Origin of the sequence: Vreelandella sp. 21 (assembly GCF_050995515.1) — a bacterium.
Lineage (GTDB): Bacteria > Pseudomonadota > Gammaproteobacteria > Pseudomonadales > Halomonadaceae > Vreelandella > Vreelandella alkaliphila.
The window spans coordinates 3,164,327-3,279,669 of record NZ_CP194673.1 but is presented as its reverse complement, the minus strand read 5'-3'; the positions used below and the strand labels follow the sequence as shown (position 1 = coordinate 3,279,669).

Genomic DNA, 115,343 nt, shown 5'->3' with positions numbered 1-115,343 from the left:
TACTTTATAACTTTCCGGCGGAGGGGCAATGCCTTTAACGCGGCAACAACTGTTATGGGGAGCGCTTACCGTGTCGGGGGCGCTGCTGTTAGTCTTCATCGTACAGGCTAATTTGCAGGGGGTAAGCCTTCAATTGCTGGCTTGGCAGCGAGATTTACATCGCACCCTGACGCTTGCTATTACCGAACTCTCTCGTACACCTTCTAGCAACACTTGGCTAACGCTGCTAGGGGTAAGTTTTGCTTATGGCGTTTTTCATGCCGCGGGGCCTGGGCATGGCAAAGCGGTATTAGCGACGTATTTAGCGTCTCACGGTGGTGCCACCCGTCGCGCCTTGGGGCTCTCTTTTGCGGCAGCTCTACTGCAGGGGGGAACGGCGATTGCCATGGTAGCAGTGCTCGTACATGGGCTAGGCTGGGTGACCCGTCAGGCGATGGGCAGCGTGGTTTGGGTAGAGCAAGCCAGCTTTATATTAGTGGCACTGTTAGGTGGTTGGTTATGCTGGCGGGCGATAAAACAATTGCGTCAAGCTTACTCAGTCCACGCTAGTGATGCTGCTGGTCACAGTCACAGTCACAGTCACAGCCATGATCATTCCCATTGCTGCGGTGGGGCTCATCATATCGAGCCTCAACAAGCGCTCGACTGGCGCACAGCGCTGATGACCGTTGGTGCGATTGGAATGCGTCCGTGCACTGGGGCAGTGCTTATGCTGGGGGCTGCTAGCCTGCTTGGGCAGTTTTACGTCGGTGTCGCTTCGGTGCTTGCCATGTCGCTTGGTACCGGTATTACCGTTTCTGTGCTGGCGCTGGCAAGCATCGTGGCTCGGGGCTGGGCGGCTAAGCGGTTGCAGGAACAGAGCAGCCGACAAGTGGTCGAGAAAGCGGCTGGTTGGGCGGCGCTCGCAGGCGGTGCTCTCATTGTTGCACTAGGCGTATCACTTTCTATGGCTGGCGCCGCCCAGCCTGCCAGTGGCCCATTACTTAGTGAGCCACCATCCAGACAGGGCTCTTTGCTGGGGAATTAAGTTAAAGCTTTAATCCTTCAATTTGGGCCAGCAACTGTTCGCGGCGACTGCCCTGAAGGGGTAGCTCATAAGGCTCTGGGCTACCATTTCCCCATACCGGCCCTGGCCAACTGGCATCATCTGTATAGCGCACTACCAAATGAATATGCAGCTGGCTGACCACATTACCTAAGGTGGCAATATTGAGCTTATCACCGTGAAATATCTCCTTCATTGCCGTCCCTAACGCGATCGTTTCACGCCATAGCTGGGCTTGTTCATCCTGGCTTAGTTCAAACACTTCGCTGACCGAGCCACGCCTTGGTACCAGAACTACCCAAGGGTAGCGTGCATCGTTCATTAGCAGCGCACGACACAGGGGAAGGTCGGCGAGTGGTAAGGTATCCGCTTCTAGCCGTGGGTCAAGTTCAAACGTTTTCAAGTAAGTGCTCCTTTAGATAATGAAAATTATCATAGCAGCTGCGGATACACCTTGCTCCTTACCCAAGGACTTGCCAAGGGCTTGGGAAGGGGAGGTCAAAACAGGCGAAATTATTAAAATCTGTTACTCTGAAAGCACTCCCATACGGCAAGGCTGCCGTCGGAGCTTCCCGATGTTGAATGATTTGTTAAGGAGAACACAGATGAAAAAACTATTAGGTATTAGCTTTATTCTGTTGATGACGGCGGGCGCTCTAGCGGGCTGCAATACCATTGCAGGTGCAGGACAAGACGTTCAAGAGGGTGGCCAGGCGGTTCAGGATGCGGCGAGTTAATACGCTTTATTTCCACTGCTTCTTGGCGTGAATGAGCGGGTTAGGCATAGTTGTCTAGCCCGTTTTGCATTCAGGGTAGTTATTTGCCAACACAAGGAAGCGCCATAATGAATCACCCAACACGCTGTGCGAAGAAGAAAGTGAGCCGCTTAGCTGCATTACTCGCGTCAGTATTGCCAGTCTCGGTCTTATTGGTGGCATGTGCAGGCTCACCCGATAATGTCTCCGCTCCAGCGCCACCTACTGTAGGTCAGACTTCTAGCGTGACGAACACCACATGCGATGCTGACGCGGTCCAGTATGCTATCGGCTCTCCTTTTGATGAAGCCAATGTGCCCACGCTACAAAGTGAGAGCGGTGCCAAGCAGGTCCGCGTGCTTAGGCCTAACAGCGCCGCCACCATGGACTACCGAGAAGATCGCTTAAATATTCTTCTTGAAAGTAATGACATGATTGAAGCGCTGCGCTGCGGCTAGCGTAAGATCAGTACGACACAGGCGGCCGTTAACAGCCCCATGGTGATATTAAATAACCGCCATGCTTTATCACTTTTGATCCACTGTCCAATAGCGCTGCCAAACGCTGCCCACAGGGCAATGCACGGCAGCGCGACCAATTCCGCAAAGCCTGCTAACACTAGTGCGTTTACCACGGGTTGGCCATTTTCGGGAAGAAACCCCGCCATTAACGCCAGCCCCATTACCCACGCTTTGGGGTTGGCGAATTGAAACATCGCGGCTTGAAAAAAGGTTAACGGCACTCCGTGTTGAGTTCCGTTGAGATTTGGCGGTGGTGCAGTGGCTATCTTCCAAGCTAAATACAACAAATAGGCGCTACCTACCCAGCGGAGTGTCGTTTGCACCATAGGAAAGCGTTCAAACAAGACGCCTAGCCCCAGCGCGATACCGGAAAACAGCAGAAAACAGCCGCCTAAAATGCCCCACATATGAGGCATGGTTCTGCGAAACCCAAAATTCGCCCCAGAGGCGGTCAGCATAATATTGTTTGGCCCAGGGGTAAGCGTCATCGACATCATATAAAGCGCAGCTGGGCCAAGCAGTAGCCATTCGTTGTTCATTTTGTATCCATACAATTTTGTGGTTTAAATTGTTTTTTGATCGCTTTTGTAAGCATAATGGCGGGTAAATCTACGTCAAAGGTTTTATTGTCACCATGACAATTTGGGTGCCTTCACTTGAGTGTTTTTCTGGGCCACGCTATCGCGCGATTGCTCAGTCTATTGGCGCAGCCATCTCGGCCGGCGAACTTGCCCCAGGCGAACGTTTACCACCTCAGCGGCGCTTAGCGGATGCGTTGGGGGTAACCGTAGGCACCGTTACTCGGGGGTATGCTGAGGCAGAGCACCATGGCTGGGTAACCGCTCGAGTAGGCAGTGGAACCTTCGTCAAACAACCTGAACCAAGAACCGTTTTTGATATGGCATGGCGGCAGAATGATGACAGCGATGTCATTGATTTAAGCTTAAGCTTGCCGCCACCTCATTCGCTTCGTTTGCAGGCGTTCAGTGCTGCATTAAAGGCTATGAGCGAATCGCCTTCTGCAGTAACACGAGGAGTCTCCTATCTTGATGCGAGGGGAGCCGAAGGTCACCGCGAGAGGTTGGCAGGGTGGCTAGCGCAGTTAGGTATGTCGCTGGATGCGGATGAGCTACTGATTACTCAGGGAGGACAGCATGGCATTAGTCTGGTGCTTAGTACGTTGCTGCGCCCTGGTGAACTGATGGCGACCGATGCCTTGACCTATCCAGGTGCAATTAGCGCTGCCCAGCAAGCACATCTAAAAATGGTCGGCATTGCCTTTGATGAATCGGGGATGTGTATGGAGGCGCTGGAGGCCCAGTGCGCCCGCCAGCCAGCCACCCAGGTTAATCTATGTGACACCCGATCAGAATAACCCTACTGGGGCTTGTCTCAGCGAGGCGCGGCGAGAGCAATTGGTGGCGCTCGCCAGACGCTATGACAGTTGGCTACTGGAAGATGGTGTGCAGTATTTGCCTGCTGAGCAGCGCGGCACACCGCTGTATCAGTTAGCACCAGAGCGAACGCTGTTTGTCTTCAGTACCGCAAAGGTATTAGCGGGTGGGCTGCGTATCGGAGTCTTGCGGACGCCTGATAAGCTGCTTGAACGCCTAGCTGCTGGGTTAAGAGCGCAGAGTTGGATGGTGCCGCCGCTGATGGTTGATATTGCCTGTTATTGGATCGCTCAGCCCGAGGCAGCTTCGCTGCTTGCATGGCAAACCGAGGAGCTGGCCGCGCGACAGCAAATAGTGACAGAGGTGCTTTCCGATTACACGCTGGGTCGAAGTCACAACGGCAGCAATGTCTGGCTTACGCTGCCGGAAGGGAGTCGTGCCATCGAACTGTGTGAACGCTTGCAGCTGGAAGGCGTTAAAGTTTCAAATGCGGAGCCTTTTTGCGTGGGAAGTACGCCTGCGCCCCAGGCCATTAGGATTTGTATTGCCGCTGCTGCTGACAGGCAGACATTAACCCAGGCACTGAACGTTATTAAGCAGTGCCTGGCTCAGCCACCGCTGGCGACCGTTACCGTATAGCAGGGCTGGCTATTAATAGCCCTGCTATTGGTAACCAAACTACTCATAACGGTCCTTCCATCCTTGATGGCGTACCTGCTCTTTGAGCATTTCGAGAATGTCGTAAAGCACTTGTTCGGTGACATGCGCGCTTGTTTCATCCACGGTCAGCCAGCTGTTGAAGCCTGTTTCAGCTGTACGCTCAACCAGTTGACGAAACTCTGTTGAGTGAATGCCCTGAGCGAGTTCATCCACCAGCCGCTGGGCAACTCCGCTAAGTGACGCCTGCATAGCGTTTGAAGCCGTGTGCCCCATGGGAAGGCGGTGTAGTTTTTGAATTTCTGGGCTTTCCCGCAGTGTTCGGTTAACTAAGTCATCAATCGCCGCCATGATAGCGATGCGGTTTTGTTGATAGGCCTGTCCCACCGTTGTTTCTAACCGCTGAGCAATTTCATGAATTAGCTGAGCCTTGCGAGGTAGGATAACGCGATCAATAACCCGCTCTGTTAGTGAATCGCTAGCGACAATTTGCTCTTGTACATTACCTAGTAAGCGCAGTGCAATGCGGTCGGAAAGCTCTTCTAGTAGGATGTCGTAATACTTGGCAAAAAAGCGGTAGCTGGACCAGCTTGTCACATCAATCAAGCGCAGCCGATGCAGTCGGTTTAATAGCGATACCACGCGCAGCACGCGCAATAAGCGGAATCCGCTGAGGGGAATGCAGCCCAATACGTCGTACCAGTTAACAAACGGGTAGAAAAACCAGCGGTGATAGCGCCGCTCGGCAATTGCTACCGTCCAGCCCAGCAGCACATCCGCTATAAAAATACCCACGAAAAATAAGTCGATGGTAATAAAACGGCTGTGGATCACTGTGTCGTAAAAAGCGTGAAAGCCGGGTGTGAGGCTGGCAATGGTGTCGTTAATCGGCTCAATCAGAAATAACGAGTCAAACAGTAACAGGCTAAGGTTGATGATAACCGCGGCGAGAATAAAAAAATCCCAGCCGATATGCGCATACTCAACGGTTTTAGGTAGGTGTGGGTAGCGCTCCCTGGCGGGCATGAGGGCTCCTTGCTCTGGGGTGTGGGTTAGCGTTAAGAGTGCTGCTGATGGTGGTTTTTATGAGTTAGCAACTCTTCCTGCTCTGCCTGCTTACGCAGTTTTTTGCGTAGCGCGGCTTTTTCGAATCTCAGTTTCTGTAGCGACGTTTCCAACGCTAGCGGTGGCACTAACGCCGGCTTGCCGTCTGAATCTACTGCCACCATGGTGAGATAACAGCTATTGGTGTGACGAATCAGCTTCTCACGTATATCTTCGGCTACTACCTTAACCCCGATCTCCATAGAAGAGCGCCCCACATGATTGACGCTGGCAAGAAAGGTTACCAGCTCGCCGACGTGGATCGGCTGTTTAAACAGCACCTGATCGACGGAAAGCGTGACGACATAATGACCAGAGTAGCGGCTGGCACAAGCGTAGGCCACTTCATCGAGCTTTTTAAGAATAGCACCACCATGTACTTTCCCGCTGAAGTTCGCCATATCGGGAGTCATAAGAACCGTCATAGAGAGTTCATGCTGGCCGGGTAGGGCGCTATTTTCTGAGTTCGATGTTGCAGACATGGTAGAACCTTATAAGTTGAAAATGCCCGCCCATGAGTGGGCGGGCATGATAGTGAAAGGAGCCTTTAAAGGTATAGAGCTTAGAACCAGACTAAGCCAACAGAGATGATAATGCCGGTAATCAATAGCTGAACTAGGCAGAAGCCCATGATGTCCTTGGCCTTCAAACCCGCAATCGCCAGTACCGGTAGAGCCCAGAAAGGTTGCAGCAGGTTGGTCCAGGCATCGCCCCAGGCCACTGCCATGGCAATACGTGGAATATCAGCACCCAGCGCTTCTGCGGCAGGTAGCATGACTGGGGCTTGAACAGCCCATTGGCCACCGCCGGAAGGCACGAACAGGTTCACTATGCCGGCACTTAGGAAGGACCAGAATGGCAGCGACGTAGCGGTGGCGAAAGAGACTAACCACTCAGACATGCTCTGAGCCAATCCCGACTGCACCATTATGGCCATAATACCCGCGTAGAAGGGGAACTGAATGACGATGCCAGCGCCGCCTTTTATGGCTTCGTTCAAACTGTTGAGCAGGTTGCGCGGTGTACGATGCAGCACAATAGCTAAGAATAGGAACAGGAAATTAACGACGTTCAGGTTCAAGCCACCACTACGGAGCAGAAAATGGTCGAGCAGGAACAACAGCCCCGGAACGCCCACTAGCAGGGCGAGAGGCATACTGTTTTCGAGCTTTTCGGCTGGGCGGGTAATACGGCCTTGCTGTTCGGGTTCATCGTTTAGCAGCTTGGGATCCACATAAACGCTGTCTTTTTCGTCCGGCAGCATGAAGCGGTTAACCAGCGGTACGGCGATAAACAGACAAATAACAATCGCAAGGTTAAAGAAGGCAAAAATGGTTGAGCCGGTACCGATAACGCCGATTTGATCAGCGGAGAAGTGGCCTTCAGTAGCAATAGTCAACGGAATTGAACCAGCAAGACCGCCATGCCATACCACGAACCCAGAGTAAGCGCTGGCAACCAGAAGCCGATAGTCCACTCGTACCAAACGAGCGAGCTCTTTGGCAAAAAGCGCCCCAACAACCAAGCCAAACCCCCAGTTAATCCAACTAGCCGCGAGCGAAACGAGCGTGACTAAAATGATCGCGCCACCAGGGCTTTTCGCAGTGCTAGCAATTTTCTGCAGAATTCGTTTGACCGGTGGTGAGCTTGCCAGCATGAAACCCGTGACGAGTACCAGCAGCATTTGCATTGAGAAGGTGAGTAGCCCCCAAAAACCATCTCCCCACATGCGCAGCACGGCAAGCGGTGTTTGGCGCTCAACGGCGATGGCAGCCACGGAAGCAATTAACGTGAGCAGCAGAACAAAGATATAGGGGTCTGGCAAATAGCGCTCGACCAGCTTAACTGCCGGTTTTGATATGAGTTTTAACATGAGTGCTCTCTTTATTCGTTATTAAGATATGCGTGGCTAATATACGGCGGTACACCGTATTTTTCATCCATTGTTAGGTGCTTTCTCAAGTGCTTGCTCAACGACTGGCTCAGAGAATCATTATTACGATAGACCAGTTGGCAACAGCTAAGCGTGGTGGGCTTCAACGGTGGGAGGGCACGATGAGTTTAGCGGTGTGGATTTCAGCACTATGGGCTTTAGCCCTGAGGGCACCAGTGGCGTTGACGGTAGCGGTAGTAGTAGGCGATCAGTACCGCCGAGCGTGTGAACATAAAGAGCGTAAAGGCTAACCACAGGCCATGGTTACCAAGCCCTTGGGATAGCCACCAAGTTGGTAGGTAAATCGCTAAACCGATAAAAATGCTGTTGCGCATTTCGCGCACAGCGGTGGTGCCGATAAAAACGCCATCTAATAAATAGCTCCATACGGCTATCAATGGCATCACGACCATCCAGGGCAGGTAACTAGCGGCGGTGGCACGAACCTCTGCCAGCCCTGTCAGCATGGCAACTAAATAGTTTCCACCCAATGCGAAGGCAAAGGTGGCTACAGTGGCTGTCCAGAACGAGAATTGTGCTGTTGCCCGAACCGTCGCTGCAAACTCCCGCCAGTCACGCCGCCCAAACGCGCGGCCTACCAGCGATTCCGCTGCGTGGGCGAAGCCATCAAGTGCGTAGCTAGTGAGCATAATAAATTGCAATAGCACGGCATTGGCGGCTAACACCGTATCGCCCTGGCGTGCCCCTTGAGCGGTAAAAAAGGCCATGGCAAACAGCAACCCTAAGGTGCGCACAAACAGGTTGGCGTTAACATTAAACAGGGCTGAGTAGGCTGACACTACCAAAAGTCGCTGCCGTTGAAAGCAGCCTTCCAAGTGGCCAAGCTGACGTAGTACCAAATAGCCGCCAAAGGTTAGCGCACTGTAATCGGCAATCACGCTGGCCAGGGCGACGCCGCCGCTGGTCATTCCTAGCCCTACGACAAACCAAAGATCGAGCACGATATTGACGCTGTTGGTCAGCACTAAAATCATCAGCGTAACGCGGGCGTTTTGTTGGCCCAAAAACCAGCCGAGGACGGCGTAGTTCGCCAGCACTGCCGGGGCTGACCAGAGGCGTATTTCGGCATACTCGCGTGCCAGTGGTGTCGCCGCTTCACTGCCGTCTAACAGCCATAAGCCGAGCGAAATCAGCGGCGAGCCAAAGATAATCAGTAGCGCGCCGATAACGGCCGCCATAATGAGCGACTGCCCCAGCAAATTGCGCACATCGCTATGTGCTTCGCGCCCGATTGCCTGGGCAACCAACCCCGTGGTGCCCATGCGTAGAAAGCCAAACCCCCAATAGAGGAAGCTAAACAGCGTCGCCCCGAGGGTCACGGCAGCCAGATAGCGAGAATCGGGCAGGTGCCCGACCACAGCGGTATCGACCAGCCCTAGTAAGGGAACTGTTATATTCGAAAGAATGATTGGCCAGGCAAGAGTCCAAATACGCACGTTTCAGTGGGCCTAAGCAGCAGTAATGATGCGGTACTTCTCCATGAGTTTCTCGTGGGTTTCGGGACGCTCTGGGTCGAGAGGAATGCAGTCCACTGGACACACTTGCTGGCACTGTGGCTCATCAAAGTGACCGACACATTCCGTGCATAAGTTGGGGTCAATAACGTAAATCTCTTCGCCAGGAGAGATGGCGTCATTGGGGCATTCAGGTTCGCAGACGTCGCAGTTAATGCATTCGTCGGTGATCATCAGGGCCATGGGCGTACCTCACGAATGGCTTTTCGCCCAGGCAGTTATATACCTGAGCGTTTTACTCAACAATATCGATCGCTAGATAGTGTAGTGCTTACGCAGTGCCTCTGCGACCTGCGGGTGAACGAGCGGTGAAATATCACCGCCCAGTTTGGCGATTTCTCGCACGATGGTCGACGAAATATAGGAGTTTTCCACCGCTGGGGTGAGAAAGACGCTCTCAAGCTCAGGGTTTTGCGCCCGATTCATATTGGCCAGCTGTAGCTCGTACTCGAAATCCGAGACAGCCCGCAGGCCACGTAGAATAATAGTGGCACCCTGTTCATACATCATTGTGGTCAGAAGTGTTGAAAAGCCGATGACCTCTACGTTCGGTAGTGAAGCACACACCGTTTTGGCCAGCGCAATACGGGTGTCTAGCTCAAGGCTAGGCTGCTTGCCCGGGCTCGCCGCGACGGCAATGACCACCTTATCGAACATCCGTGCGCCGCGTTCGATAAGATCAAAGTGGCCGTTGGTGATAGGGTCAAAGGTCCCGGGATAGACGGCAACATTTACACGTTGATCGCTCATTCGGGTGTCTCCTGCTCGTCAAGCTGACCAAAAGGGTTGTCCGCCGTTAGCGAAACGGCGTGATCATAGCCCGGGATATGAATGCGGTCGGCGTGGATCTCAAGCTCAGGGCCTTCTAGAACGGCTTCACCAAACTGATAACGAGGCGCATAGTGCCCATGATCAGCGTCTGCTAAATATGCGGCGGCATTCTCGCGCACAGCTTCCCGACGCGTTTTCCAAGCGCTGATGGCAGCGCTGCCGTGGCGTTGAGTGAGCAATCGTTCGGTGACCTGAGGGGAGAGCACGACGCCAGTAGCGTTATTACCGCCGAACCCTTTTGCATTAATAAAGGCAGCATCGGCGCTAAACGCCACTGGGGTAGTGGAAAAACGTAGCCGCTTAGCGTACACATCGTCCGCGACCGCGTCTAAGGTGGGAATACCTGGCAGTAACCCGTGGGCAAAGCTGCCCAGAGCGCTTACCAACTGATCGCCTGCCGCAGACCCTTGGGAGTGGCCGATAAACGCTTTAATAGCGACCACTGGCCAGTTCTCGATGCCATTTGCACGGGCAATTTCATCAAAAACATGGGATTCAGTCGTGCGATTTTTGGGAGTGCTGGTGCCATGGGCATGCAGGAAGGTACGCTCTTTTAGCGCTTTCTCACCTAGCATATCTTTTACCAAAGCGGCTGCCTTGCCTAGGGTGATGTAGTTACCAATGCCGGGTGCGGAAATAGAGCGCTTAAAGCCATCAGCGTTAACGAATACATCAGGCACTGAAGCTAGAATATCCGCCCCTAACTCAAGCGCTAACGCGTCGTCCATTAACAGCACGAACTGGCTCGCTTCCGCCATGGTGAAGCCACAGTTGCGTGCGAACGGGCGACAGGCGCGCTGGTAGTCAGCGTCGGTAAGTAGCGCTAAAGAATCCAGTGCTTTCAGGCTGGCATCATCGGCCAGTGCGCCCATCGCGCGGAAGCCTTCGATGATTTCGGGGGTAATCGGCGCATCTGCGGTGCCTACCATAACGACCCGGCAACGCCCTGTGCGAATATCATCAATACCTAGGCGCAGGTTATATAAAAAGCTTGCGCAGGCACCTAAGGCAGCACCCGTACTTCCCACGCTGCCTAATACGTAGGCATTGAGGAAGTCGGCGGGCATTTGCCCGTAACCCAGCGGCATCTGCTTAGAGGTGGCACGTTGGCCACTCACCAAGCTCTTTAGTAAGCCACCCCAACCTTGGTCATCTAATTGGCCAATAGAGTTGCCCGCATATACAGCAATATGGTCAGGGTCAAGCCGCTGGCGAATTGTTTCCCAAGCGAGCCCGCTAGCACCTAAGCAGTCACTAGCACTAAAGACTGCCATCGACAGCCCGCGCGGATGATGCACGCTACGGTAAAGGCTAGCGGGGTCGAAGCCACTCGGCAGTTGGGCTGCTGCACGCACCTTGGGCTCTAAAGCGTCAGGCAGCAGAGCACTAAAGTTTCCCGCGGGCACGGTGACGGCGACTACCTTCGCGTCGATGTCCTCCACCTGCCATCCTTCCGGCAGCTGTTCGGGCAGCTGACGGCGGCGCAATGTAAACCGCACCGGTTCAGACAGCGTCATTTCTGCCCGTCGGTTGGCTGGCAAGCCCGGGGCGAGAAAGCGTGGATCTTCGTTGCGCCGAATCAATGTGTGGTTAAGCACATGATCGCGCAAGGTTTGAGCAGGGGAGTCAATGGGCTGGCCGGCGCTATCCTGCCAGCCGTTAGCGGAATGCTCGGCAAGGCGCATAAGCGCTGCCAAGCCTTCCAGTGTTTGGCGCTGCTGGTCAGCTGGAAGAGCATCAAGCACGGTGCGGCGGAAGGCCTGGTGGCCCGAGGTTCTGCCGGCGGGATTGATGCCGCCCATGCCGACAATCACCGGTAAGTGTGACAAGCCGGGTTCCTCGTGGTGCGGTGGTTTTTAGTAATAGCTATTGTCAGAGGCATAGCAAAAAAGTGCTGCTCATCTGCGCTTAATAATACTCTCGAACGTGATCATAGCACCGGGCGTGCAACGGCGTCATGCCGCGTGCGCGGTAGACTGATAGAATCACGTTTTTTTTAAGCAGGGAATGGCATGCAGCATACTTCACGACCCGTGGTTTCCAATCAGCCCGGCCCGCATCACGATGTAGCGCGCCGGGTAGCACGTGCCTTGGAAAACCCACTGCGAAAGCCAATCGCTGCGCATACGCAAAAGGCTTTTGAAGACGCGCATACGTGGCTTCAAAAGCAGCAAGCGCCGTTAATCCTAGATGCTGGCTGTGGTGTGGGGCTTTCGACACGCCGTTTGGCAGAACAGTTTCCAGCGCATGCGGTGATCGGCGTCGATCGAAGCGAAGATCGGCTAAGTCGAGACCATGGAGAATTGCCTGCTAATGCACTGTTGGTGCGGGCTGACCTTGTTGATTTCTGGCGACTAGCTGAACAGGAAAAATGGGCGCCCGAGCGGCATTTTCTGCTTTACCCCAATCCTTATCCAAAAGCTGCGCATTTAAAAATGCGCTGGCATGGGCATCCTGTTTTCCCCACACTGCTAGCCCTTGGCGGGCATTTAGAAGTGCGCTCCAATTGGCAGTTGTATGTTGAAGAGTTTGCTTTGGCAACCGCCCTGGTAACGGGAAAGCAGGCAACGATTGCCGCGTTGGTACCTAACGGCAGCTATCTAACACCTTTTGAAGCAAAATATGATCAAAGCGGCCAAACGCTTTGGCAGTTGCAGATTAAATTGGAGCGGGCATGACGTTTGTATATTTAGTGCTAGCGATTGTTGCCGAGGTTATCGCCACTAGCGCCCTCAAGTCGTCAATGGGATTCACACGACCGTTTCCAAGCATCATGGTCGTTGTGGGCTACGGTGTGGCATTTTATCTATTGAGCTTGGTGTTGCGGACATTGCCGGTCGGTATTGCTTATGCCATCTGGGCAGGTCTGGGAATCGTGTTGGTCACGCTGGTGGGCATTGTAGTTTTCGGTGAGAAACCTGATTTACCTGCCGTTATCGGCATTAGTTTGATCGTGGCTGGGGTAGTCATACTTCAAGTCTTTTCAAAAATGAACGTGCATTGAGGAACGTAAGCGTGACGTGCTCAGATACTAGGTCTTCAAATATTGGGTCTTCAGATATTAAGTGTTCAGAAGTTGGCTATTCTGCGGTGGCATTCTCAGCGTTTAATCATTCGGTTAAATCATCCCTACGCCGCTGGCATCGGGCGTTGGTGACCAGTGTGGTAGGTGCCGCCATATGCGCAAGCCCTGCACTGTATGCCGACTTCAGCCAGCTTGGTCAGTTAGAAAGCAAAGGCTTCTCAATTAGTGCTGAAGCACGCTTACTGGATGCGGATACCGGCAGTAATACATTGCTGGGTAGTCTGAATCCTGAGCGTCAGCTATCGCCAGCGTCTGTCACCAAAGCCTATATGTCTGCTGCGGCACTCAATCGTTTTGGGCCCCAGCATCGCTTTACTAGCCAGCTTGTCAGCACAGGTAGTGTGGAAAATGGTGTATTGCGTGGCGACTTGGTATTTGAAGGTGGGGGCGATCCAGGCCTTACAACTGAAGACCTTTGGCGGTTAGTGCAACGTCTGCAGCTGGCTGGTGTGCGCGAAGTGGATGGCGCGCTGGTGGTCAGTCAGTGGCGCTTTGGCCCTGTTGAGTGTATTACCACGGACCGCTGTAATGCGCGTACCCGAGTCACCAATGCTTACAGTGCGCCGCTCACCTCGGCAGGTGTCAATTTTGGTAGCTGGTGCGCCAATATAGCCCCTGCTGCGGCAGCGGGAGAGCCTGCCCGTGTGGGGTTATGCGATAGCCAGGCGCCGTTAATTGCTATTGATAACCAAGTTATCACGCGCCCAGCTAATAGTGGCACTGACATCAGTGCAGAACGGATTACCGATGAGCGCGGTGATGTTCTGCGTCTTACCGGGCAAATTTCAACCAATGCCGCGGCTCGTGATGTTTACCGTGGCGCTGGTGATGCGGCAGAGAAAACGGCTCAAGTATTGTTAAGCATGCTAAATCAGGCGGGTGTCAGCGTGCGAGATCCCTGGCGGGTTAGCTCCACGCGTCCGCCCAGTAGTGCACAGCGTTTGGCAGCCGTTGACAGCAAGCCGCTGCAGGAGCTGCTGCTGCGTACCATGAATTACTCCAATAATTACATGGCTGATGTGCTGGCGCTGAACCTGGTGGAAACACCCCAAGCGCAATTGCGCCAAGCGGGGGAGGCGATAGAAGCCTATGTGAACAGCTTGTCGGGCCATGGTCCGTTAACCTTACACAGCGGCAGCGGACTGACGACTGATAACCGTACCTCCGCCCACGGCGTCAATGTGATGTTGGAGGATATGTTCCGCCAGAGCGCCTTGTTCCCCAGTTTTGTCGCCTCTTTCCAGTCGCCTGCCAATGGGGTCATGCGCTTTATTCGCCGTGGTTCTCCAACGTTTCAAAATAACGTGATGCTGAAAACAGGCACGCTCAATCAGCCGTTTGCTGTTCGCGCCGCGGCGGGCTATTTCCGTACCGCCCAGGGGCGCTGGGGCGTTTTTAGTGTGCTGGTTAACGGCACTGGCAGTACGCCTTATCTTAGCTGGCCCGAGGTATTAGATCCGCTGTCGCTGGATTTAGATGCGATGATATTGGCTAATTAATCTTAATCTTACCGCTGAGGCAACAGGCATGAAGCCAGGACATACGGGGTTAACCCATTTAATGCACTCAACGCGCTATTCATGGAAAGGGCTAAAAGCCGCTTTTAGAAATGAAGCTGCGTTTCGCCAAGAAGTGGGTATTACAGCGGTGTTGCTGCCGCTGGCTTGGTGGATTGGAGAAGGGCCCATTAGCTGGTTGCTGCTGGTTGGCAGCCTGTGCCTTGTGCTGATTGTGGAACTGCTTAATAGCGCTATAGAGAACGTTGTTGATCGTATTGGCACCGAGCATCACGAGCTCTCAGGGCGTGCTAAAGATATTGGCTCGGCGGCGGTTATGCTGTCATTGATCATGGCAGGCTTAACCTGGGGGCTGTTAGGCTGGCAAAAATTGGTGGGCTAAATTGCTTTTATTCAGCTCATGCAGCGACCCGCTTTATCAACAAACATAATAGACGCTTGGCAGAGAGGTGGTTATGCAGTTAGACGACGCGTTTTTCCCCCAAGTTGGGCTGCCAACAGCGCTTAAGCCCGCCGCTCAGCGCGCCTGGCAGCGATTAAGTGAAGCGCTTAGCCAAGCTGATAATATTGCCTCAATGACCCAGCAGTCGTTGCCTTCCAGTAGTTGGGAGGCACTTTCTGATGCGCGTCGTGAAGCGTTAGCCAACGTCGTAACCGTCTCAAGCTTCGCTCTAGATACCTTGGCACGCTTTCCGCACTGGCTGATTGATTTAGATGTAGCTGGCGAGCTGGATGCGATAGCAAGTAAGGAGTCGCAAGCGAGTTGGTTAGATGATGCGCTGGAAAATGCCGATGATGAAGAGGCAATGCATCGCGCTATTCGCCGTTTCCGCCGTGCCCGCATGCTCGGGATTGTGTGGCGCGATCTTAATCGTCCTGATGGCTACACCATGTGGGACACTGCTCAGGCAGTCTCGTGGCTGGCGGAAGTCTGTATTGAAGCCGCGCTCAGCTGGCTTGAGCGTTTTTACGCTCCACGCTGGGGATTACCTGCGGCCCGCAGAGATGGCTCGTCCCAGCGGTTGGTGGTGCTGGGTATGGGTAAGCTCGGCGCGGGTGAGCTGAATCTTTCCTCAGATATTGACCTGATCTTCGCCTTCCCTGAAAAAGGTGAAACCGAAGGCGGGCGTAAGCCCCTTGAGCACCAAGAGTACTTCACCAAACTAGGTCAGAAACTGATCGCCGCTTTAGATGCCATGACGGCCGACGGTTTCGTATTTCGCGTTGATATGCGGCTGCGCCCACTGGGTGATGGTGGCCCACTGGTGGGCAGTTTCTCGATGCTCTCCAGTTACTATCAGGATCAGGGTCGTGAGTGGGAGCGTTATGCCATGCTCAAAGCGCGTCCCGTCGCAGGAGATATCGATGGTGGGCATGAATTGCTCGCAAGTCTCAGGCCGTTTGTTTACCGCCGCTACCTGGATTTTGGTGCGATTGAGTCGCTGCGTGAGCTAAAGGCGATGATCAATCGCGAGGTGAAGCGCAAGGGCATGCAAAGCAATATCAAGTTAGGGCCTGGTGGAATCCGGGAGGTTGAGTTCGTTGTCCAGGCATTTCAGCTGATTCGCGGTGGACGTGATACCGAGCTTCAAGTGACCTCACTCAAGACCGCCCTTCATCGATTGCCTGAACTGGGGCTGTTGCCTCAAGCGGTTGTCGATGAGCTGCTACCCGACTATGCGTATCTTCGTGACATGGAACACGCTATTCAGGCGCTAGAAGACCGTCAAACCCAAACGCTACCCGTTGATGATGAAGATCGGGAACGGGTAGCTTTTGCCTTGGGACATGAAGATTGGCCTGGGCTTATCGCGCGGCTGGAGGAAGTGCGCGAACGCGTTCGTCAGCACTTTGATGCGGTGATCGCTGACCCCGAAGAGGATAGCGATGCAGAGAGTAGCGACGATAACCTTGGTCTGTCTCAGTGGCGGTTATTATGGCGCGGCGAGCTAGAGCAGGAAGAGGCGGCAGCACTGCTAACTGATGCTGGTTTTATAGAACCAGAGAAAGCGCTTAAACGTCTGCAGAGCCTTTACCATTCTCGCCAAGTGCAAAGCATGCAGCGTATCGGCTTTGAACGGCTGGATGCGCTGATGCCGCTACTACTGGTTGCCGTTGCCGAAAGTGAATTGCCGGATAACGCGCTTAGTGGTGTCCAGCCGCTGATCGAGTCGGTGCTTAGGCGAACCGCTTACCTTGCGCTGCTGCGTGAAAATCCACAGGCGCTTGAGCACCTAATGAAGCTGTGCTCGTCCAGTCACTGGATTGCAGAGCAACTTGCGCGTTACCCGATACTGCTGGATGAGCTACTAACGCCGGATACGCTTTACACCCCCGCTGACAAGTCACGCTTGGCAGACGAGCTACGCCAAACATTGAGCCGCTTGCCAGAAGATGATGATGAGGCGCAGTTGGAAGCGCTTCGCGTGTTTAAGCATGCGCAGATGCTTCACGTTGCTGCATCGGATATCGCTGGAACACGCCACTTGATGAAGGTGAGCGACTACTTAACGTATATCGCTGAAGTCATTCTAGATGCCGTGCTAGCGATGGCCTGGAAACATGTCACGCGGAAACATGGTGTTCCAGAAGGCCTCAATACACGAGAGCCAGCGTTTTTGATTGTGGGGTACGGCAAGCTGGGGGGCATTGAACTTGGTTATGGCTCTGATTTGGACTTGGTGTTCCTTCATGATAGCGACGGAAAAGGCACTACCGATGGTGCTCGGCCCATCGATACAGCGGTCTTTTTTACCCGTCTAGGCCAGCGCATTATCCACCTCTTAACCGCAGTAACGCCTGCCGGCAGCCTTTACGAGGTTGATATGCGCCTCCGGCCTTCGGGCAATGCAGGCCTGTTGGTGACCTCTTTAGATGCTTTTGCGGATTATCAACGCCAAAACGCCTGGACCTGGGAGCACCAAGCGCTGGTACGCGCGCGCGTTGTCGCCGGTAGTAACGCGCTGGCGAGTAAATTTGATGCGATCCGTGGTGAGATGCTGTGTCGCGAGCGTGACCCGCAAGCCTTAAGAGACGACGTTGTCAGCATGCGTCATAAAATGCGTGATCACCTTGGTTCTAAAGGGCAGGGTTCAAAAGGGACGGCCTCTAAAGGGCAGCCAGGTAGTGCGGACGGAGAGGTGTTTAGTCTAAAGCACGATGTGGGTGGCATGGTCGATATTGAGTTTCTTTGCCAATACGCGGTGTTATCACTAGCTCATGACACGCCTGCATTAATCACGTATAGCGATAATATCCGCATTTTAGAAACCCTCGCCAAGAGTGGTCATATTACCGAATCAGAAGCGGAGCAACTGCGGGAAGCGTATCTCGCTTATCGTAGCCGTACCCATCGTGCGGCGTTAACCGGGGAAAAAACTGTCGTTGATGCACAGGCATTCAAAGCCCATCGCGATGTGGTTATTGCACTTTGGCAGCGTTTTCTTGAACCTTGATTGGCGAGATGAGTGTTTTTAAGTAGCATCGATAGGGAAGATAGCCTGATAACAATAAGGAAAAGCTCCCTATGCATGCAACAGTTTGTCTCTGCGCCCGCCGCTTGGCGGAGGGCGTATGATCGGTCATATTCTCGCAACGCTGTTACCCGTGTTCTTAATTGCTGGCTGTGGTGCGGTTTACGGGCGTTATCGAAACCCAGATATTCGCAGCCTTAACACGCTCAATATGGAGCTATTTGTTCCACTACTGGTATTTGCCGTGTTGGCTGATCGCCAAGCGCCTTTGGCGGACTATGCGTGGCTTGCCACTGCGGCGGTGGCCGTCGTGCTAGGGTCTGGTCTTGTGCTTTGGCCGGTTGCTAAATGGCTATCGCTGGACACAAAAGTGTTCTTGCCGCCGATGATGTTCAATAACTCTGGCAATATGGGGGTACCGCTACTGGTGCTCGCCTTTGGACCAGAGGCCCTGCCGGCTGCAGTGGTCGTGTTTATTGTTGAAATGCTGCTGCATTTCTCAGTAGGTCTTTATATGTTGGACCCGCGCACGTCACTTTGGCGACTGTTACGAATGCCCATCGTAGCTGCGAGCCTAGCAGGGCTAGTCATCAACGTTGGAAATGTACCGTTGCCGAGCTGGCTGTTAGAAGCAATGCACATGTTAGGGGGAATCTGTATTCCACTGATGCTCTTTGCATTAGGTGTTCGATTGCTGGAAATTGATTTTAATGACTGGCGAGCAGGCTTGTTGGGAGCGCTCCTCTGCCCACTTTCTGGCTTAGTGATCGCACTACCGCTCATGTGGTTACTACCATTGAATCCGCTACAGACAGCCGTGCTACTGGTATTTGCTGCACTGCCGCCTGCGGTATTGAACTACTTAGTGGCCGAGCAGTATAAACTGGCACCTCAGAAAGTCGCTTCGTTGGTGCTCATCGGCAATTTAGGGAGCTTAGTCGTTATGCCACTGACGTTAGCAGCAGCGTTCGCCTGGATTCAAGCGCCGCTTTAACAGCGGCGGTAGTCAGCAACTGATTAAGACCGGTGGTGGTCGTCTTTAACTTCGTAACTACCTTCTATTGCGTCGTGCTGGCTCGTAGAGGTATCCCTGTAAGCATAACCGCCACCAACATCCTGAGCGTTGTCAGCGCGCATCTGCTCCATGCGTTTTTTCATTTTATGGCGGACAAAGGGCATCATTGCCCAGCCAATGAGCAGGAAAAAAAGTCCGAGTACAACACCGACGATCATCAGTGCACCAAACGCTAACCACGTCAGTAGCAGTTTAATACTGCCCATCAGGCCGGTCGGCTGGGTCTGAGCTGCCCGAGCACGCCACTGGTTAGCAGCTTGCCACGCGGCATTGCGTTGATCACGATTCATTTGCGGCATGAAAGCCTCCATCGTTCATATGCGTTCCATTGGAACACAGGCTGGGTATCAAGTTCCTGCTCAGAGTTAACATTTCTTCATTCTGGCCGTGAAGCAGTTTTGTACGAATATGTTAGGTTAAAAGTCATGCCGTTTAATGTTCAGTACAAGATCTGGATTTCAAAAAAACTGCATTTATCGGTACATTTTACGCTGTTACACACAATGCTCATTTAACAGGATGGTTATATGGCAAATCATGGCGGTAAGTCGGTATTTGTCGCCTCTGCGGTGATTATATTCGGCTTGGTTGTTATTGGCGCTGCATTCCCAGAAGGCTTTGGTAATGCAGCCCAAGCAGCGCTCACATCAATTACGGAACTGTTTGGCTGGTTCTACTTATTTTCAGTGTTTGGCTTTGTAGTTTTTCTGGTTGGCTTAGCATTGAGTAAGTATGGAAAAGTGCGCCTTGGCCCTCAGGACAGTACGCCCAGCTACAGTTTTTTCTCGTGGATTAGCATGCTGCTGGCGGCTGGGTTCGGCGTTGGGCTGGTGTTCTACGGTATGGCTGAACCAATGACGCACTATATCAACCCTCCCTATGGTGACGTGCCTGCTGAAACTGACGCTGCTGCGCGCTATGCAATCCAATACAGTTACTTTAACTGGGGCATCCACCAGTGGGCAGCATTTTCTGTTGTGGGCTTAATTATTGCCTACTTTCAATTTCGGAAAGGGCAAGCAGGGCTGGTGTCTTCAGTACTCTCTTCAGTGACGGCTAAGCATCCCCGGGTCCGTCCTTACGCATCATGGCTAGATGTTTTTGCTGTGGTCGCCACCGTTATGGGGGTTGCCACCTCGCTTGGCTTAGGTGTGCTGCAAATGAACGGTGGGCTTAATGCGGTGTTTGGTTTGCCGGAAAATGGCTTTTGGCAGTTTGTCATTCTGTTTGTCATGTTTTGTGCTTACATGGCATCGACATGGTCAGGCTTGGATAAAGGCATTAAGCGGTTATCAAACCTAAACATGATTTTATGTATTGGCTTGATGCTCTACGTATTAATCACCGGCCCTACTATTGCTATTTTAGAGACTATTACCCTGGGTCTTGGCGATTACCTGCAAAACTTTATCGGTATGAGCCTACGTATTTCGCCCTATAGCGATAATGAATGGGCGAGTAGCTGGACCATTTTTTATTGGGCATGGGTCATTGCCTGGTCGCCGTTTGTGGGTACCTTTGTGGCGCGTGTTTCCCGCGGCCGCACGATCAAAGAGTATGTCTTTGGTGTGTTGTTTGTGCCACCCCTATTAGCCTGTTTATGGATAGGTGTTTTTGGCGGTGCCGCGCTTAATTTGGAAATGTCGAGCAGTGATGCTGGATTGGCTGCCGCCACTGAAGCCAATATTACCGTAGCGTTGTTTGAGATGTTCGAGCTGATGCCCTTTACCGGTGCATTATCGGTAGTTGCTATGTTGCTCATCTTCATTTTCCTGGTGACGTCGGCAGATTCTGCTTCCTACATCGTGGCGCAAATGACCGACAATGGCTCCATCAATCCGCCACTTTATAAGCGTATTATTTGGGGAGTATTGATCGCCGCCATTTGTTTAACACTGATTGTGGCGGGTGGACTTTCTGGCCTGCAGTCAGCGGCGGTGCTTTCGGCATTACCGTTTACCTTTATTTTGTATATGATGATTGTAGTGCTGGTTCGTGAGCTGCGTGCTGACCGTAAGGCGATGCTAACGCAGCTATATCGTCGCCACGGGGAAACGCCGGTTGGTGCTGATGCATTTGAAGCTGAGCAGTTAGGCGAGGAAGAACGCCTACGCCGTGCTCCAAGTGTCGTCAATCGCCGCATTAATAGTTAAATTATTCGCTGATTTATGGGGAATGCACACATGGATAAGGCGTGCTGATGGCCCGGCAAGGACACCACGGCGCCACGCGAAAACAGCCCAAAAGGGACGTTTTTGATCGCTGGCTGGATCGCCTCGTCACCATCGCTGTTATAACAGCGATGGTGGTGGGTATTGCGGCAGTGGTAGCGCACTGGTTGCTATGAATCAGAACGCCAAGGATGGCAAAAGCAATAATGTTCAGCGTGTCACGCTCGGCTATGCCGAGCGTTTGCTTTTTTAAGGTCCCGTCTGCGGTTAAGCCGCTTTACTGAATAATCACCTGCCCTATTATCGTCATGAATTAGCTGTCCTTAATAGGGTAATGACGCTACTACACACTTTTTTGAGAGAGCCTGCATGCTGCCTGCTAACCCCGCCAAGGTTGCTCCCACCTACGCATCGCGACGTGAAATATTTGGTTGGGCAATGTTTGACTTTGCCAACCAGGCTTACACCTTGCTCATCATCACGGTCGTGTTTGGAGAACTGTTCACGACGGTAATCGTAGGTGATCGAGGTGATGGCTTTCGCCTAGCGAATTTTTTGTGGAGTCTCGCGCTAGCGTTGAGCTATCTAATGGTCGTATTAACTGCCCCGCTCTGCGGTGCCGTAATGGATTATCGAGCAGAAAAAAAGCGCTTTTTATTGATCAGTTATCTCGCCACTGTGGCGACAACCGCCATGCTTTACTTTGTCGAGCCTGGTTACGTAGTCGCGGGACTGCTGTTAATTATACTTTCAAACTATGCTTACTCGATGGGCGAGTCGTTTATTGCCGCTTTTTTACCGGAGTTAGGCCCCCCTAATGCGCTGGGTAAAATTTCTGGGTTTGGCTGGGCGCTTGGCTATATTGGTGGCCTCTTTGCCGCTGGTTTTACGCTGATGGTGCTAGGGGAGGCGACCGCCGATAACTTTGAGCGCATACGTTGGGTAGGTCCTTTTGCGGCTGGCTTTTTCTTAGTAGCGGCGCTTCCCACCTTCCTATGGATGAAAGAGCGAGGTATGCCTCAACCCCATGCTGTTTCCTATCGACGTATTGCTTTACAGCGTGTTCGCTCAACATTTACTGAGCTGCGCTACTTTAAAGACTTAACTGTCTTTTTAGTGTCGCTGTTATTCTCAATGGCAGGTGTCTACATCATTATTGCGTTTGCTTTTATTTATGGCGCTCAGGTGATTGGTTGGGATGAGAGCGTGCGCAATATTATGTTTATTATTGTTCAAATAACGGCAGCGGCAGGCGCATTGGGCTTTGGTTTTTTACAGGATAAATTGGGCGCCAAGCGCACGTATCAAATGACACTAGCGTTGTGGGTCATCGCTATTGTATCGATATGGGCGACGCCAGAGCTGACTGACTGGGTTAACAGCCATTACGCCGTGCAGTGGCAAGCACAGTACGTTTTTCTGGTGGTCGGCTGTCTGGCGGGTCTTAGTCTAGGGTCTAGCCAATCAGCTAGCCGAGCGCTGGTCGGCGTATTTTCACCACTGGAGAAGTCAGCTGAATTTTTTGGCTTCTGGGGGCTCGCCAACAAATTGGCAGGCGTATTCGGCATTGTCATGCTGGGCATTTTGCAAACGTTAATTGGTTTGCAAGCGTCTATCCTATTATGTGTAGCACTGTTTGTTATCGCGATGTTGATATGCGCTGGCGTGAATGAACAGCGTGGGCGTGATGCTGCACTTGCCTGGAAAAGGAGCGCTTAGTTCGGAGGTGGCGTATGAAAACCCTCGCTACGCAACGAGGTGGTATTGTCATAATGCTACTCTTTTGGGTGCTGCTATTGGCTGCTGGCACATGGCTGTTGGATGGTGGTTTCGAGAAGGTAATGACGCCGAATGCCCATGTGATGTACGCCTCCGCCGATGACGGATCTGTCAATTTGACGCGTAATCGTGCTGGCCATTTTGAAGCACCTGGGAAAATTAACGGGAAGCCGGTGACCTTTTTGTTAGATACCGGGGCGACTTATGTTGCAGTACCGCGCAATTTAGCTAGCGAGTTGGGGCTAAAGCCGGGACGCAGTGCTTGGTTTAACACCGCGAATGGTCGCGCAGAGGGCACGTTGACACAGCTAGATGAAGTTGTGTTAGGCAACATACGTATGAATGGCGTGCAAGGGTCTATAAGCCCTGGTATGGAAAACGATACCGTACTACTTGGCATGAGTTTTCTTAATTTATTGGTGATTGAAATACGCGGCGGGGAAATGGTGCTGAGCCTGCCTGCGGAGTGAATGTTACTTGTCTGCATCGAAGCAGTGTGCTTAGCTAAAAATTCATGGAAGCAAACACGCTAAGGAGTAGTTATGGGTATTGAAGTAGGTGGACTGCTAGGGCTTATCTGGCTCATCATTGTTGTCTGGGCCATTGTTAAAGTTGCTAAGAGTTCAGCCGGTGGGCTGGCAAAGCTGTTATGGATCTTGGCACTATTATTTTTCCCGTTAGTTGGACTGATCGCGTGGTTTCTATTTGGCCCTAAAGGGTAGCGGGCAACACACTATTTCTAAAAAATAAAAGGCGGGCCACCTCTGTGGTCTGCCTTTTTAGTAATCTAGCGATCGGGTTACCTAAGCGTCGTGAAGCGGCTAATAGCGTGAACCGTTTTATTCTCTTGGTGGCGCTTTGTAATGCCCAGGAATCGTCAGCTTCTCTCCATTAGGCAGATCGCGCACTTGAGTGGGTACGTAAACGCGCTTGATAACACTTTTTGTTTTGCTGTTTCCCATAATGTCCTCCTTCTGCCAGATTATCGACAGTTAGCGAAGTCACATTAGCGTTTGGCGGTGCGAGAATCAAGGTGTCTAGCAGGCAAACCATTACATAGGGTATGGGGAAAGAAGTAAGGGGGCAGGCGTTTGAACGGTTTTGAGGTATCCTGGAAGATATTGCAACCTGCGGTTACATAGGGCGAGCGGGTGATAACACAAACTGCCTAAGCGGAGTGAATATAAAGGATGGTAGACCACTTGGAACAGCAATTTCAGGCGCTTGGGGCTCAAGACGCCGCCACACTTGGCTATCCCGATCAAGATCATGTGTTGATTATTGAAGATGACCAGCGCTTGGCAGAGCTGACCCGCGAATATCTGGAGGCAAATGGCTTTCAAGTGACGCTAGAGGCGGATGGTGCAAAAGGCGTGGATCGTATTTTAACACTTCAGCCTGACCTGGTGATTTTGGACTTAATGTTACCAGGCGAGGATGGTTTGGCTATCTGCCGTCGTGTTAGGCCCAACTTTGCTGGTCCTATCATGATGCTGACGGCCCGCACGGATGATCTTGACCAGGTGCTGGGTTTGGAAATGGGGGCCGATGATTATGTTCCAAAACCGGTTCAACCCCGCGTCCTATTAGCACGTATGCGTGCGTTACTGCGTCGTGCCGATGCACCAGCGCCTGGTGGTGAGATGCGCCTGCGCTTTGAAAATCTAGAGATAGATAACGCAACACGTGAAGCCTGGCTTTCCGGCGAGCGTATTGATCTCACCAGCGCGGAGTTTGATCTGCTGTGGCTGTTGGCGAGCAACGCAGGGCGTGTATTAACCAGAGAAGAAATTTTTAATGAGCTGCGTGGCATTAAATACGATGGACAGGATCGTTCAATTGATGTGCGGGTCTCTCGTATTCGTCCCAAGGTAGGCGACGACCCTAACCAACCGCACCGGATAAAAACAGTGCGGAGCAAAGGCTATCTTTTTGTCAAAGACAGTTAACTAACAGAGGTTAACCGCATGCGGCGAGTGCTGGGCCACGGTTCTTTTTTAAGGTTTTATCTTCTGCTAGGGCTAGCACTATGCGTGGTATTTTTTATTGCATTGGGCGGGCGTTCTTTTATCGAGCAGATTCGTCGTGAAGATTATCGTGAACAGCTCGCCGCATTGCCTATGTCGCTAATGACGCAGCAGTTAGCGTCAAGTCCGGTGGCTGAAAGAGAAGCCATGCTTGCTCGCTTCTCGGAACGGCTGGGTATGCAGCTCTCACTTAAGCGCATTGAGAGTGTGGAGCTTAACTACTTTGAACAAGCTCGTATTGAGCGAGGCACGGTATTAGTTGCCGAAGAGCCCTGGCGGTTACGGCAACGCATACCCAACGATGAGTGGATGCTGGAAGCAACGTTCGCCGTCTGGAGCGAGCGTCAGTGGCAGGGCAGCATGATACTACTCGGAGAGTGGCTTGCTAGCATGCCTCATGAGGCGAGGGCCGATGCCATCGCCTTGCTAGACGCGGGTAGCTGGCCACTTGTCCTGCTTTCAACGCCGCCCTCTGACCTTACTCCAGAACAGCAATTTCAACTCGCCCAGGGAGGCGTGCTGACTCGGCTAGTGTCGGATAAGCTCTCACTGATGCTGCTTTACCGGGTGCCTGGTGATAATCAGTGGTTGCAAGCGGGGCCGACCTCTCGTGGTGATACGCTGCCGGTTAATTTGCACCTACCTTTGTTGGTAGGCTTGATGGTGGTGCTTAGCCTGATTATTTACTTAATTATGCGCAGCATTGAAGCGCGTATGGCGCGTTTAGAGCTTGCTGCGACTAGAATCGCCAGCGGGCGCTTAGAAACCCGGGTGAAAGTGGAAAGCGGAGACTTTTTAGGTCGCCTGGGCATGGCATTCAATGGGATGGCGAATCAAGTTCAGAGCTTGCTAAGAGGCCAGCAAGAGATGATTCGCGCGGTCTCTCATGAATTACGCACGCCAGTTGCCCGTATACGGTTTGCGGTGCAAATGGTCGAAGATATGACCGACCAACCTGCGATTCGCCGTCAGCTTCAGGGTATTGATGCTGATATTTCTGAACTAGATGAATTGGTAGACGAAATTCTCACCTATGCCCGCTTGGGGGGGGAGTCGATCAATGGCGTTGAATTAGAAATGGCGTTGGTTGAGTGCCGAGCAATGGCTGAGCGAGTCATCGACACGCTGTCACCGTTGCACCAAAGCCTATCGTTAACGCTGGATGGTAGTGCTGAAGTTGAGCTGTACGCCGAACCCCGCTATTTACAACGAGCGTTGCAGAACCTTGTTAGCAATGCCTGTCGCTATGGCAAGTCGCAAGTAGTGATTCGCCTATGGGATGAGCCTCACCTTGTACGTATTGATATTGAGGATGATGGGCCCGGCATACCACCCGAGGCGCGTAGTGATATCTTCAAGCCGTTTGCCAGGCTTGACGACAGTCGAGCACGTAGCTCTGGGGGCTACGGGCTAGGCTTATCCATTGTGCAAAAAATTATGGCAGGCCATGGCGGTAGCGTCACTGTTGATACCAGTCCTACATTGGGCGGCGCGCGCTTTACGCTGCTGATTCCTCGTCGCGAGTTGCCGGTTTAATACCTGACAGCACCGCAAATGACGTCTCTTTAGCGGTGCGCAAAAAATCCTGCATCCAAGGCGCTTCTATATTTTCCTCCCGAATGGCAGCATAAAGTGTGCTCCAAATGCCGTTCTCGCCCAGTTTTACGGCGCTAACGTAATCCCGCTCTAAATACTCGGTGAGTGCCCAGTTGGGTAGCGCGCAGACGCCTCTACCGCTGGCAACAAGCTGCATCATCATGATGGTCAGCTCTGCGGTGCGAATTTCCTGTGGTCGTACATTGGCGGGAGACAAAAACTGGGTAAACACATCTAGCCGAGAGTGTTCGACCGGATAGGTAATTAGCGTCTCCTCGGCTAACGCTTGTGGTTCGATAAATGGCCGGCCAGCAAAGGCATGCTGTCGAGCAACTGCCAGCAGTCCCTCATAACGAAACAGCGGCACGTAGTGAACCCCTTCCAGTGGCTGAGGGTCGGCGGTAATCACCAAGTCTAACTGCTCTCTAGCAAGTGCAGGGAGTGGATCGAAGTGGTGACCACTGGGGATATCAATTTCCACCTCTGGCCAATGGTCGCGAAAATAATCCACCGTTGGCATCAGCCACTGGAAACAGCTGTGGCACTCGATAGCCATATGTAATCGCCCCTGTTCGGTACCTGCCAAGCGAGCTAAGTCGCGCTCAGCTTTACGTACCTCGGGCAAAATCTCATCTGCCAGGGCCAATAGGCGAAGCCCCGCCCGAGTGAATTCTACTGGGCGCGTTTTACGTACAAACAGTGCGCTGTCAACGCGGCCTTCCAAGTCTTTTAACTGATGGGAAAGTGCCGACTGCGTTAGGTGAACCCGCTCAGCAGCCTCCACTAAAGAGCCGGTTTCCCGGAGGGCGAGCAGCGTGCGCAGGTGGCGTAATTCAATCATTGTGAGAATTTTTCATGGTTAATATTAGAAACTTTAGTTTGATTCATCTTTGTGGGGTGAGCAGACTGTGCGAAATCATTCACGTTGAAAGGTTTCATCATGACAGTTTCTCATATTCTCGGCTATCCCCGAATTGGCGCTCAGCGCGAACTTAAAAAAGCCACCGAAGCCTATTGGAAAGGAGATATATCACGGGGAGACCTTGAAGCAACAGGGCAGGCGCTTAGGCTTTCTCATTGGCAGATCCAACAAAATGCAGGACTCGACTTTATCAGTGTTGGCGATTTTGCATTTTATGACCAGGTACTTAATGTTTCCGTCATGCTGGGAGCTGTGCCCGCGCGTTTTAATGCCCAGCACGAAGTTAGCGCAGGCAACGTTGATTTGGATACCGCGTTTCGCATGGCCCGTGGCCGTGCCCCTAGCGGGACCCCCGCAGTTGCTTGCGAAATGACCAAGTACTTTGATACTAACTATCACTACTTAGTGCCTGAGCTGCATGAGGGGCAGACGTTTACGCTAGCGTCTGACCGCTTATTTAATGAAGTAGATGAAGCTTTACAGGCAGGCTTTACGCCGAAAGTGACGCTAACCGGCCCACTTACTTGGCTATGGCTGGGTAAGGCTAAAGGTAGTGAGTTTGACCGGCTGAGCCTGCTAGACAGTGTAGTAGATGTGTATAGCGAAATTCTGGCACGCTTAGCCACTCAAGGTATTGAGTGGGTGCAGCTTGACGAGCCTGCTTTGGTGCAAGACTTGCCGTTGGCATGGCAGCAAGCGTATGAGCGCGCCTATCATCGCCTGCAATCGGCGCCGCTGAAGTTACTCGTTGCCACTTACTTTGGTGCGCTGGGTGATAACCTTTCGCTAACCACTCGCCTGCCAGTGGCTGGGTTGCATATTGATGCTGTGCGTGCGCCGGGCCAGGTAGAGAGCGTGATTGATCGTTTAAGCCCTCATCAAGTGCTTTCAATTGGCTTAGTCGATGGCCGTAATATTTGGCGTGCTGATTTGGCAGCCCTACGTGAGCGTTTGCTGCCCTTAAAAGTGCGTTTAGGGCAGCGGTTATGGCTGGCGCCCAGCTGTTCGTTGCTGCACGTGCCGGTAGACTTGTCCCAAGAAACCGAGCTAGATAGCGAGCTGGTGGGCTGGCTAGCATTTGCTCGGCAAAAACTAGATGAGGTGGTGACCCTCGCTCGGCTCATTGATAACCGAACAACGCCCATTGATGAGCAGCGGGTGAGCGAGGCAACATATGCTCTGGATAAGCGTCGGGAATCAACCCGAATTCATCAGCCTGCTGTCAGCTCACGTCTAGCAGCAATAACGCCTCAAGAGAGCCAGCGCCAATCACCTTATGCTGCCCGCGCAGCAACACAGCGCAGAGCGCTTGCGTTACCGCTGTTTCCCACCACCACCATTGGCTCTTTTCCACAAACAGATGAGATACGCGCTGCTCGTCGGGCATTTAAAGCCGGTGAACTGAGCCAAACGGATTATGAAGCCCGCATGCGTGAAGAAATTGCCTTCGTCGTAGAGCGCCAGCAAGCACTAGGGCTTGATGTGCCTGTCCATGGTGAGGCTGAACGTAATGACATGGTGGAGTACTTTGGTGAGCAGTTAGAAGGCTTTGCCTTTACGCGCTTTGGCTGGGTACAAAGTTATGGCTCTCGTTGTGTGAAACCACCGATTATTTTTGGTGATGTCACCCGACCAGTACCAATGACAGTGAAGTGGAGCGAATATGCCCAATCGCTCACGGATAAGCCCATGAAAGGCATGCTGACAGGGCCAGTGACGATTTTGCAGTGGTCGTTTGTGCGTGATGATCAACCTCGCGCAACCACCTGCCGCCAGATCGCCCTGGCGCTGCGTGACGAAGTATTGGATTTGGAAAAAGCCGGTATTCGGATCATTCAAATTGACGAGCCTGCGCTACGTGAAGGCTTACCGCTGCGCCAGCACGAGTGGCAAGACTATTTAGCTTGGGCGGTGGAAAGCTTCCAGCTAAGCGCTGCTGGCGTTAAAGATAGCACCCAAATTCATACCCATATGTGCTATTCGGAGTTTAACGACATCATTGGTGCCATTGCTGCGCTAGACGCGGATGTGATTACTATTGAAACCTCACGCTCCGATATGGAGTTGCTGTACGCTTTCCAGGATTTTGCATACCCGAACGAAATTGGGCCAGGGGTTTATGATATCCACACACCCAACATTCCGGATGTTGCGTGGATGGTGGCGCTGATGGAAAAAGCGCTAGAGAAAATCCCTGCCGAGCGGCTATGGGTGAACCCTGATTGTGGTCTGAAAACCCGTGGCTGGGCAGAAGTGGAGCCTGCGTTGGCGAATATGGTGGAAGCTGCCAATCAACTGCGTCAGCGTTATGGGTAAAACAAGAGTAATAAAAAGATAGGGGCTATATTAATTGGCCGCTCACTAGAGATGTCTGTGTTGGCACTATCTAACGCAGGCCTCTCTATCTAATTTAGACCCCTCTAGAGTTTTTAAATTAAGCCTCGTTGTGTAATGAACTGCCCTTTAATAGCAGGGTGGTTTGCTCAGTTGATGCTCAAGGCCTGCGTCCATGGCACAGGACTCAGGCTTTTTAGTTTATTGATGCACTCAAAGTGGTAATAAAAGATGTAATCCCCAGCCCTTGCTGCAACTACTCGCTATTCTCTTATTAAGCTCTGCTGTTGAACCTTAAAGGTTGACAGTTACATATGGTTTCGTGTCAGGTTCAAGGACTCAGGGGATTTTATATTATAAGATAAGCATCTATTATCGCCGCTGGTGAGCTAATCGAAAACTCGATCGCTTCCAAATAACAAAAGGGAACATGCGATATGGGAGCTGGATTTTGGAAAGGTCTAGCGAGCATCAAAAGCGACCGATTTTGCTTACACTCGCTGGCGCCTATTGGAGTGGAGCCAAAAAAGGGTGGCTTCAACTCCGCCACTGTGACCGGTACTTTACTCGTTGACATTCTGTTCGGCACAAACATCTTGCCGCAGATCTGGTTAATCGTCTTTATCTTTCTTTTATTCGCCATTGGCCGTTCGGTGCAGGCTATAGTCCGAGGCTACGTTCAGGAATATCAAACATCTAAAGAGGTGAGGCAATGATTCTGGCTGCTTTCGGCCGCAGGCTCTTGAAGGGTGGGGAAGGTTGCTCGCTTCTTCCTAGGTTAGCAACCTTTCTGACACCAATGATACTTGCGGGGTGCTCTATGCATGCGCATTCGCCAACAATGTCCCTGTACGGATCGTTCTTCCCAGTCTGGCTGATTGCAGCCCTGCTCGGTGTTATTTGCTCGGTCATCCTACGGCTGCTGTTCATTCGAGTTGGGCTGCACGAGCACCTACCGATGTCGCCGTTGACCTACCTTAGCGCAGCAATTTTTAGCGGTATCATGATCTGGGCGCTCTGGACTGGAGCACTGACAATATGAGTAACCAGAACGATAAAAGTAACCCGAGCGATATGAATAACCCGAAAGACATACCGGTTCAACGCGAACCGGGTATGCGGATATTTGTCGCGCGGGCCATTGGCTTCGCGCTGATTGCTAGTGCCATTGTTGCTATCGTCTTTGCGGCCATGCAGCGTGGCACTAACTTGCGTACTGACCATGCTGCGGTGAGTGCCACGATCGTGCCAATATCGACCAACGTGCCGGGGCCTGTCGTAGAGGTGTTTGTCGAGGATAACGTCTTCGTGGAAGCTGGAGATTTACTGTTTCGTATTGATCCAGAGCCTTATGAGCTTCGTGTGGAACAGGCGCGCGCGATGCTACGCACTGCCGAAGCCGAACTCGAGACGGGGGGGCGTTTGCTCTCCGTCCAGCAGACCAACGCTGAGATTGCTAGTCGTCAGATTGATCGCGCCCGCAATCACGTTGACCTCACCCGTCAGTCGCTTCAGCGACTTGAAAACCTGCTACCACGTGGCATGGTGACCGCCCAGCAAGTTGATACTGCGCGCACGGTTCACGGGGATGCTTTGATCTCGCTCGACGAGTCTTTAAGTCAGCAACTGGCGGCGCAAACGATGATAGGGACCCTCGACGCCCCTGAGTCCCAAGTGGATCTAGCACGAACCAATCTGGCGCTGGCCGAACGCGAATTACGAAGGACCGAAGTGCGAGCCCCCATCTCGGGCCGCATCACTGGGCTTGACCTAGGTGTTGGTACGTATGTGGTGACCGGTGTTTCGCTGTTCTCGCTCATCGATACCGAAGACTGGGTGGTCACGGCCCTGTTTCGTGAAACCGAATTACCACGCATACGGGTCGGTGCGCCCGTCGATGTCTTTGTAATGTCGGCGCCGACGCGGCGGCTGAGTGGTCGTATCCAGAGCCTTGGCTACGGGGTTCGAACCACTGATACTATCAGTGTTCTCGGGCTACCGATTATAGATAGCTCAGTAGACTGGGTTCGGGTCGCGCAGCGCTTCCCTGTGACCATCCGTCTCGAAGAGCCACCCGAAGAGCTTATGCGCGTTGGTGCCTCCGCTTCCGTCATTATCCATTCGGCTGAAGAGCATGAGTAGCCACGCCAGCATGTTGCGGGCGGTTATCGACGACCTGCGCCCCTATGATGGGCGTTTGGAGATGACGCTGCACATTGCTTTGCTGTGCGGACTGACAGCGGTTGTTGCAATGACCCTGCAGGTGCCATTGGCGTTGCTCTCCTGCTATCTGATTTTCCTGATGTATCGAGACAATGCGGGCGAGAACATCGGCATTGGTGTCGGCCTGATCCTTGCGGCGACCGTCATCATAGCTTTGAGCATCCTGCTTATGATGTTCGTTGCCGATGCGCCTGCATTGCGGTTAGCGATGATGGGCGCGGTCACTTTCGGCTTTATGTGGCTGGCTCGGGCTAGCAAGCTGGGTGAACCCGCCGGTCTACTAGGGTTCATTATCGTATTTATCCTGACGTTCTACGACTACATATCTATGCCAGAATTGGTACTGCGTGGTCTGGCCTGGGTATGGATGGTGGTCTTCGTGCCGATGGTACTGCTGGTGGCTCTTAACGTGTTTGTTGGCCGCAGCCCACTGCGATTGGTGCGTGAGCGGGTGCGCGAACGGCTACGCGAGACGGCGCGCCTCTCCGAAGGAGGAGATCCTACCCCGACCGACCGATTACTACGGGAAGGCAACGAAGTGGCGGAAAAGCATGCTGGTATGGCACGCCTGCTTGCTCTGGTGTCGAAAGAGGAACACGACCGACTCGTCGCGGAGCTAGCGGCGAGCTTCAATTTGCTCGCTACAGCCCAGGCGGCGACTGCCGCAGGCCGACCCGAGCCCGAGCTGGCTCCCTTGCTGCGCCGGTTGGCTGAAGAGGGCTCGTCGCCGCCCTTGCCTGAGGGTGGTGGTTTAGTTGCCGACGCCGTCCGTACTTTTGTTGCCGCCCGAAATGTCGCTACTGTAACTGTACCAACATCATCTGAGGCTAAGAGTGGATTTTTGAAGCCAGATGCTTTCGAGAATCCTATTTATATCCAGTTTGCGCTCAAGGTGTTGCTTGCTGTCTTTCTGACCTATGCCTTGTACACCAGCATCGGGTTGTTTGAGATCCACACGGCGATGGTCACCTGTTTTGTGGTCGCGCTGGGAACCTCCGGCGAAACGTTCCATAAGAGCATCTTGCGTATCATTGGCTGCCTGATTGGGGCAGCGATGGGAGCCTTCGCCGTTGTCTTCGTGATGCCACACTTGGATGATCCGGGGCACCTTTTCCTGCTCATCGCCGCGGGTAGCCTGATCGCTGGTTGGGTAGCGACGGGGTCGTACCGAGTGCAGTATGCTGGCTTTCAGATGGCACTCGCCTTTTTCATCTGCGTGCTGCCCGGATCACCACTGGACTTTGGACCGAACTACAATCTCTCAGACGCGGGCTATCGCGTACTTGGCATTCTCGTGGGCATCGGCATCATGGGGCTGGTGTTTTCGTTGGTCTGGCCGGAGAGTGCAAAAGATACCCGTGATAGCGAGGTCGACGCCGCGCTTGTGGTAATGGCCGAGGTACTACGCGGCGAGGATCGTCTTGATGATATGTACCGACATATTGGTGCTGCACACCATGCTCAGGAAGTTATGCGATTCGAGTGGGCTGGGCCGATTGCCAAGGAACAGGGCGAGGGTGTCCGGCGACTTACGGCAATCGATGAATTAGCACGACTATTGCCATTGATTAGCGTGAAGAATGCAGCTCCACTCGCGGCCGCTTTAGAGGCAACCACTGAACACACGTCGGCAGTTTTGGATGTAAATGATGCAGGTGATAACGTCTACAAACGCGCACGAGTTCTGGTAGGGATACTGACAGGGGAAAGTGAATGAGAGTTGAACTTCATCGAATAGTGCTTGCCGCGATCTGTGCTGCGACAGCGGGTTGCGCACAGCATCCACCCCATGCAACATCACCCGACGCCTCGACACCCCTGGGGTTGGCGCAAACGGCAACCGGTGCCATGGATTTTTCCCTACCCGCCGATCTATCGCGGGCAGATGATCAGGTATCCACCCTCGTCAGTCAGCAGCTCACGGACGAACTGTCTGTCGCTATCGACTCGGAGCGAATTTATACCCTACCTGAGCTGATCGACATCGCCCAGCGTACCAAGCCCGCTACCCGCGCTGCTTGGCTGCGTGCCCGTGAAGCGGCTCTTGCCGTGAATGTTGTCGAGGCCTCCTATTTGCCACAGCTGTCAGCCAATGTGCTAGCGGGTTACGAAACGGTATCACGTCCCGAACAGGCAATTCCGGAGCTTGGAATCGGAACAGGGCGTCTGACAGCGACAGGTTACCATGTGATACCTAACCTTACCGTAGAATGGCTGCTGTTCGACTTCGGTGCGCGAGATGCCGCTATGGAGATTGCTGAGCAGGTAGCCATCGGTGGTAATATCGCTTTCCACGGTGCCCACCAAAGGGTCATCTTCGAAGTCAGCGAGGCCTATTTTCAATACTCTGCAGCACGTGCGGAAACACGCATCGACCGAGAGCGGGTGGAGGACGCCCGAACTTTGCGCAGAGTTGCTGAAGGCAGACTTCGAGAAGGCTTGGCTATCAGGGCTGAAGTCGCCCAGGCACGACAGATCGAGGCTCGAGCCCAGTTCGATCTGACGCTGGCCGAGAGTCGAGAGGAAAACAAGCGGACGGCGTTGATGCACGCCATGGGCCTCTCACCAGCAACCACAATAGGGGTAGCTGAGCTCTCAGATAGGCAACTGCCGGAAGAGGTGCCTATGCCGCTCGACGAGCTGATCGAGAAATCACTGGCTCAGCGGCCCGATATTCAGGCAGCGTTGGCTCGGGTCCGAGCAGCCCGTTCAGAAGTGAACCTAGTGGCAGCGTCATCTAGGCCCAAGATCGCGGCGGTGGCTGAAGTTGGGCGAGCAATTGGGGGGGTGAGCCTCAGTGATAGTCGCTTCGGCGGGAGTGCCTCAATGAATAGGACGCTTGACGAGGCCGTAGCTGGCGTTGTTTTCACCATGCCCCTTTTCGACGGCGGACTACGCCAGACTCAGAAGCGGCAGGCCCGTATGCAGGCCGAAGCCGCTGAACAGGATCTTCTTGAGATCCGCAATTTGGCTGCACAGGAGATCGTTGAAGCCTATAGTCTGCTGCACAGCAGCCTAGCTGCCTACACGGCTTCCGGTCCACTGCTTGAGGCCGGGCGAGAAACCTATGAAACTGCGCTTGGACTTTACGAAAATGGCCTCGCGTCGCTGTCTGAAGTCAGTCAGTCAAAAATCGGTCTAAACGACGTCCGTTTAATCCATGAGCAAGCCTTTGCCGACACCTTCGCTGCCGCGACAGCTCTTGCCTTTGCGACCGGCCGTCTCACTAGCAGCGATGTGCCGGCCGGATTGTGATGTGACTCAAATGCAACGGTGCTCACCCGCCTTGTACTTTCATCCATGCCTTTATCTCAGGCAATAGAGGTCGATACGGATGACCTCATATCTATCATGCCAAAAATAACAAAATTCAACGGTAAAGGCATAGCTGTACGCCATGACAACACCAATTGCACTAACGCCGAAAGTGGGAGCTTCATCGTATCGAGATGATTGTCCACTGAACCTGGAAACTTGACAGGTTTGCATCTGTGTGACTAGTGTCTTATTGCCTAAGGCGAGTTTGTTTCAAGAAAAAGGGAGCGACATGTTCAGATTTTCTTCTTTGCCAAGCGTCTCGGTAAGTGCCAGATTTAGTGTGCTTTTGGTCGCTGGACTACTCGCCTTAGGCATTGCCACGCACGCGCAAGCTGAGGGAACAGGAACAGCAGAGAGCGGAACCCTACGAACCTTTGAGCAGGCGAGTGAGCGGGCCCTCGGCAGTGTCTTCGAATTCATCGAGCCGGTGACGGAGCGTGGTATCGAAGGTGTCTTTGCCTTCCTTGACGCGCAGCAATGGGTATTTATTTTGCTTGCGCTTGCCATCGGATATCCTCTCGGGCGGCTCAAGTTCGGTCCTATTTCTCTTGGTTCAACTGCCAGCACGCTACTTGTCGCCGTCGTGATCTCGATGACGGCGCAAATCGCTTTTAATATGACTTATGCGATCCCGGGCATCGTCGCGACCATCTTCCTGTCGCTCTTCATGTATGCACTGGGGCTCGGGGTAGGCCCCAAATTCTTTGCTGGTCTGAAATCCGGTGGTTTGGCGGCGATTGTTTGCGGGGTGATTATCTGGGCACTGAACTGGGTGATTTGCGTTGGCGGCGCGCATCTTGTCGGACTAGAATCTGGTTTCGCGGCGGGTTTGATCTCGGGCAGCTACACCATCACGGCCGTCCTTGGGGTCGCGGAATCAGCCGTACAAAGCGGCTCGGCAACGGTGCCGCCGGGCATGACCGCCGATGAGATTGGGGCCAATATGGCGGCGGGCTATGCCGTCAGCTATATCTTGTCGAGCGTCGGAATCATCTTGCTAATGCGCTACCTGCCCGCGATGTTCGGGCATGACCCAGTTGCAGATGCGAAAAAGGCTGAAGACGCCTTTGCTGGTTCAGGCACCCATCCACTTCCAGGCACACCTCATGCGTTCCTGCTCGGCTACATGCCGTTCGATATCCGTGCCTATAAGGTCGATAACGAGAACCTAGTCGGAAAGAGCGTTAATGAGCTTTTTGAGGCCCATCCTCAGGCCCCAATTCTTCGTGTAGAGCGTGATGGTCAGGTAATCGATGCGCTCAATAACCCGACAATTCGCAAAGGCGACATCGTAACTGTGCGCGCAGATGTGCACGACATGATCCTGCACGGTAACGAGGTCGGTCCAGAGGTAGACGATCCAGTTGCTCGTGACATAACCATTGAGTCTGCAGATATCGCAGTATCGTCCTCCGAGATTGCTGGCAAGACTATTGCGGAGCTTGCAAGGACCTCGCTGGCCTATGGTCTTCGTCTGATCGCGATTTTTCGGGCGGGGCAAGAGATTCCTATCGGGCCGCAAACCGATATTCGCGTGGGTGATGTAGTGCGCCTTACCGGGCCAGACAGTTGTATCGAACGGGCGGGAAAGGCCCTGGGCAGCAGGGTTATTACAGAGCAGACTCTTGCGACGACTGAAGTCATGTATATGGCGATCGCCATGGTAGTCGGCTTCATCGCAGGGACGTTGAGTGTCACGATCGCAGGCATTCCCTTCGCACTCGGCACTTCGGCGGGCTGCCTACTTGCCGGTATCATCGTTGCATATTTACGCAGTCGCAACCCGCAATTTGGCGGGCCGGTATCTGAAGGTGCGCGCAGTTTTTTGCAGGATATCGGCCTTAATGTATTCGTCGCCGTGCTGGGCGCGAATACTGGGCCGAAAATAATTTCGGCGCTAGGCGGCGACACGGTCATCTGGCTCGCCCTGATAGGTACCATAGCGGCCCTTCTGCCGGTAGTGGTGGCCTTTTTCGTTGCTGACAAGTTCTTCAAACTGAACTCTGTGATCAATGCGGGCGCATGCGCGGGCGGGCGCAACTCGACGCCAAGCTTGAATGCGGTGCTTGAACAGTCTAAAAGCCAAGTGGCTGCGGTGCCTTTCCCTGTATCCTACGCCATAACGACGGTGCTTGCCCTTGTCGGTGGCTACATCGCGCAGATCTTGTCTTGACATGTCTACTATACGTAATTCGCGGGAACGGCCGAGACAACCAAGCTATCCGTGCGGATAGTGGCTCATCTCATGAATGATGTTGACTGCCTCGCAGCATCACTCTCGATTATCCCGGCTAAGAGGACAGTTATTCGGAGCTGCGCTTAGCGAACTCGATCCCCTGTTGAGCAATCAAGTGAAACCGTGAAAAAAGGCAAAACCTGCCTGATTTTGCCTGCGCCGAGCGACGCCGGAGGCGTGGCCACTACCATAGAGTGGAGATGAGCAATGACAAATCGTTCCCGCAACATGAATGATGAAATCTACGGATCCAGCACGTTGGCGAAGCCACTTCCCAAATCCGGGTTCCCCGATGATGAGCAAGCACCACGCTGGGTCTGCGCTGCCGTGCGCGACGAATTGATGCTGGACGGCAATGCACGCCAGAACCTCGCGACCTTCTGCCAGACTTGGGAGGAGCCCGAAGTGCATGAGCTGATGGATGCCTGCATCGATAAGAATATGATCGACAAGGACGAATATCCACAGACTGCTGAGATTGAAGCACGCTGCGTACGTATGTTGGCTGATCTCTGGAATGCGCCCGAAGGGCCTGCGACGGGGTGTTCGACGACAGGCTCTAGCGAAGCCGCAATGCTAGGTGGGCTAGCCATGAAACGCCGCTGGGAGGCCAGGCGCCGTGCGGATGGTAAGCCAACTGACAAGCCCAACCTCGTGACTGGCCCAGTACAAGTTTGCTGGCACAAATTTACCCGCTACTGGGATGTCGAACATCGTGAGATCCCGATGGAGCAGGGGCGGCTGCTGATGACCCCCGAGGAAGTTCTGAAATACTGCGACGAGAACACAATTGGCGTGGTTCCGACCCTCGGTGTGACCTTTACAGGCGAGTATGAGCCTGTAAAAGCCGTCAGCGATGCGCTCGATCAGTTGGAGCGCGATACCGGTCTTGATATCCCAATTCATGTGGACGGTGCCAGCGGAGGATTTTTAGCGCCATTCTGCGCACCGGATCTTGAATGGGATTTTCGCCTTCCGCGGGTGCGCTCGATCAACGCGTCAGGCCACAAGTTCGGCCTAGCGCCGCTCGGTGTCGGATGGGTACTATGGCGCCAGGAAAGCGACCTGCCTGAGGAAATGATCTTTTGGGTCAATTATCTGGGCGGTAACATGAAGGACATTGCGCTTAATTTCTCGCGGCCTGGGGGGCAGATTGTTTGCCAATACTACAACTTTGTCCGGCTCGGCCGCGAAGGCTACGAAAAGGTGCACGGAGCCTGTTATGACAGCGCGGCGTTCCTCGCCGCTGAGATCGCCGCATTGGGGCCGTTCGAGATTGTTTTCGACGGAGAACGCAGCCGTGGTATCCCTGCGGTCTCATGGAAGCTGAAGGACGGCAGTGATCCTGGCTTTACACTTTTTGATCTTGCCGACCGTTTGCGGGTACGTGGCTGGCAGGTGCCAGCTTATACACTGCCAACCCATTGTGAAGATCAGGCGATTCAGCGAATTCTTGTGCGCAACGGCGTCAGCGGGGATTTATGCGCGCTACTTATTGATGATATGAAAGCAGCATTGTCGCATATTGCGGCCCATCCCAAAAAGGTTCCTTTGGCAGAAGAGGATGCTTCAGGGTTCCATCACTGAATGCACCATTCTATAGCTCTGGTGCTTTGTGCTGCTGTCGAAGCCTGCTAATTATTGAATACACTATCTATGATGCGGACCGCAGATGTTCTGCGGATCCGCTTCAGCGTAAAACCTGGCATGCAGGTGACTGAAAAAGAGCATTCAGTAGACCCATGTTGAAGACCTGCATGTCTTCAACGGCATGCCAGGCTTGATGGTCTACTGTTTAGCCTGCGTTGCAGCTGCAATTAGCTGCCTTTCGCGCTCGATAGTGAGAAATTTCAATGTGCCGGTGTCGACGAATTTGTCGCTTACTTCGCCAGCAATGCCACACTCGACAGTTAGTTCATTCACGAGGTCTAGCTTCAGCTGGGGGGCTCCCTCGGCTAGGTTGAGGTCACTCAGGTCTACCCAGACAATGTTGGGGCGGGTGGTCGATTCGAAGACGTAGCGCCGATTAGTTAGGTCGGTGACAGTCTGCCAAAGCGTCTGGGATGCATCAGGTTTGCCGGGATCTGGGATACGGAACGGTTGGGCGACATTGCGGATGACACTAAACATAGCCGCGATGGCCTGTAGCTGCGTCTGGGGCTGATCGAGACGGCTCACGTAGTATGCAGCACGAGCGAATCTGTCGCTTGCTAGTGTCGACCCAGGAATGGGCTGGTCGCCGCCAAGTCCGCTGATGGTTTGGACTAGCTCGAGTTGCTGGTCGTACGTGGGTGAGTTTGTCATCACTCGGTAATCGCGGCTATGGTAAACCTTGGGTTTCCCCTCGCTATACTCGATGATGCACGAATCGCCGGTGGCGTCATCGAGTGCTAGGTGGATTGCCGGCGGTGCCCCTCCGGTAGGATCCATCATCTGGACGACTTGAACGTCTGAAGTTTCAATCCACTCGACGGCTTCTGCGACGGTGGCGTAGTTGTCGAGGAAGTACTGCATCCAGATGGCCTGACTCAGCTGAGTGCGACTGTCTTCTGGGTTGCCGTAGTCTGACTCTGCAAGCCATAGTACGTGACCAGCCAAGCCAGCCTCATTCAGACCGTCGACTGAAATCATGTCGAAGGCTGTCGCAACGACGCTCCCGTACTTCGATGTCCATGTCAGCGCTCCCTGCACCCCGTCGTCGCGTGTGATGCCTTTCGGCTGCGTCCATAGGTTGGTCATCAGGTCTTTGTGAAAGTCCATGTTACGGCCAACGATGACGGCTCCGTTGGCGTCCGGCCAAACTACTCGCGTGCACATACGGCTCTCCTTTCGCTAAGTTGCAACCAACATACTGCCAGAATAGGTCTGACATTATTCTCTTCGTATATCAGCAGTATAAATCACTTTCTGGCCGCTTAGTTCAAAGGATCGGCCCCAGCATCGCGACGGTATTATTGATTAATCGGCGGTGGCGGGGCCAGTTTGCAACCTCATTGGGGTCAACGCGCACCGAGCTGTTGAGGTAGTGCTGCTGACGTTGGTGGATCTGTTGGGCCAGCTCTGAGTCGTAGGCCAGGATATTGTTCTCATAGTTGAGTTCGAAGCTGCGTCGGTCCATGTTGGCGGAGCCGATAAGACTGATCTCACCATCCAGGGTGAGCGACTTGGTGTGCAACAGGCCACCGACATACTCATAAATTTTTACGCCGGCGGTGAGTAGTTCGGCGTAGTAGCTGCGGCTAGCAGCGGCTACTATGCGGCTGTCATTGCGTTGAGGAAAGATAATAAGAGTCTCCACGCCGCGACGTGCGCTGGCGCAGAGCGCGGCCTGTAGAGGTTCGTCCGGTACATAGTAGGGTGTAGTGATAACTAGGCTTCGGCGGGCGCTGTAAATCAAGGCCTCGAACATCTCAGGCATGGCCGAGTAGCGCACGGTGGGGCCGGTGCCGATTACCTGTGTACATATGCCAGGCCGAGTGGCGGGGAGGGGGCGGTGCAGCAGGGCACGGATATCGTCGTTGACATGCGACATCCAGTCGCTGATGAACAGATGCTGATTTTGGCGTGCGATTGGCCCTTCAAAGCGAATCATAAGATCGACCCAGGGCGCATACTTCGCCTTGACCCGAAACTCAGGATCAGCGCAATTCTGGCTACCGCAGTAGGTAATGTGGTCATCAATGACGACAATTTTGCGGTGGTTGCGCAAATCGATACGGCCGCCAAGCATGCGCAAGATCGGATTGCCAATAGGCAGGGCGCGTGCAAGCTGGACGCCAGCAGCTTGCATCGCCCGCCAGTGCTTGGAGTGGATCATGGCGCGCGCACCAAGGTCATCTGCCATCGCTCGGCAGGCAACGCCGCGCGTGGCTGCTCGCATCAGCGCCTGGGCAACTTTGAGGCCGTTGTTATCGGTCAACCAGATGTAAAATAGTAGATGGACGTGATCTTGTGCAGCGTCAATATCGGCAACAAGTGCATCAATGACGGCGTTGGAGTCTTTTAGTACTTTTGCGTGGTTGCCACCGACCGGCTCGAACCCGCTGATGGAATAGCCCACCTGAAACAAGTGCTGATAGTGCGCCGGAATCTGCGGTGCGAGGTTGGTTGAATCAACACCAAGAGTGGTCTCTGGTGTTGATGTTTGCGCAAGTACCTCACGCATCCGTTTGGCGCGTTTGTTGCCGATGTTGGTCTCACCGAGTAGTAAATAGGTAATGATGCCAACGATTGGTAGGGCGATGATGACCACTATCCAGGTCAGTCTGGCCCTAGGGTCGCGGTGCGGTTTAAGTAGAACGCGGATGATCAGCAGCCACTGAATCACCAGGTGCAATGCAGCGCTGAGCGCAGTGAGAACGGTAGAGTCGCTGATGCCATTCATTATAAGTGTGCTTCCTCATGCTGATACGGCAGGTCAATCATGGCTAACCGTCCCCAACCCTCCTTTCTACTCAGCTAGCTTTTTGATGCGTAGGCATAGAGCAGTGTTTCCTGAGCGCTGATCGCGTCGCCATTGCCAGGATCCTGGAGGTGATAGCTACCGTCGCTTTTTAGTAACCAGCTTTGGCAGTTATCGACGAGGTAGGTCTCTAAATCTTTACGTACCCGCGTGGCAAGCTTTTTATCCAATAGCGGGAAGCAGGTTTCTACGCGATGGAACATATTGCGTGACATAAAATCAGCGCTTGAGCACCATGTTTCTGGTTTGCCGTCATTGTGAAAATGGAAAACGCGGGTATGTTCTAAAAAACGCCCAATAATCGACCGGACACGGATATTTTCTGAAACACCCTCGATACCGGGTTTCAAACAGCACATGCCGCGAATGATCAGGTCGCACTCTACGCCTGCTTGCGAGGCGCGATAAAGCGCTTTGATAAGCTTGGGCTCTGTTAGCGAATTGCACTTAATAATGATGTGCCCGCGCTTACCTCTAAGCGCCACCTGAGCTTCACGGTCAATCATTTCGACTAAGCGCTCGTGAAGCGTAAAGGGGGCGTGGAGCAACGTGTCGATCTTGCGCGCGCGGCCCATGCCAGAAAGCTGCTGGAACACCTTGTGCACGTCCGCGCATAGTGCTGTATTGGCAGTTAGCAGGCTGTAATCGGTATATAGTTTCGCTGTTTTAGAGTGGTAGTTGCCGGTGCCTAAATGTGCGTAGTGGCGCAGCTCGCCCTTCTCACGTCGCACGATATGTAGCATTTTGGCATGGGTTTTATAGGCCATGATGCCGTAAATCACGATGGCGCCGGCTTCTTGCAGGCGTGATGCTAACTGAAGATTGTCGGCCTCATCGAAACGCGCCCGCAGCTCGATAACAACGGTGACTTCTTTGCCTTGGCTGGCGGCATCGACCAGAGCACTCACTATCGTTGAATCTGCGCCCGTGCGGTACAGAGTCTGCTTGATTGCCAGTACGTCCGGATCGCGTGCGGCCTCGCGTAGTAGGTCTTCAATAGGTGAAAAAGACTGGAATGGGTGATGAAGCAGGATATCGCTTTTGGCAATAGCGCTAAATAGGCTGCCACCCTTTAATGCTTTTGGCACGCTAGGCGAATAGGGGCGATAGAGCAGTTCCGGTCGGTCAACATCACCGAGTACAGCCATCATGCGGGTCAAATTTACCGGCCCTTGAACACGGTATAAGTCGCTGCTTTCTAGCTCAAACTGGCGCAGCAAGAAACTGATCAAGTCATCTGGACAATTATCAGCGACTTCAAGGCGAACACCACTGCCATAACGGCGGGCTAATAGCTCGCCACGTAGCGCTGAGGCCAAGTCTGAGACCTCTTCTGGGTCGACGGTCATATCGGCATTGCGAGTCAGCCGGAACTGATAACAACCGCGCACACGCATACCGGGGAAGAGTTCCTCTGCATGAGCGTGAATCATCGATGACAAGAAAATATACTCAGAGAAACCTTCTGCACACAGAGCTTTAGGCAGTGCCATCAAGCGAGGCAGTGAGCGAGGCGCTGGCAGTATTGCCATGCCACCAGCCCGACCAAAGGCGTCCTTTCCCTCTAGTTCAACAATGAAGTTGAGGCTTTTATTAACCAAACGCGGAAACGGGTGGGAAGGGTCTAAGCCAATGGGGCTGATGACCGGCATGATTTCGTTATCAAAAAAACCTTTAACCCACGCTTTTTGCTCGTCGGTCCACTGATCGCGACGACGAAAGCGTAGCCCCTGAGCTTCCAGCGCGGGCAGCAGTGTTTCGTTCAATATTTGATATTGGCGGGCAATTTGCTGATGCGCGATATCCGAGATTTCTGCCAGCACAGCCTTAGGTAAGCGGCCGTCGGCGGCGGTGGTATCGTCACCTAATGCCATTTGGTGTTTAAGCCCAGCAACTCTTATCTCAAAAAACTCATCCATGTTGGATGAAAATATCAGCAGAAACATCAGCCGGTTAAGTAGCGGATGTGCATCGTCTAGGGCTTGTTCAAGCACCCGGATATTGAATTGCAGATGAGAAAGCTCGCGATTGAAGTAAAGCTGCGGGTCGTCAAGATCCGCTTCCAAGTGAGCCTCTTTCGCGTGAACTCCGGTGGGGGTACGATTGATACGCAATGGCAAAGCCTCTCCCTCGCCACTTACCGTCTCGTTTGCAGCGTTCGTTGACTCGCTAGAAAATGCTGGCGTGGAATCTGCTGATTGATCGTCCATGGCTGCCCCCCGGTGGTGGTTCATACTCATCATAGCGTGATAACTACTGTTAATAGGAGTATGCCGGGAAAAGATGACAAACAAGTGTCACCGGTTTGTCATCTTTGAAGGTTTGACCCCTGAAATTAACGCTGTAACAAGCGTGCTGCTTCTAAGGCAAAATAGGTTAAAATCCCATCTGCACCTGCTCGCTTGAAGCACATCAGTGACTCAAGAATGACGGGTTCGGCCTCAAGCCAGCCGTTGTCGAAAGCGGCGCGATGCATGGCGTACTCACCGCTGACTTGATAAGCGAATGTCGGTACTTGGAGTTCGCTTTTTACACGACGTACGATATCCAAGTAAGGCATGCCAGGTTTTACCATTACCATATCAGCGCCTTCAGCGATATCCATAGCGACTTCATGCAGTGCTTCATCACTATTGGCGGGATCCATCTGATAGGTGCGTTTGTCCGCTTTGCCAAGATTGGCGGCAGAGCCGACTGCATCACGGAAAGGGCCGTAATATTTAGAGGCGTACTTAGCGCTATACGCCATAATACGCACATTATGCAGGTGTTCCTGCTCCAACACTTGGCGTATGGCGCCGATGCGGCCATCCATCATATCGGAAGGTGCCACGACATCGGCGCCTGCTTCGGCGTGGGAGAGTGCCTGTTTGAGTAGCGTATCCACTGTGCGGTCATTTTGCACATAGCCGTGCTCATCAAGAATGCCGTCCTGTCCGTGGCTAGTATAGGGGTCAAGGGCGACATCGGTAATAATGCCAAGCTCTGGTAGTGCTTCTTTTAGCGCCCGTACACTACGCTGAACCAGACCATTCGAGTTGTAAGCTTCTTCTGCTAACTCGCTTTTTTGCTCAGCGCTGACAACGGGGAAGAGAGCTAAGGCAGGAATACCCAGCGCGTAGGCCTCACGTGCCTGCTCAATCAGCAGGTCGATGGAAAGACGCTCAACACCGGGCATTGAGGCAATCGCTTCGCGCTGATTTTCGCCTTCCAGTACAAAAACCGGCAAAATCAAATCACTGGGTGTTAGCGTCGACTCCTGCATTAAGCGACGGGAGAAATCGTCGCGACGCATACGGCGAAGTCGGGTGGCAGGGAAGTGACGGGGAGCAGAGGTGTTCAACGGCTTTCTCCAAACAATCGCATAGTCAATCGAATAGTGGGTGCCCTAAAAGGCCTAACGTGAGTATATCAGTCCTGCACTGCAGCGAAAGCGGGCTTGTGATAGCTGGCTTGTAGTGGCTTTATAGACTGACTAAAGTGAGCCACTCAGCGACGCTAAGTGGCGACGATTTAACAGCGATAATAAGCGCTACGATAAGGAGATAAGCATGACCAAACAGGTAGCAATCGTATTAGCAGGCTGCGGCGTTTTTGATGGTTCTGAAATCTATGAAACAACGCTAACGCTGCTGCGCCTTGATCAGTTAGGGATTGGCTATCGCTGCTTTGCGCCGGATGTCGCTCAGCATCATGTGATTAACCACTTAACCCAAGAGCCTGTCGAGGGCGAGCAGCGCAATGTACTGCAGGAGTCGGCGCGCCTTGCCCGTGGTGATATTAGCCCGATTACTGAGCTAGATGCAGATGACTTTGATGCGGTCATTGTTCCTGGTGGCTTTGGTGTCGCTAAAAACCTGTCTGATTTTGCCGACCAGGGCGACAGCATGCAGGTACTTGAGAGCGTGAAAGAGGCGCTGGTAGGCTTTAAAGAAGAGGCAAAACCCATTGGCCTGATGTGTATTGCTCCTGTTTTGGTCCCGCGCCTGCTTGGCGAAGGTGTGGCCGTGACGATTGGTCATGATCCGAGTGTTTCTGGCGCCATTAGTGCGATGGGTGGCCTGCATCGCAGCTGTGGCGTAGAAGACATTGTGGTAGATCATGAGCATCGGGTGGTAACGACGCCTGCTTACATGCTGGCGACCCGTATCAGTGAGGCCGCAACAGGTATCTTTAAGTTGGTAGACCGCATTGATGAAATGATGGGCTAATGCTTTCTAGGTAATCGGCTATTCGTATGAAGGGCAAAAAGCCTCTCGTATGAAGAGCAAAAAGCCTCTGTCATGTTCCCATGGCAGAGGCTTTTTTTGAGCAGTGTATCGCCTTTAATAGTGCTTTTAGGTCTCTTGTTCCTCAGCGTCATCCGCCTTTGCCTTACGGCGTACCAACCGGCCAAACAATAGGCCCACCTCATAAAGTAGGTACATCGGTATCGCTAACAGGCTTTGAGAAATAATGTCGGGAGGAGTAAGCAGCATGCCCACCACAAAGCAGCCTAAAATAATGTAGGGGCGCTTTTTAGAAAGGCTCTCGACCGTGGTCGCGCCAGACAGTATTAGCAGAAATGTTGCGATGGGGATTTCAAACGCAACACCAAAGGCGAAAAATAGCTTAAGTACAAAGTTCAAATACTGATTAATATCGGTCATTACCGCCACGTTTTCCGGCCCGGTCTGGGTGAAAAACTCAAAGAGCAGCGGAAAAACCACGTAATAAGCGAAGGCCGCCCCAGCGTAAAATAGCGCTATGCTAGAGACCAGAATGGGTATCGCCAGCGCTTTTTCGTTATCGTAAAGCCCAGGTGCTACAAATGCCCATGCTTGGTGCAGTACGAAGGGGATAGCGATAAAGACGGCGACTACCAGGGTTAGTTTGAAGGGCGCCAAGAAGGGCGAGGCTACCTCGGTGGCTATCATCTGTGAGCCTTCTGGCAACAGTGCCATTAATGGCTCAGCCACAAAGCTGTAGATGTCATTAGCAAAGGCATAAAGGCCAAGAAATACGACTAATATAACCACGACCGCTTTCATAAGCCGCGAGCGTAGTTCAATCAGGTGCTCAATAAGAGGCGCTTGGCCTTGGTCTTTACGTGGCTCCTGGGAGTCGCCAGACATGCTCATTGGTGATTACTATCCTTTGTAAGATCCGCCTTTGTAAGATCCGCCTTTTTAGCATCGGCATTTCCCACATCCGCCTGCTTGACGTTAGCCTTGCTAGACTCATTTTTGCCGCTAGGATTCACCGCGCGCAGTTCATCGGTAGCACGTTGATGAGGCGTTGAGGAAGAGGCTGCTGGCGTGTCTTCGCGTACTGTTTGCAGGGCATCATCTAGTCGAGCACTCGCGTTGGCAACCCGCTGCTCGGTCTCGTTTTGGGACGCTTGTGTCGAAGTGCTGGAAGAAGAGGGGGCGTCGGCAATGCTCTCAACATCCTGCTTGGCTTTTTTGAGACTGTCATCGAGCTTTTTCTGTTGCTCGTTGAGCTTTTGACGCAACTCCTCTGCTTCCAACTGAGCGCTGATCTCGCGCTGCATACCGGATACCGTACGCTTGATTTTGCCAATCCACATGCCTGCTGTGCGAGCGGCTCTAGGCAGGCGCTCTGGGCCAAGCACCAGAAGCCCGACGATACCAATCAGCATCAGTTCAAGAAAGCCGATATCCAGCATGGGTTATTTGCGCTCTTCGTTACGTTCTGTGGGGCGTTCTTCGGCGGCACGCTTCTCTTCTGCTTGAACATCATAGGTGTTACCAGCCTCTTCGTGGCTTACCTTCGCCTGAGGTTGGTCAGCATCTTTTTTGTCGCCGTCTTTCTCTTCTTCGTTAATGGCCTTCTTAAAGCCTTTGACTGCACCGCCTAAGTCGGTGCCCACATTACGCAGTTTCTTGGTGCCGAAAATTAGGATGATAATGCCCAGAACAATCAGCAACTGCCAAATACTGATACCACCTAACATATGCATTTCCTCATCAGTGCAGGTTAACGTTGTGTGCGGGACGCTTTTTCGTCATGACCAGAAATACCAAACCGCCGTGCTAGCTCATCTAAAACGCGCTGATGATCCAGTTCAAGGTGCGACAGCATCACCAAACTATGAAACCACAGGTCGGCGGTTTCAGCGATCACAGCTTGATGCGCCTGCTCGCCGCCGTGCTCGGCATCTTTAGCAGCCAAAATTGTTTCGGTCGCCTCTTCGCCGACTTTTTCGAGTATCTTGTTCAAACCCTTATGATGCAAGGAGGCAACATAAGAATCTTCTGCACAAGCATGTCGACGCTGCTTTAAGACCTCCGCGAGTGCATCTAGCACTTGCGTCGTCTGGGTAGAATCAGTCATAGGCATCCTTTTATCAATCATCACAGCGCTTTCGCCAAAGATCAGTGCTTTCGCCAAGGGCGACACTGAGGCGCTTTATCTTACTGCCAGAATGTTTCATTGCCATAGCAGCAACAACAAACCTACTCCCGCAGCTGCTAAAACAGGCCACTCTTGAGCCGATGCCCAGCTGCTCAGCGGCTGCCAAGCCAGGGCAATAGCAAGCAAAATAAGTCCGATACGCAGTCGGTAATGACGTTTATGCTGGCGCGTCAGTTGCTGCTGAACGGTACTAATGGAGTTCACTTGCTGATGACGCTGGCGGTGTTCATGCTCCATTCGGCTCAGCGCTTGATGCGCTAGCACGGGTAGCTCAGGCAACTGATGAGAAAGCTCCGGCGCTTGGCGTTTGAGCGACTCCCAAAGGCCGCCGATACCAGCGCGCTGTTTCATCCACTTTTCTAGATATGGTTTCGCAGTGCTCCACAGATCTAGTTCAGGGTAAAGCTGACGACCCAGCCCTTCGATGTTAAGCAGCGTTTTTTGCAACAATACTAACTGTGGCTGTACTTCCATATTAAAGCGTCGTGCTGTTTGAAACAGTCCTAACAGCACCTGCCCAAACGAAATATCTTTTAGCGGCTTTTCAAGAATGGGCTCGCATACGGTACGAATAGCGGCTGCAAACTCGTTAGCGCGCGTGTTTTCGCCCACCCAGCCGGACTCAATATGTAACGCCGCTACTTCGTAATAATCTTGATGGAAAAAGGCCAGTAGGTTGCGCGCTAGGTAGTCTTGATCTTCTCGGGTAAGGCTCCCCACGATGCCGCAGTCGATGGCGATATACTGTGGATCTTCAGGATCATCGCAGTTAACAAAGATATTGCCGGGGTGCATATCGGCATGGAAGAAGTTATCTCGGAAGACCTGGGTGAAGAAGATTTCTACGCCGCGTTCAGCCAGCTTCTTAAGGTTGGTTCCACGCGCAATAAGGGTATCTAAATCAGCCACTGGTACGCCGCGAATGCGCTCCTGGACCATGACATGGCGGCGGGTGTATGACCAATAGATTGTCGGCACAAACAGCAGCGGTGAGTCTTTGAAGTTACGCTTAAGTTGCGATGTGTTTGCCGCTTCTTTATAGAGATCAAGTTCGTCAAATAAGGTGGCTTCGTAATCACGAATCACTTCTACAGGGCGTAAGCGTTTTGCGTCAGGCACTTTACCCAGCAACTTAGCGATTTGATACATCAGCGCCATATCCTGACGCATAATGCGGTCGATGCCGGGGCGAATAATTTTGACGACGACATCTTCACCGCTATGCAGCGTTGCCGCATGCACCTGGGCAATCGATGCTGACGCCAAAGGCACTCGGTCAAAGGCGGCAAATGCCTCTACGAGCGACATTTCAAGCTCTTTTTCGACCCGTGCAGCGGCTAGTTCGCCGGGGAAGGGCGGCACTTGGTCTTGCAGCCGTTTTAATTCATCGGCGATGTCTTCGGGCAATAGGTCTCGACGGGTCGAGAGCATTTGGCCAAATTTAATAAAAATCGGCCCCAGCGCTTCCAGGGCCAGGCGCAGTCGCTCGCCGCGACTGCGCTGCCCTACAGGAAACAGTTTTAGAGGCGAAAGAGCCATTAAGGCACGTAGCCAGAACGGCAGCCGCTCAACGGGTATCAACGTATCTAAGCGATGGCGAGCCACTATCCAAGAGATTTTCAATAACCGCAGGCTCATCAGTGCGGCTCCTTGAGGTGTGGCTGCTTGTTTGGCGACTGACTGGCCGTCAACTGTGTCAAGCGCTTATGCAGGCGATTGAGTTTGGCTTCCAGGCGGTCGGTCGCGATCTCTAGTTCGGTCAAATGATCTCGGAGTACATCGCGCTGTTGGCGGCCGGGGAGTATGCGTGCTTCTTCAAATACGTATTCAGAAACGTCTTGCAGCAGCTCATCTTTCGCTCTTAGCCCCCAGCGTGCGGCGCGCCGGATACCTTCGGCCAGTGAATGGGCCGACATATCCCCCAGCCAGCGAGCTAGCTCGCCTTCCCAGTCGATATCCAGATCAAAGAGCAGGTCGCGGGTGGCTTCCAAGAGGTGGATACGGCCACGCACAGAAAGCTTGCCATCAAACATCAACCGCTCAATGGAGGCACCACTTAACCACTCAGAGAGCGTTTCAGGGGTGAGCTCGACGATGGAGTCGACGTCAGTTTCGTCTAGATCATCGCCACGCAGCAAATCAATCCCCGCATGGTGATAGTGCAGCACCAACTGAAGGTGAGGCTTTTCAAGCCTTACCAGTAGTCGACTCCCTGCTAGCGCAGACAAGCGCACAAGTGAGGCCGGATCACGGGCAAGCAAGGCATTCAACGTGCGTTCACATCCGGCCAGCAACAGGGTCGGGGTGACTAGCATGCTGACCTCATTGTCGGTGAGTTCATAATTTAATGCCGCGGTGAAGGGCCACGATACCGCCGGTCAGGTTGGTATATTCAACCCGATCAAGCCCTGCCGTTTCCATCATGCCTTTCAGGGTTTCCTGGTCGGGATGCATGCGAATAGATTCGGCGAGGTAGCGATAACTCTCACCGTCTCCGGCCACTAGTTCGCCCATTTTAGGTAGAAGGCGGAAGGAGTACTCATCGTAGGCTTTCGACAGCAGCGCATTATTTGGCTTTGAAAACTCAAGCACTAGCAACCGTCCGCCGGGCTTTAGCACGCGTGTCATAGAGCGCAGTGCAGCGTCTTTATCGGTGACGTTGCGCAGTCCGAAGGCAATCGTAATGCAGTCAAAACTGTTGTCCGGAAATGGCAGGCACTCGGCGTTGGCTTGTACATACTCAACGTTGCCTCCGACGCCATTATCCATCAGTTTATCGCGGCCAACGTTAAGCATGGAGGCGTTAATGTCGGCCAATACCACTTTGCCACGCGGGCCAACCAGGCGAGAGAATTTGAGTGTTAAATCGCCAGTGCCGCCGGCAATATCCAGCACATGGTGCCCAGGACGAACGCCTGCGCGCTCAATAGTAAGGCGTTTCCAGACGCGATGGATACCCATGGACATCAAGTCATTCATGATGTCATAGCGTGCAGCTACCGAATGAAAGACATCGGCAACACGAGACGCTTTTTCGTCAACTGCGACTTCCTGATAACCAAAATGGGTGGTGCGTTTTTCAGTGGGGCTCATGGGGCTCTAGCTCCCGAGTTCGAGGCGGTAATAGTCGACCAAAAGGTCGTCGCAATAAATGGTTAGCGACATTGTAGCCTTCTCACCCCCAACTTGTCTGCGCTTCAACTGAGGTGAAGCGTCACAGCTGTTTGAATTGGATGCTGGCTGGTTCGCGGGAGGCGCCGGCCGCTTCTAGGCGTTGTAGGTAGTTTTGCCAATAATCTGTTTGGTGCTGAGCTAAGTCGTAAAGATAGTTCCAGCTGTAAAGTCCGCTGTCGTGGCCGTCGTCAAAGTGCAATTTCAGAGCGTAATTGCCGGCTTGGGTAATGTTTTGCAGGCCGACATCTTTTTTACCCACTTGCAGCACGGCAGTATCGCCGCCGTGGCCACGCACTTCGGCTGAAGGTGAATAAACCCGTAAAAATTCGACAGGCAGTCGAAAGCTTTCACCCGTGGCGTAGCTAAGTTCTAGCTCGCGAGCCTGCTTATGGTAGTGAACCCGCGTTGGGGTGGGGGCATTCGTAGAAGTAGGGGCATTCATGGATGACGTCACCTTTTACGATATTGAGCTAAAGCGGATTGACCGACTATTTGCGCTTTAGCAAATGCGTGAAGGCAAGCGCCACGGCTAACGTTTGATCGACAGGACGTCGATCAAGCACGAGCAACAGGGATGTTGTTATCGTGCGTAACGTTAGACGCAGCGCAGCCTGAACAGCGGCATTTGCTTGCGTAAAAAGCGGGCAAGCTGTTGCGGGCTATACCGATATAAGCGCGTTTACAAAATATAGCGCGATAGGTCTTCGTCTACTGCTAGCTCACCCAGTTGGGCATTGACGTAATCGGCATCGATGACCAGCGGGCTATCCATGTCGCCGCCTTTAAATGAGGCTTCTTCGAGCAGCCGTTCCAGCACTGTATGTAGACGGCGAGCGCCAATATTCTCGGTGCCTTCGTTCACTTGCCAGGAAATCTCGGCAATACGCTCGATACCGTCTGGAGTGAACTCGATATCCAGCCCTTCGGTAGCCAGCAGCGCTTGGTACTGCTTGGTGAGCGAGGCGGAGGGCTCGGTGAGAATCCGCTGGAAATCGCCGGGGGTCAGCGCATCCAGCTCAACACGGATCGGCAAGCGTCCTTGTAGCTCTGGAATAAGGTCCGAGGGACGCGATAGGTGGAAGGCACCCGAGGCAATAAACAGGATATGATCGGTTTTGACCATTCCGTATTTGGTTGAAACGGTAGAGCCTTCGATTAACGGCAGCAGGTCACGCTGAACGCCTTCACGGGAGACTTCGCCACCGCTAGACTGGCCGCTACCCTTGGCAACTTTGTCGATCTCATCTAAGAAGACAATCCCATGCTGTTCAACGGCTTCGACAGCGCGGGCTTTGATCTCTTCTTCATTGACCAGCTTGCTCGCTTCTTCATCGCGCAGCAGAACCAGTGCTTCTTTGACCGTTACACGGCGCTGTTCGCGCTTTTGCTGGCCCATGTTGGAGAACAGGCTCTGTAGCTGGTTGGTCATCTCCTCCATACCTGGCGGCGTCATTATGTCGATGCCTTGCCCATGGGAAGAGATTTCGATATCGATCTCTTTATCATCCAACTGACCTTCCCGAAGCTTTTTGCGGAAGGTTTGACGCGTACCGTTATCTTCCCGAGGCTTATCTTCCTGGCCACGGGGCGGTGGTAGCAGTGCATCTAGAACGCAATCTTCAGCGGCATCTTCAGCGCGATGGCCGACTTCTTCCTTCGCGTGTTCACGAACCATTTTGATGGCGGCTTCCATCAAGTCGCGGATAATCGACTCGACGTCCCGGCCTACATAGCCGACTTCGGTAAATTTAGTGGCCTCGACCTTGATGAAGGGCGCTCTGGCTAGCTTGGCGAGGCGGCGAGCAATTTCAGTTTTACCCACGCCGGTAGGGCCAATCATCAGAATATTTTTTGGTGTCACTTCCGGGCGCAACTCATCGTCTAGTTGCATGCGACGCCAGCGGTTACGCAGGGCAATGGCCACGGCGCGCTTGGCATCTTGTTGACCAATGATGTATTGATCCAGGGCGTGGACGATTTCGCGGGGTGTCATCTGAGTCATAAAAAGGGCCTCAACGGTCGTTGATGTTCAGCTCTTCGAGCGTCACGTGGTGATTGGTAAATACGCAGATGTCGCCGGCGATTTCGAGAGACTTTTCAGTAATTTCACGAGCAGAAAGCTCGGTGTTTTCCAATAGTGCGCGGGCACTTGCCTGGGCAAAGTTGCCGCCAGAGCCAATAGCAATAATGCCGCGTTCAGGCTCAACCACATCACCGTTACCGGTAATAATCAGCGAGGCGCTGTGGTCCGCTACGGCCAGTAGTGCTTCCAGGCGGCGCAGAGCTCGATCGGTGCGCCAATCTTTGGCCAACTCAACCGCTGCTTTGGTGAGGTGTCCTTGGTATTTTTCTAACTGCGCTTCAAAACGCTCAAACAGGGTGAAGGCATCGGCGGTGCCGCCAGCAAAACCAGCGAGTACTTTGCCACGATACAGGCGGCGTACTTTGCTCGCGTTGCCTTTCATTACGGTGTTGCCCAGAGATACTTGGCCGTCGCCTGCAAGGGCAACCTGATTACCGCGGCGTACGGATACAATAGTGGTCATGGAGATAACTCCTTGGGGGAGACACATGCTCCCGATGACTGATCGGCCATTTTAAAAGACCGTATAAAAAGCGATTCACAACAAAATGCGGGCGGCTGATAAAAAATCAACCGCCCGCTAAATAAAGCTGTTAGATAAACTGTTTTTTTAACGGGGCTTATGGCGATGAAAGCCTGTCTAGCCCTTGGGTTAAAGTAGTCTGTGGTTAGACTAGTTCTGCAGTTGGATCAGCAGTGGCTCAATGCCTTGTGTGGCCATTAAGTCTTGGGCGCGGTTAAGCTCCCGAGTATCTTCGTAAGGACCTACTTGAACACGGTGCCAAGTATCGCCATTAGCCTTTACTTCGCTAACTTGGGCTAGCAGGCTTAAGTTGCGCAGACGGCCACGCAACTGCTCGGCATCGCTTAGCTCTCGAAACGACGCGGCCTGTAGCATGTAGCGGTTAGGCGTGTTACTGGCAGGCGCTTGCTGGGCAGCGGCCACTTGCTCTTCAGGGCGCATATTAGCTGCAATAACCTGAGCAATAGGGTCATCGTTCTGACGCGCACTTGCGCTGCTTGTCGTTGTTTCGTTAGCTGTCGCGTTGTTACTTGCCGTCGTTTGTTCCTGCTGTGCTGCTGCCTCGGGGCGATTTACGGTTGATGGCAGCGACACGCCTGGAGCAATGACTTCTGTATCTGGCAGCAGCGTGTAGAACTCAAACGTTGGCATTGATGGCTCGGCGACGGTTTCTGTTTGACGCGCAGCGCTACGCTCATCGCTGTCAGCAGGCTTAGGCAAGACAGTCGCTTGGGGCGTGTCTTCCTGCTCTTGCCAAGGAGCGGTGCCATGTTGATGCTGTGCTAGGAAGAAGCCTGCCGCTAAGCCTGCTATCCCCCAAAGCCAGCCAGGAATTTTGAATCCGCCACCTGAGCTTTTGCTGGCTTTGCGCTGAGAGGTTGCCCCTCGGCGGGCGGGCTTCTCTTTTGGGCTGGCCATCGCTTACATCTCCTCTGGGGCGCTGACCCCCATAAGATCAAGGCCGTTGCGAAGCACCTGTTTGGTTGCTAGGCCAAGAGCTAAGCGTGTGTTACGCAGGGTATCGTCTTCAACCATGACTTTAACGGCGTTGTAGCACGTGTGGAAATCACCTGAAAGATCCAATAGATACTGAGCAACCTGCTGGGGCTCGCGATTTTTAGCGGCGTTTTCAACCACTTCTGGGTAGCGTGCCAAGCGATTAAGCACGGCCTTTTCCTGGTCGCTATCGAGCAGTGCGAGGTTAGCTAGAGCGACGCTGTGGTTGAATGGCTGGTCTGCATCTTCGGCTTTGCGCAGCATGCTGGATACCCGCGCATGGGCGTATTGAATGTAATACACCGGGTTATCGTTCGACTGCGAGCGCGCCAAGTCGATATCAAAGGTAAGCTGCGAATCCGCCCGGCGTGCGGCCAGGAAGAAGCGAGTAGCATCACGGCCAACTTCATCAATTAGGTCGCGCACGGTGACATAGCTGCCAGCACGTTTGGAAAGTTTTACCTCTACGCCTGAGCGGGTCACCATTACCATTTGATGCAGAACGTAGTCGGGCCAGCCTTTGGGAATGCCGACCTCCAGTGCCTGCAAGCCAGCACGAACACGGGTAACCGTGGAGTGGTGGTCAGCACCTTGCTCATTAATCACGGTTTTAAAGCCGCGTTGCCACTTATTCAGGTGGTAGGCCACATCTGGCAAGAAGTAGGTGTAGCCACCTTCCCGTTTGCGCATCACGCGGTCTTTGTCATCGCCAAAGTCAGTGGTGCGCAGCCACATGGCACCGTCTTCTTCGTACGTATGGCCATTCGCAACGAGCTTCTCAACGGTCGCGTCTACTTTGCCGTCTTGATAAAGCGATGACTCAAGGAAGTAGACGTCAAACTCAACGCCAAACGCTTTCAGGTCTAAATCCTGTTCTCGGCGCAGCCAAGCGACAGCGAAGGCCTGAATGGCATCTAGGTCATTGGCATCTGCTTTAGCGGTGACTTCACGGTCATCGGCTGCCACCGTTTTGCCTGCCATGTAGTCGTTGGCCACATCAATAATGTACTCGCCGCGATAGCCGTCTTCTGGCCAGCTGGGGTCATCTGGCCCAAGGCCCTTGGCGCGAGCTTGAACAGAAAGCGCCAGATTTTTGATCTGGGCGCCGGCATCGTTGTAATAAAATTCGCGAGTCACATCGTAGCCGGTGGCTTCTAACAGGCGGCAAATACAGTCGCCTATTGCTGCGCCACGGCCATGGCCAACATGAAGAGGTCCTGTCGGGTTGGCAGAAACAAACTCCACCTGGACTTTCTCGCCCTTGCCAATCAGGCTGCGGCCAAAAGCATCGCCGCTATCGAGCACCTGAGCAACAATTTGAGCGGCCGCATCCGTGGCAGCAAAAAAATTAATAAAGCCGGGGCCAGCAATCTCGGTTTTTTGAATTGCATCGCTCGCGGGGAGGGCGGCGACCAGTAGATCGGCTAGCTCGCGCGGCTTCTTTGCTGCGGGCTTCGCCAGCATAAGCGCTAGGTTGGTGGCGTAGTCGCCGTGCGCTTTATCTTTAGTGGGGTCAACTTTAATCGTCGGCTGTAAATCGTCGGGCAGCACGCCTTGGTGCTTAAGCGCGTCAATCGCGCCTTCTAGCAAAGTAACAATTGTGTCTTTCATTTAAATATCCGAATGTCGTCAGTGGCGGCGTGTGCATGCGCTCATGTTAGGCAGCGGCAAAGCGGTCATTATCGGCAATTGGCGCGCAGTTTCAAAGCCGTATTACGTTACAGGGCGAGCCAATGGCCCACGATATGTCTATCTCTACGCGAGACTCTACGCGAGAGTTTGCGGGTCAATGTCGATTGACCATCGGACTTTGCGCGCCTCACGATTGGCTTCTAACCACTGTACCAGCCAGTTAGCAGCGGTGTGGCGCTGGCTACGTTTGTCTGCTGCCAGCATGATGTGCACATGATAACGGTTTTGACGGCGCTCCATGGGAGCTGGGACGGGGCCTAAGCAGCGCACCGGTAGTTTTACCATTGTTAACCATTGTTGAAGTGCTTGAGCAGCCTGCTGGCCCAAAGCAGTGGCAGCTTCTTCATGAGGGCTTTCAATGCGTAGCAATGCCATAAAACAAAAAGGCGGCAGCATAGCGAGGCGGCGCTCTTCCAAAAGGCTACGAGCGAGTGCGCCATAACCATGCTCTGCAAGTTGGCCCAAGTGCGGGTCATCTGGGTGCAGCGTTTGTACCAGTACTCGCCCAGGATGAGCGGCACGTCCTGCGCGACCGGCGACCTGCTCCAGCAACTGCGCGCTGTGTTCCAACGCGCGAAAATCAGCAGCGTAAAGCCCACCGTCGGCATTAACGACGACGACCAGCGTGACATGGGGTAGGTGGTGGCCTTTCGCCAGCATCTGGGTACCGACGAGCAAGCATGGCTCGCCTCGCTGGATCTCTTTGAGTATCTGCTCAAAGCTCTCTTTTTTACGCGTACTGTCGCGGTCAATACGGTGAACGGTGACGTTTGGGAACAATCCCTGCAACGTTTCTTCAGTTCGTTCGGTACCGCTGCCCAGGGCGCGTAGGTCACCGCTGCCACACTCGGGGCAAGCGTCTGGTAGCGCGCGCCGACTATCGCAATGGTGGCAGGCCAAAAGGGGAGGCTGGCGGTGTAGCGTCATGCGCGAGTCGCACTGTCCGCACTCGGCGATCCACCCACAGCTATGGCAAGCCAGCGTTGGCGCGAATCCCCGTCGGTTAATAAAAACGAGCGCCTGCTTGCCTGACGCTAAGGTGTTTTTGATAGCGGTGATGGCGCCGGGCAGAAGCCCCCCCTGGCGTCGCTGATGACGTAGGTCAATCAATTCAAGCTTGGCTGGTGGGTGTCGACTGGGACGTTGGGTGAGGCGCAGATGGCGATAGTGGCCGGAAAGTGCTTGCTGCAAACTCTCAAAAGAAGGCGTGGCGCTGCCTAACAGCAGGGGGATATTGTGGTAATGAGCCCTGGCAACGGCTAAGTCCCGGGCGTGGTAGCGAAGCCCGTCGTGCTGTTTATAGGAGCCATCATGCTCTTCGTCGACGATAATGGCGCCTGGGTTTTTGAGTGGCGTAAAAATAGCCGAACGGGTGCCGATAATGACTAGCGCGCGGCCATTGGCAGCGGCTTCCCATACATCCAGGCGCTCCAGGTCGGTAAGCCCCGAGTGTAGCGCCACTACCGGTACCCTAAAGCGGCTCTTAAAGCGCGCCAGGGTTTGAGGCGTGAGGCCTATTTCAGGCACCAGTACCAGAGACTGCTTGCCCTTAGCGGCGAGGGCTTCAATTAGCTGAAGATAAATTTCGGTTTTACCGCTTCCGGTCACGCCTTCAAGTAAGCAGGGATGGTAGCTTTCGAGCTTTTCATGCAATACGGCAAGTGCCGAGGCCTGCTCTCTGTTCAGCGGCAGTGATGGTGAGGCCAGCAGGTTGCCGCCAGCGTACGGTGTTGCGGTTAGCGTGGCTTCCTGGGCACGGGCGAAGCCCTTTTTTTGCAAGGCTAGCAGCTGTTCACGGGTGAAACCATGAGCAGTGATTGCTCGACCAGCCAGTCCATGTGGATGCTGACGCAGCAGGGCATATAGCTCGGCTTGTTTCGGTGCTCGCTGAAGCGGCAGGTCGTCCCCAGGTGACAGCGGCAGCCACAGGGTCTGTGTTCGTCCCCCCATCGGATGGCCCTGGCGCAGCCGGGCAGGCATGGCCAGCTGCATCGTGTCGCCTAAGCTGTGCTGATAATAACGGGCCGCGAAATGGCATAGCCACTGCCAGTCGTTGGGCAGGGGGGTGTCATCGAGCACCTCGCTAATAGCGCGTAGCTTCCCGTGAGGCAGTTCGCTGCCATTGGCAAGTTCTGCCACCACGCCGACCACTTCTCTGCGGCCAAAGGGGACGCGTACTCTAAGGCCTATCTGCCAGCCACAAGCGGGTGGTTGGCGTGTTGGTAAATAGTCAAATAAACGCCGCAGTGGTGATGGTAGAGCGACTTTTAGCACTTGAAAAGGTGCTGAGGACCCGCCTTGAGGGCGTGCCTGGTTAGAAACAGAGTCGGACAATTGGCCTCCGGCGTTTAGTTTGCTAGAATGCGCGGCCGCTCTGAATCTATAGGATGGAGCGGTTAACCGGTTAGCAGTTTTTTCAAACCCGTATGCGGTGCCTGGCAACGGATCAGGTGGCGGCATACAGCTCATGAGGCTCAAGATGAAACAAGGTATCCACCCGAATTACAACACGGTCACCGCTAGCTGTTCTTGCGGTGCAAGCTTCCAGGTTGGTTCTACCTCTGGTCAGGACTTCTCTCTGGACGTGTGCTCCAACTGCCACCCGTTCTACACTGGTAAGCAGAAGCAAGCGACCACTGGTGGCCGTGTAGAACGCTTTAACAAGCGTTTCGGCGCTGCCGTTAAGCGCGGCTAATCCTAACGGATTTGCGCTGCTGCAAACACACAATGTGTTTGCAATATAAGCCCACGCTACGGCGTGGGCTTTTTATTCTCAGAGGCACGCTTTTTCCATTTTCCTTTCCCTTTCTTACCTGATAGGCCTTCTGAAGGCTTATTTTGCTTAGTAATAATGTATCCATGGATGCTTCTAGCAGATGCTTAAAATAGATACTTGTCCACAGCCGCTTCTGTAAAGGCAGGCCTGTGGAAAGGTTGGTTTTTTATGATTTTTAATGGAATTTATTTTCATAAATTCCGCATTGCATCAATAAGCAAACCTTTATGGCTATCGTGCTTATTTATAAGTTGCAGCAAATGGTGTTGAAAAGTTACGAACATGTTGGAAACGGGTTTGAAACAACTGTTTTTCTGCAAAGTTTACTACGTGCTTGAGGCGCATGGGTTTTTTCTATATTCTGGAGTGACTTTTCTACTTTAGGCTGATTGGACCTTGACCATGATGGATGCAAATAAGCAAGCGGCTTTGGATTATCACGCTAAACCGATTCCCGGTAAGCTGTCTGTGGAGTTAACCAAACCCACAGCTACCGCGCGTGATCTGGCGCTGGCGTATAGCCCTGGCGTTGCTGAGCCGGTTCGCGAAATCGCCCGTGAGGCGGAAAACGCGTATCGCTACACTGGTAAAGGGAATCTGGTCGCTGTCATTTCTGACGGAACTGCCATTCTAGGCCTTGGTAACCTTGGCCCGCTGGCCAGTAAGCCGGTTATGGAAGGTAAGGGCGTACTGTTTAAGTGCTTTGCAGGCATTAACTCAGTCGATATTGAAGTGGATGCTGAAAGCCCGCAGGCGTTTATCGATACGGTGGCGCGTATTGCGGATACCTGGGGTGGTATTAACCTGGAAGATATCAAAGCTCCCGAATGCTTTGAAATCGAAAAAGCCTTGATTGATCGCTGCAGTATTCCAGTATTTCACGATGATCAGCATGGTACGGCCATTGTGACCGCTGCCGGTATGCTTAATGCGCTGGATATTGCCAATAAGCGTATTGAAGATGTGAAGATTGTCTGTATGGGCGCGGGAGCTGCAGCGATTGCCTGCATGCGTTTGCTAGTGTCGTGTGGCGCTAATAAAAAGAATTTGGTGATGCTTGATCGTCGCGGTGTTATTCACGCTGATCGCGATGGCATTAACGAGTATAAAGCTGAATTCGCCCGCCATACCAATATGCGCACGTTAGACGATGCCATCGACGGTGCTGATGTGTTTATTGGTCTTTCAGGCCCGGGGCTGCTTTCTGCCGAGCAAGTGAAAAAAATGGCCGCAGACCCGGTTATTTTCGCCTGTACTAACCCAGATCCGGAAATTCACCCAGCTGTGGCCCGCGAGGCACGCCCTGATGTGATCATGGCCACCGGCCGTTCGGATTTCCCGAATCAGGTAAATAACGTATTGGGTTTCCCGTTTATTTTCCGAGGTGCTTTGGATGTTCGGGCGACACGCATTAATGAAGCCATGAAGCTGGCTGCTGTCCACGCTCTGAAGGATCTAGCCCGAGAGCCGGTACCCCAAGAAGTGTTAGACGCCTACGAGCGCACTGAGATGAGTTTTGGGCGTGAGTACATTATCCCAACACCGGTCGATATTCGCCTGCTAGACCGAGTTTCTTCGGCGGTGGCTCAGGCAGCCGTAGACTCAGGTGTGGCGCGTAAGCCTTATCCCGCGCACTATCCGCTCAAAACTATTAATGACGTTTACGGTGCGTAAACTTTTTAGCGCACGTTGATGTATCCTCCGACGCCCGCTGATAGCGGGCGTCGATGTTTTTGCGCACCGGTTGATTGATGCGCTTTAGTGTTGTTGCGGGTAGCGCACCAGTCCTTCTTGAGCGGTAGAGGCCACCAAGTGCCCATCGCGTCGGTAAATATGACCGCGCGCTAAACCGCGGGCGCCGCCAGCCCAGGGAGAGTCAATCACGTAGAGTAACCAGTCATCCAGGCGGGTATCTTCGTGTAGCCACAGGGCATGGTCCAGGCTGGCGATGCGCAGTTTGGGATCGGTAAACTTGATACCGTGGGGAACCAGTCCGGTCGTTAGTAGGTTGAAGTCCGATGCGTAGGAAAGCAGGTGGCGATGCAGGGCTGGATCATCGGGCAGCGTTCCGCCCGCTAGGCGAAACCATAGGCACTGACCTGCAGGCGATGCATTGTCTGGATTGCCTTTTAAATGCAGAAACTCGATAGGATGACCTGGGAAACGCGCATGTTTTACATCTCCACTTTCGATTAACGCTTCTGGCGTAGGCACGTGGGGCATGGCGCGCTGGTGGTTAATGCTCTCTTCGGCGCTTTGAAACGAAGCGCTACAGAAGAAGATCGGGCGCCCTTTTTGAATAGCGGTAACGCGCCGAGTAGTAAAGCTACCACCATCGCGAATCGTGTCTACTTGGTAGACGACGGGGCGGTGAGGGTCGCCGGGACGCAGAAAATAGCCATGCTGTGAGTGTGGGCGGCGATCATCGGGCACGGTGCGGGCCGCAGCTGCTAATGCTTGGCCTAATACCTGGCCACCGTAGAGTTGTGGGAAGCCGAGGTCTTGGCTTTGGCCACGAAATAGCGTCTCTTCAAGTGTTTCCAGCTCTAGTAAGCTTACCAGTAACTTCAGCGCATCGTTCATTCTCGGTATCCTTAGTGCTGTCCGTTTGGCCGCTAATGTTTGCCAGGGTATCTATGCGGCTATGGCACAATTAAAACGATCGTTTTGCTACCTTAGCGGAGTTTGTCTTGATACGCAGCGACGAATTTTACATGCACCGAGCGCTTGACCAAGCACACCTTGCCTTTAAAGAGGGCGAGGTGCCGGTGGGGGCTGTAGTGGTGGATGCTCTGGGAACTATTATAGGTGCAGGGCGAAACTCACCGGTAGCTAGTTGCGACCCTAGCGGTCACGCGGAAATTCGCGCGCTGAGAGCAGCGGGACAGCAAGTAGGTAACTATCGCTTAGAGGGCTGCACACTATTTGTAACGCTTGAGCCATGCATGATGTGTGCGGGTGCCATGGTCCATGCCCGCTTAACACGCTTGGTGTATGGTGCGGCAGAGCCGCGCACGGGGATGGTCGAATCAAAAGCCAACTTGCTTGCTCAGCCGTGGTTCAATCATCAAGTAGTCGTCACCAGTGGTGTGCTGGCAGCGCCGGCAAAAAAATTGCTAAAACAGTTTTTTGCTACGAAACGCTAGCCCGCTACTATCGTCAACGAGTGGCGGTATAGAGAGTAGCAACCAATCATTATTCCATGGGTGGAATAATATCAAAGAGTAACAGAGGCTCATCGCTAACCAGTGTTTGTCCCAACTGGAAAAACTGCTGGCGACTGCGTTCGACGTACTCAATCATCTCGTAGTAGCGGCGAATGTTGCGTACATAGATCACAGGCTCACCGCCGCGTGCATAGCCATGGCGAGTTTGGCTGTGCCATTCCCGTTGCTGAAGTAAGGGCAGCGCTGCACGGACATCTTGCCAGCTGTCTGGGTTGCCGCCGCGCATTTCGGCGATCTTGCGGGCATCGTATAGGTGCCCGAGTCCAACGTTATAGGCTGCCATCGCCATGTAGAGCCGGTCATTGCCGACAATGCTCTCTGGCAGGCGATCTTTAATACTACGTAAATAGCGGGCGCCACCATCAATGCTTTGGGCAGGATTAGTGCGGTCAGCAATGCCCATCTCGCTGGCGGTTGGGTTGGTGAGCATCATTAGGCCGCGCACCCCGGTGGGAGACACTGCGTTAGGGTCCCAGTGAGATTCCTGATAGCCCACGGCGGCCAGCAGTTTCCAGTCAAACCCCGTGTCTCGAGCAGCCTTTTTGAAAAGCTCGCTATAGGTTGGCAGGCGTTCATCAAGATGGGCTAAAAACGTGCGTGTTCCCACGTACTCCAAATAATCATCATGGCCAAAATAGCGGCTGACGAGCTGCTCCAGCGTGCCACTTTCCTGCAGTTCTTGAAGAAACTGATTGGCAGTTTCCAATAGCCCCAGCCCGCGCCCGCTAGGTACCGCCCAGGCTAATGACAGCGGCTCTCCCAAAAAGAAACCGCGCTCGACGTTAGGGAAAAAGAGCCGATTGAGACGAAACTGATGATCAAAAATAATTGCGGCATCCAGCGTGCCGTTTTCCACCCGAGCCAGCAGTTCTGCTACTTCAAGCTCGTGAGACTCTTTCCAGCTTAAACTTGGGTAGTCGCGCTGAAGGGCGAGGAGTGATTGGCTGGTGCCTGCTTCGCTAAGCGTGCCTAATTCCAAACCAACTAAATTTTTTGGCTCGTTTATGCCGTTCAAGCCGCGACGATAAACCACCAGTGGCTGCATCTGGATAATTGAGCGGGTGTAATGAATGCCGGGTGAATCTGGCAGCAAGGGTAGCGCCGCAGCACCTAGGTCTCCTTGTTCTCGTACGGCAGGCAGCACGCTTTCAGGATGGTGGCTTGCATTGAGATTTAAGCTAACCCCCAAATAGTCAGCAAATCGATGCATCAGCTCATATTCAAAGCCAGTGGGGCCTTGGCGGCCTTCATAGTAAGTGGTTGGTGTGTTGCGGGTATGAATAGTAATAAATTCTTTCGCGATGATCTGAGCGAGGTGCTCACCTTGCGGTACCGGCGTGGTGGCGCGCGGAATTAACGCTAAGAAAAGCGTAACAATGACTGCAAAATAGGCGCGATAACGCGCTATAAAATGTCGGCAAATCAACGTCAGCATGGCGTCTTGTCGGCATGAAACAAGCTGCCACGATACCCAGCCTGAGAGATGCTGTCACCTTGTTGATTTCGTGTGGCCGCCGCTTTCCAGTATCATAGTGAGATTGCCGCGCTGCGGCCCACTGATTTCCCGCACGAACTCTTCCTGCTTTAGAGGCTCCCAGATATGCTCGAACTGCGAGGCGCACCTGCCCTTTCTGCCTTCCGCCATGAACGGCTGTTAACGGTGTTGCGTGAACGTGTTCCCGAGGTGGAGGCGTTGTCCGCCCATTACGTCCACTTCATAGACCACCGCGAGACACTGGATGATGCTGCCCAGGAGTGTTTGGCCAAGCTGCTTGATTATGGCAGCCACGCAAGCCAAGACATTCCTGAAAACGCCCAGCGCTTCCTGGTTGTGCCGCGTTTAGGCACCCAGTCGCCATGGTCTTCTAAAGCAACTGATATTGCTCATAACTGTGGGCTGCACCAGATTGATCGCATCGAACGTGGTGTCGATTATCGGGTAGCGCTGCGCAGTGAGCCTAGCGCTGAACAGTTAGACGCGATCAGCGCGTTACTGCACGACCGTATGACGGAGAACGTGCTGTCTGACGTTGCTGATGCGGTCAAATTGTTTGCTCATCATACCCCTGCGCCACTGGGCAGTGTCGATATCTTGGAAGGCGGCCGTGAGGCATTGGCGACAGCCAACCGAGAATTAGGGCTGGCGCTTGCTGACGATGAAATCGACTATCTGGTGGCTGCGTTTATTGAGCTTGGTCGCAACCCTAGCGATGTCGAGCTGATGATGTTTGCCCAGGCGAACTCGGAGCACTGCCGCCACAAAATCTTTAACGCGGACTGGGTTATTGATGGCGAGGCCCAGAGTCATTCGCTGTTTAAGATGATTAAGAACACCTTTGCGACCTCGCCGGATAACGTGCTCTCGGCCTATAGCGACAACGCAGCGGTGATCAAAGGTAGCCAAGGGGGGCGTTTCTTCCCCACGCCACTGATCGGCGCTGAGGGGGAGCGGGCCAGCTACGACGCCCACCAAGAGCCCATCCACATTCTGATGAAGGTGGAAACCCACAACCACCCTACAGCGATTGCACCATTCCCAGGCGCGGCGACCGGCTCTGGTGGTGAAATTCGTGATGAGGGGGCGACCGGTATCGGCGGCAAGCCGAAGGCCGGCCTGTCGGGCTTTACCGTATCCAACCTGCGCATCCCCGAGTTCGTACAACCCTGGGAAGCGTTTGACTACGGCAAGCCAGAGCGCATGCAGTCGGCGCTGCAAATTATGCTGGACGGCCCCATCGGTGGTGCGGCGTTTAACAATGAATTTGGCCGGCCTAATCTGACGGGCTACTTCCGTACCTACGAGCAGGATACGCTGAGCGACGATGGTATCGAGCGTCGCGGCTTCCACAAGCCGATTATGCTGGCCGGTGGTTATGGCAATATTCGTGCTCACCATGTGCAGAAAGGCGAAATTCCCGTTGGTGGCAAGCTAATCGTGATGGGCGGCCCAGCCATGCTAATCGGCCTGGGTGGTGGAGCAGCGTCTAGCATGGCATCAGGCGAGTCTAGCGCGGACTTAGATTTTGCCTCGGTGCAGCGGGAAAACCCGGAAATTGAGCGTCGCGCCCAGGAGGTCATCGACCGCTGTTGGGCGCTGGGCGATAAAAACCCGATTCGCTTTATTCACGATGTAGGTGCAGGCGGGCTTTCCAACGCCTTACCGGAGCTGGTCAAAGACGGTAATCGCGGTGGTCTGTTTGACCTGCGTGCAGTGCCTAACGCTGAGCCAGGTATGAGCCCGCTGGAAATTTGGTGTAACGAAGCCCAAGAGCGTTATGTGCTGGCCGTTGCCCCCGAAGACCTGGATACCTTTGACGCACTGTGCAAGCGCGAACGTTGCCCCTATGCGGTGGTCGGCGAGGCCATGGAGCATCATCATCTGGAAGTTCGCGACGGCCATTTTGATACCAAGCCGGTCGATCTGCCGATGAGCGTGTTGTTTGGCAAACCGCCGAAGATGACGCGTTCGTTTGAACGTCAAACTTTAGAGCTTTCTGGCGTCATGCTCGACAATCTGGATCTGCGCGAAGCGATGGATCGAGTGTTGCGCCTGCCAACCGTGGCATCGAAGAGCTTTTTGATTACCATTGGCGACCGTTCAATTACCGGCCAAGTCGCCCGCGATCAGATGGTTGGCCCTTGGCAGGTACCGGTGGCCGATGTGGCCGTGACCACTGCTAGCTTCGACACCCACGCTGGTGAAGCCATGGCGATGGGCGAGCGCCCGCCAGTGGCGCTGATTAACCCCGCTGCCAGCGCCCGTCTGGCCGTTGCCGAAGCGATTACTAACTTAGCTGCGGCGCCAATTGCCAAACTGTCGGATATTAAGCTTTCAGCGAACTGGATGAGCGCTGCCGACCATCCCGGTGAAAATCAGGCGCTCTATGATGCTGTACATGCCGTAGGTATGGAGCTGTGTCCGGCACTCGGCATTGCCATTCCGGTGGGTAAGGATTCCATGTCAATGCGTACCGCTTGGCAGGAAGGCGACAGTTCGGACGAAAACAGTGCCGACGAAAAGAGCATCACATCGCCGCTTTCGCTGGTGGTGACGGGGTTTGCGCCAGTGACCGATGCAATGGCGACGCTGACACCGCAAATCAATCTGGAGCAGGACGAATCAGATCTGATTCTGATCGACCTGGGAAATGGACAAAACCGCTTAGGTGGTTCTGCGCTGGCGCAAGTCTATGGTCAAGTCGGTAATGACTGTCCTGATGTTGATGACCCAGAAGACCTGAAGGCGTTTTTTGAGGTCATTCAGGGGCTCAACCGCGATGGCAAGCTGCTGGCCTACCACGACCGTAGCGATGGTGGCCTGCTGGTCACGCTGTTGGAAATGGCCTTTGCTGCCCATGCGGGCCTTGAGATTAAGCTGGACTGGCTGATTGATGAGCCGGTGGAAGCGTTCAATGCGCTGTTCTCTGAAGAGCTGGGTGCGGTGATTCAGGTGAGCCGTGAGCACACTGAAGAAGTGCTTACCCAGTTTGCCGTTGCAGGTATCGAAACATGCGGTGTTATTGCGCGTCCCCGTTATGACGACCAGGTGCGGGTAACGCTGTTTGAAGAGCCGCTGCTGGAAACTACTCGCCAACTGACTCAGCGCACCTGGGCGGAAACCAGTTACCGCATGCAGGCGCTGCGTGATAACCCCGAATGCGCTAAGAACGAATTCGATAACCTGCTGGATGTTCGTGATCCTGGCCTAAGCGCCGCGCCTAGCTTTGATATCAACGATGATATCAGCGCGCCGTTTATCAACACGGCCAAGCCTGCTGTTGCCGTGCTGCGCGAACAAGGTGTTAATGGTCAGGTCGAGATGGCTTGGGCATTCCATAAAGCGGGCTTTGACGCAGTGGATGTGCACATGAGTGACATCCTGGAAGGGCGTGTTTCGCTTGATGAGTTCAAAGGGCTAGTCGCCTGCGGCGGTTTCTCTTACGGCGATGTGCTGGGTGCAGGTGGCGGTTGGGCGAAGTCGGTACTGTTCAATGAGCGTGCCCGTGAGCAGTTTGCCAACTTCTTCACCCGTGATGACAGCTTCTCGCTGGGCGTGTGCAATGGTTGTCAGATGCTCTCGCAGCTTAAGACACTGATTCCGGGGGCTGAAAGCTGGCCTGCGTTTGAGCGTAACGAATCTGAGCAGTTTGAAGCACGTGTGGCGATGGTGCGGGTAGAGAAAAGCCCGTCGATTCTGCTGGCGGGTATGGAAGGCTCTAAATTACCGATTGCTGTGGCCCACGGCGAAGGACGTGCTGAGTTCCGTGATACCGCGCATCTGCGCAGTATGCAGTCCAGCAGCCAGATAGCGCTGCGTTATATCGACAACTACGGTCAAGTAACAACCCGCTACCCAGCTAACCCTAACGGCTCGCCGTCAGGAATCACCGGCCTCACCACGCCGGATGGCCGCGTGACCATTATGATGCCTCACCCAGAGCGGGTGGCTCGTGCGGTTACCAACTCCTGGCGTCCGGCCGAGTGGACTGAGGATGGCGCTTGGCTGCGTTTATTCCGTAACGCCCGTGTATGGCTGGGCTGATACGCCCTGCCATGCTAAAGAAAAGCGGCCTGCGGGCCGCTTTTTTCCTGTGGTGGAGAAGTGATCTTGGCGGTGGTTGCGATAGAATGAAACGTGTGTTTGAAAATGCTTCATCTTCGCGCCACACTCAGTTCACAAGCGCTTTTATCACGTCATAAGCGCACTACTTCACAAGCTCAGCTATCGCCCATCGATGGCGAGCCAAAGGAATCTTCTGGGAGCTCGAATGCATCAAATCCTCAATGAACGTGTGACCCTGACCTTCGCTGACCACGTGGCTGAGGTCATGTTGTCGCGACCTGACCACCATAATGGCCTGGATTGGGCCATGATTGATGGTCTGTTGGCAGCCCAACAGTGCCTGACCCAGCTCGCTGGGCTGCGTGCGGTGGTCTTGAGCGGCGATGGTGACAGCTTTTGCGCGGGACTCGATATGGCGTCGATCATGAGCGAGGCGGAGCGGCTGCCCACCCTGCTGGCGTCCGATGAAGCGGGCATCAACTCGGTTCAGCGCTTGGCTCTAGGCTGGCGCGAGGCGGGCGTTCCCGTGGTGGCTGCTCTGCACGGGCATGTTTACGGCGGCGGCTTGCAGATAGCCTTGGGCGCCGATATCCGCATTCTCCACCCCCGCGCACGTCTGGCGCTGCTTGAGATCGACTGGGGGATCATCCCTGATATGGCCATTAGCGTGACTGGAGCGGGGCTGCGTCAGGATGTACTCCAGGAATTGGCGATAAGTGGGCGCAAGGTATCAGGTGAAGAGGCCTATCAGTTGGGCTTGGGCAGCCGCCTGAGCGATACGCCCCAGGAAGCCGCCCGGGAAACCGCTGCGCTTATTGCCTCGCGCTCACCTCGTGCCGTCGCTGCGGCTCGTGAACTGTTTGCATGCAGTCCGGATTTAGCCCCTCGTGATCGACTAGCCCTCGAAGCGCATTTGCAGCAGCAGCTTTTAGCCGGTGCCGAGCAGCGTGAGGCGGTGAGTGCACGAATGGAGCGTCGCGCCCCGCGTTTCGACTGACATGCCTCAATTCAGCCCTTCCAGCGATCCCATTTCTGGCCCACCACCCCGTTTACGCCCCTACCAAACGGAGGCTGTAAAACGCGTGGTGGGCCACTTCCGTGCCAGCAGCGCGCCTGCAGTGGTGGTATTGCCCACTGGGAGCGGTAAGTCGTTAGTGATTGCTGAGCTGGCCAGGCTAGCCCGTGGCCGTGTGCTGGTGCTGGCCCACGTGCGTGAGCTGGTTGAGCAAAATCATGCCAAGTACCAAGCCTACGGGCTTCAGGCAGATATTTTCAGTGCAGGTCTTAAGCGTAAAGAAGCCAGCCGACAAGTGGTGTTTGGCTCGGTGCAGTCGGTGGTGCGTAATCTGGAGCGCTTCAGTGACGCCAGTTTTACGTTACTGGTGATTGATGAATGCCACCGAGTATCGCTGGAAAAAGATGCCAGCTATCGCCAAGTGATTGAGCATCTGCAGCGTCAGAACCCACAGCTAAAAATTCTCGGCTTAACCGCTACGCCGTTTCGGTTAGGGCAGGGATTTATCTACCACCGCCATCACCATGGCATGGTGCGTGGCGATGAAGCGTGCTTCTTTGCCGACTGCGTCTTTGAACAGCCGCTACGATTGATGGTGAAACAAGGTTTTTTGGCGGCGCCTAAACGGCTGGATATGGCCATTGAAGGCTACGATTTTTCTGCCTTGGCTCCTGCGCCCAGTGGGTTGTTTCGTGAGGAAGAGCTCAATCGCGTTGTTGCCGGTAGCCGTGCTACGCCAAGGATTATTCAGCAGGTGGTTGAGTACGCTGAAGAACGTCAAGGAGTGATGATTTTTGCCGCAACGGTTGCTCATGCTGAAGAAATCATCAGCTACTTACCTGCGGGCCAAGCGGCGTTGATTACCGGCGCGACGGCCTCCCAAGAGCGCGCCTCTCTGATTGAGGCGTTCAAGGCGCGTGAGCTTAAGTTTCTAGTTAATGTGGCCGTGCTAACCACAGGATTCGATGCGCCCCATGTGGATTTAATCGCTATTCTGCGGCCCACGGAATCGGTGAGCCTTTATCAGCAGATTGTTGGTCGAGGGCTGCGTTTATCGCCGGACAAAACCAACTGCCTAGTGTTGGATTTCGCAGGAAATCCCTGGGACCTTTATGCGCCAGAAGTCGGCGAGCCAAAACCAGACAGCGACAGCGAACCGGTCCAGGTTGAGTGCCCGGCGTGTGGCCATGCCAATCTGTTTTGGGGTAAGCGTGATGGAGAGCTGGTGATTGAACATTTTGGCCGCCGCTGCCAGGGGCTGGTAGACAATCCCAATCCGCCCGCTAAGCCGGGCAAGGGCAGGCAGGGCATTTATCAAAAACAGTGTGATTTTCGTTTTCGCTTTAAAGTTTGTGAGCAGTGTGGCGCTGAGAATGATATTGCCGCCCGCCGATGTCATGGTTGCGAGCAACTGCTGGTGGATGCCGACGATAAGCTCAAAGACGCACTCAAATTAAAAGATGCCAAAGTGCTGCGAGTCAGCGGTATGCAGTTAGAGGTCACGGCCAATGGGCGGGGGCTACCACGTCTAAAGGTGACCTATTACGATGAAGATGGCGCGAGCTTGGTGGAGTGGTTTGCGCTGGAAACGCCTGCTCAACGGCGGGTATTTTATGCTGTTTTTTTACGTAACCACCTGCGTGCCCCAGGCGCTAAGTGGCAGCCTGCTTCGCCGACCGAGGTGGTCGAAGAGCAGCGCCGCCTGCGCCATCCTGATTTTGTTGTGGGGCGTAAAGTCGGGCGGCACTGGCAGCTTCGCGATAAGCTGTTTGACTACCAAGGGCGTTATCGCAAGGCGGCTGAGGCAGGCTAGCGATAATGCCTCGATAGGTGGCACGCTGTTACACTGGCGGGCATAGCCATTTAACTAACCATGGGCGCTTAACTAACCATGGATGTTTAACTAAAAAGGAACACGCCCCGCGTGAGCGAGACGCCAAACGTCCCCGTTGATCACGAACTTATTGAGCCAGCTGCCGAACCGGTAGTGGAAGCGCTTGGGCGTCTGTTTGATGAGCCCATCATGCAGTTGCCGGAGGATCTCTATATACCTCCGGAGGCGCTACGCGTGTTTCTAGAGGCTTTCGAAGGGCCGCTTGATCTGCTGCTCTATCTTATTCGCCGTCAGAACCTGGATATCTTGACGATCAATGTGGCGACTATTACTCATCAATACATTGAGTATGTGGAACTGATGAAAGCCATGGAGATTGAGCTGGCCGGAGAGTACTTATTAATGGCGGCTATGCTGGCGGAAATTAAATCCCGCACACTACTGCCACGCCCACCGAAGGCAGAAGGCGAAGAGGAAGAAGATCCCAGGGCTGAGCTAATTCGCCGTCTGCAAGAGTATGAGCGCTTAAAGGAAGCCGCCGAAACGTTGGACACGCTGCCTCGGGTAGGGCGTGACTGGTTTAGTGTGCAGGCGGGTCTGCCCCCGTTAGAGGCACGGGTAATTCATCCCGATGTAGGGTTAGATGAGCTGTTGGGAGCGCTGACAGATATTCTGAAACGCGCTGAGTTGGCGCAAGCCCACCAAATCAGCCGTGAGGTTCTCTCTACCCGCGAACGCATGCTGAAAATTATGGAGCAGTTAAGTCACGACGGGGACCATCAGCGCTATACCCCGTTTGAAGCGTTGTTTACGCTGGAAGAGGGGCGTGCTGGAGTCGTTGTTACGTTTATGGCTATTTTAGAATTAGCCAAAGAAGCCATGATCGAAATTGTTCAGAACGCGCCACTGTCGCCCATTCATGTGCGTGCGCGGCGTGCAGCCCTCACAGATGGAGAAGAAGAGAGCGCATTTGAGGAGGCTGACTCAGACGATGACGCCTCAGAATCTGCGTTTGAAGAGTGCGCGTTTGAAGAGTCAGTATTTGAGCCTGACGAGGAGTCGCCGTGAGAGACACCACGTTAGACGATATTATTGAAGCGGCATTACTTGCCGCTGGCGAGCCGCTTTCTCTAGAGCGGCTTGAAACGCTGTTTTTAGAAGACGAGTGTCCGTCTAAAAAAGCACTGCGCGATACGTTGTCCCGCCTTGTCCTGCGCCATGAAGACGGGGCGCTGGAGCTAGTAGAGACCGCATCAGGGTTCCAGTTGCGTATTCGCCCACGGCTCTCTCATTGGGTGTCGCGCCTATGGGATGAGCGGCCACAGCGATACTCCCGGGCATTGTTGGAAACACTGGCGCTGATTGCTTATCGACAGCCGGTGACGCGGGGTGATATCGAAGACGTGCGCGGTGTAAGTGTTAGCAGCTCTATTATCCGTACGCTAATGGAGCGGGGATGGATTCGCGTGGTAGGCCACCGAGATGTGCCTGGGCGACCAGCTGTTTATGCCACCACCCGCAGCTTTTTAGATGATTTTGGCCTGAAAACCTTGGATGCATTGCCGCCGATGCATGAGCTGGTCAATGCCGATGATAGCGATACGGTTATTGAGCAAGATGAAGCGCAACCAGCACTGGACGAAACGCCAGAAACCGTGCAGGATGCGCCACCCCAGAGTGAAGAGATAAACTCAGCTGAGATTGTTGCAGCAGAGATAGCTGATAAACACGCCGAGACGGCGTTAACCCAGCCGCTGAGTTTTGCCGATTTAGAGGCACGCCTAGCGGCACGTGCGCAGCGTAACGATGATGATGCGCGCACGCAGACTAACGATGTGAGGTCAGACGACCATGAGTCAGAGTAATAACACCACCCCCCCCACCAGTGAAAAGCTGCAAAAAGTACTGGCCCGGGCAGGGCTAGGGTCACGTCGCGAAATGGAAACTGCCATTTCCGACGGCCGGGTAAAGGTTAATAGCCAGGTAGCCAAGTTAGGCGACCGAGTAGAAGCCCGCGACAAGGTCAGTTTTGATGATCGCCCTGTGTCGCTGCGCCCCGAAGAGGAAGTGCCGCGCCGTGTGATTATGTACAACAAGCCGGAAGGTGAGCTGTGCACACGCAAAGACCCAGAAGGGCGTCGCACGGTGTTTGAACGTCTTCCGCGGCTGAAAGGCGAGCGCTGGGTTGCCATTGGCCGTTTGGATATTAACACTAGCGGCTTATTGTTATTCACCACAGACGGCGAGCTTGCTAACCGACTAATGCACCCTTCGACCCAGGTAGAGCGTGAGTACGCGGTTCGAGTGATGGGTGAAGTCAAGCGCGAACATATTGTCGCCATGGTTGATGGCGTCATGTTAGAAGATGGTCCTGCGCGCTTTACTGACGTACAAGAGTTTGGTGGCGAAGGCATTAATACCTGGTTCCACGTGGTGATTTTAGAAGGTCGTAACCGCGAAGTGCGTCGCTTGTGGGAATCTCAGGGGCTAACGGTTAGCCGTCTGAAGCGGGTGCGCTACGGCAATATCTTCCTGGACAAGCGCGCTAAAGCAGGCGAGTGGGTTGAGCTTTCCCAGGATGAGGTCGACGACCTGGCCACATTGGCAAACCTGGAAACTCGCAAGGTACCTGCACTAACACCCGACGAGAAAAATCGCTGGAGCCGTGATAAACACAAACGCCGCCCGGTTCAAGCCATGCGTAAGCCTAAGCGTGGCTAGGAATAATTAAGAGTGGTTGGAAGTAGCTAAAAAGAGTGATTTTGACGGATGCTTATTGTTGAAAGGTAAAAAAGGCTTGCTATTGGCGAGCTCTATCCGTACTATATGCATCCGTTCGAGGGGGTCGTTAGCTCAGTTGGTAGAGCAGTTGACTTTTAATCAATTGGTCGTAGGTTCGAATCCTACACGACCCACCACTTGAACTGATTTATAGCGCCAAGTAGTCAACTAGGTGCGTAGCAAAATTTGGGTCGTTAGCTCAGTTGGTAGAGCAGTTGACTTTTAATCAATTGGTCGTAGGTTCGAATCCTACACGACCCACCAAATTTAACGCCCTTGGTAGCTTGCTGCCAGGGGCGTTTTGCTATTCGGTGATAAAGCGTTCTATCGCACACTTTATGCTTGCAGCGGGCAACGATTTAACACCACAATAGTCTTAGTTATAGCTACCAATGATGTCACGGTAGCGCTGCCCGGGCTAATGGCGGGCAGAGCGACGAGTCACCGCGAGAGACGCAGAGGCTTGTCGCATCGAGTGCGGCGTTTGCGGAGTGCACACGCCGTGGCCGGTGTTTAACAGGGGGATTCCCTGTTCGTCACAGTGGTAGACACGATGACTATTATGACTACTCAAGCTGAGCTTGACGCTCCGCTCCCCAGCCCGTACTGCCCTACCCGCATTCCTGCGGAAGATGAGGCACGGGTAGCCGAAATCAAGCAGTTGCTAAAAGCACACAATGCGGTGCTCGTCGCCCATTACTACACCGATGATGCCATTCAACAGCTGGCTGAAGAGACCGGTGGCTGTGTTGCTGACTCCCTTGAAATGGCGCGCTTTGGTGCGCGGCACGATGCAACAACGCTGGTGGTTGCAGGTGTACGCTTCATGGGGGAAACGGCGAAAATTCTATCGCCAGAAAAGCGTGTATTAATGCCCACCCTGGAAGCGACCTGTTCGCTGGATATTGGCTGCCCAGCTGACGAGTTTAGCGCTTTTTGTGATGCGCATCCGGATCGTACCGTTGTGGTATACGCCAATACCTCTGCTGCTGTAAAAGCGCGCGCTGACTGGGTCGTCACCTCTTCGATTGCAGTCGAAGTTATTGAGCACCTTCAAGCCCAAGGTGAAAAAATACTGTGGGCGCCGGATAAGCATTTAGGCGGTTATGTACAGAAAAAAACCGGTGCAGATATGCTGATGTGGGACGGTGCCTGTATCGTTCACGAAGAGTTTAAGGCAAAGGGGATTGAAGATCTTAAGCGTCTTTATCCTGAAGCTGCTGTACTGGTGCACCCGGAATCGCCCGATGCCGTGGTCAAATTGGCCGATATTGCAGGTTCAACCTCTCAACTGATCAAAGCCGCGCAAACGTTGCCCAATGACAAACTGATCGTTGCTACTGATCGCGGCATTTTCTTTAAAATGCAGCAGGCGGTGCCCGATAAAACACTATTTGAGGCGCCCACTGCAGGTAACGGTGCGACCTGTCGTAGCTGCGCACATTGCCCCTGGATGGCGATGAATGCTCTGGATAACTTAGCTGGTGCGTTGCGTGACGGTAGCGGTGAGATTTTTGTTGATGACACGCTGCGACTGCAGGCGTTAAAACCATTAGAGCGAATGCTGAACTTTAATGCCTAGCGTATAAACTCTCTATAGCAGCAAAGCGACAGCCCGAATGCGATAAGCATTCGGGCTGTTTTTTTGAAATGTCAAAACTTCTCTAGTGCCTCTCGATATTCAATGAACGCTTCCCTGCGTTGTTCGATACGCGCCAGTGCCTGTTGATCATTCTCTTGCTGTGCGGCATCTTTGGCGATGCTCAACTGGCGAATACCGCGGTCAATTCTACCCGTTAGCTGTAAGTGTTCTGCTCGCGCTAAGTGTCCCCAACCGTTATAGCCACTGCGTCCGGCTGCTTCGGCAAGAAGATTGAACCCTTGAGGGGTTTCAGGGTGCTGATCAGTAATATCACGTAATAACTCATAGGCTGCTTGCGGATTGCGCTGGAGCTGTGCTTCAGCTAACACCAATTGAGCAGGTAAGTAGTTGGGCATGATGCGAAGCAGACGCTGGCTACGCGTAATAGCCTCCTCATAGCGCTGTGCTTCTAGCACAACGGTAGCGGCAGAAGCAGGTAGCATGCCGTAGTCAGGTAGCTCGCGGGCCAATTGGTCAATGGTTTGCAGTGCGTTGTCTGTTTGGCCATTTCGAGCTGCAATTAGCGCTGATAGATAGCGTTGCGCTTGTTCTTCGCTATTCTCTTGAGCAAGTCGTGACGCAGCTTGCTGCGGTGTGTTGTGGTAAATGCTCAAAAGTGCGCGGGCGCGCATCATGTCGTATAACGTGTCGCTGGTATAGGCGTCGGCAATATTTAGCTGTGATGCGCGTGCTTGAGCATCACTTAGTCGGCTGTCGCTCACCGGGTGAGTAAGTAAGAACTCTGGTGGCGTGCCGCCCTGGAGTCGTGCCATCCGCTGCATGGCACCGAACATCCGCACCATCGCATCAGGGTTGTATCCAGCGCTTGCCATTGCCTGCAGGCCAACCCGGTCGGCCTCTTGCTCAAAGCGTCGTGAATAAGACAATTGGTCTTGAATTAGCGCCGCTTGGGAACCCATAGCGGCGGCCATGCCCGCATCGCCGCCTCCGCTAGCGGCAATGAGCATGCCGGCCAGCATGGCGGCCATTGCAGGCAGTTGTGTTTGCTCCGCACGTGCACTGCCCCTGGCGTAGTGTCGTTGAGATAGGTGGCCTAACTCGTGGGCGATAACCGACACAAAGGCTCCCTCATCTTCAGCGAAGGCAAATAACCCTGAATTGATACCTATGACTCCCCCTGGGACTGCGAAAGCATTGAGAGAGCCGTTATCAACCATCACGGTCGTTGTGCGAAGGTTGCCAAGCTGGCTGTGGGGAGCAAGGCGTGCAACTAGACTATCTAGGTAGTCATTTACAATAGGATCTTGCCACTGTGGTGCTTGGGCACGAAATTGACGAAGCCAAGCGCGACCCAGGCGATACTCCTCGTTACTGACAGAGGTTGAAGCGCCACCTAGGCTTGGGAGCTGATAATCGTCGAAGCCAAAGCTGGGTGGGCTAACACTGGCGACACTCAGCATGAACGCTAGCGCGTAGGCTCGGCGAGAAAGTGCGAATCGAAGGTGCAGCATGGCATCCTCATGGTGTTCCTGATTTTCAAGTAATATACGCAGCAAACAGCGGTGTGACATTGATTCAGGCAGGTAAGTGCCGTTAAATCAAATTCTCAGCGACCGTTTTAAAGAAATAGTTTATGTAACAATGCCGTATTCAAGTAAGTATTTTGATCAAGTAGGTCTTTTGGGGGAGAGGGTATGTCCGAGCACACAGAGTCTAGGTCAAACGATAGCATTAAACCCGATACGGTGTTGGACGCTACCGGGTTGCACTGCCCGCTGCCATTATTAAAAGCCAAACAGGCGTTGGCAGGGCTGGCCCCAGGTCAATTGCTTGAAGTAAGAGCAACGGATGCTGGTTCGTGGCGTGATATGGCATCTTTCACTGAGCTTAGTGATCATGTGTTAGAAGCACGCGAGCAGCATGGCGATATGTACTATTTTTGGATACGCAAAGCAGGGATGTCTCACTCATGACCATGCGCACTATTCTGAAAAGTTGGATTGATCGCTACTTTTCAGACGAAGAGGCGTTAATTCTTCTCTTGGTATTGGTAGCTGGTTTTGCGGCCATTATTTGGTTTGGCAGGATGCTAGCGCCGTTCTTCACCGCGCTTGTGATAGCTTTTTTACTGCAGGGCGTAGTGAGTGCCTTGACGCGACGCGGTGTGCCTCATTTGCTAGCGGTCATTGTTGTGTTTGTGGCGTTTGTTAGCGTGTTGCTAACAATGGCCTTTATTTTGATGCCGCTGATTTGGAATCAACTTGTCGGGCTTGTTCAGGAAACGCCACGTATGTTTGCTAGCGGCCAAGGATGGTTAGACGAACTTCAGGCTCGTTATCCTAACTTAATCACCCCTGATCAAATGCAGAGTTGGATAGGCGTTGCCAGCCGGGAAATTAGCCAGCTAGGACAGCGTGCATTAACGCTGTCACTGGCATCGCTCGGCAATATTATGTCGTTGATTATTTACTTAGTGTTAGTGCCGATACTGGTATTCTTCATGCTAAAGGATCGCCAGTCTTTGGTAGGTTTTACACTGTCGTTGCTACCGCAAAAGCGTACGCTGTTAACGCGTATTTGGCATGAGATGGATCGTCAGATTGCAAATTACATACGCGGCAAATCGATAGAGATTATTATCGTTGGTACGGTCGCTTTTTTTACCTTCGCTTTCTTTGGCTTGCCATACACCGCCTTGTTAGCAGTGCTGGTGGGTTTTTCTGTTCTGGTGCCATACATTGGCGCGGCGGTGGTCACCATCCCAGTAGCGGCCGTTGCTGGATTTCATTTTGGGATCAGTGAGCAGTTTGCTTATGTGGTTGTTGCTTACGGCGTTATTCAAGCGCTTGATGGGAATGTGCTTGCACCGGTGTTGTTTTCAGAAACGAATAATATTCACCCGGTTTCCATTATTGTTGCGGTGCTGTTTTTTGGTGGTATCTGGGGGTTCTGGGGCGTTTTCTTTGCGATTCCCCTGGCCACCCTGCTAAAAGCACTGGTTTATGCATGGCCCAGAGGAATGGCAGAGAGAGAGGGAGAAAAGCAGCTTCCATTGGCTGAAAATTAAAAGGCACCATCTAACCGCAGTACACGAGGCGCGAACGGAAAAATTGCCTGCGAATCAGTCGCGGCACCGCTTCGCGCTGTACCCGTGAAGGATGCGGTGCTCTTGACTTTGTTAGTTGGCGTGAAGCGCTTCTGCTGCTGTTAGTACTTCATCGGCATGCCCTGGTACTTTAACGCCGCGCCACTCTTGGGCAAGTTTACCCTCGCTGTCGATTAGGAAAGTACTGCGCTCAATGCCAAGATGCTCTTTGCCGTACATTTTTTTAAGTTTGATAACGTCAAAAATCTGGCATACGGTTTCGTCCTTATCGGAGATAAGCTCGAAGTTAAAATCTTGCTTGGCTTTGAAGTTCTCCTGAGCACGGATACCATCTCTAGAAACGCCGATAATAACCGTATTGGCAGCATCGAATCGTGGCTTGCGGTCTCTAAAGTCTCCGCCTTCGATAGTGCACCCTGGGGTGCTGGCCTTTGGATAAAAATAGATAACCACCTGCTTGCCACGCAGCTCAGACAGCGTCACCGTCGTATCACTGGTGGCTGGGGCGGAAAAGTCAGGTACTGGGTGGTTGAGTTTTACGGACATGAAGAGCTCCTTTAATGAGATGACTTACTTAGTTGATTACACGCAAGTAACGCTATTATGTCAAAGCGAATAGGCGCCCAGTGATGAGTAGGTGAGAAAACTCTCAGCGCTTTACGCTGTACAGGTTCGAGCCGCCTGAGTACCATTTGCTGTCTGTAGCCCTCCTTGGGACGACAACACAGTGCTCAAGGCATAAAATGGCAGTAGGTTAAATCGCCTCGGTGTGCTCGTTCTAGTGGTCAAAGCTCTTGTGGACAGTCTCTTGTGGGCAGTCTCTTGTGGACAGGCTCTTATAAATAGAGCCCTTATGGTCGAAGCTTCTCGATTTTCAATGAACATCGTCAGTAGCTTAATTTTATAATTTTGCAGGTGAGGAAAAAACGGATGATCACAGGCAGCATTGTCGCCCTGGCGACGCCGATGAAAGTCAATGGCGACATCGACTGGGAGGCGCTTCGTCGCCTGGTGAACTTCCACCTCGACAATGGCACTGATGCCATTGTCGCAGCGGGCACCACGGGTGAACCTACTACCATGACATTTGCTGAGCACTTTGATGTGATCCGCAGTGTGGTAGAAGAGGTGAAAGGCCGTATTCCGGTGATCGCTGGCACGGGAGCGAACGCCACATCAGAGGCGGTTGAGTTAGCACGCTACGCTAGCGAAGTCGGCGCAGATTACTGTTTATCGGTTTGTCCTTACTATAACAAGCCGACTCAGGAAGGCCTCTATCAACATTTCAAAGCGGTGGCTGAAGGAAGCAAACTGCCGGTAATTCTTTATAACGTCCCCGGTCGTACTTGCTCTGATCTATATAATGAAACGGTAGTACGTTTAGCCGAGGTGAAGAATATTATCGGTTTGAAAGATGCTACCGGGAACCTTGAGCGCGCTGAGGATCTAATTGCCCGCTTGAAGGGCAGTGATTTTATGCTCTATTCCGGTGACGATGCCACGGCCTGTGACTTCATGCTGATGGGTGGCCACGGGGATATTTCTGTTACTGCGAACGTAGCACCTAAAGCGATGCATGAGCTCTGCGCTGCAGCCGTAGCTGGTGATTCGGACAAGGCTCACCAAATTAATACGCGTTTGATGCCGTTACATACAAATTTAGGCATTGAAGCTAACCCGATTCCGGTTAAGTGGGCACTGCATCGCATGGGATATATGGACGCCGGGATTCGTCTGCCGTTAACTTGGCTGTCGGAAAAGTACCATGCCACTGTTAGTGAAGCGCTGCAGTTGGCGGGTGTCGTAGAGGAGTAATTCGACGTAATCCCCTTTTGCTACTCGGCGTGGTTTGTTAACGCGTCGAGTACTCGACCTGTTGACTGTAAAGGTGGCTTGATGAGCCCTGTTCTGGAAAAACGTTTGCTTGAAAAACGTGCGCTTAAATGGATACCGCTGGCTCTCGCAGCGGCTGTCACGCTTGCTGGATGCGCGCGCGATGACGGTTACTATCACGACCGCAATTTGGATTATACTGAAGCTACCCCAGCGCCCCCCTTAGTACTGCCAGAAACCCGCAATACTCAGCGTTACCGTGATGCCATGCCTGTGCCCCAGGTAGCTATGCAAGGTAGCCGTATTGATGAGGCGGCCGAAATTGCCCCCCCTCAGACGTTGACGATTGGGAGCGGTTTAGAACCTGAATTCGTAGAGCGTCGTCAGGTGGGTAATCAGACATGGTTGGTGGTTGCGGCAGATACGGGAGCCGTTTGGCCTCAGTTAGAAGCGTTCGCGAATAGTCGACAGCTAGGTATTCAGCAAAGCGATGCGAATCAAGGTGTCATAGTGACTTCTCAAGCCACGTTGAGGCTACAAAGCGCGCTAAGGGCGGGCAGTAGTGAGGTGCGCTGTGAGCAAGCGGGGCAAAGCGTGGCTGGGTGTCTCGATGCCCTAGAGCAGTACCTAGGTGCACGCAGTGCCACGGCTAGCGCATCTTCTTGGACGGCTCAACGACTCGCACAAGATCAGGCGCTTCAAATGCGTCAGCAGGGCGACGAGTGGGAAGTTGTGATTCCTCAACCTATTGATCGAGTTTGGGCAGAGTTGGATCACTATCTTGAGCTCGACTTTAGTGTCGAAGGTCAGCGTGACCTATTAGCCACTTCTGCTGAAAACTATGAATTCCTGGTTGAGTACATGACCGAAACTGAGCGAGGCCGCAATCCTCTGCAAATTGTTTTCAGTCCCGATGTACGCCGTATGTCGCAGCAAATTCGTCTTGCCCTTCAACCTGACGGTGATAAGACCATTCTGCGTGCGATTAATGCCAGTGAGCGTAGTTTTAATGCTGATGATCAGCGCGAGCTGCTTGAGCGTGTCTCCGGCTACCTACGTTAATTTTTAATTTTGAAATCTTTCGGAGCCCCTATGGAAAAGCGCCAAGAACTCTACGCTGGAAAGGCGAAGTCCGTTTATACCACCGACGACCCTGATTTGTTGGTACTGCACTTTCGTGACGATACCAGTGCTTTCGATGGCAAAAAGAAAGAGTCACTGGCCCGCAAAGGCAAAGTGAACAACATCTTCAATGCTTTTATTATGCAGCGCCTGGAAGAGGCGGGGATTCCTACCCATTTTGAGAAGCAGCTTTCTGATACTGAAAGCCTAGTAAAGAAAATGGAGATGATTCCTGTTGAATGCGTCGTGCGCAACATTGCAGCAGGTGGCCTAGTTAAGCGCCTGGGGGTGGAAGAGGGCATCAGTTTGAATCCGCCCACCTTTGAATTGTTCTTAAAGAACGATGAAAAGGGAGACCCCATGATTAACGAGTCGTTAGCAGAAACCTTTGGCTGGGCAACCCCTGAGCAATTGGTGAAAATGAAGTCACTTACTTTTAAAGTGAATCATGTGCTCAAGCAGCTTTTTGCCGAAGGCGACATGTTGCTAGTCGATTACAAACTTGAGTTTGGCGTCTTCAAAGGCGATGTAATCCTTGGCGATGAGTTCTCTCCGGATGGCTGTCGCTTATGGGATGCCAATACCCGAGAAAAACTTGATAAGGATCGCTTCCGTCAGGGGTTAGGTGGTGTTATTGAAGCGTATGAAGAAGTAGCACGACGGATTGGTATTCATATCGAATAATCGCACAGCACATCTGTATTGAGTTGTGCATAGTAAAACCCCGCTTAGGTATCAATTTCCGAAGCGGGGTTTTTTGTAGCGGGCTGCCTATGTAGCCTCGTCATCATTAGAAGGTTTGTCGCCGAAGGGCTCATCGCTTGAAGGCTCGTCAGTGATCTCTTCAAGCGCTTGTAATCGGTAGCCATAGCCATAAACCGAAACAAGATTCCAACCGAACTCCGACGTTAGACTAAGTTTTTTGCGCACTCGGTGAATATGAACGTCTAGCGTACGCGTGCCAGGCGGATCACTTTTACCCCACACATATTCATATAGGTAGGAACGTGAAAGCGGACTGCCTAGCTGATTTAGAAGAAGAAAGGCTAAGCGAAACTCCTGCCTCGTCAACGATACTTCTTCTCCGTCCACGTATGCTGTTTCACGATTGGTATTGAGCTTAATGCGGCCAAACTCCAATGTTTGTTGCTGAGCAACACTTGGCGTGCGTAGCGAATGGCGTCGAGTTGATGCATAGGCTCTTGCAGCCAGTTCGCGCGGTCTAAAAGGCTTGCTGATGAAGTCGTCAGCTCCCGCGTTTAAGGCTTGAATAATATCAGATTCTTCTTGCCGCAGAGTCACCATTAGCACAGCAGGAATAATCTGTAGGTAGGTTTTCATCCAATTAAGCAGCGCAATACCGGTGCCGTCAGGCAAGTGCCAATCAAGTATGACTAAATCGAATGTATTGCGGCTGGCGGTATGAATAAATGCCTTACTGGTCTCAAAAGAAAAGATGTTTGCTTCTATGCCTCGCTCGGCAAAGCCATCTGTAAGCGCTTTTTCGATGCGCTCCGATACCACCTTCTCATCTTCTACTACTGCAATGCGCATAGGCTGTATCCAAGTCAGGTCTCGTTAGTGAAAGTGAGCAGCATAGGTTGTAATTTTTTCTTAGATCTAAAAAGAGTATCAAGATGCCATAATTAGATACTTGTTCTGAACTATGAGCTTTGCAAGTAGAAAAGCTCATTAAGTCTCTCTTTTATCAACTACTGATGATAACAGCAGGCACTGAACATACTTGCCAAGTAGTGTTTAGTAGTCCCTCGCCTTTTCGCTAATGAAGCTGTCACAACAGCCTGTTCAATCCCGAACGTTACCGAACTACGTTGCAGGTCAGCTACTTCCCAGAATACGCATCTCGAGTGAAATGTAAATTGGTGTCAAAGGTGTAAATAGATAATTTTGGTTAATGATAGATTTTTTTGTTTTTAATCGATTTTTTTGTTTTTAATCGATTTTTTTGTTTTTAATTAGTAAGTGCTTACTCTCCGTTTAACGTAAACATTGATAGTGCCTACTTGAAACTGACTGTTGATGCGTGGGTGACTTGCTTCTTGCTCCTGATTTCTATCGCTAGAGTCTGAAAAATCTCCTCACTGATTTTCCCATTTACGTTTATTCATATTGTTGAGGCGCCTACTTCCCTGTGCTAGCTTCAGTATTAAATAAAGTTTCAGGCGCTGCTGTGGTTTCTGTGGATCATTAATAATCGTTTCATAAAAAAGACTTATGAAGCAGAGAGTATGTGATCTTTGAGGCTTGGCGATAAAAGTGAGCTTAATTAGGTGGACTCTAACTACCGCTCAAGAAGCTAGAAAAACTAATCACAATAATCCCTGACAACGTTAATGGGAGCATGGGAATGAATAACGTATTTCGCTTAGTTTGGAATCGGTCTCTTGGGCGGCTGGTAGTAGCTTCAGAAGCGGCACGTTCACACAGCAAATCCTCGGCCGCTGAAATAAAGGTTGGCGATACCCCGGCGGTTGTGCCGCGGCCAATTAATCGCTGTGCAGCACTCCCTTATAGTGGCTGGTTGCCGCGTCTCGCCTTTATCGTTAGTGCTGTCGTCGCTGCTTCTGGTTCGTTGACGGTACAGGCTTTTGAGTTAAATGGGGGGGATGATTGTAATGGCAACGCGTCTCGTAATTCGATTGGTCAGGGGTCAACAGCCTGTGCAAACTTCGCAATAGCTATTGGCAGTAATGCAAATGCGTCTGCCGCTGACACCATTGCGATTGGCAGGGCCTCGGCAGCTGGTTTTGTCAACGGTGTTGCGATAGGTGCCGAGACGTCTATTGGTGCAGGAAGTGGCATCGCGATCGGTGGAGGCGCCGAGGCGGGCGGTAACGGGCTTTTTGCGTATTTGCGTAATGATAACAATGGCGTTTCCGTTGCGGTTGAAAGCATTTCGAACCCTGCTATGGCCATTGGTGGTGGTTCTAGTGCAGTGTCTGGGGCGTTGGCGTTTGGGCCTAATAGTTCAGCAAATGGCATCAATTCCATGGCAGTCGGTGGTCAGTCCGTCGCGTTTAGCTTCAGCGATTTAGCGTTTGGTCCGGCGGCTTACGCGACCGGTGGTCGCTCCACTTCCATCGGCTACCAGAGTGCCTCGACGGGGTTTCGTAGCGTGTCCTTTGGGGCTGTATCGACTGCGACCGGTGATGATTCAATGGCGCTCGGTACCTCCGCGTTTGCTAGCGGCCAGCGAGCGCTGGCGATCGGCAGTTTCACCAGTGATTCTCAGGAACTGGTTAATAACACTCAGGCGACAGGCATTGATTAACTGGCGTTTGGTACCAGTGCGCAATCAACAGGGCTAGAGGCCATCGCTATCGGTACCGGGGCTCAGGCCACCGCGGCACAGTCAATCAGCATAGGCACCGGCAATGTGGTATCTGGCATTGGCTCTGGTGCCATCGGTGACCCAACAACCATCACCGGCGCGGGTTCTTACTCGTTAGGCAACGACAATACCATTGAAGCTGATAATGCCGGGGCGTTTGGTAACGATAATACTCTGACAGCCGCCGCCGATGGCAGTCGTGTTGTGGGTAATACGAATACGGTTAGCGGTCCAGATGCTTTGGCATTAGGTAATCGCAATACTGCTTCTGGAGAGGGCTCTGTTGCCATTGGGCGTGACTCCATTTCAACCGGTCTACAATCCTTTGCTTTAGGTGATGAAGCAGAAGCGACGGGCCAGGATGCGCTGGCTATAGGTACAGCATCAGACTCGCTCGGCTTAAGCTCTACCGCCTTTGGGCGTGGTGCATGGGCAACAGCTGACTATGCTGCCGCTTTCGGTGCCGAAAGTACGGCAAGTGGTGAAGAATCAACGGCTATTGGCAGCTTCTCGCAAGCAACACTGGAGGATAGCGTCGCACTGGGCTCTAATTCTGTAGCGGATACGGGGCCTGGAATATTAGGCTATAAACCCTTGGGTGCTTCCGCTGCTGATGCAGCAGCAGTTGACGGCACGGTGGCCACTCAGTCAGCGGTAGATATCGGCAGCCGCCAGATCACCAGTGTAGCAGCAGGTACCCAACTCGATGATGCCGTCAACGTCAGTCAGCTGATTGCTGCGCAGTCTGACGTTGCGGCGGGCACCAATATTGCTGATGTGACGGCAAGCGAGAATCTCGATGGTGGAACCATCTACACCGTCAATGCGAATGGCGCGAGCGTCAGCGCCGGAGACGGCGTTGATGTCACACCTGCAGGCCCGGATGCCAACAACGTCACCGACTATGAAGTGGCGCTGAACCAGACCACGAAAGACAGTCTGGACCTTGCAGACTCTTCGCTGCAGACGGTGGTGACCCAGATCGATGGCGTGGATGTCAAAACCATTGATCAGAACGATAACGTGGCCAACTTTATCGAAGGCAAAAACATTGACCTGATCGATAACGGTGGTTCCATCGAAGTGGCGACTTTGGATAACGTCACCTTTACCGATGTACAGACCGATACTCTGACGGCAGGCCCGGTGAATATCGGCGCGGCGGGCATTGATGCGGGTAGCACCACCATCTCCAGTGTGGCTCCCGGTGTTGCAGGCACTGATGCGGTTAACGTTAATCAGCTGGATGATGCCGCCGCTGCCTCGAAGACCGAAGTCACGGGTGGCACCAATATTGCCGGCGTGACTAAAGCCACGGGAGCCAACGGCCAGGACATCTACACCGTCAACGCCGATGGTGCAAGCGTCAGTGCCGGAGACGGCGTTGATGTCACGCCTGCCGGCCCAGATGCCAACAACGTCACCGATTATGAAGTGGCGCTGAACCAGACCACGAAAGACAGCCTGGATCTGGCCGACTCGGCACTGCAGACGGTCGTGACCCAGATTGACGGCACCGATGTTAAAACGATTGATGAAAACGATAATGTGGCCAACTTCGTAACGGGCGACAACATCGTGCTGACCGATGAGACTGGCGACATCAAGATTGCTACCAGCCCGACGCTCACCGCCGATAGCCTGACCATCAATAACGGCGGCCCGGTGATCAGCGACGCGGGCATCGATATGGGTGGCAACACCATCAGCAACGTAACGGATGGCGTTGCCCCCGGTGACGCTGTCAACTTAAGCCAGTTGGAAGACACGGCAGCCGCCTCGAAGACCGAAGTCACGGGCGGCACCAATATCGCCGGCGTGACTAAAGCCACGGGAGCCAACGGCCAGGACATCTACACCGTCAACGCCGATGGTGCAAGCGTCAGTGCCGGAGACGGCGTTGATGTCACGCCTGCCGGCCCAGATGCCAACAACGTCACCGATTATGAAGTGGCGCTGAACCAGACCACGAAAGACAGCCTGGATCTGGCCGACTCGGCACTGCAGACGGTCGTGACCCAGATTGATGGCACCGATGTTAAAACGATTGATGAAAACGATAATGTGGCCAACTTCGTAACGGGCGACAACATCGTGCTGACCGATGAGACTGGCGACATCAAGATTGCTACCAGCCCGACGCTCACCGCCGATAGCCTGACCATCAATAACGGCGGCCCGGTGATCAGTGACGCGGGCATCGATATGGGTGGCGACACCATCACTAACCTCGGTGACCCGGTGAATGGTGGCGATGCAGTAAATCTTGATTATTTCGATGAAAACCGCGCTCACTACTATAGCGTCAACGACGACGGTACTCAGCAAGGCAATTACGACAATGATGGCGCTACTGGCATCAACGCCCTGGCAGCAGGTACCAATGCGCAGGCAATGGGTAATAGCTCTACTGCCGTGGGTGACGGTGCAAGGACGGGGGGTAATGCTGACAATCAGGTAGCAGTAGGAAGTTCAGCCTTGGCCGGTGGTCAAGGTTCTATTGCCATCGGCAATAACGCCAAGGCGTCGACTAATGGTCAGTTTGATACCCCTGTGGGTGGCCAGATGACGGTCGCTATAGGGGATGGAGCCAATGCACAGGGCACTGACAATGTCGCCGTAGGCTCTGGGTCTCTGGCTGATGGCCTCACGCTGGGCACAGCGGCTTATCAGCCCGTTGATGTTGATGGCAACCCGATTGCCGTGGCTGCAGACGAAGCCGACAGTGAATTCTCCGTGGGCGACACTGGCTTCGAGCGCCGTGTGACCAACGTAGCGGCGGGTGCTGAAGATACCGATGCGGTCAACGTCAGCCAATTAAAGGCGGTTAATGAACTGGCCAGCACTGGCTGGAATGTTCAAGCCAACGGTGACACGGCCACTAATGTGGCACCCGGCGATACTGTTCAGTTTATCGACGGCAAGAATATTGACATTACTCGCAATGGCGCTGATATCACTGTTGCCACGGCCGACAGTGTGGTCTTTGATGATGTGACCATAACCGGTGGCCCGACGCTGACTGGTGGCGGCATTGATATGAACAACACCGCCATCAGTAACCTCGCCGACGGCGTGAACGCTCAAGACGCCGTCAACGTTAGCCAGTTGGAGAACAGCGCCGCAGCTTCAAGAACGGAAGTCACCGGCGGCACGAATATTGCCAGTGTAGATCAAACCACTGGCGCTGATGGCCAAGATATCTACACCGTTAATGCCGACGGCGCATCGGTGAGTGCCGGTTCCGGCGCAGTGGATGTGACTGCTGCTGCCCCCGATGCGGATAACGTCACCGACTACGCGGTGGATCTCAGCCAAGCCAGTAAAGACAGCCTGACGCTGGCCGACTCCGCCTTACAAACCGTGGTCACCCAGATTGACGGTACCGACGTTAAAACCCTCGATGAGAATGACAACGTCGCCAACTTTGTGACCGGCGACAATATCGTGCTGACCGATGACGCGGGTGGTATCAAAATCGCCACCGCCGATGACGTGACCTTTACCAGCATCAACAGTGACAGCCTTGCCATCACCGGTGGTCCGACACTGACCGGTGGTGGCATTGACATGAACAACACCACCATCAGTAACCTAGCTGATGGCGTGAATGCGCAGGATGCAGTTAACCTCAGCCAGTTGGAAAACTCCGCCGCAGCTTCGAAGACTGAAGTGGCTGGCGGCACCAACGTAGCCAGTGTGGACAAGGCTACTGGTGTGAACGGTCAGGATATCTACACCGTTAATGCCGACGGCGCATCGGTGAGTGCCGGTTCCGCTGCGGTGGATGTGACTGCCGCTGCGCCAGATGCCAATAACATCACCGACTACGCGGTGGATCTCAGTCAAGCCAGCAAAGATAGCCTGACGCTGGCCGACTCCGCGTTGCAAACCGTGGTCACCCAGATCGATGGTACCGACGTTAAAACCCTCGATGAGAATGATAACGTTGCCAACTTCGTGACCGGCGACAATATCGTGCTCAGCGATGAGGCGGGTGGTATCAAGATCGCCACCAGCCCCAATCTGACGGCAGATAGCCTGACCATCAACAATGGCCCAACGCTCAATGACAATGGCATTGATATGGGGGGCGATACCATCACCAATTTGGGCGATCCTATCAATGATGGTGATGCCCTTAACCTCAAATATTTCGACGAAAACCGTACCCGCTACTACAGCGTGAATGACGGCGGCACCATCGGTGGCAACTTTAATAACGATGGTGCAACGGGACTGAACGCGATTGCCAGTGGTGTTAATGCCACAGCCAGCGGTGATGGTGCGGTGGCCATGGGCTTCGGTGCTAGTGCACCGATTAATGACAGTCTCGCGTTGGGCAGTGGCTCGGTGGTTGACCGCGCCCTGGCACCGGACTCCGGCTTTATTCCTGCAGGGTCTGCCACCATTGAGTTCAACACCACCGATAAAGAGCTGCTCGGTGCGATCTCGGTGGGTGATGATGACTCCTACCGTCAGATCACTAACGTTGCCGATGGTACTGAAGCTCAAGACGCCGTGACAGTTCGCCAGTTACAAGGGGCTGTTGGCTCTGTTATTGATAGCGGCACTAAGTATTTCCGCGCAAACTCCACCGAGCCTGATTCGCTGGCAGTAGGTAACGACAGTATTGCGGTTGGCCCAACCACGGTCACTAACGGCGATAACGGCATCGGCATGGGTAACGGCGCGATTGTCGGGCAAATGGCCCCAGGTGGCACTGCGATTGGTAACAATGCTGAGGTACTGCTTTCCGATGGCATTGCGTTCGGCACTAACGCGCGTTCTGAAGCCCAGCAGGGCATTGCCCTGGGCGCAGGCGCAACAGTCAGCCACGATCAAAGTGTCGCCCTGGGTAGCAACAGTGTGACCGAAGACGCGGTCGCCACCAGTGGTGTCACGATTGCCGGTGATAGCTACACCTTCGCTGGCACCACCCCAGATAGCACGGTGAGTATTGGCAGTGCAGGCAATGAGCGCACGTTGACCAATGTCGCCGCAGGCCGCGTGAGCGAGACGAGTACTGATGCCATCAACGGCAGCCAACTGTTTGCCTCTAACCAAGCGATAGAAGAGGTCAGCACGATTGCCAATACGGGCTGGGATATCCAGACTAACGGCGACACTGCTACCAACGTGGCTCCCGGTGACACCGTTCAGATGATTGATGGTCAAAACATCGCCATCACCCGCAACGGCACGGATATTACAGTCGCCACTGTTGATTCACCCCAGTTCGGCAATGTCACTGTCAATACTGGTGGTGGTGACACCATTAACGGGCTGAGCAACCTCACCTTTGATCCAGATAACTTCACCTCCGGCCAAGCGGCCAGTGAAGACCAACTGAAACAGGTCAGTGATATCGCCAATACTGGCTGGAATGTTCAAGCCAACGGTGACACCGCTACCAATGTGGCACCCGGTGATACTGTTCAGTTTATCGACGGCAAGAATATTGATATTACTCGCAACGGTCCCGATATCACCGTCGCCACAGCCGACAGTGTGGTCTTTGATGATGTGGCCATCACCGGTGGCCCGACGCTCACGGGTGGTGGCATTGATATGAACAACACCACCATCAGTAACCTGGCTGATGGCGTGAATGCGCAGGATGCAGTTAACCTCAGCCAGTTGGAAAACTCCGCCGCCGCTTCGAAGACTGAAGTGGCTGGCGGCACCAACGTAGCCAGTGTGGACAAGGCTACTGGTGTGAACGGCCAGGATATCTACACCGTGAATGCCGACGGAGCGAGCGTTAGCGCTGGCTCTGGCGCCGTGGATGTGACTGCCGCCGCCCCCGGTGCTGATAACGTTACCGACTACGCGGTGGATCTCAGCCAAGCCAGCAAAAACAGCCTGACGCTGGCCGACTCGGCCCTGCAAACCGTGGTCACCCAGATCGACGGCACCGAGGTCAAAACCCTCGACCAGAACGATAACGTCGCCAACTTTATCAGCGGTAACAATATCGAACTGAGTGATGATAATGGCGCGATTGAAATCGCTACTAGCGCAGACCTGACGGCGGATAGCCTGACCATCAACAATGGTGGTCCGACGCTCAATGACAATGGCATTGATATGAACGATAACCGCATCACCAATGTTGGAGAGGCGGTCGACGGTGGTGATGCCATCAATCTGGATTACTTCGATGCAAACCGTACCCGCTACTACAGCGTCAACGACGGCAGCGCCATCGGTGGCAACTTCGACAACGATGGTGCAACGGGGTTGAACGCCATTGCCTCCGGCGTTGACGCCACCGCTAGTGGAGACGGCGCGGTGGCCATGGGCTTCGGTGCTAGTGCACCGATTAATGACAGTCTCGCGTTGGGCAGTGGCTCGGTGGTTGACCGCGCCCTGGCACCAGACTCCGGCTTTATCCCAGCAGGGTCTGCCACCATTGAGTTCAACACCACTGACAAAGAGCTGCTCGGTGCAATCTCGGTGGGTGATGATGACTCCTACCGTCAGATCACTAACGTTGCCGATGGTACTGAAGCTCAAGACGCCGTGACGGTTCGTCAGTTGCAAGGCGCGGTAGGCTCAGTGATTACCACCGGCATAAAATATTACCGCGCTAACTCCGATGACCCTGACGCGATTGCGGCTGGAGAAGATAGCCTTGCCATTGGGCCTAATACAGTCACCAATGGTGATAACGGCATCGGCATGGGTAACGGCGCAATTGTCGGGCAAATGGCCCCAGGTGGCACTGCGATTGGTAACAATGCTGAGGTACTGCTCTCCGATGGCATTGCGTTCGGCACTAACGCGCGTTCTGAAGCCCAGCAGGGCATTGCCCTGGGCGCAGGCGCGACGGTTAGCCACGATCAAAGTGTCGCCCTGGGTAGCAACAGCGTGACAGAAGACGCGGTCGCCACCAGTGGCGTCACGATTGCCGGTGATAGCTACACCTTCGCTGGCACCACCCCAGATAGCACGGTGAGTATTGGCAGTGCAGGCAACGAGCGCACGTTGACCAATGTCGCGGCAGGCCGCGTGAGCGAGACGAGTACTGATGCTATCAACGGCAGCCAACTGTTTGCCTCTAACCAAGCGATAGAAGAGGTCAGCACGATTGCCAATACGGGCTGGGATATCCAGACTAACGGCGACACTGCTACCAACGTGGCTCCCGGTGACACCGTTCAGATGATTGATGGTCAAAACATCGCCATCACCCGCAACGGCACGGATATTACAGTCGCCACTGTTGATTCACCGCAGTTCGGCAATGTCACTGTCAATACTGGTGGTGGTGACACCATTAACGGGCTGAGCAACCTCACTTTTGATCCAGATAACTTCACCTCCGGCCAAGCAGCCAGTGAAGATCAACTGAAACAGGTCAGTGATATCGCCAATACTGGCTGGAATGTTCAAGCCAACGGTGATACCGCTACCAATGTGGCACCCGGTGATACTGTTCAGTTTATCGACGGCAAGAATATTGATATTACTCGCAACGGTCCCGATATCACCGTCGCTACAGCCGACAGTGTGGTCTTTGATGATGTGGCCATCACCGGTGGCCCCACGCTCACGGGGGGTGGCATTGATATGAACGCCACCACCATTAGCAACCTGTCTGATGGCGTGAATGCTAACGACGCCGTCAATCTCAGCCAGCTGGAAAACTCCGCTGCCGCTTCGAAGACTGAAGTGGCTGGTGGCACCAATGTAGCCAGTGTGGACAAGGCTACTGGCGTGAACGGCCAGGATATCTACACCGTGAATGCCGACGGCGCGAGCGTTAGCGCTGGCTCTGGCGCCGTGGATGTCACTGCCGCTGCGCCAGATGCCAATAACATCACCGATTACGCGGTGGATCTCAGTCAAGCCAGCAAAGATAGCCTGACGCTGGCCGACTCCGCGTTGCAAACCGTGGTCACCCAGATCGACGGCACCGAGGTGAAAACCCTCGACCAGAACGATAACGTTGCCAACTTCGTGACCGGCGACAATATCGTTCTCAGTGATGAGGCGGGTGGCATCAAGATCGCCACCAGCCCCGATCTGACGGCGGATAGCCTGACCATCAACAACGGCCCGACGCTTAATGACAACGGCATTGATATGGGGGGCGATACCATCACCAATTTGGGCGATCCTATCAATGATGGTGATGCCCTTAACCTCAAATATTTCGACGAAAACCGTACCCGCTACTACAGCGTGAATGACGGCGGCACCATCGGCGGCAACTACAATAACGATGGTGCAACGGGGCTGAACGCCATTGCCTCCGGCGTTAATGCCACCGCTAGTGGAGACGGCGCGGTGGCCATGGGCTTCGGTGCTAGTGCACCGATTAATGACAGTCTCGCGTTGGGCAGTGGCTCGGTGGTTGACCGCGCCCTGGCACCAGACTCCGGCTTTATCCCAGCAGGGTCTGCCACCATTGAGTTCAACACCACTGACAAAGAGCTGCTCGGTGCAATCTCGGTGGGTGATGATGACTCCTACCGTCAGATCACTAACGTTGCCGATGGTACTGAAGCTCAAGACGCCGTGACGGTTCGTCAGTTGCAAGGCGCGGTAGGCTCAGTGATTACCACCGGCATAAAATATTACCGCGCTAACTCCGATGACCCTGACGCGATTGCGGCTGGAGAAGATAGCCTTGCCATTGGGCCTAATACAGTCACCAATGGTGATAACGGCATCGGCATGGGTAACGGCGCAATTGTCGGGCAAATGGCCCCAGGTGGCACTGCGATTGGTAACAATGCTGAGGTACTGCTCTCCGATGGCATTGCGTTCGGCACTAACGCGCGTTCTGAAGCCCAGCAGGGCATTGCCCTGGGCGCAGGCGCGACGGTTAGCCACGATCAAAGTGTCGCCCTGGGTAGCAACAGCGTGACAGAAGACGCGGTCGCCACCAGTGGCGTCACGATTGCCGGTGATAGCTACACCTTCGCTGGCACCACCCCAGATAGCACGGTGAGTATTGGCAGTGCAGGCAACGAGCGCACGTTGACCAATGTCGCGGCAGGCCGCGTGAGCGAGACGAGTACTGATGCCATCAACGGCAGCCAACTGTTTGCCTCTAACTTAGCCATCGAGCAGGTCAGCACGATCGCCAATAAAGGCTGGAATCTCCAGGCTAATGGAGACACTGCTACCAATGTTGCACCAGGAGATACGGTTCAGTTCTTAGATGGTAAAAATGTCGATATCGCCCGTAGTGATACGGATATAACCGTAGCCACAGCCGATGACGTAGCCTTTGATAGCGCGATGTTTATTGACGGTCCGACCATTAATGGCGACGGCATTGATATGAACAGCACCACCATCAGCAACCTTGCCGATGGTGTGAATGCTCAAGATGCCGTTAACCTTAGCCAGCTGCAAAATAGCGCGGCAGCGTCGAGGACAGAGGTTGCGGGTGGCTCTAACGTGGCGAGTGTTGACCAAACCACTGGCGCTGATGGCCAAGCTATCTACACCGTTAATGCGGACGGCGCTTCAGTGAGTGCCGGTTCCGGCGCAGTAGATGTTACCGCCACTGCCCCGGATGCAGATAACGTCACCGACTACGCGGTGGATCTCAGTCAAGCCAGCAAAGACAGCCTGACGCTGGCTGATTCCGCACTCCAAACTGTGGTCACTCAGATTGATGGCACCGACGTTAAAACGCTCGACCAGAACGATAACGTCGCCAACTTTATCAGCGGCCAGAATATTGAACTGAGCGATGACGGCGGCGCGATTGAGATCGCCACAAGCTCTGACCTTACTGCTGATAGCCTGACGATCAACAACGGCCCAACGCTTAATGGTAACGGCATTGATATGGGCGGCAACTCCATCACCAACCTGGGCGACCCAGTGAATGATGGCGATGCACTAAACCTTCAATACTTCAATGAAAACCGCGTTCGTTACTTTAGTGTGAACGATAACGGTGTCGTCGGCGGTAACTTCAATAATGACGGTGCTACTGGTTTGAATGCGATGGCGAGCGGCGTAGGCGCTATTGCTAATGGCGAAGGCGCAGTGGCGATGGGCTTTGGGGCGAACGCTCTAGTACGTGGCAGCTTAGCGATTGGTAGTGGCTCGATTTCTGACCGTGCCTTAGCGCCAGAATCAGGTTTTATCACTGCGGGTTCAGCCACCATTGAGTACAACACTACCGACAAAGAACTGCTTGGCGCGATTTCCGTCGGGGACAGCGACTCTTATCGACAGATTATTAATGTTGCTGATGGTACTGAAGCGCAAGACGCCGTCACGGTTCGCCAGCTACAGGGGGCAATAGGCTCTGTAGTTAATACCGGCACTAAGTACTTCCACGCCAACTCTACGGCGCCAGACTCTCTTGCGGCAGGTAACGACAGTATTGCGGTTGGTCCAACCACGGTCACCAACGGCGATAACGGCATTGGTATGGGGAACGGCGCAATTGTTGGTCAAATGGCACCGGGTGGTACCGCCATTGGCAATAATGCCGAGGTATTGCTCTCTGACGGAATCGCGTTCGGCACTAATGCCCGCTCCGAAGCCCAGCAGGGCATTGCCTTTGGTGCAGGTGCGACGGTTAGCCACGATCAAAGTGTAGCGTTAGGTAGCAACAGTACAACGGATGAGTCAGTTGCAACCCAGGGTATTACGCTGATTGGCAACGACTACTCATTTGCAGGCACCACGCCGGATAGCACCGTTAGTATTGGTAGCGCGGGGAACGAGCGTACCCTGACCAATGTAGCGGCTGGTCGTGTGAGTGAAACCAGCACTGATGCCATCAATGGTAGTCAGCTGTTTGCTTCTAACCAAGCCATTGAAGAAGTAAGTGCCGTAGCTAATGCGGGCTGGAACGTCACCGACGGTACCAATGCCGCCAATATCGGCCCTAATGGCGAGGTAACGTTCACAGGGGATAGCAATCTCACCGTCGCGCAGACCGGCATCGATGATGCTGGTGAAGTGGAAATCACCCTTAATCGTGACCTTGATCTCGACAGCGTCACCGCCGGTAACAGCGAGCTCACCAGCGCAGGCTTAAGCGTCGATGATGGCAACGGCAACCTTACCACCGTCACCAACGATGGCCTCACCATTGCTGGTGGACCCAGCATCACCGCGAGTGGTGGTATTGATGCCAATAACCAAGTCATCAGCAATGTAGGCACACCAGTGGATGACGGTGATGCGCTTAACCTTCAATATTTCAATGAAAACCGTGCTCGTTACTACAGCGTGAACGACGGCGGCACCATCGGAGGCAACTTTAATAACGATGGTGCCACTGGGTTGAATGCCATCGCTAGTGGGGTAGATGCTAGCGCCAGCGGCGAAGATGCCGTAGCCATGGGGTTTGGGGCGAATGCACCGATTCGCGGCAGCCTAGCGCTGGGTAGCGGCTCGGTGGTTGATCGCGCGCTGGCTCCAGACTCTGGCTTTATCCCGGCGGGGACGGCGACGATTGAATTCAACACCACTGATAAAGAACTGCTCGGTGCTATCTCGGTAGGCGATAGCGACTCGTACCGTCAGATCACCAACGTCGCAGATGGCACCCAAGCGCAAGATGCTGTCACTGTTCGCCAACTACAAGGCGCCGTTGGATCAGTCGTCGAGTCTGGTACCAAATACTTCCGCGCGAACTCCAGCGCGCCAGATGCCGCCGCGGTAGGTAACGACAGCATTGCAGTTGGCCCAACCACCGTCACAAACGGTGATAACGGCATTGGCATTGGTAACGGCGCGATTGTCGGTCAAATGGCTCCAGGCGGCACTGCCATTGGCGATAGTGCCGAAGTACTGCTGTCAGACGGAATAGCGTTTGGTAGCAATGCTCGCTCCGAAGCCCAGCAGGGTATCGCTCTTGGCGCAGGTGCGACGGTAAGTCACGATCAAAGTGTAGCGCTCGGCAGTAACAGCACCACGGATGAATCGGTTGCGACTCAGGGCATTACGCTGATTGGCAATGATTACTCATTTGCTGGCACTACACCGACGAGCACCATTAGCGTTGGTAGTGTGGGTAATGAGCGCACGATCACTAATGTGGCAGCGGGGCGAGTTAGTGCGACCAGCACTGATGCCATTAATGGCAGCCAACTGTTCGCTTCTAACCAGGCTATTGAAGAGGTAAGTGCTACGGCGAACGCTGGATGGAACTTGAGCGTTGAAGATGGCGAAGCCAACAATGTGGCCCCAACGGGTGAAGTTAACCTCTTAAGTGATGACGGCAACATACTCATTACTCAGGCCACGGTTAATGATCGTGAAGAAGTAGCGTTTGGGCTATCCGATGATTTATCGGTCGCTAATAGCCTTACCGTAGGGCAAGACGGGCCTGTTATTAGTAACGAGGGGATTACTAACTTAGCCGAAGGTGATGTATCAGCCGATAGCAAAGATGCCATCAACGGCTCTCAACTTTACGCCACGAATCAGTGGATCGAAGTGTTAGAAAACAGCGTTACTAACGTTGTTGGTGACGGAAGCGATGAGTACATCACCAATAACGGCCTCGGCATTCGCTACGTGCGCACCAACGACAGTGGCTTAGCAGTGAGCGATGCCTTTGCTCAAGGGCAAGGCTCCACCGCTGTTGGCTACGAGGCCGTTGCCTCGGCTGACCGCGCATTGGCGATGGGGTACGACGCGATTGCCTCCCACCAAGGCAGCGTCGCGCTAGGGAAAGGCGCCCGTACTGCCGCTGCGGTTGGCACCGCTTCGGTAGAAATCGCGGGTCAAACCTACCAGTTTGCGGGGACTTCTCCGGTAGCCACCGTTAGCGTTGGTAGCGTTGGTGCTGAACGTACGGTGACGAACGTCGCAGCAGGCCGAATTTCGGCAGAGAGTACCGATGCGATTAACGGCAGCCAATTGTATGCCACTAATCAAGCGGTCGGGGCGCTAGACAACCGCGTCACCACTGTTGAAGGTGATATCAGTAATATCACCAACGACTTGGCCGACCTGGATGACCGTGCGGTGCAATATGATCGCAACGACGACGGCAGTGTTGATTACAACACCATTACCTTGGAAGGCGATGGCGGCACGAAGATCACTAACGTTGCCCCCGGTGATATTGCGCAAAATAGCTCGGATGCTGTGAACGGTAGCCAGCTATGGGATGTGCAGAACCAAATCACCAACATTGAACAAGGGGGCTCCAAGTACTTCCGCGCCAATAGCGACGGCCCTGCCGCAGACCCACAAGGTGCTGACAGCATCGCCATGGGGCCAGGCAGTGTCGCGTCAGGCGATCGTAGTGTTGCCTCCGGTGCGGGTGCACAAGCCAATGCGGAAGGCAGCGTTGCCCTCGGTGCGGACTCTGTTGCTGACCGTGAAGGGATGAACGGTGAGCGTGAGCGTTTCTCCAACGAATCCGTTGCTTCCACACAGGGTGCCGTTTCTGTCGGTAGCGCGGGCAACGAACGTCAGATCACCAATGTGGCCGGTGGTACGCGAGATACTGATGCGGTTAACGTCCGGCAGTTGGATGCCGTTCAGCGTGGTGCGGTGAACTACGACCGTGATGAAGATGGCAATGTTGACTACAGCACCATCACGCTGAAAGGCGACGAAGGCACCACCATCACCAATGTGGCGCCTGGCATCAATGCTAACGATGCTGCCAACGTGGGGCAGTTGAATGACCTTGGCCGTCGCTTTGAAAACGAGATCGTCAACGTGTATGGCCGTATCGACGATGTTGAGCGTAATGCCAACGCGGGTTCTGCTAGTGCGATCGCCGCTTCCACTGTGCCTCAAGCCTGGATGCCCGGTAAGAGCATGATTGGTGTGGGGGCAGGCACCTATGGCGGTGAGTCGGCAGTCTCGGTGGGTATCTCGCGTCTGTCCGATAATGGCCGCTGGGTTATCCAAGGCAAGGTAACGGGCGACTCGCAAAGCAACTTCGGCGCAGGTATTGGCGCTGGCTGGCACTGGTAAAAGGAGAACGACGTGAACAATCTTAATAACAGTATGATGACCAAGGCGGCCCTCGGGGCCGCCAGTATCGCCGCCGTTCTCGTTCTTGCGGGCTGCGCTAGCCCACCTAATAACGACCGAACCGAGTTACGTGACGCCGGAGATGGCTTTCCAGCACTAGCGGGTAACTGGTATGACGGCGGCAAGTTTGTTGATCCTGAAAACATTTTACGTATTCAGGAAAGCCAGACGAAGGACCAAGTACGCCAGTTGATTGGAAATCCCCATTATTCGGAAGGGTTCTTTGGCGTTCGAGAGTGGAACTATGTGTTCAACTTGTACACGGGTAACGGCAATGAGTACATCACCTGCCAATACCAAGTGCATTATGACGATGAGATGGCGTTAGAGAGCACGCGTTGGCGGGATGCACAGTGTCCGGCGTTACTGGTGCCAATCGAAGTAGAAGAAATTGCCGCTGAACCGCGTGAAGAGAAACTAACGCTATCAGGCGATGTGTTATTTGATTTTGATAGTGATCAACTTTCGCTAGAAGGTCGGCGCGCCCTAGAAAGGGTGGTAGAAATGGTTCTTAATGCCTACTCGTCGCCGAATATTCGCATCATTGGTTACACAGATCGATTCGGAGATGAGCAATATAACCTGCGCTTATCTCAGTCGCGTGCGGAGGCGGTCGGTAGCTATCTAGTATCACAAGGGATAGAGCGCCGTGATTTAACATTGCTAGGAAGAGGGGAGTCTGATCCTATAGTTGATTGCCCAGGCCAAATGGCCACGCCCAGCGTGAAGGGGTGTTTACGGCCCAATCGCAGAGTGGAGGTAATAGTTGCTAATAGTTAGTTAACGGCTAAGCCTTTTAGCAATGCCGATCTTTTAGCCGAAGCTTTTAAAGCTTCGGTTTTTTTATGTGTTGCTTTAGTTGGTTTGCACTTTTTGAAAAATATATTATGGCTGATTTACATGGTTTAACTTTTTATACAGGTTTTAGTGAAGTTTTAAGATTAGTGCTGATTTTTTTATTAACAATCGTTTCATTGTGTTGAGGGTTTGTTATTTTGCTGTAAAAAATAAATAAACTCCTTATCTAAATGTTTGTTGGGTGCCTGTATTTTTTTAAGTAAACGTCATGCAGAGTAACTTCAATAACTATTGATTGTTGACCTATTGTTTTGGAAAACACTGCATGAAATCGATCATTTAGATACCCCGCCTGACAATGCCGTAATTTTTCACATAGGTGGTTCCCCCCGCTGATGTGAAAAGGGAGAAGCGCAATGAATAACGTATTTCGCCTTATCTGGAACCGCACTTTAGGTCGTCTGGTTGTGGCATCAGAAGCCGCTCGCTCTCAGCACAAAGCGGGGAATGGCAGTAAACAGGTAGGACAATCGCCAATACCGGTACGGAAAACGACAGAGTGCCAGTTATCCACACCACTGAAACCCAAAGCACTATTGCTCGCCTGTGCCTCGATGTTGTTACTGCCGTTGGGTATTTCAGACGCCGAGGCACGCAAATTTGCCTCAGATGGTGGTAGCTGCGTCTCAGGTGGCGGGGGAGTGGCAATTGGCAGGCTAATTACGACGAATACAAACGCTGATCCTGTCGATGGAAGTGGTACTTACTCGACGGTTGCTGGTTGTAATGCCAGTGGCAATAATCAGTCGGCAGCAACTGTCTATGGCACTTTTAGTCAGGTCACTGGAGCTGGTGGGGCAGCATTTGGTTTTAATGTTAGGGCTGCACGCTGGGCGACGGCAATAGGCTTAGAAAGTCGTGCTACCGGCGTGCATTAGGTTTTGGTAGTCAGGCGACGGCGCGTAACGCGGTAGCGATAGGTGGTGCCGGTGGGGATGGTACAACGCCATTGGCGGTAGCGGATTCCACCATCGCTTCTGGTATTAACTCTATTGCCATTGGGTCGAATAATGTGCGGGGCGCGCAGGCGTTAGGTTCTAATGCGATCGCGATAGGGGGGGAAGCCACTGCATCACAGCTTTCAAGCACGGCCCTTGGGAACAAAAGTCAGGCGACTGGTGCTACCTCCCTGGCGATTGGTGAGCGCTCAGAAGCGAAAGCAGAGTTTGCTAATGCATTAGGCGTTCAATCAAAAGCTGAGGGCCTTGCTTCGCTGGCGGTAGGTCCAGCGGCAAAAGCACTGGCAGAAAGTAGTGTGGCAATGGGACGGCGTTCAGAGGCCACTGAGTTGCAAAGTATCGCGGTAGGTTTGGACTCCAAGGCATCAGGGGTCGACTCTCTGGCAATAGGCACGGGTGCAATCGCTTCTGGTGACAAAACGATCAGTATTGGTTTTGCTAACGAAGTTTCAGGAACAGGTTCTGGCGCTATCGGTGATCCTAATATCATCACGGGCGCAGGCAGCTACGCACTGGGCAACGACAATACCATCGACGCCGACGAGGCAGGTGCTTTTGGTAACCGTAACATCCTTGCGGCTACCGCTGATGGCAGCCGCATTATCGGCAACGACAATAACATTGATGTCTCTGATGCCATGGTGGTGGGTAATAATGCGGATGTCACACAAGCGGGAGGAGTGGCACTAGGCTCTGGTTCGGTAGCAGATACCGGCGCAGGCATCCAGGGTTATAACCCGACCACCAGTGCTGCCGATGGGCTTAATACTGTAATTGCTGCCACCGAGAGTACCACTGGCGCAGTGGCTGTGGGTGACGCCGATAGTGGTGTATTCCGCCAAATTACGGGTGTGGCTGCGGGTAGCGAGGACTCTGATGCGGTTAACGTCGCGCAGTTAAAAGCCAGCGAAACTCACTACTTCAGCGTTAATGATGACAATAACCCGCAAGGAAATTACGCAAATGATGGTGCCACAGGAGCCAATGCTTTGGCAGCGGGTGTTAATGCTGAAGCTATTGGTGATGGAGACGTTGCCATTGGAGAAGGTGCGCGAGTTGATGGAAGTACTCTGGGAGGAAGCAGTGTAGCGGTTGGACAACTCGCAGAAGTCGATGGAGCGGCTGATGCAGCGGCTCTTGGGTCTGGAGCGAAAGTGTCAAGCGGTTCAGATGGTGGTACAGCGATTGGCTCTGAAGCTACAGTAGGCACTGATTCCCGAAATGCTATTTCTATCGGCAGATTGACCAGTGTTGGTAGCAACGCGTGGGATAGCGTTGCTTTAGGCAGTGCCGCTTCGGTAGGAGAAGGAGCCAGTGGTGCAGTATCTATCGGGATTCTTGCTTCCAATGCTGATGGCGCTTTCAACTCGATTGCATTGGGAAGTTCTGCGAATAACAGCGAATCTGGTTCAGTATCCATCGGTAGTGAGGCGTCTACTACGGCAGGCGGTGCAGTAGCGATTGGTGGGAGTGCTACAGCAACTGCTGCTAATGGTGTGGCTCTAGGCTCTGAATCGGAGGCTGATACCGCGGCGGGTATTGCCGGTTACGTTCCGTTTGGAGCTACTGCTGCGGATACCAGCGCAATCACTGGAACGGAGGCACAGCGTGCCGCCGTGGATGTTGGCAGCCGCCAGATCACCAGCGTGGCAGCCGGCACCGAGTTAGACGATGCGGTTAACGTCAGCCAGTTAATTGCCGCGCAATCTAAAGTTGAAGCGGGCACCAATACCGAGGTTATTGAGACCGAAAACTCCGACGGTGGCACTATCTACACCGTTAACGCCGACAGTGCCTCAGTCAGTGCCGGTTCCGGTGCCGTCGACGTCACTGCCGCTGCTCCCGACGCCAACAACGTCACCGACTACGCGGTGGATCTCAGTCAAGCCAGTAAAGACAGCCTGACGCTGGCGGACTCCGCGCTCCAAACCGTAGTCACCCAAATTGATGGCACTGCGGTTAAGACGATTGATCAGAATGACAACGTCGCCAACTTTGTCACTGGTGACAACATCGTGCTCAGTGATGAGGCGGGCGGTATCAAGATCGCCACCGCCGATGACGTGACCTTCACCAGCATCAACAGCGACAGCCTCGCGATTACCGGTGGCCCGACGCTGACCGGTGGCGGCATTGATATGAATGGCGGCACTATCAGTGATCTTGCTCCTGGGGTTAACCCGCAAGATGCGGTCAACCTCAGCCAGTTGGAAAACTCTGCTGCCGCTTCGAAAACTGAAGTGGCTGGTGGCACCAATGTGGCCAGTGTGGACAAGGCCACCGGCGTGAACGGCCAGGATATCTACACTGTGAATGCGAACGGCGCATCAGTCAGTGCCGGTTCCGGCGCGGTGGACGTCACTGCCGCGGCTCCCGACGCCAACAACGTCACCGACTACGCGGTGGATCTTAGCCAAGCTAGCAAAGACAGCCTGACACTTGCGGATTCGGCGCTGCAGGACGTAGTGACCCAGGTTGACGGTGTTGACGTCAAAACCCTGACGAAGGGCGATAACAACGCTAACTTTTTGACGGGCAAGAATATGGTGCTCAGCCCTGATGGTGCGGGCGGCATTGAAATTGCCACGCTGGACAACGTCACCTTTACCGACGTTCAGACCGATACTCTGACGGCAGGCCCCGTCAACATCGGTGCCACGGGTATCGATGCCGGTAACACTACGATCTCCGGTGTGGCGCCTGGGGTAGCGGGTACTGATGCGGTCAATCTTAATCAGCTAGACGATGCTGCCGCGGCCTCAAAGACCGAAGTCGCGGGTGGCACCAATATCGCCAGTGTGGATAAAGCCACCGGTATTAACGGCCAGGACATCTATACCGTGAATGCCGACGGCGCATCAGTCAGTGCCGGTTCCGGTGCGGTGGACGTCACCGCCGCTGCCCCGGATGCCAACAACGTCACCGACTACGCGGTGGATCTTAGCCAAGCTTCAAAAGACAGCCTGACGCTGGCGGATTCCGCCCTGCAAACCGTGGTCACCCAGATCGATGGGGTGGATGTTAAAACCCTCGACCAGAACGACAACACCGCCAACTTCGTCACCGGCGATAACATCGTGCTCAGTGATGAGGCGGGCGGCATCAAGATCGCCACCGCCGATGACGTGACCTTCACCAGCATCAACAGCGACAGCCTTGCGATTACCGGTGGCCCGACGCTGACCGGTGGCGGCATTGATATGAATGGCGGCACTATCAGTGATCTTGCTCCTGGGGTTAATCCGCAAGATGCGGTCAACCTCAGCCAGTTGGAAAACTCTGCTGCCGCTTCGAAAACGGAAGTGGTCGCGGGCACCAACGTGACAAGCGTGGACCAAGCTACCGGTGCGGATGGCCAAGCGATCTACACGGTTAACGCCGACAGTGCCTCAGTGAGCGCTGGTTCTGGTGCGGTGGACGTCACTGCCGCTGCTCCCGACGCCAGCAACGTCACCGACTACGCGGTGGATCTCAGTCAAGCCAGTAAAGACAGCCTGCTGCTGGCGGATTCCGCGCTACAAACCGTGGTCACCCAGATCGATGGTACTGCGGTTAAGACGATCGATCAGAACGACAATGTCGCCAACTTCGTGACCGGTGGCAACATCGTGCTCAGTGATGACGTGGGTGGCATCAAGATCGCCACCGCCGATGACGTGACCTTCACCAGTATCAACAGCGACAGCCTCGCCATCACCGGCGGCCCGACGCTCACTGGCGGCGGCATTGATATGAGCAACACCACCATTAGCAACCTCGCGGATGGGGTGAACGCCAACGACGCGGTTAACCTCAGCCAGTTGGAAAACTCTGCTGCCGCTTCGAAAACGGAAGTGGTCGCGGGCACCAACGTGACAAGCGTGGACCAAGCTACCGGTGCGGATGGCCAAGCGATCTACACGGTTAACGCCGACAGTGCCTCAGTGAGCGCTGGTTCTGGTGCGGTGGACGTCACTGCCGCTGCTCCCGACGCCAGCAACGTCACCGACTACGCGGTGGATCTCAGTCAAGCCAGTAAAGACAGCCTGCTGCTGGCGGATTCCGCGCTACAAACCGTGGTCACCCAGATCGATGGTACTGCGGTTAAGACGATCGATCAGAACGACAATGTCGCCAACTTCGTGACCGGTGGCAACATCGTGCTCAGTGATGACGTGGGTGGCATCAAGATCGCCACCGCCGATGACGTGACCTTCACCAGTATCAACAGCGACAGCCTCGCCATCACCGGCGGCCCGACGCTCACTGGCGGCGGCATTGATATGAGCAACACCACCATTAGCAACCTCGCGGATGGGGTGAACGCCAACGACGCGGTTAACCTCAGCCAGTTGGAAGGTGCCGCCGCGGCCTCAAAAACGGAAGTGGTCGCGGGCACCAACGTGACAAGCGTGGACCAAGCCACCGGTGCGGATGGCCAAGCGATCTACACCGTGAATGCCGACAGTGCCTCAGTGAGTGCCGGTTCCGGTGCGGTGGACGTCACCGCCGCTGTTCCCGACGCCAACAACGTCACCGACTACGCGGTGGATCTTAGCCAAGCTAGCAAAGACAGCCTGACACTGGCGGATTCGGCGCTCCAAACCGTAGTTACCCAGATCGACGGCACCGAGGTGAAAACCCTCGATGAGAACGACAACGTCGCCAACTTCGTCACCGGTGACAACATCGTGCTCAGTGACGAGGCTGGCGGCATCAAGATCGACACCGCCGATGACGTGACCTTCACCAGTATCAACAGCGACAGCCTCGCCATCACCGGTGGACCGACGCTGACCGGTGGCGGCATTGATATGAATGGCGGCACTATCAGTGATCTTGCTCCTGGGGTTAACCCGCAAGATGCGGTCAATCTCAGCCAGTTGGAAAACTCTGCTGCCGCTTCGAAAACTGAAGTGGCTGGTGGCACCAATGTGGCCAGTGTGGACAAGGCCACCGGCGTGAACGGCCAGGATATCTACACCGTTAACGCCGACAGTGCCTCAGTGAGTGCCGGTTCCGGCGCCGTCGACGTCACTGCCGCTGCTCCCGACGCCAACAATGTCACTGACTACGCGGTCGATCTTAGCCAAGCTTCAAAAGACAGCCTGACGCTGGCGGATTCTGCCTTACAGACCGTAGTCACCCAAATTGATGGCACTGCGGTTAAGACGATTGATCAGAATGACAACGTCGCCAACTTCGTGACTGGCGATAACATCGTGCTCAGTGATGAGGCGGGCGGTATCAAGATCGCCACCGCCGATGACGTGACCTTCACCAGCATCAACAGCGACAGCCTTGCGATTATCGGCGGCCCGACGCTCACTGGCGGCGGCATTGATATGAGTAACACCACCATTAGCAACCTCGCGGATGGGGTGAATGCTAACGATGCGGTTAACCTCAGTCAGTTGGAAAAGGTTAGCAGCTCAGCTAACGCAGGATGGAACGTCACCACCTCAAATGAAACAGGTACTGCTAGCAGCAATGTAGGGCCTAACGCGAACGTGGACTTTGTTAGCGGCGATGACAACGTGGTGATTTCCCATGTACGTAGCGAAGACGGTAGTACTTCAGTTGATTATCGTCTGGCCGATGATGTGCGTATCGGTAATAGCGTATCAGTGGGAGATACATCTATTAGTAACGATGGTTTGGTGATCGCAGGTGGCCCAAGTGTCACTACGCAAGGAATCGATGCTGGTAATAAGCAGATTACTAACGCGGCAAGCGGGGTTGGAGACACCCCACTAGATGAGCTAGAAGGCGATGCACTGGGTAATGTTATTAACGCCGGTGATTTGCAAAATGTTGCCAATAGCCTTGGCAGCAGTGTCGCTGCCGCCAAAACGGAAGTGGAAGCTGGTAACAACATGATGGTTGCTGATCGCATCGGTGATGATGGACAGATTATCTACACAGTGGCTACCGCAGATGAAGTTAGCTTTGATCAAGTTGATATAGGTAGTGTCAGCATCAATGCAGACACTGTGGATGATAGTGGGAACACCATTATTAGTGGAGTAGGCGAAGGCGGTATTAGTGAAGACAGCACTGATGCCATTAATGGTTCGCAACTCTGGGCGACTCAGGATCTGATTAAGAACCTGGAAGGTGGGGTCATCAACATCGCAGGCGACCTGAGTGACGAGTACATCACTAATAACGGTCGGGGTATTCGCTATGTGCGTACCAACGATGAGGGCCTCGATGTGAGCGATGCGTTTGCCGAAGCGCAAGGCTCCACAGCCCTTGGGTACGAAGCGCGTGCTACGGGTGATCGTGCGCTGGCCATGGGCTACGAAGCAATGGCATCACACCAAGGCAGTGTGGCGCTAGGTGAAGGTGCCCGCACCGAAGCGGCTATAAGAACTGCCTCGGTGGAGATTGGAGGCCAGACCTATCAGTTCGCAGGTGTAAATCCAGTGGCCACAGTTAGCGTCGGTAACGCCGGTTCCGAGCGAACCATTACCAATGTAGCGGCAGGACGGATCAGCGTAACCAGTACCGATGCCATCAATGGAAGCCAGCTATACGCATCCAACCAGTTTATGGATACGCTCGATGATCGCTTAACTATCGTGGAAGGTGGCTTGGGCGATCTTACTGAAACGGTGGCAGGTATACCCCAAGGGGGCGGAGAAGGCGCAGTCGAGTATGCTCGAAACGATGATGGTTCCATCAATAAAAATACTGTTGAGCTGGCAGGCGATGGTGGCTCCAAAATTACTAACGTAGCGCCAGGCGAGATTGCATCGGGCAGTTCGGATGCAGTTTCAGGAGATCAGCTTCATACGACACGTCAGGATGTCGCTGGCAACACCGCTAATATTGAAGGTAACCGTAACCAGATTGCGGGTAACACTGACAGCATAAGCAACATTAACACTACGCTAGACAAAGGCCTGAATGTCAGTGCCGACCAGGGTGAGCCGGTTAATCGTCAGCTAGGCGATACCGTTGCGGTGACTGGAGATAACAACATCACTACTCGTACTACAGGGGAGGGGGTTCAGGTCACGCTTAATCGAGAGCTAATTGTGAATAGCGTCACTACTGGTAACACCACAATCAATGACGATGGCGTAAGGATTCAAGATGGTCCTAGCATGACGCAAACAGGTTTTGATGCCAACGGCACCACTATTACCAATGTGGCGCCTGGTGTTAATGCTGGGGATGCCGTCAACGTAGGCCAAATGAATGAGTTGGGGCAGCGTTTTGCTAATGAAATCAACAGTGTTCATGGTCGCATTGATAAGGTTGAGCGCAACGCTAATGCAGGTATTGCCGCGGTTGCTGCCATGGGGCATGCCCCTTATGTGCCCGGTAAGCTTACTTACCACGTAGGGGGTGGCCACCACGGTGGTGAAAGTGCCGTCGGCATAAACTTCCGACGTACTGCGGATAATGGCCGCTGGAGCTTAAACGCAGGCATTGCTGGTTCACGGGCAGGCGCCACTATTGGTGTTGGTATTTCAGGGGTGATTGATTAATTCGCAAGCTTGGGGAGAGACTTCTCTCTCCCCAGTTTCTGTTACTAATAGGCTTGTATGACGGAATAGGGCGTGACCATGAAAAATCGATCCACGATATTAGCAATTGGCCTGGCGATCGGGCTAGCAGGCTGTGCATCAAACCCACCTCCAGCAGGAAAAGACGAGATCCATTTCCCCGACCTAGACAACACTTACTTGAAAACGGGTGATTTTGTCGAACCAGACAGCGTGCTGCGTATTTCCGAAGGCCAACACAAAGATCAGGTGCGGCTACTGCTTGGTCACCCTCACTTTAGCGAAGGGATTTTTGGCGTGCGCGAGTGGGACTACGCCTTTAATTTTTATACTGGTAACGGAAATGAGTACATTACTTGCCAGTATAAATTGCTATTTGACCGTGAGATGCGTGTAACCGACACCTACTGGCGCGATGCACAATGTCCAGCGCTGTTAGTGCCTATCCAGGTGGAGGAGCTTGCCACAGAGACACGTCAGGAAAAGGTAATACTATCCGGCGATGTGTTGTTCGGATTTGACAGCGACCAGTTAACCTTTGAAGGGAAGCGAGCGCTAGAACGAGTCGTCGATTCGTTTCATGGTACATCTTCTCCCGCTAGCATACTGATAGCAGGCTATGCCGACCGCTTTGGTGATGCGCAATATAACCTACGCTTATCCCAGGCTAGGGCTGAATCAGTAGGTACTTACTTGGTCAGCCAAGGCATTTCACGCTCTAGTATCAATACGGTAGGTAGAGGAGATGCAGATCCAGTTGTTGAGTGCTCAGGACAAGTGGCTACGGCAAGTGCAAAGGCGTGTTTGAAACCTAATCGAAGAGTAGAAATGACCCTGACATACAGGGAGTAAGCCAGCAAATTAATAACCAAAGGCAACGCCCACGGTGCTAGCACTTTAATAAGTTTAAGCACCGTGGGCTTTTTTTGCGTGGTAATAACGCTCAATTTTAGTAGTGGGGTGTTAAATGTTTAAAAGTATTTCTTTTAATTTTGGCTTGCTACTCATTTAAAAAAATTATCACGGAAGATTTTTCGCGAACAATTGTTAATTGACCGCTCGTTCAAGTTTAATGCATAAACTATTAATAAGTGTTTCTCAAGATAATATCAGTTTTAATTATAAAGGATATTGCATCGGTGGTTATTTTTTAGCGGGTTTCATGGTGCGTTTAATTATGGTTTTATTTTTTTATATCATTGTTTTTTATATGTAATTTCCATAGTCATGGTTTCTTGTAAACCTGGGTGAGGAGTATGGGTTATAAGGGTTTTGCATAATATAAATTAGGCTGATTGTTAAAAATAAAAAAATGTTAAATTGGTTTAATAAATGTGCTTGCTGGAGTGGTTTGGTTTTTCTGTGTGAATATTAACAATAATTGCTGACTGTTGAGATGAAGCTTATCTGAGTAAGAGAATGTATCCACTGAAAATGTACCTTGAACAAACTTGTTAGCTTCTGCGCATTAGTGCAGTAGCTGACAGTAAGTATGGATCCGGTTGTTTGTCGATAGCAGCGCTGAAATTGTTGTGGCTGTTTATAGGCATTCAGCGGTTGCCGAGTCGGAAAGATGTTGCCACAGGTTAGGTGTTCAGCCCCCCCCCCCTGAGCTTCAGCGTCGCACCGAGATGGCCAAGGGAAAACTGTGCGAGGCGAAATTGCCTCCTCGTCTGAATGGTTAGTGGAGTTCTCAGCAAATGAATAACGTATTTCGCCTAATCTGGAACCGTACACTTGGTCGGTTGGTGGTTACATCTGAAGCAGCACGCAGCCGCGATAAAGCGGCCACGCGGCAGGGAGTGGTCGGCCATCTGTCGGCACCGGAAACCGCTTCTAGTATTCACGCTCTGCTGCGGCCAGCCGTTGTCGCTGTGGCTCTCGCTGCAGGCTCCATGGTGCTGGTAGCGCCGGAGGCAAGGGCTTGGACAGCAGCTGGTGGCGACGACTGCAACCCTAGCTCGAATGTAAATACCCGCATTGCGATAGGTGCTTTTTCTGAAGCCTGTGCTGATGGTGCTGTTGCCATCGGCTGGGATAGTGATGCAGGTAATATCAATATTGAGTTAACCAGCGAGCCTTTGCCTTCACAGGTTTTCCAAAGTGGGGTGGCCGTCGGGCGTGGTGCTTCGGCAATAGGTTCCGTAGCAATTGGTCATGATGCGAGGGCCGGATCTGTAGCAGGTACTTTTCCTGACCAAGATTTTGGGCGTGTGGGTACTGCTTTAGGGGCAGGTACGCAGGCGGACGGTCATCGCTCGATAGCGATAGGCACTGCTCGTAATCGCACTACCTTTGCGACTGGTACTGAAGCAATCTCCATGGGTAACGCAGCGGCAGCCCGAGGCAACCAATCCATTGCAATTGGTAACAGCACGCCTGATGGTAATGGTGCTTACACTACGTCAACCCGGCATAGCGCAAATGGTGTTGCTGCGATTTCTTTGGGGTACCAGTCCCAGGCAGATGGTGATAATTCGATTGTTTTGGGTCGTGGCTCGAAAGCGGTTGGTAATGACTCTATCGCGCAGGGCCGAGACACTAAGGCAGAAGCTTTACGCGCAATCTCAATAGGCTCAATTTCCGAAGCAACGAAAGAATCCGCAACAGCAGTAGGGTACTATTCTCAAGCTCGCGGGAAGGATGCAACAGCGCTAGGGCATTTTGCTCGAGCCTACGCAGAGAATGCCACAGCACTGGGGCGCTATGCGAAAGCTGAGGGTGAACACTCTATCGCGGCAGGTAGTGGTGCTCAAGCAACAGTCCGTAATACTGTAGCAATGGGTAGTAATGCTCAAGCAACCGCCGAGAACGCCATTGCCATTGGCTTGGGTGCGCAGGCTTCTGGGGTGGATACGGGGGCTATTGGCCGTGGAGCAGTGGCCACGGGCTCCTGGGCAGTCGGTACAGGTGCGAGTGCCAGCAATGGCGGCCAAGCCTTTGGTGAGTTTAGTACGGCAAGTGGTATTGATTCATCAGCATACGGTAGGTTTGCGACCGCTACAGGAGAAAACTCTAGTGCTTTGGGTACCAGTGCTACTGCTGGAGGGGATCGGTCAACCGCTGCTGGCTTCCAAGCGAAAGCCGTCGGTGATGAGTCGGCTGCTATCGGTGTCAATGCCATTGCTGATGGTGCCAACTCGATTGCTCTAGGTTCTAATGCTCGAACTAACCCAGGGACAGGTGATACACATAGTATAGCGATTGGAGATTCTGCCACTGCCTATGGTCACAGTATTGCTTTGGGAGTGCAGGCCACAGCTGATCAAACGACCAATGACATTGATGGCTCTAGTTTAGCGATCGGTGCAAAATCTAATGTCGCCGGTGGTGCTTATGCAGGCACGGCGATAGGGGTTCAGGCGGAAGTAACGGGTGGCGTAGATGCGTTAGCGATGGGCTCCCGTGCTTCTGCTGCTGCCAGCCAAGCAGTGGCTATTGGAGCGGACTCGAGCGCGGTTACGAACGGTGGTGTAGCGCTAGGTAATGGCTCGGTGGCGAATATCGCCGCTGGTGCCGCAGGCTATGTGCCGTTTGGCGCTACTGCGATTGATGCGACCAATATCTCGGGTACGACCTCTCAGCGCGCTGCTGTTGATATTGGCAGCCGCCAGATCACCAGCGTGGCAGCCGGTACTGAGCTGGATGATGCCGTTAACGTCAGCCAGTTAATTGCCGCTCAATCCAAGGTGGAGGCTGGTACCAATGTCGCTGACGTAGCGGTTACCGAAAATCTGGATGGCGGCACCATTTATACCGTCAACGCTGAAGGCGCTTCTGTCAGCGAAGGCTCCACGGCAGTTACCGTAACGCCAACAGGCCCGGATGCCAATAACGTAACCGACTACGCCGTTGATCTGAGCCAAAACACCAAAGACGATATTGCCAATGCCAATAAAGGCTGGGATGTTCAGGTTAATGCGGAAGCGGCTGATAACGTTGCGCCGGGCGAGACTGTCCAGTTTATCGATGGAAAAAACATCGATATTACTCGCGATGGCGACCAGATCATCAAGGTGGCCACCGCTGATAACGTCGAGTTCAATCAGGTAACAATCGGCGACGCCACCAACAATACCGTCATCACCAGCACGGCTGATGGCCTGGATGTTGGCGGTGACAAGATCACCAATGTGGCAGATGGTGAAATCAGTGATACCTCGACTGACGCCGTTAACGGCAGCCAGCTGTTCGCGACCAATGAAAACGTTACGAACAACACTACCAATATCACGAACAACACTACCGAGATTGGCAAGGGTATCAACTTTGGTGACGGTGCGACGGCTAACAACTACGCGTTAGGCGACACCATTAATGTTAAAGGTGATCCCAACGTTACCTCTACCACCACGGTGGATGGTGTACAGCTTGGACTGGCGGATGTTGTCAATATTGGCTCGACCAATCCTGTCACTATTGATGGTAATACCGGTACCGTTGGTGGCCTGACCAACACCACTTTTGACCCGAACGTGACTTATACGGGCGGGCAGGCAGCGACGCAGGAGCAGCTGAGCCAAGTCAACACAGGTTTGGTTACCGAAGGGCTTAACTTCACCGGTAACGATAACTCCGCAGGTGATGTTCATCGTGACCTCGGTCAGACGCTGGCAATTCAGGGGGAAGCAACGTCAGGTGGCACCTACACCGGCGCAAACCTGAAAACGGTCACTGATCCGCTAACGGGTGCCATCAATCTGCAGATGACGGATTCGCCTGATTTCACTAACGTCAATGTGACTAACCAGCTGGATGTGGCGGGCGACACCAATATCGGCGGCAATACCACGATCCAGGGCGACACCACAGTGAAGGGCGATACCTTCCTGGGTGACAACTTCTCGGTCGTTAATAACGAAGCGATCTACAACGTTGAGCCCGACCAGATCATCAATGACTACCAAGTCACCAACAAGAAGTACGTAGATAACAGCGTGACCGCGCTGGGCGACACGCCGCTGACGTTTATGGGTGACAGCGGTACTCAGTTTGATCGCAAGCTGGGTGAAACTGCCAACGTTAAAGGCGGTAACACCGGCACGTTGACCGATGGCAACATTGGTGTGGTCGCTGACGGCACCGACACTCTGAATATCAAGCTGGCTGAAAACGTTGACCTGGGCCTGAACGGCAGTGTTGTCATGGGCGATACCACCGTTAACAACGATGGCCTGACCATCGCTGGTGGCCCGAGCATCACTAATACGGGCATTGATGCAGGTAACACCACCATCACCAACGTCGCAGCGGGTGTTAACGGCACTGATGCGGTTAACGTTGACCAACTGACTGACGTCAGCGACGTGGCGAACAAAGGCTGGAACGTCCAGGCCAACGGCGACGTTGCAACCAACGTAGCGCCAGGTGACACCGTTCAGATGATCGATGGCAAGAACATCGCCATCACACGTGACGGCAAGGATATCACTGTCGCGACGGCAGACGATGTCGAGTTCACCAACGTCGAAATCACCGAGAACCTAAATGTTGCGGGTGATACTGCGATTGGTGGTAACACGACGATCGCTGGCAACACGACCATTGAAGGCGACACCACGGTGAAGGGCGATACCTTCCTGGGTGACAACTTCTCGGTCGTTAATAACGAAGCGATCTACAACGTTGAGCCCGACCAGATCATCAATGACTACCAAGTCACCAACAAGAAGTACGTAGATAACAGCGTGACCGCGCTGGGCGACACGCCGCTGACGTTTGGCGACGATGCTGGCACTACGACTGATCGTAAGCTGGGTGAGCGTCTAGACGTCGTCACCAGCAACGCCAACCTCAGCACCACGCTGACGGATGAGCGGACTCTGGAAATCGCCATGAGCGATGATCTGGACGTCAACAATGTCACGGTTAATGACTCGCTCACGGTTAACGGCCCCACCACCCTGAACGGCGGCACCACCATTGGTGACAGCCTGACCTTGCTGGCGGGCACGACCGTTGACATGGGTGGCAACCAGATCACCAACGTGGCAGCCGGTACCGAAGGCGACCACGCGGTGAACCTGGATCAGTTGACTGACGTCAGCGACGTGGCGAACAAGGGCTGGAACGTTCAGACCAACGGCGACGTTGCAACCAACGTAGCGCCAGGTGACACCGTGCAGATGCTCGATGGCAAGAACATCGCCATCACGCGTGACGGCAAGGATATCACCGTAGCGACGGCAGACGATGTCGAGTTCACCAATGTCGACGTGACTGAGAACCTTAACGTTGCGGGTGATACCAATATTGCAGGTGACACTATCATTGGTGGTAACACTACCATCAACGAAAACCTGACCGTTGAAGGTACTACACAGCTGGGCGACAACTTCTTCGTTAACAACGAAGGTAACGTCACCTACGACGGCGACATCACCGAGAACAACCACATCACCAATAAGCAGTATGTGGATAACTCAGTGACCGAGCTGGGCGATACGCCGCTAACGTTTGGTGCCAACGAAGGTGACGATACCGATCGCCGTCTGGGTGACCGTCTGGACATCGTCGGTGAAGAAGATGCGGAAGGTGATAGCAACATCATCACCAAGATCACGGATGAAGAAACCCTCGAACTGGCGCTGAACGACGATCTGAAGATCGGCAACAGCGTCACCGTGGGCGACACCTTCATTGATGGTGACAGCGTCACTACCAACAACATGACGGTGAACGAGAACCTAACCGTTGAGGGCGAGACCCGCCTGGGTGATAACTTCTTCGTCAACAACGAAGGTAATGTCACGTACGACGGTGACATCACTGAAGGCAACCACGTCACCAACAAGAGCTACGTTGATAACAGCGTGACCGAGTTGGGCGATACCCCGCTGACCTTTGCAGGCGACAGTGGCGAGTCATTCGAACGTCGCCTGGGTGAGCAGACCAACGTGAAAGGTGGTGCTGAAGATGGCCTGACCGAAGGTAACATCGGTGTCGTAGCCG

At 53.5% G+C, this 115,343-nt stretch carries 82 protein-coding genes, 2 tRNA genes and 1 pseudogene (1 of these 85 cut by a window edge); 51 read left to right on the top strand and 34 right to left on the bottom strand.

Features of this window, described 5'->3' with window-relative positions; all coding sequences use genetic code 11:
• Positions 1–28 precede the first annotated feature (28 nt).
• Entirely contained in the window at positions 29–1,027 is a 999-nt protein-coding gene (locus tag ACN06F_RS14980; protein WP_433924183.1) for a nickel/cobalt transporter, read from the top strand.
• Between the two features lies 1 nt (position 1,028).
• Here the strand turns inward: ACN06F_RS14980 and ACN06F_RS14975 are convergent, their stop codons facing one another.
• Positions 1,029–1,448 carry an HIT domain-containing protein gene (locus ACN06F_RS14975; RefSeq protein ID WP_433924182.1) on the bottom strand — a complete coding sequence of 140 codons (420 nt, stop codon included), beginning with the start codon at positions 1,446–1,448 and terminating at the stop codon, positions 1,029–1,031.
• A gap of 202 nt (positions 1,449–1,650) precedes the next feature.
• On the opposite strand from ACN06F_RS14975, the gene ACN06F_RS14970 reads away from it, so the two are divergent.
• The gene (locus ACN06F_RS14970; protein WP_038478218.1) at positions 1,651–1,782 is read left to right on the top strand and encodes an entericidin A/B family lipoprotein; all 132 of its coding nucleotides are present in this window, start codon (positions 1,651–1,653) and stop codon (positions 1,780–1,782) included.
• A 107-nt stretch (positions 1,783–1,889) separates the two neighbouring features.
• Positions 1,890–2,258 carry an I78 family peptidase inhibitor gene (locus ACN06F_RS14965; protein ID WP_095604490.1) on the top strand — a complete coding sequence of 123 codons (369 nt, stop codon included), beginning with the start codon at positions 1,890–1,892 and terminating at the stop codon, positions 2,256–2,258.
• Here the strand turns inward: ACN06F_RS14965 and ACN06F_RS14960 are convergent.
• Positions 2,255–2,860: a LysE family translocator gene (locus ACN06F_RS14960; RefSeq protein ID WP_433924181.1), complete on the bottom strand. Its 606-nt coding sequence runs from the start codon at positions 2,858–2,860 to the stop codon at positions 2,255–2,257. The genes ACN06F_RS14965 and ACN06F_RS14960 overlap by 4 nt on opposite strands.
• A 95-nt stretch (positions 2,861–2,955) precedes the next feature.
• Here ACN06F_RS14960 and ACN06F_RS14955 point away from each other — a divergent pair, with 95 nt between their 5' ends.
• Entirely contained in the window at positions 2,956–3,696 is a 741-nt protein-coding gene (locus ACN06F_RS14955; protein ID WP_433924180.1) for a PLP-dependent aminotransferase family protein, read from the top strand.
• Entirely contained in the window at positions 3,677–4,354 is a 678-nt protein-coding gene (locus ACN06F_RS14950) for an aminotransferase class I/II-fold pyridoxal phosphate-dependent enzyme (protein ID WP_433924179.1), read from the top strand. Before ACN06F_RS14955 ends, ACN06F_RS14950 begins: the two co-directional genes overlap by 20 nt.
• Positions 4,355–4,393: 39 nt before the next feature.
• Here ACN06F_RS14950 and ACN06F_RS14945 read toward each other — a convergent pair whose 3' ends face one another.
• The 7 genes from ACN06F_RS14945 to ACN06F_RS14915 all read right to left on the bottom strand — a co-directional run bounded on the left by ACN06F_RS14945 (position 4,394) and on the right by ACN06F_RS14915 (position 11,577).
• Complete coding sequence (locus tag ACN06F_RS14945) at positions 4,394–5,398, bottom strand: ion transporter (RefSeq protein ID WP_433924178.1); 1,005 nt, start codon at positions 5,396–5,398, stop codon at positions 4,394–4,396.
• Positions 5,399–5,430: 32 nt separating this feature from the next.
• Positions 5,431–5,958, bottom strand: coding sequence for an acyl-CoA thioesterase (locus tag ACN06F_RS14940; RefSeq protein WP_038478207.1), 528 nt, complete (start codon positions 5,956–5,958; stop codon positions 5,431–5,433).
• Positions 5,959–6,038: 80 nt separating this feature from the next.
• The gene (locus ACN06F_RS14935; RefSeq protein WP_038478204.1) at positions 6,039–7,349 is read right to left on the bottom strand and encodes a short-chain fatty acid transporter; all 1,311 of its coding nucleotides are present in this window, start codon (positions 7,347–7,349) and stop codon (positions 6,039–6,041) included.
• A gap of 218 nt (positions 7,350–7,567) precedes the next feature.
• Positions 7,568–8,866 carry an MATE family efflux transporter gene (locus ACN06F_RS14930; protein ID WP_095604493.1) on the bottom strand — a complete coding sequence of 433 codons (1,299 nt, stop codon included), beginning with the start codon at positions 8,864–8,866 and terminating at the stop codon, positions 7,568–7,570.
• A gap of 12 nt (positions 8,867–8,878) precedes the next feature.
• Positions 8,879–9,127, bottom strand: a complete 249-nt coding sequence (locus tag ACN06F_RS14925) for a YfhL family 4Fe-4S dicluster ferredoxin (protein ID WP_038478199.1) — start codon at positions 9,125–9,127, stop codon at positions 8,879–8,881.
• 72 nt (positions 9,128–9,199) lie between these two features.
• A complete protein-coding gene (gene coaD, locus ACN06F_RS14920; RefSeq protein WP_120386351.1) occupies positions 9,200–9,694 on the bottom strand; it encodes a pantetheine-phosphate adenylyltransferase in 495 nt (164 codons plus the stop codon).
• The gene (locus ACN06F_RS14915) at positions 9,691–11,577 is read right to left on the bottom strand and encodes a beta-ketoacyl synthase (protein ID WP_433925124.1); all 1,887 of its coding nucleotides are present in this window, start codon (positions 11,575–11,577) and stop codon (positions 9,691–9,693) included. Before ACN06F_RS14915 ends, coaD begins: the two co-directional genes overlap by 4 nt.
• Positions 11,578–11,787: 210 nt before the next feature.
• Here ACN06F_RS14915 and trmB point away from each other — a divergent pair, with 210 nt between their 5' ends.
• The 6 genes from trmB (at position 11,788) to ACN06F_RS14885 (ending at position 18,844) form a co-directional block, all read left to right on the top strand.
• Entirely contained in the window at positions 11,788–12,453 is a 666-nt protein-coding gene (gene trmB / locus ACN06F_RS14910; RefSeq protein ID WP_038478192.1) for a tRNA (guanine(46)-N(7))-methyltransferase TrmB, read from the top strand.
• On the top strand, positions 12,450–12,779 hold the full coding sequence (locus tag ACN06F_RS14905) for a DMT family transporter (RefSeq protein ID WP_038478189.1): 330 nt from the start codon (positions 12,450–12,452) through the stop codon (positions 12,777–12,779). Before trmB ends, ACN06F_RS14905 begins: the two co-directional genes overlap by 4 nt.
• Positions 12,780–12,937: 158 nt before the next feature.
• Entirely contained in the window at positions 12,938–14,359 is a 1,422-nt protein-coding gene (gene dacB / locus ACN06F_RS14900) for a D-alanyl-D-alanine carboxypeptidase/D-alanyl-D-alanine endopeptidase (protein WP_038478186.1), read from the top strand.
• A gap of 28 nt (positions 14,360–14,387) precedes the next feature.
• Positions 14,388–14,759, top strand: a complete 372-nt coding sequence (locus tag ACN06F_RS14895; protein WP_038478183.1) for a diacylglycerol kinase — start codon at positions 14,388–14,390, stop codon at positions 14,757–14,759.
• A gap of 73 nt (positions 14,760–14,832) precedes the next feature.
• The gene (gene glnE / locus ACN06F_RS14890; RefSeq protein ID WP_038478180.1) at positions 14,833–17,832 is read left to right on the top strand and encodes a bifunctional [glutamate--ammonia ligase]-adenylyl-L-tyrosine phosphorylase/[glutamate--ammonia-ligase] adenylyltransferase; all 3,000 of its coding nucleotides are present in this window, start codon (positions 14,833–14,835) and stop codon (positions 17,830–17,832) included.
• Positions 17,833–17,950: 118 nt separating this feature from the next.
• Complete coding sequence (locus ACN06F_RS14885) at positions 17,951–18,844, top strand: AEC family transporter (protein WP_120386355.1); 894 nt, start codon at positions 17,951–17,953, stop codon at positions 18,842–18,844.
• Between the two features lie 23 nt (positions 18,845–18,867).
• Here ACN06F_RS14885 and ACN06F_RS14880 read toward each other — a convergent pair whose 3' ends face one another.
• Positions 18,868–19,224, bottom strand: coding sequence for a hypothetical protein (locus tag ACN06F_RS14880; RefSeq protein ID WP_038478174.1), 357 nt, complete (start codon positions 19,222–19,224; stop codon positions 18,868–18,870).
• Between the two features lie 228 nt (positions 19,225–19,452).
• Between ACN06F_RS14880 and ACN06F_RS14875 the strand changes: the two genes are divergently transcribed.
• From ACN06F_RS14875 to ACN06F_RS14855, 5 genes are all read left to right on the top strand, one after another.
• Entirely contained in the window at positions 19,453–21,078 is a 1,626-nt protein-coding gene (locus ACN06F_RS14875; protein ID WP_038478171.1) for a BCCT family transporter, read from the top strand.
• A 47-nt stretch (positions 21,079–21,125) separates the two neighbouring features.
• Positions 21,126–21,272 (top strand): hypothetical protein, encoded by a 147-nt coding sequence (locus ACN06F_RS14870; RefSeq protein ID WP_167457105.1) that lies wholly within the window; start codon positions 21,126–21,128, stop codon positions 21,270–21,272.
• A gap of 193 nt (positions 21,273–21,465) precedes the next feature.
• Positions 21,466–22,815 carry an MFS transporter gene (locus ACN06F_RS14865; RefSeq protein ID WP_198349867.1) on the top strand — a complete coding sequence of 450 codons (1,350 nt, stop codon included), beginning with the start codon at positions 21,466–21,468 and terminating at the stop codon, positions 22,813–22,815.
• Between the two features lie 14 nt (positions 22,816–22,829).
• The gene (locus ACN06F_RS14860) at positions 22,830–23,345 is read left to right on the top strand and encodes a retropepsin-like aspartic protease family protein (protein ID WP_198349868.1); all 516 of its coding nucleotides are present in this window, start codon (positions 22,830–22,832) and stop codon (positions 23,343–23,345) included.
• A gap of 72 nt (positions 23,346–23,417) precedes the next feature.
• The gene (locus ACN06F_RS14855; RefSeq protein ID WP_038478161.1) at positions 23,418–23,597 is read left to right on the top strand and encodes a PLDc N-terminal domain-containing protein; all 180 of its coding nucleotides are present in this window, start codon (positions 23,418–23,420) and stop codon (positions 23,595–23,597) included.
• 117 nt (positions 23,598–23,714) lie between these two features.
• Here the strand turns inward: ACN06F_RS14855 and ACN06F_RS14850 are convergent, their stop codons facing one another.
• Positions 23,715–23,837 (bottom strand): hypothetical protein, encoded by a 123-nt coding sequence (locus ACN06F_RS14850; protein WP_267900561.1) that lies wholly within the window; start codon positions 23,835–23,837, stop codon positions 23,715–23,717.
• A 228-nt stretch (positions 23,838–24,065) separates the two neighbouring features.
• Between ACN06F_RS14850 and ACN06F_RS14845 the strand changes: the two genes are divergently transcribed.
• On the top strand, positions 24,066–24,824 hold the full coding sequence (locus tag ACN06F_RS14845; protein ID WP_038478158.1) for a winged helix-turn-helix domain-containing protein: 759 nt from the start codon (positions 24,066–24,068) through the stop codon (positions 24,822–24,824).
• A gap of 18 nt (positions 24,825–24,842) precedes the next feature.
• Positions 24,843–26,438: an ATP-binding protein gene (locus tag ACN06F_RS14840; protein ID WP_433924177.1), complete on the top strand. Its 1,596-nt coding sequence runs from the start codon at positions 24,843–24,845 to the stop codon at positions 26,436–26,438.
• Here the strand turns inward: ACN06F_RS14840 and ACN06F_RS14835 are convergent.
• Positions 26,401–27,339, bottom strand: a complete 939-nt coding sequence (locus tag ACN06F_RS14835) for a LysR family transcriptional regulator (protein WP_038478154.1) — start codon at positions 27,337–27,339, stop codon at positions 26,401–26,403. The two genes, ACN06F_RS14840 and ACN06F_RS14835, sit on opposite strands and share 38 nt — an antisense overlap.
• Before the next feature lie 99 nt (positions 27,340–27,438).
• On the opposite strand from ACN06F_RS14835, the gene metE reads away from it, so the two are divergent.
• The 7 genes from metE (at position 27,439) to ACN06F_RS14800 (ending at position 39,118) form a co-directional block, all read left to right on the top strand.
• Positions 27,439–29,736 (top strand): 5-methyltetrahydropteroyltriglutamate--homocysteine S-methyltransferase, encoded by a 2,298-nt coding sequence (gene metE, locus ACN06F_RS14830; protein ID WP_433924176.1) that lies wholly within the window; start codon positions 27,439–27,441, stop codon positions 29,734–29,736.
• Positions 29,737–30,466: 730 nt separating this feature from the next.
• Positions 30,467–30,796, top strand: a complete 330-nt coding sequence (locus ACN06F_RS14825; protein ID WP_084183596.1) for a YtcA family lipoprotein — start codon at positions 30,467–30,469, stop codon at positions 30,794–30,796.
• The gene (locus ACN06F_RS14820) at positions 30,793–31,896 is read left to right on the top strand and encodes a biotin/lipoyl-binding protein (RefSeq protein WP_433924175.1); all 1,104 of its coding nucleotides are present in this window, start codon (positions 30,793–30,795) and stop codon (positions 31,894–31,896) included. Before ACN06F_RS14825 ends, ACN06F_RS14820 begins: the two co-directional genes overlap by 4 nt.
• Positions 31,897–32,146: 250 nt before the next feature.
• A complete protein-coding gene (locus tag ACN06F_RS14815) occupies positions 32,147–33,694 on the top strand; it encodes an FUSC family protein (RefSeq protein ID WP_433924174.1) in 1,548 nt (515 codons plus the stop codon).
• Positions 33,691–35,232: a TolC family protein gene (locus tag ACN06F_RS14810; protein WP_433924173.1), complete on the top strand. Its 1,542-nt coding sequence runs from the start codon at positions 33,691–33,693 to the stop codon at positions 35,230–35,232. The genes ACN06F_RS14815 and ACN06F_RS14810 overlap by 4 nt, the downstream gene beginning before the upstream one ends.
• 292 nt (positions 35,233–35,524) lie before the next feature.
• Positions 35,525–37,468 carry an aspartate:alanine exchanger family transporter gene (locus ACN06F_RS14805; RefSeq protein WP_433924172.1) on the top strand — a complete coding sequence of 648 codons (1,944 nt, stop codon included), beginning with the start codon at positions 35,525–35,527 and terminating at the stop codon, positions 37,466–37,468.
• Between the two features lie 270 nt (positions 37,469–37,738).
• Positions 37,739–39,118 carry a glutamate decarboxylase gene (locus ACN06F_RS14800; protein WP_120386361.1) on the top strand — a complete coding sequence of 460 codons (1,380 nt, stop codon included), beginning with the start codon at positions 37,739–37,741 and terminating at the stop codon, positions 39,116–39,118.
• 201 nt (positions 39,119–39,319) lie between these two features.
• Here ACN06F_RS14800 and ACN06F_RS14795 read toward each other — a convergent pair whose 3' ends face one another.
• The 4 genes from ACN06F_RS14795 to hemB form a co-directional block, all read right to left on the bottom strand.
• Complete coding sequence (locus ACN06F_RS14795; RefSeq protein WP_038478135.1) at positions 39,320–40,348, bottom strand: linear amide C-N hydrolase; 1,029 nt, start codon at positions 40,346–40,348, stop codon at positions 39,320–39,322.
• A gap of 103 nt (positions 40,349–40,451) precedes the next feature.
• Entirely contained in the window at positions 40,452–41,915 is a 1,464-nt protein-coding gene (gene cls / locus ACN06F_RS14790; protein WP_095604507.1) for a cardiolipin synthase, read from the bottom strand.
• A gap of 74 nt (positions 41,916–41,989) precedes the next feature.
• Entirely contained in the window at positions 41,990–44,203 is a 2,214-nt protein-coding gene (gene ppk1, locus ACN06F_RS14785) for a polyphosphate kinase 1 (RefSeq protein WP_253486048.1), read from the bottom strand.
• A gap of 125 nt (positions 44,204–44,328) precedes the next feature.
• The gene (gene hemB / locus ACN06F_RS14780) at positions 44,329–45,336 is read right to left on the bottom strand and encodes a porphobilinogen synthase (protein WP_038478126.1); all 1,008 of its coding nucleotides are present in this window, start codon (positions 45,334–45,336) and stop codon (positions 44,329–44,331) included.
• A 208-nt stretch (positions 45,337–45,544) separates the two neighbouring features.
• Here hemB and elbB point away from each other — a divergent pair, with 208 nt between their 5' ends.
• Positions 45,545–46,204 (top strand): isoprenoid biosynthesis glyoxalase ElbB, encoded by a 660-nt coding sequence (gene elbB / locus ACN06F_RS14775; protein ID WP_038478122.1) that lies wholly within the window; start codon positions 45,545–45,547, stop codon positions 46,202–46,204.
• A 126-nt stretch (positions 46,205–46,330) separates the two neighbouring features.
• Here the strand turns inward: elbB and tatC are convergent, their stop codons facing one another.
• The 13 genes from tatC to ACN06F_RS14710 all read right to left on the bottom strand — a co-directional run bounded on the left by tatC (position 46,331) and on the right by ACN06F_RS14710 (position 59,338).
• Positions 46,331–47,113: a twin-arginine translocase subunit TatC gene (tatC, locus tag ACN06F_RS14770; RefSeq protein ID WP_083007012.1), complete on the bottom strand. Its 783-nt coding sequence runs from the start codon at positions 47,111–47,113 to the stop codon at positions 46,331–46,333.
• A complete protein-coding gene (tatB, locus tag ACN06F_RS14765; RefSeq protein ID WP_253486047.1) occupies positions 47,110–47,661 on the bottom strand; it encodes a Sec-independent protein translocase protein TatB in 552 nt (183 codons plus the stop codon). The genes tatC and tatB overlap by 4 nt, the downstream gene beginning before the upstream one ends.
• 3 nt (positions 47,662–47,664) lie before the next feature.
• Positions 47,665–47,949: a Sec-independent protein translocase subunit TatA gene (tatA, locus tag ACN06F_RS14760; RefSeq protein ID WP_089039797.1), complete on the bottom strand. Its 285-nt coding sequence runs from the start codon at positions 47,947–47,949 to the stop codon at positions 47,665–47,667.
• Positions 47,950–47,972: 23 nt separating this feature from the next.
• Complete coding sequence (locus tag ACN06F_RS14755) at positions 47,973–48,329, bottom strand: phosphoribosyl-ATP diphosphatase (RefSeq protein WP_038486243.1); 357 nt, start codon at positions 48,327–48,329, stop codon at positions 47,973–47,975.
• Positions 48,330–48,425: 96 nt separating this feature from the next.
• Positions 48,426–50,048 (bottom strand): ubiquinone biosynthesis regulatory protein kinase UbiB, encoded by a 1,623-nt coding sequence (ubiB, locus tag ACN06F_RS14750; protein WP_038478112.1) that lies wholly within the window; start codon positions 50,046–50,048, stop codon positions 48,426–48,428.
• Positions 50,048–50,725, bottom strand: a complete 678-nt coding sequence (locus tag ACN06F_RS14745) for a ubiquinone biosynthesis accessory factor UbiJ (protein ID WP_433924171.1) — start codon at positions 50,723–50,725, stop codon at positions 50,048–50,050. The genes ubiB and ACN06F_RS14745 overlap by 1 nt, the downstream gene beginning before the upstream one ends.
• 22 nt (positions 50,726–50,747) lie before the next feature.
• Positions 50,748–51,503, bottom strand: coding sequence for a bifunctional demethylmenaquinone methyltransferase/2-methoxy-6-polyprenyl-1,4-benzoquinol methylase UbiE (gene ubiE, locus ACN06F_RS14740; protein ID WP_038478106.1), 756 nt, complete (start codon positions 51,501–51,503; stop codon positions 50,748–50,750).
• A gap of 121 nt (positions 51,504–51,624) precedes the next feature.
• On the bottom strand, positions 51,625–52,026 hold the full coding sequence (locus ACN06F_RS14735) for a gamma-butyrobetaine hydroxylase-like domain-containing protein (protein ID WP_038478102.1): 402 nt from the start codon (positions 52,024–52,026) through the stop codon (positions 51,625–51,627).
• Positions 52,027–52,263: 237 nt separating this feature from the next.
• Positions 52,264–53,586, bottom strand: coding sequence for an ATP-dependent protease ATPase subunit HslU (gene hslU, locus ACN06F_RS14730; protein ID WP_433924170.1), 1,323 nt, complete (start codon positions 53,584–53,586; stop codon positions 52,264–52,266).
• Positions 53,587–53,596: 10 nt separating this feature from the next.
• Positions 53,597–54,130 (bottom strand): ATP-dependent protease subunit HslV, encoded by a 534-nt coding sequence (hslV, locus tag ACN06F_RS14725; RefSeq protein WP_009724832.1) that lies wholly within the window; start codon positions 54,128–54,130, stop codon positions 53,597–53,599.
• A gap of 210 nt (positions 54,131–54,340) precedes the next feature.
• Positions 54,341–55,108 carry an SPOR domain-containing protein gene (locus ACN06F_RS14720; RefSeq protein WP_095604516.1) on the bottom strand — a complete coding sequence of 256 codons (768 nt, stop codon included), beginning with the start codon at positions 55,106–55,108 and terminating at the stop codon, positions 54,341–54,343.
• A 3-nt stretch (positions 55,109–55,111) separates the two neighbouring features.
• Positions 55,112–56,797 carry an arginine--tRNA ligase gene (argS, locus tag ACN06F_RS14715; RefSeq protein WP_038478093.1) on the bottom strand — a complete coding sequence of 562 codons (1,686 nt, stop codon included), beginning with the start codon at positions 56,795–56,797 and terminating at the stop codon, positions 55,112–55,114.
• A gap of 156 nt (positions 56,798–56,953) precedes the next feature.
• Complete coding sequence (locus ACN06F_RS14710) at positions 56,954–59,338, bottom strand: primosomal protein N' (RefSeq protein WP_433924169.1); 2,385 nt, start codon at positions 59,336–59,338, stop codon at positions 56,954–56,956.
• A gap of 19 nt (positions 59,339–59,357) precedes the next feature.
• On the opposite strand from ACN06F_RS14710, the gene rpmE reads away from it, so the two are divergent.
• Positions 59,358–59,573, top strand: a complete 216-nt coding sequence (rpmE, locus tag ACN06F_RS14705) for a 50S ribosomal protein L31 (RefSeq protein WP_009724828.1) — start codon at positions 59,358–59,360, stop codon at positions 59,571–59,573.
• Positions 59,574–60,056: 483 nt separating this feature from the next.
• Complete coding sequence (locus tag ACN06F_RS14700; protein ID WP_038478085.1) at positions 60,057–61,328, top strand: malic enzyme-like NAD(P)-binding protein; 1,272 nt, start codon at positions 60,057–60,059, stop codon at positions 61,326–61,328.
• 84 nt (positions 61,329–61,412) lie between these two features.
• On the opposite strand, the gene ACN06F_RS14695 is transcribed toward ACN06F_RS14700, so the two are convergent.
• The gene (locus ACN06F_RS14695) at positions 61,413–62,237 is read right to left on the bottom strand and encodes an acyl-CoA thioesterase (protein WP_038478082.1); all 825 of its coding nucleotides are present in this window, start codon (positions 62,235–62,237) and stop codon (positions 61,413–61,415) included.
• 110 nt (positions 62,238–62,347) lie between these two features.
• Between ACN06F_RS14695 and tadA the strand changes: the two genes are divergently transcribed.
• Complete coding sequence (gene tadA / locus ACN06F_RS14690; RefSeq protein ID WP_217181852.1) at positions 62,348–62,800, top strand: tRNA adenosine(34) deaminase TadA; 453 nt, start codon at positions 62,348–62,350, stop codon at positions 62,798–62,800.
• 49 nt (positions 62,801–62,849) lie between these two features.
• Here tadA and mltF read toward each other — a convergent pair whose 3' ends face one another.
• Positions 62,850–64,316, bottom strand: coding sequence for a membrane-bound lytic murein transglycosylase MltF (gene mltF, locus ACN06F_RS14685; RefSeq protein WP_253486043.1), 1,467 nt, complete (start codon positions 64,314–64,316; stop codon positions 62,850–62,852).
• Between the two features lie 165 nt (positions 64,317–64,481).
• Here mltF and purL point away from each other — a divergent pair, with 165 nt between their 5' ends.
• The 9 genes from purL to nadA all read left to right on the top strand — a co-directional run bounded on the left by purL (position 64,482) and on the right by nadA (position 75,656).
• Positions 64,482–68,423 carry a phosphoribosylformylglycinamidine synthase gene (purL, locus tag ACN06F_RS14680; RefSeq protein WP_038478073.1) on the top strand — a complete coding sequence of 1,314 codons (3,942 nt, stop codon included), beginning with the start codon at positions 64,482–64,484 and terminating at the stop codon, positions 68,421–68,423.
• Positions 68,424–68,649: 226 nt separating this feature from the next.
• Positions 68,650–69,441 (top strand): crotonase/enoyl-CoA hydratase family protein, encoded by a 792-nt coding sequence (locus tag ACN06F_RS14675; protein ID WP_038478071.1) that lies wholly within the window; start codon positions 68,650–68,652, stop codon positions 69,439–69,441.
• Position 69,442: 1 nt separating this feature from the next.
• Entirely contained in the window at positions 69,443–71,272 is a 1,830-nt protein-coding gene (locus tag ACN06F_RS14670) for a DEAD/DEAH box helicase (RefSeq protein WP_433924168.1), read from the top strand.
• 111 nt (positions 71,273–71,383) lie between these two features.
• Positions 71,384–72,361, top strand: a complete 978-nt coding sequence (locus ACN06F_RS14665) for a segregation and condensation protein A (RefSeq protein WP_433924167.1) — start codon at positions 71,384–71,386, stop codon at positions 72,359–72,361.
• Positions 72,358–73,158 carry an SMC-Scp complex subunit ScpB gene (gene scpB / locus ACN06F_RS14660; RefSeq protein WP_038478064.1) on the top strand — a complete coding sequence of 267 codons (801 nt, stop codon included), beginning with the start codon at positions 72,358–72,360 and terminating at the stop codon, positions 73,156–73,158. The genes ACN06F_RS14665 and scpB overlap by 4 nt, the downstream gene beginning before the upstream one ends.
• Complete coding sequence (gene rluB / locus ACN06F_RS14655) at positions 73,145–74,014, top strand: 23S rRNA pseudouridine(2605) synthase RluB (protein WP_038478061.1); 870 nt, start codon at positions 73,145–73,147, stop codon at positions 74,012–74,014. The genes scpB and rluB overlap by 14 nt, the downstream gene beginning before the upstream one ends.
• A 121-nt stretch (positions 74,015–74,135) precedes the next feature.
• Positions 74,136–74,211 (top strand) — tRNA-Lys (locus ACN06F_RS14650).
• 51 nt (positions 74,212–74,262) lie between these two features.
• Positions 74,263–74,338: transfer RNA gene (locus tag ACN06F_RS14645), tRNA-Lys, on the top strand.
• Positions 74,339–74,627: 289 nt separating this feature from the next.
• Positions 74,628–75,656, top strand: coding sequence for a quinolinate synthase NadA (gene nadA, locus ACN06F_RS14640; protein WP_433924166.1), 1,029 nt, complete (start codon positions 74,628–74,630; stop codon positions 75,654–75,656).
• Positions 75,657–75,727: 71 nt separating this feature from the next.
• Here nadA and ACN06F_RS14635 read toward each other — a convergent pair whose 3' ends face one another.
• Positions 75,728–77,188 (bottom strand): M48 family metalloprotease, encoded by a 1,461-nt coding sequence (locus ACN06F_RS14635; protein ID WP_433924165.1) that lies wholly within the window; start codon positions 77,186–77,188, stop codon positions 75,728–75,730.
• 183 nt (positions 77,189–77,371) lie between these two features.
• Here ACN06F_RS14635 and ACN06F_RS14630 point away from each other — a divergent pair, with 183 nt between their 5' ends.
• Complete coding sequence (locus ACN06F_RS14630) at positions 77,372–77,650, top strand: sulfurtransferase TusA family protein (RefSeq protein WP_038478052.1); 279 nt, start codon at positions 77,372–77,374, stop codon at positions 77,648–77,650.
• Positions 77,647–78,744, top strand: coding sequence for an AI-2E family transporter (locus ACN06F_RS14625; RefSeq protein WP_038478049.1), 1,098 nt, complete (start codon positions 77,647–77,649; stop codon positions 78,742–78,744). The genes ACN06F_RS14630 and ACN06F_RS14625 overlap by 4 nt, the downstream gene beginning before the upstream one ends.
• 111 nt (positions 78,745–78,855) lie before the next feature.
• Here ACN06F_RS14625 and ACN06F_RS14620 read toward each other — a convergent pair whose 3' ends face one another.
• Positions 78,856–79,329, bottom strand: a complete 474-nt coding sequence (locus ACN06F_RS14620) for a peroxiredoxin (RefSeq protein ID WP_433924164.1) — start codon at positions 79,327–79,329, stop codon at positions 78,856–78,858.
• A gap of 384 nt (positions 79,330–79,713) precedes the next feature.
• Here ACN06F_RS14620 and dapA point away from each other — a divergent pair, with 384 nt between their 5' ends.
• The 3 genes from dapA to purC all read left to right on the top strand — a co-directional run bounded on the left by dapA (position 79,714) and on the right by purC (position 82,422).
• Positions 79,714–80,598, top strand: a complete 885-nt coding sequence (dapA, locus tag ACN06F_RS14615; protein ID WP_038478043.1) for a 4-hydroxy-tetrahydrodipicolinate synthase — start codon at positions 79,714–79,716, stop codon at positions 80,596–80,598.
• Between the two features lie 81 nt (positions 80,599–80,679).
• The gene (gene bamC / locus ACN06F_RS14610; protein ID WP_433924163.1) at positions 80,680–81,678 is read left to right on the top strand and encodes an outer membrane protein assembly factor BamC; all 999 of its coding nucleotides are present in this window, start codon (positions 80,680–80,682) and stop codon (positions 81,676–81,678) included.
• A 30-nt stretch (positions 81,679–81,708) separates the two neighbouring features.
• Positions 81,709–82,422, top strand: a complete 714-nt coding sequence (gene purC, locus ACN06F_RS14605) for a phosphoribosylaminoimidazolesuccinocarboxamide synthase (RefSeq protein ID WP_038478039.1) — start codon at positions 81,709–81,711, stop codon at positions 82,420–82,422.
• A gap of 87 nt (positions 82,423–82,509) precedes the next feature.
• On the opposite strand, the gene ACN06F_RS14600 is transcribed toward purC, so the two are convergent.
• A complete protein-coding gene (locus ACN06F_RS14600; RefSeq protein WP_051626359.1) occupies positions 82,510–83,292 on the bottom strand; it encodes a response regulator transcription factor in 783 nt (260 codons plus the stop codon).
• Between the two features lie 814 nt (positions 83,293–84,106).
• Here ACN06F_RS14600 and ACN06F_RS14595 point away from each other — a divergent pair.
• From ACN06F_RS14595 to ACN06F_RS14560, 8 genes and pseudogenes are all read left to right on the top strand, one after another.
• The gene (locus ACN06F_RS14595) at positions 84,107–85,030 is read left to right on the top strand and encodes an ESPR-type extended signal peptide-containing protein (RefSeq protein ID WP_433924162.1); all 924 of its coding nucleotides are present in this window, start codon (positions 84,107–84,109) and stop codon (positions 85,028–85,030) included.
• Positions 85,031–85,123, top strand: a pseudogene (locus tag ACN06F_RS14590) (hypothetical protein); the annotation flags it as partial.
• Positions 85,124–85,135: 12 nt separating this feature from the next.
• A complete protein-coding gene (locus tag ACN06F_RS14585; RefSeq protein ID WP_433924161.1) occupies positions 85,136–99,019 on the top strand; it encodes a YadA-like family protein in 13,884 nt (4,627 codons plus the stop codon).
• A 12-nt stretch (positions 99,020–99,031) separates the two neighbouring features.
• Complete coding sequence (locus tag ACN06F_RS14580) at positions 99,032–99,859, top strand: OmpA family protein (RefSeq protein WP_051626358.1); 828 nt, start codon at positions 99,032–99,034, stop codon at positions 99,857–99,859.
• 434 nt (positions 99,860–100,293) lie between these two features.
• Entirely contained in the window at positions 100,294–100,815 is a 522-nt protein-coding gene (locus ACN06F_RS14575; protein WP_433924160.1) for an ESPR domain-containing protein, read from the top strand.
• Between the two features lie 71 nt (positions 100,816–100,886).
• On the top strand, positions 100,887–108,374 hold the full coding sequence (locus tag ACN06F_RS14570; protein WP_433924159.1) for a hypothetical protein: 7,488 nt from the start codon (positions 100,887–100,889) through the stop codon (positions 108,372–108,374).
• Between the two features lie 78 nt (positions 108,375–108,452).
• Positions 108,453–109,244, top strand: coding sequence for an OmpA family protein (locus tag ACN06F_RS14565; protein WP_433924158.1), 792 nt, complete (start codon positions 108,453–108,455; stop codon positions 109,242–109,244).
• An 848-nt stretch (positions 109,245–110,092) separates the two neighbouring features.
• Positions 110,093–115,343 carry the 5' portion of a YadA-like family protein gene (locus tag ACN06F_RS14560; RefSeq protein WP_433924157.1) on the top strand. The gene runs 3,356 nt beyond the window's last position, so 5,251 of the gene's 8,607 nt are visible here — the first part of the coding sequence; its start codon is at positions 110,093–110,095; its stop codon lies beyond the right edge, outside the window.

Bases quoted from the DNA above. Each gene is read 5' to 3' on its own strand.
- elbB (WP_038478122.1), top strand. From the start codon at position 45,545: ATGACCAAACAGGTAGCAATCGTATTAGCAGGCTGCGGCGTTTTTGAT.
- ACN06F_RS14620 (WP_433924164.1), bottom strand. From the start codon at position 79,329: ATGTCCGTAAAACTCAACCACCCAGTACCTGACTTTTCCGCCCCAGCC.
- ACN06F_RS14835 (WP_038478154.1), bottom strand. From the start codon at position 27,339: ATGATTGAATTACGCCACCTGCGCACGCTGCTCGCCCTCCGGGAAACC.
- ACN06F_RS14875 (WP_038478171.1), top strand. From the start codon at position 19,453: ATGGCAAATCATGGCGGTAAGTCGGTATTTGTCGCCTCTGCGGTGATT.
- rpmE (WP_009724828.1), top strand. From the start codon at position 59,358: ATGAAACAAGGTATCCACCCGAATTACAACACGGTCACCGCTAGCTGT.
- ACN06F_RS14575 (WP_433924160.1), top strand. From the start codon at position 100,294: ATGAATAACGTATTTCGCCTTATCTGGAACCGCACTTTAGGTCGTCTG.
- ACN06F_RS14965 (WP_095604490.1), top strand. From the start codon at position 1,890: ATGAATCACCCAACACGCTGTGCGAAGAAGAAAGTGAGCCGCTTAGCT.
- purL (WP_038478073.1), top strand. From the start codon at position 64,482: ATGCTCGAACTGCGAGGCGCACCTGCCCTTTCTGCCTTCCGCCATGAA.
- ACN06F_RS14700 (WP_038478085.1), top strand. From the start codon at position 60,057: ATGATGGATGCAAATAAGCAAGCGGCTTTGGATTATCACGCTAAACCG.
- ACN06F_RS14710 (WP_433924169.1), bottom strand. From the start codon at position 59,338: ATGCCGCCACCTGATCCGTTGCCAGGCACCGCATACGGGTTTGAAAAA.
- ACN06F_RS14980 (WP_433924183.1), top strand. From the start codon at position 29: ATGCCTTTAACGCGGCAACAACTGTTATGGGGAGCGCTTACCGTGTCG.
- ACN06F_RS14895 (WP_038478183.1), top strand. From the start codon at position 14,388: ATGAAGCCAGGACATACGGGGTTAACCCATTTAATGCACTCAACGCGC.
- ACN06F_RS14755 (WP_038486243.1), bottom strand. From the start codon at position 48,329: ATGACTGATTCTACCCAGACGACGCAAGTGCTAGATGCACTCGCGGAG.
- ACN06F_RS14865 (WP_198349867.1), top strand. From the start codon at position 21,466: ATGCTGCCTGCTAACCCCGCCAAGGTTGCTCCCACCTACGCATCGCGA.
- ACN06F_RS14815 (WP_433924174.1), top strand. From the start codon at position 32,147: ATGATGTTCGTTGCCGATGCGCCTGCATTGCGGTTAGCGATGATGGGC.
- ACN06F_RS14695 (WP_038478082.1), bottom strand. From the start codon at position 62,237: ATGAACGATGCGCTGAAGTTACTGGTAAGCTTACTAGAGCTGGAAACA.
- ACN06F_RS14630 (WP_038478052.1), top strand. From the start codon at position 77,372: ATGTCCGAGCACACAGAGTCTAGGTCAAACGATAGCATTAAACCCGAT.
- ACN06F_RS14870 (WP_167457105.1), top strand. From the start codon at position 21,126: ATGGCCCGGCAAGGACACCACGGCGCCACGCGAAAACAGCCCAAAAGG.
- ACN06F_RS14800 (WP_120386361.1), top strand. From the start codon at position 37,739: ATGACAAATCGTTCCCGCAACATGAATGATGAAATCTACGGATCCAGC.
- ACN06F_RS14845 (WP_038478158.1), top strand. From the start codon at position 24,066: ATGGTAGACCACTTGGAACAGCAATTTCAGGCGCTTGGGGCTCAAGAC.
- trmB (WP_038478192.1), top strand. From the start codon at position 11,788: ATGCAGCATACTTCACGACCCGTGGTTTCCAATCAGCCCGGCCCGCAT.
- bamC (WP_433924163.1), top strand. From the start codon at position 80,680: ATGAGCCCTGTTCTGGAAAAACGTTTGCTTGAAAAACGTGCGCTTAAA.
- rluB (WP_038478061.1), top strand. From the start codon at position 73,145: ATGAGTCAGAGTAATAACACCACCCCCCCCACCAGTGAAAAGCTGCAA.
- ACN06F_RS14635 (WP_433924165.1), bottom strand. From the start codon at position 77,188: ATGCTGCACCTTCGATTCGCACTTTCTCGCCGAGCCTACGCGCTAGCG.
- nadA (WP_433924166.1), top strand. From the start codon at position 74,628: ATGACTATTATGACTACTCAAGCTGAGCTTGACGCTCCGCTCCCCAGC.
- ACN06F_RS14675 (WP_038478071.1), top strand. From the start codon at position 68,650: ATGCATCAAATCCTCAATGAACGTGTGACCCTGACCTTCGCTGACCAC.
- argS (WP_038478093.1), bottom strand. From the start codon at position 56,797: ATGAAAGACACAATTGTTACTTTGCTAGAAGGCGCGATTGACGCGCTT.
- tatB (WP_253486047.1), bottom strand. From the start codon at position 47,661: ATGCTGGATATCGGCTTTCTTGAACTGATGCTGATTGGTATCGTCGGG.
- ACN06F_RS14955 (WP_433924180.1), top strand. From the start codon at position 2,956: ATGACAATTTGGGTGCCTTCACTTGAGTGTTTTTCTGGGCCACGCTAT.
- ACN06F_RS14855 (WP_038478161.1), top strand. From the start codon at position 23,418: ATGGGTATTGAAGTAGGTGGACTGCTAGGGCTTATCTGGCTCATCATT.
- tatA (WP_089039797.1), bottom strand. From the start codon at position 47,949: ATGTTAGGTGGTATCAGTATTTGGCAGTTGCTGATTGTTCTGGGCATT.
- ACN06F_RS14925 (WP_038478199.1), bottom strand. From the start codon at position 9,127: ATGGCCCTGATGATCACCGACGAATGCATTAACTGCGACGTCTGCGAA.
- ACN06F_RS14795 (WP_038478135.1), bottom strand. From the start codon at position 40,348: ATGTGCACGCGAGTAGTTTGGCCGGACGCCAACGGAGCCGTCATCGTT.
- tatC (WP_083007012.1), bottom strand. From the start codon at position 47,113: ATGAGCATGTCTGGCGACTCCCAGGAGCCACGTAAAGACCAAGGCCAA.
- ACN06F_RS14935 (WP_038478204.1), bottom strand. From the start codon at position 7,349: ATGTTAAAACTCATATCAAAACCGGCAGTTAAGCTGGTCGAGCGCTAT.
- ACN06F_RS14720 (WP_095604516.1), bottom strand. From the start codon at position 55,108: ATGGCCAGCCCAAAAGAGAAGCCCGCCCGCCGAGGGGCAACCTCTCAG.
- ACN06F_RS14940 (WP_038478207.1), bottom strand. From the start codon at position 5,958: ATGTCTGCAACATCGAACTCAGAAAATAGCGCCCTACCCGGCCAGCAT.
- mltF (WP_253486043.1), bottom strand. From the start codon at position 64,316: ATGCTGACGTTGATTTGCCGACATTTTATAGCGCGTTATCGCGCCTAT.
- ubiE (WP_038478106.1), bottom strand. From the start codon at position 51,503: ATGAGCCCCACTGAAAAACGCACCACCCATTTTGGTTATCAGGAAGTC.
- ACN06F_RS14810 (WP_433924173.1), top strand. From the start codon at position 33,691: ATGAGAGTTGAACTTCATCGAATAGTGCTTGCCGCGATCTGTGCTGCG.
- ACN06F_RS14880 (WP_038478174.1), bottom strand. From the start codon at position 19,224: ATGCCGCAAATGAATCGTGATCAACGCAATGCCGCGTGGCAAGCTGCT.
- metE (WP_433924176.1), top strand. From the start codon at position 27,439: ATGACAGTTTCTCATATTCTCGGCTATCCCCGAATTGGCGCTCAGCGC.
- ACN06F_RS14670 (WP_433924168.1), top strand. From the start codon at position 69,443: ATGCCTCAATTCAGCCCTTCCAGCGATCCCATTTCTGGCCCACCACCC.
- ACN06F_RS14850 (WP_267900561.1), bottom strand. From the start codon at position 23,837: ATGGGAAACAGCAAAACAAAAAGTGTTATCAAGCGCGTTTACGTACCC.
- hslV (WP_009724832.1), bottom strand. From the start codon at position 54,130: ATGACCACTATTGTATCCGTACGCCGCGGTAATCAGGTTGCCCTTGCA.
- ACN06F_RS14970 (WP_038478218.1), top strand. From the start codon at position 1,651: ATGAAAAAACTATTAGGTATTAGCTTTATTCTGTTGATGACGGCGGGC.
- dapA (WP_038478043.1), top strand. From the start codon at position 79,714: ATGATCACAGGCAGCATTGTCGCCCTGGCGACGCCGATGAAAGTCAAT.
- ACN06F_RS14820 (WP_433924175.1), top strand. From the start codon at position 30,793: ATGAGTAACCAGAACGATAAAAGTAACCCGAGCGATATGAATAACCCG.
- ACN06F_RS14735 (WP_038478102.1), bottom strand. From the start codon at position 52,026: ATGAATGCCCCTACTTCTACGAATGCCCCCACCCCAACGCGGGTTCAC.
- ACN06F_RS14825 (WP_084183596.1), top strand. From the start codon at position 30,467: ATGATTCTGGCTGCTTTCGGCCGCAGGCTCTTGAAGGGTGGGGAAGGT.
- ACN06F_RS14915 (WP_433925124.1), bottom strand. From the start codon at position 11,577: ATGGGCGGCATCAATCCCGCCGGCAGAACCTCGGGCCACCAGGCCTTC.
- ACN06F_RS14885 (WP_120386355.1), top strand. From the start codon at position 17,951: ATGATCGGTCATATTCTCGCAACGCTGTTACCCGTGTTCTTAATTGCT.
- ACN06F_RS14625 (WP_038478049.1), top strand. From the start codon at position 77,647: ATGACCATGCGCACTATTCTGAAAAGTTGGATTGATCGCTACTTTTCA.
- ubiB (WP_038478112.1), bottom strand. From the start codon at position 50,048: ATGAGCCTGCGGTTATTGAAAATCTCTTGGATAGTGGCTCGCCATCGC.
- ACN06F_RS14945 (WP_433924178.1), bottom strand. From the start codon at position 5,398: ATGCCCGCCAGGGAGCGCTACCCACACCTACCTAAAACCGTTGAGTAT.
- ppk1 (WP_253486048.1), bottom strand. From the start codon at position 44,203: ATGGACGATCAATCAGCAGATTCCACGCCAGCATTTTCTAGCGAGTCA.
- ACN06F_RS14805 (WP_433924172.1), top strand. From the start codon at position 35,525: ATGTTCAGATTTTCTTCTTTGCCAAGCGTCTCGGTAAGTGCCAGATTT.
- ACN06F_RS14860 (WP_198349868.1), top strand. From the start codon at position 22,830: ATGAAAACCCTCGCTACGCAACGAGGTGGTATTGTCATAATGCTACTC.
- ACN06F_RS14595 (WP_433924162.1), top strand. From the start codon at position 84,107: ATGAATAACGTATTTCGCTTAGTTTGGAATCGGTCTCTTGGGCGGCTG.
- glnE (WP_038478180.1), top strand. From the start codon at position 14,833: ATGCAGTTAGACGACGCGTTTTTCCCCCAAGTTGGGCTGCCAACAGCG.
- ACN06F_RS14565 (WP_433924158.1), top strand. From the start codon at position 108,453: ATGAAAAATCGATCCACGATATTAGCAATTGGCCTGGCGATCGGGCTA.
- cls (WP_095604507.1), bottom strand. From the start codon at position 41,915: ATGAATGGCATCAGCGACTCTACCGTTCTCACTGCGCTCAGCGCTGCA.
- ACN06F_RS14745 (WP_433924171.1), bottom strand. From the start codon at position 50,725: ATGCTAGTCACCCCGACCCTGTTGCTGGCCGGATGTGAACGCACGTTG.
- ACN06F_RS14600 (WP_051626359.1), bottom strand. From the start codon at position 83,292: ATGCGCATTGCAGTAGTAGAAGATGAGAAGGTGGTATCGGAGCGCATC.
- ACN06F_RS14960 (WP_433924181.1), bottom strand. From the start codon at position 2,860: ATGAACAACGAATGGCTACTGCTTGGCCCAGCTGCGCTTTATATGATG.
- ACN06F_RS14905 (WP_038478189.1), top strand. From the start codon at position 12,450: ATGACGTTTGTATATTTAGTGCTAGCGATTGTTGCCGAGGTTATCGCC.
- coaD (WP_120386351.1), bottom strand. From the start codon at position 9,694: ATGAGCGATCAACGTGTAAATGTTGCCGTCTATCCCGGGACCTTTGAC.
- ACN06F_RS14840 (WP_433924177.1), top strand. From the start codon at position 24,843: ATGCGGCGAGTGCTGGGCCACGGTTCTTTTTTAAGGTTTTATCTTCTG.
- purC (WP_038478039.1), top strand. From the start codon at position 81,709: ATGGAAAAGCGCCAAGAACTCTACGCTGGAAAGGCGAAGTCCGTTTAT.
- hslU (WP_433924170.1), bottom strand. From the start codon at position 53,586: ATGACTCAGATGACACCCCGCGAAATCGTCCACGCCCTGGATCAATAC.